Here is a 101707-nt window from a genome sequence, read left to right as displayed (position 1 = left end):
CTCCACCCCCGCCACGTCCCCCGGGGCGTTGTTCTCCGGGTCGGCGCGCCGCCCCCCCCCCCCCATCCCGCAGCCCCCACCACCGAACCGGCTGCCTGCCGCAGTGACCACGTCCCGCGCGGTGCCTAGCGCGATGTCGCATGGTGATCTTCATACCGGGATCCGCACCCGGCACACGTACCGCTCTCGGGGCCATGGCCGCGACCGTGGTCACGGCCCTCGTGCCGGTCACCGGCGCGGGGACGGCGGCGGCCGCGCAGCCGCCACGGCACCCGCCCGGCCCCTGCGGCCCACGCGACGAGTTGAGCCGGTCCGTGCACCGCCTGGTCGACCGCGACCGGATCGCCGGTGCCGCTGTCCTGGTCGACGGCACTGCCACGGACGCACCCTGCGCGCACCGGAGCGTGACGGACGGCGTGGCCGATCTGCGCACCGGGCGCGCGATGAACACGACCGCGGCCCGCGCGGCCACCGACCCCTCGCCCGCTACCACCACCAGCACCTTGACTGGAAGAGCTGCCTGCTCGGACCCGACGCCACCACCGGCAAGGAACTGGAACAGGCCGGCGCCCGCTGCGCCGACGTCACCGTCCCCCTGGACTGCGCACGTCCCGACGGCCGTACGATCACCGCCGCGATCTCCCGGATCCGGGGCACCGACACCACTCACCGCATCGGCGCGCTGATGCTCAACAGCGGTGCCGCGGCGGGCAGACCATCGGCGATCCGCCGTGGGTGCGCCAGGCGATGGAGGAGGTCGGCGCACGCTACGACGTGGTGGGCGTGGACCCCCGTTTCGTCGGCCGGAGCACCCCACTGGACTGCCACTGGCCCACCGGCAGCATGGTCCGCGGAGCCGGCGGCGACCGCGCCGGCTTCGACCGCATGGTCGCCTTCCCCGCAGACCTCGCCCGCCGCTGCCGCACACACGCGGGTGACCTGCTGCCGTACGCCACCACCCGTGACACCGCCCGCGACATGGACGTGATCCGCGCCGCCCTCGGCGAGCACCGGATCTCCTACCTCGGCTACTCGTACGGCAGTTACCCTGCGCTTTCCGGGACCCGCCGCGGGAACGTCCGACGACGATCCGCCGCGACCCCGCCGGCCCTGCTCGTCAACGCCACCGGCGACCCGCGCACCACCTACCAGAGCGCGCAAGCGGTACACCGGAGGTGGCCCAGCTCCCGCCTGGTGACCCTGCGCGGGGCGGACCAGCACCCGGTCTACGGCGTCTTCGGCAGCTCCTGCGTGGATGCCGCGGTCAATGCCTACCTCGCGGACGGACGCCCGCCGGCCAGCGACATCACCTGCCTCCGGCCCACCGCATGACGGCCTGGGCGCCACAGCGGCAAGAACTCGGTCCCGAACAACTGTTATCCGAGGCGCAGCGAGCGGTCTCCCACGTATCGGACACAATCGTTCGGCGTCGAGGACAGGAAGCATTTGATGAGCACACAGCACGCGGAGGAGACGGCGGCACTGGTGACCGCTGCCCGGGAGGGTGATACGCAGGCCCAGGACGCACTGGTCAGCGCGTACCTTCCGCTTGTCTACAACATCGTGGGGCGGGCTCTGAACGGCTCGGTGGATGTCGACGACGTGGTGCAGGAGACCATGTTGCGCGCCCTTGACGGACTGGGCGGGCTGCGTGCTCCCGAGCGGTTCCGCTCCTGGCTCGTGGCGATCGCGATGAACCAGGTCCGCGCGCACTGGCAGGACCGGCAGTCCGCCCCCGGCGCGGTGGAGGAGGCCGAGGAACTGGCCGATCCCGGCGCCGACTTCGTCGACCTGACGGTGGTGCAGCTCCAGCTTTCCGGGCAGCGTCAGGAGACCGCGCGCGCGACGCGCTGGCTGGAGCCGGACGACCGGGGACTGCTGTCACTGTGGTGGCTGGAGTGCGCCGGCGAGCTGACCCGGGCCGAGGTCGCCGCCGCCCTGGAGCTGTCGCCCCAGCACGCGGCGGTCCGGGTGCAGCGGATGAAGGCACAGTTGGAGGTGGCCCGCGTCGTGGTACGAGCGCTCGACGCGCGGCCGGTGTGCGAGGAACTCCGGGCCGTGCTGGCCTCCTGGGACGGCAGGCCCTCGGCGCTGTGGCGCAAGCGAATAGCCCGGCACGCCCGCGGCTGTGCTCGCTGCTCCGGCCTGTGGAGCGGATTGATGCCCGCGGAGGGGCTGCTGGCCGGTCTGGGGCTGGTCGCGGCTTCGTCCGCACTGCTCGCGAGCGTGCGCTCCGCCTCCGGAGGGATGGCCACCACCGGTTCCGCGAGCCGGCTCGGTGGGTCCGGGAGCCACACCGGGCCGGGCCCGGGAACAAGGCAGCGCGCCGCGCGGCGCCGGGCGGACTCCCGCAGCGAGTCCCGTCGGCGCCGGCGCATCCGGCGCCGGGCTGTCAGCGGTGCCGTCGTCGCGGCCTGCGTCGCCGGCGGTGGCCTCTGGTACTTCGGCACGGACTCCGGGCCGGGCCCCCACGGCGCGACCGCCGAGCGCACCGCAGGCGCCCCGGTCGTGGACCTCTCCGCACCCAGTGCCGTCGTGACCTCGCCGTCGGCCTCACCGTCCCCGTCGCCGTCCGCGACGAAATCGAAGAAGGCGGCCCCTGCGAAGACCCCGCGCCCAGCCGGGAAGCGCACGCCGGCTCCCCGCCAGTCGGCCCGGCCGGCTCCGGTCCCGTCCGGTACACCGCAGGAGCAGTCGGCCCCGGCGGACACCGTCGGGCAGGTGGTCGCGCTGGTGAACAAGGAACGGGCGGCCGTCGGCTGCGGTCCGCTCACCGAGGACCGGCAACTGGAGGAGGCGGCACAGAGCCACTCGGACGACATGGCCGCTCGCACCTTCTTCGACCACACCAACCCGGACGGCGCCGACCCCGCACGCCGCATCACCGAGGCGGGCTACCGCTGGTCCACGGAGGGGGAGAACATCGCTCAGGGCCAGCAGACCGCGGAGGCCGTGATGGAGTCCTGGATGAACAGCCCCGGCCACCGCGCGAACATACTCAACTGCTCGTTCAAGGACATCGGCGTGGGCGTCCACAAGGGCGCGGGCGGCCCCTGGTGGACGCAGGACTTCGGCGCCAGACAGTGACGCCGCCGCGGCGGTGGCCCCGGCATGGTCCGGCTGAGCCGCCGACGTCCTGAGCCGCCACACGGTCGTCCGGGTGAGCCGTTCGCGCGCGGGATCCCCAAGGCGGCCGGCAGGGGCGCGGACCGGGTCCTCGATGACGTTCCCGATGTCCGCGAGCGGGTGACTGAGGGCGGTCAGGCGGAGGCCGCGAACGGCCCCGGCCGCCTCCAGGGTGTTGCTCACCGCGTCAGAGGTTGCTCGCCGGCCGGGCGTTCGGCCAGGCGTTCTCGACGTAGGCGATGATCTGGACGCCGCCGGCATGCGCGACCGATGTCGAGCACAGGGCCGGCAAGCGGGTCGTCGCCAGGGTGGCGCCGGCCGCAACCTGAGGGCCGGCGCGCCGGTCTCACCAGACCGCTCGCGGGGCTGCGCCCCCCCGGGTGGAGGACGTACGCCGTCACCACCCCCTGAGGGACCAGACCGCCCGCTTGAAGGGCGTCACGACGGACGGCGACAGCGCCGGCGGCACCCGGACCGCCGGCGTCGGGTACGACCGGCCCACCCGGCGCCCGCCGCGCTGGGCGACGGCATGACAGCCGATGGCCGGAACGGCGGCCTGACCCCGGCGGGAGCGTCGGCCGCCTGGGTCTGCCGGTCACCGAGCGGGCCACATCGTCCGACGACGCCGGACGCGTTGATCAGCACACGGCCTGTGCCGCCGCGTCGCGCTGACATCGGCGCACGCCGGCGACGACGGCCCCGTCCTCGCCTTCCCGATCGCCGCCGGACCGACACCGAGCGCGGGCGGCGCCACCGGCCACCCGTGTCCCGCAGGGACCCTTGGTCGGTTGCTCGCGGGCGGTAATAGGCTGGGTGACCGTGTAACCGGCAGGTCGACGACCGCGCCGGGTTCGAGCGTGAGGGAGCGACCGATGACAGTGGGAACCGAGCGAGCCGTACTGGCGGGCGGTTGTTTCTGGGGCATGCAGGACCTGATCCGCAGGCAGCCGGGCGTCGTGTCCACGCGCGTCGGCTACAGCGGCGGTGACACCCCGAACGCCACGTACCGCAATCACGGCGACCACGCCGAGGCCATCGAGATCCTCTTCGATCCCACGGCCACGAGCTACCGCGACATACTGGAGTTCTTCTTCCAGATCCACGATCCGACCACGAGGGACCGCCAGGGCAACGACATCGGGCGCAGCTACCGGTCCGCCATCTACTACACCGACGAAGAGCAGCACCGCGTCGCCGTCGACACGATCGCGGACGTCGAGGCGAGCGGCCTGTGGCCGGGGAAGGTGGTCACGGAGGTCGAGCCCGTGGGCGACTTCTGGGAGGCGGAGCCCGAGCACCAGGACTACCTCGAGCGCTACCCCGACGGCTACACGTGCCACTTCCCGCGACCGAACTGGAAGCTGCCGCGCCGAGCCCCGTCCACGACGAACTGAGCGCGGGCCTGCACCGGCCTCGAGCGGGAGAGCCGCCGGGTTCGAGTGGATCCTCGCGCACCCGGGGCGGCAAGCCCGCCGCCGGCGCAGGCCCGGCACGGCTCCGGCCGGGGGCCGGCTCAGGCGCGGGGTGCCGCGCCTTCGTCGACGGGCAGCGGAACGGGCTGGTCCGGCGGCCGCACGCCGGTATCGCGGTAGCCGGGCCCGGTGCCACGTGCCTTGGCCGGGACCCTTTCCGGGCTCATGCGGTGCAGTGCCAGATGAAGCGCCGGTATGAGCACGCAGGTGACCGCGGCACTGTGCCACAGCAGTGCGTCGAGCCGGCCCGCCGCCAGATAGGCGCCCGCGGCGACCGCGGCCACCGCGCACACGGCGCGGTCCACGATGCTCTCCACCGACAGCAGCGTGGCCCGCGGCGCTTCCACCGGGATGGCGTCGTTGACCAGCTTGCGCTGCACCGGATAGACGAACCCGGTGATCGCGGCGAACGCACACAGCAGCCCCACCACGGCCCAGGGGCCCCCGACGGCGGTGCCCGCGAGGGTGGCGGCGAGCGCCACGCTCAGCGAGGACACCCACACCGCGGGCGACAGCCGACGCCCCAGCCACTGGGGGCGGGCCGAGGCCACCGCCTCGGCGACCGTCATCGCCGCGAGCACACTGCCGTGCGCGCTCTCCCCGATGCCGTGCTCGAGGAGCACCGGCTGGAACAGGTTGACCTGGCAGATCCGGGACAGCGTGAAGACCGCCACCCCCTGCACCATCAGCAGAGCCAGCCACGGTGACGACCGAAGGGTGCGCCAAGCGACGCCTGTGTCGCGCAGGAGGCTTCCGCTCCGCCGTCCACGGGCGCGCGGCCGGCTGTCCGGACCGGGCGCGACGAGCCGCGGCAGGGCCAGTGCGCAGCCCAGAGACCCGGCCGCGCTCGCCGCGCTGAGCACGTACGGCGTCTGCGGGGCCAGCGCCATCAGCGGTCCGACGAGCGGCCAGCAGACGACCTTGGCGGCGAGCCCGAGGGCGCGAGCCGTACCCTCGGCCCTCAGGTAATGGGCGTCCGCCCCCTCGGCGCGCAATCCGTCGTAGAGGTAGGCGCTCGCCGCACCCGACGTCAGGGACCGTCCGGCGGCGATGGCCAGGAAGTGCACGAGGAAACCCGAGTACGACGGGGCCAGCACCGGCGCCAGGTTCGCCGCCGTCATCACCACCGCGCCCGCGCGCAGGCAGTTGCGGGCACCGATGCGGTCGGCGACGACTCCCGTCGGTATCTCGAACAGGCAGAAGGCGATGTAGTAGATGCTCTGGATGCCGAAGATCTGGCCGTCGGACAGGCCCGCGTCACGCTGGTAGGCGTAGAAGACGGGCATCCACCACAGCAGGTTGAACAACAGCTGGAACCCGTTGTTGAGGCGGATGATGCGCCGCGCGGCCGGGGTCGGAACCGGCCCGGGGGAAGGGGACCGCAGGGAGGGCATGCGGCGCCTCACCGGGCGTAGGGGCGGACCTGGACGAGGTGGAAGGCCCCCTCGGTGGTCATGAGCCACTCGATGTCCAGGGCCTCGTCCGGGTCGTCCTCGCTGAAGTGCGACTGCAACAGACGCCCTACCAGCGCCAGTTGGGCAAGTGAGGTGCGCGTCGCGGCTGGCAGGTCCTCGCCCGACGAGCCGACGTCGACCGTGCGTCCACCGCCTTCGACGGTGTTGTAGAGGTACTGGTGCGGCAGGACCGTGCCGTCGACCACCCGCTCCGGTGAGCCGGGCGTGCAGTTGAGGTACACGTTGCGGAAGTCCTCGCGACGGGTCGGATTGCAGGTCACCAGCACACCACCGAGACCCGCCGGCACGTACTCCTGGACGATCACACCCATGTAGGTGTCGTCCAGGGAGATGCCGACCTGGTGCCGCAGGCGCACGCTGCGCGGCGACAGCAGCGACGCCCACACCTGCCGTACGGCGTCCAAGAGTTGCTCGTCCCCACGCACCGTGGTGACCGAGTCGTAGATCCCGGCGGCGGAGAAGCCGGGCAGGTCCTCGGCGTTGGAGGAGGAGCGCACCACCAGACGGCGCCCGTCGGCCAGCAGCCCCGCCACCGATCCGGTGATCGCCCGCGCCACCTCGCCGGGCATCGGCGTACTGCGCATCAGGTGCTGAAGGCTCAGGGACAGCGAGTCGATCACGTCGAACGCTTCCAGCTCCAGCGCCATCTTCAGCTTGCCTATGCCTTGCTGGAGTGCGGGTGACGAGGTCAGGAAGAGATGGTGCAGGCGGAACGGCAGCGCCACGCCTTCGGGCGCCCGTACCGTCGCCGCCACGCGTTCGGCCGCCGCGGCCCGTAGCCGCTCAGGCGACGCGCCGGTCTCACCGAGCCGTGCGGCGAGGTGGCCGAGCAGATCGGGCCGGGGCGGTCGCGGGCGTGCGTAGAAGGTCGTCAGATCCGCCGTGCGGCTGTCCAGGACGTGGTGCAGTTCCCCGAGGTGGGCCGCCTTGGTGCCGTAGCTGTCACGGTCGGCGCGCCGCAGCCGGTGCAGCGCGAGGACCGGAGCGTCCTCCAGCAGCGGCGTCTCGATGCGGATGCGCTGCTGATGCCAGGCGGGCCGCTGCAGAGCCGGTGCGCTGGGCAGCCGTCGCAGGGTGATGGAGTCCTCTCGCACGCGGTAGCGCACCCACGCGCCGTCGAGACCGTCCCGCTGCACCAGAGCGTCGAGGTCGCGGACGATCGCGTTGGGGATGGCCCAGCCCGAGGCGAGGACGTTGGTGTGCGACAGCGGAGTGATGGGGACCGTGTTGATGAAGCCGGCGACCCGGGGCACGTCGTCGGGGAGACAGGGCATGGCGACGATGTCCGACCAGCCGAGTTCCGCGGCGGCGCTCCGGTACTCCGCCGTGGTGCGGAAGTAGCGCAGCCGTCCCTCGGCCTCGCCCGGGTTGAGGCAGGTGCGAGTCCGGTTGCCGAACAGTTCGTGGCTGAGGATGCGCGGCACGCGCGCGTCGCTGACCGAGGCCAGTTCCTGCTCCTGCCCGTGGTTGGCGGGCTTCAGCAGCAGTGGCAGGCGCCCGTCCACCCGTCCACGCACGTAGAGGTAGAACTCCTCCAGCAGCGCGGCGTGCATGGTGTCCGCCTCGGTCGTCTCCAGCACGAGGAAGGGCCGCTCGGAGCCGTCGCCCTCCTCGTCGGTGTGCAGGGACAACACGCCGAGCAGGAAACGGCGTTCGGGATCCATGTACACTGAGGCGTTGAACGCGTCCAGGTCCGCGTCCAGTTCGTCAAGGGTCATGCCGAGGACGCGGGTCGCGATGTAGTTGACGTGGAAGGGGTGCACCCGGGTGTCGAGCAGATGCCAGGTGTGCTCGGCACGGTCCACGACGACCTTGAGGTACGGGTGTCCGGCGAGTACCCCGGACAGGGCGCGGAACAGCGGTAGCGACAGGTTGGCGCCGACGACGGTACGGTCGCCCGAGGCGTCGGGCACACCCGCCTCGTCCAGTACGAGAGTCATGCCGGGGCCCCCTCGGTGATGTCCGTGGGCAGGATGCGCGGCAGGGCGTCCACCAGGGCGGTGAAGTCGCGCACGACGGTCTGCGGCCGGTCGGCCGACAGCAGGCACAGCCCTGCCATGGTGTTGGCGCCGGCGGCCGGGTCGTAGACCGGCACGGGGGTGCCGTCCGGCAGCGAGCTCTCGCGGACGACGGACAGGGTGCTGCCCGCGCCGACCGGGGCGGACCGGACGACCGTCGCGGAGTCCCACAGATGGCGCCGGGGCCAGGGTGAGCCGTCACCGTTCACGGCCAGCACCACCAGGGACCCGGCCGCGCCTTCGGCATCCTCCGGCGTCAACGCCCGTGCCGGCCAAGCGGGTTCACCGCCGAGTAACTGGTCGGTGAACATGCCGACCAGGTCGAGACCGAAGACCTCCTCGATCTGCGGCACGGTCATCGCGCCACCGAACCGCGCGGCCGTCTCGATCACCCACATGCGGCCGTCCGCGCCCAGCTTGATCTCCGTGTGGGTGCCGCAGTTCTCCAGCCCCAGGGCGTCCACGGCACGCCGGGCCAGCTCCACGATCCTGATCTGGGCCCCACTGCCGACCGCGGCCGGGGTGATGCCGGCCCGCTCGGTGAACGGCGCCACCGTCGGCATCCGTCCGCTCAGGCAGACCGGACGGAAGACGCCGTCGACGACCACGCCCTCGACACTGACGTAGTCGCCCCAGCCGGAACCGTCGAACCACTCCTCGGCACAGCCGCTGACGATCTCCTCCACGATGAAGTCCTCGCAGGCACCGGCCACGTGCAGCTCCGCGAACCCGAGCAGTGCCGACTCCGCCATCACCGCGCGCGACCGCTGCCAGGCGTCCCGCACGTCCCCGGCCGTCTCGATGATCTGGTGTGCGGTCGAACCGGCACTCCAAGCGGCCTTCAGCAGCAGCGGGAACGACAACGTGGACGCGGCGCGCTCCAGTTCGGTGGCGGTCGTGACGCCGCGGAACCGGGGCTGCGGTATGCCACGACGCTCCCAGGCGGCGCGCATCAGCCGCTTGTCACGGGCGAGCGCGGCGGCGGGCCCGGCTCCCCGCAGCCCGAGCCGCCGGGACGCCTCGGCGACCGCGACCACCGCGTACTCCGAGAAGGTGATGACCGCGTCGGCGCCCACTTCGCGGGCTCGGGCGGTGATGAGCTCGACGAGGTCGCGTCCCTGCGCATCGAGAGCCGTGACGACCGAGGCGCATCGTCGTCCGGCGTCCGCCGCCACGGTGGCGGGCAGTTCGCTGAGTGCCAGCAGGTGCACCGCGGCCCTCGCGGCCACCCGCGTCAGGGCGTACCCCGCCGGGGGCCCGCCCTTGGCATGCACGTACAGCACCTTGCTCACGAATACCCAACTCCTCTGCTTCCGGTGAACGTTGAGCCGTCTCCTTCAAGCGAACCAGCCCAGGCTCCCGTCCGGCGGGTCCCCCTGCGCGGACCGCTCAGGCAAATGCCCAACTGGTGCGCGCCGTTGCCATGATGTGAAGGTCCGGTGATGCGCTAGTGCCCGTCAGGCGTGGAGGAGTGCGGCGCCGTACCGTCCCGCATGCCCACCGCGCTACGGGATACGCATGATGTGTTACGCAAAGTAATGTGGTGGAAAATTGAAGGAGTTGGGCCGTGAACGAGTCCGATTTCAAGACATTGCTCGCGTCCCTTCCGGTGTCCTGGTGGGAGGCCGACGGCGGGCTGAGAGTGGTTGACAGCGGGGGCGGTGCGTTCGACGACGAGAGCACCGCCCGCCGTTTCCTGGAGACCCTCTGCGCCGACCGCGGCGGCTCCGGTTCCCCCGGCACCGGCGCCTATCAGGCGTGCTTCGAGGGCCGCACCTTCGACGTCAACTGGTCGGCCCGCCACGACGGCCCGGACCGGCACGGCAGCAGGGGAGTGGCGGTCGAGGTGGCGGGCCGGCCGGACGGGAGCCCGTATGCCGCGTTCGCCGACCTCACCCCGGCCGCGGCATTCGTACGTGACGCCACCGGCCGCTATGTGTGGGCCAATCACGCCTACGCCCATCTGTACGGCACCACGCGCGAGGCCGTGATCGGCCGCCACCTCGCCGACCTCGACGGCCCCGACGACGTCACCCGGTTCCTCGCCCTGGACCAGGAGGTCCTGACGCTGGGCAGATCCGTACGGCACACCCTCACCTACCGGCGTTCCGACGGATCCTGCGGGCATGCCGCGGGCTACCGCTTCCCCGTCCGCTGGGGCACGGGACGCTGTGTGGCCGGCATCTACGTCGACATCACCGACTACACCCAGGTACTTGACCAGCGACGCCGGGTCGAAGACGACTTGCGGGCCCTGCGTGACCACAGCGGACTGCCCTGCGTCCGGCTCTCCCCGGACGGACGCGTCGGGGAGGCCAGCACCGCGGTCGTCGAACTTCTCGGCGTCCGCCTCTCCGAACTCATCGGTCTGCCGGTCGACACCCTGCTGGCGAAAACACCCGAACGGGGCGCCCTGCACCGGATCTGGGACGACCTCGTCGGTGGTCGGCGCAGGAGCGCCCGTACCTCCGCCGTGCTCGTCGACGGAGACAACTGGCAGCGCCGGGCCCGGGTGCATCTGAGCACCGTCTGCCGTACGTCCGGACGCGTGTCCAGTGTGTGGGCCGTCCTCACCCATCTCGGCCTGCGTCACGAAGCGCAGCCGCCCCTGACGGCCACCCAGGTGCGCATACTCGCCCTGCTGGCCGCCGGGCGCAGCAACGCGGACATCGCGGGAACGCTGCACCTGTCCCGGCAGACGGTGGACTACCACCTGAGCCGCCTGCGCGACCTCCTGGGTGCCGCCACCCGCCCGGCCCTGGTCGCCCGTGCCTACGTGCTCGGCATCCTCTCCCCGCAGGCCTGGCCGCCGCGGTCCGCCACGGCGGCACATCCGCTGAGTCCGGTCTGAGCGATCCGGACCCCGGCAACCCGGCACGCACGTGAACGGCCGGTGAAGAGATCGGCACGGATCATTCTTGACCGTTCCTTGGTGATTCAACCAGCGCGAAGCGCTGCACGTTTGCTTTCAGGTTGCCTCGGAGCTGCGTAAGTCCTGTGGAGATCGGTCCCGCGAGGGGCGTCACGGCTACGGCCAGGGGATTGATCTGCTCGCGACAAGTCGGCACGCTTCCAGATCGCGAGCAGGACTTCGCTGCTTGCGCGAATCCCCCCACATGACGAGGAGACCCCTCTTGACGGCGCATCACAAACGCATAGGCAGGGCCAAGACCGTCACCGCGATCGCGGCCGCTGCCACCGTCGTCGGCACCGCCCTGTACGTGTCGCCCGCCGCCCAGGCGGGACAGCCCGCGGAAGGCGTGGTCTACGGCCTGCACGCGGAAGGAGCCGTGGCCGGCAGCTACATCGTCCTGCTGGACCAGAAGGCCTCCCAGACCGAGAAGCAGGAGTTGGCCACGGAGTACGGCGGCAAGGTCAGCCGGACCTTCGGCTCGGCGGTCAACGGATTCTCCGCCGGCGGCCTCACCGAGACGGAGGCCAAGCGCCTGGCCGCCGATCCCGCGGTTGCCACCGTGGTGCAGAACAAGAAGTTCCACATCAACGCCACCCAGGACACCCCGCCGTCCTGGGGCCTGGACCGCATCGACCAGAAGGACACGGCCGGCGACGGCAAGTACGCCTATCCCGACAAGGCCGGGGAGGGAGTGACCGCGTACGTCATCGACACCGGCGTACGCATCAGCCACAAGGACTTCGGCGGCCGTGCCAGCTACGGGTTCGACGCCGTCGACAAGGACGACTCCGCCGATGACGGCAACGGCCACGGCACCCACGTGGCCGGGACCATCGCCGGAACCGCGCACGGTGTGGCGAAGAAAGCCAAGATCGTGGCGGTCAGAGTGCTCGACGACAACGGCTCCGGAACCACCGAGCAGGTCGTCGCCGGCATCGACTGGGTGACCAAGAACCACAAGGGCCCTTCGGTGGCCAACATGAGTCTTGGCGGAGGCGCCGACCCCGCTCTCGACGCGGCGGTGGGCAAGGCCATCGCCTCGGGTGTCACGTTCGCGATCGCCGCCGGCAACGAGTCGGCGGACGCGGGGCAGAGTTCACCGGCCCGGGTCCCCGAGGCCATCACGGTCGCTTCCAGCACCAAGGACGACGCACAGTCCGACTTCTCCAACTTCGGCTCCGTAGTGGACATCTACGCGCCGGGCTCGGACATCACCTCCGACTGGAACGACAGTGACCAGGGGACCAAGACGATCTCCGGCACCTCGATGGCCACCCCCCACGTCACGGGAGCCGCCGCGGTCTATCTGGCCGGGCACCCGGACGCCACTCCGGCTCAGGTCGCGTCCGCGCTGACCGGCGGGGCGACCAGTGACAAGATCACCAACCCGAGCAGCGGAACGGCCAACAGGCTGCTGAAGGTGACCGAGTAGTGATCCCCGTTCGTGCATGACACGAACACAGCGGCCCGGTGGTGCCCCAGCGCGTAGCGCGGTGGCGCCACCGGGCCGCGGGGATTGCCGGTGCTGTGACCGGTGCGGTCACCCGTCGCCGGCGTGCCGGCCGGCCCCTTTCCCCGCGACGAGCCCGCGGAGTCGTCCCGCCCCTCCTCGCGTCGGCCGGGCTCGAAGTGGGCCGGGGGTGGGGCGGAAGGAGAAGGTGTGGACCAGCCGGGCCGAGGGCCTGCTGTCGCGCCCTCCCACGACCGCCGGCCTCCGCAGCGCCGCGGCGCGTCAGCGGGCCAGCAGACAGACTGCCGTACTGATCGTCGCGGAACAGGCGAACAGGAGGCATGCGCAAACGGCGTGCCGTCGGAGCAGGGCGCGCCGCAGTGCGGCGTAGCGGGCCTCGTATTCGCCGCGCAGGCGCTTGGCCCGGTCGGCCGTGGCCTGGAGCGCCTGCCGTGTCAGACCGAGGCGCTGTTCGGTGTAGTGGCGGGTGAGGTCCTCGGCCTGCCCGGAGGTGAGCCACGGCAGGCGTGCGCAGAGAGCTTCTGCCTCGCTCTGCGCCTGCTCTCGCTCCGCTTGCAGGAGGAGATAGCCCTCGACCTCGTTGGCGAGTGCGCCACTCTGCCGGTCCAGCCGGGTCCCGTGGCGACGCGACGAGGTCACGGCCGGCCGCCTTCACGTCCCGGCGTCTCCACCGCGTCGCGCTTGCCGAGGTTCGCGTCGTGCTCGGCCATGGCGATCTCGGGGTGGTGCAGGTCGAACGCCGGGGACTCGCTGCGGATCCGGGGCAGAGCGACGAAGTTGTGCCGCGGCGGCGGGCAGGAGGTCGCCCACTCCAGGGAGCGGCCGTAGCCCCACGGGTCGTCCACGCCGACCGGCTTGCCGTACTTGGCCGTCTTCCACACGTTGTACAGGAACGGCAGCATCGACAGACCGAGCAGGAACGAGCTGATCGTCGAGATGGTGTTCAGGGCGGTGAAGCCGTCGGCCGCCAGGTAGTCGGCGTAACGACGCGGCATGCCCTCGGCACCCAGCCAGTGCTGGATGAGGAAGGTGCCGTGGAAGCCGATGAACAGCGTCCAGAAGGTGATCTTGCCGAGGCGTTCGTCGAGCATCTTCCCGGTGAACTTCGGCCACCAGAAGTGGAATCCTGCGAACATCGCGAAGACGACCGTGCCGAAGACCACGTAGTGGAAGTGGGCCACCACGAAGTAGCTGTCCGTGACATGGAAGTCCATCGGCGGCGAGGCGAGGATGACACCGGTCAGACCACCGAAGAGGAACGTGACGAGGAAGCCGGCCGCCCACAGCATCGGGGTCTCGAAACTCAGCGAGCCCTTCCACATGGTGCCGATCCAGTTGAAGAACTTCACTCCGGTCGGGACCGCGATCAGGAAGGTCATGAACGAGAAGAACGGCAGCAGCACGGCACCGGTGGGGAACATGTGGTGCGCCCACACCGTGATGGACAGACCGGCGATCGCGATCGTCGCGGCGACCAGCCCCAGGTAACCGAAGATCGGTTTACGGGCGAAGACCGGGATGACCTCGGTGACGATCCCGAAGAACGGCAGGGCGATGATGTACACCTCGGGATGGCCGAAGAACCAGAAGAGGTGCTGCCACAGCAGCGGGCCGCCGTTGGCCGCGTCGTACACATGGGCGCCGAACACGCGGTCCGCCTCCAGGGCGAACAGTGCGGCGGCCAGGACCGGGAAGGCGAACAGGACCAGGACACCGGTCAGCAGCACGTTCCAGGTGAAGATCGGCATACGGAACATCGTCATGCCCGGGGCGCGCATGCAGATGATCGTGGTGATGAAGTTGACGGCACCGAGGATGGTGCCGAAGCCGGAGAACGCCAGGCCCATGATCCACATGTTCGCGCCGAGCCCGGGGGTGCGGATCGCGTCGGACAGTGGGGTGTAGGCGAACCAGCCGAAGTCGGCCGCGCCCGCGGGGGTGAGGAAGCCGCCGACCGCGATGAGCGAGCCGAACAGGTACAGCCAGTAGGCGAACATGTTCAGCCGCGGGAACGCCACGTCGGGCGCGCCGATCTGCAGCGGCATGATCCAGTTCGTGAACCCGGCGAACAGCGGGGTGGCGAACATCAGCAGCATCACGGTGCCGTGCATCGTGAACAGCTGGTTGTACTGCTCGTTGGAGATCATCTGCAGGCCCGGCCGGGCCAGCTCGGCACGGAGGACCAGCGCCATCACGCCACCGAACAGGAAGAACAGGAACGACGTCGACAGATACAGCGTGCCGATCGTCTTGTGGTCGGTGGTGGTCAGCCACTTCACCACCACGTTGCCGGGCTGCTTGCGCCTGACCGGCAGCTCGCTCTCGTAGGAGTCCTCGGCTGCCGCGGCATCGTGGGGTTCGTTGAGGATGCTCACAAGTAGGGGTCTCCCGAGGCTCGCGCTTCACGTCGTCCGTAAGCCGCCATCCTGGCCGCGCGGCGGCGGGCGCGCGGCCTTGAACGGCCGGAATGCCACCCTTCGGAATGACAGACGAACCCGACTGGAGCAGTCGGGGTCTGTCGTCGTTGCCGTCGGGACGGGTGAGGGACACACTCGTGCGTCGCGTGCCGGGACCGCCGACCCCGCGGTGCCGCGGATTCCCGGTGGCGTCGTCCGCCGCCGACCATGGATGAGGCCCGAGCCGGTGCCGCAGGCCCCTGCGGCTTTCCGAGTGCTTCGCCTTCGGCCGTCGGCGGACCGCCGTCACCAGCCGGTCAGCAGCAGGTGGTTGAGGAGCAGCGCGAGCACTGCCTGCGCGGCGAGCCAGGCACGGCGGCGGGGGAGGAACGCGCAGGCCGGCAGCAGCCACAGGGCGAACGGGAGCCAGATGCGTTCCGTCTCCGCCTTGCTCATGCCGGACAGGTCGGCGGCAAGCAGCGCGAGCAGTGCTGCCACCACGAGGACCGCGAGGCGGAACCGCGCCGTCGCCGCGTCAGTCCGGGCAGTGGGGCGGAGGCCGGCGAGGCCGCGTCGGCGGAGCAGTTCCACCGCCGTCCGCCGCAGGCCCGCCGCCGTGGCCGGGCCGGTGATGAGCACGGTGCAGGCGAGGTTGGCCCACACCCAGTAGCCGTAGGGGCGGGTGCCGCCCACACCTTGGTGGTAGCGGGTGATCAGGAGGCGGTAGGCCTCCCACCAGTCGAACCCGACGAGGGTCGACATCACGGGGAACACGGCCAGTCCGGCGAGCAGCGGCAGCAGCAGGGCGGGGCGTTCCCGCAGTTCGTGCCGGCCGAGCACGAGGACCGCGGCACCGATCAGCGCGAAGAGCGTCAGGCCGTAGGAGAGGTAACAGGTCAGGCCGAACAGCAGCCCCGAGCCGGCCGCCCACGGCAGGGACCGGCGGGTGAGCGCGAGAGCGAGCAGGGCCACCGCCCACGCGGCGACGGCCGCGAAGTAGCCGTCCGCGGACGTACCCTGCCAGACGGCCGCCGGGGCCAGCACCGGGAAAGGCGCGGCCCGCCGCGCGAGTGCCTCCCCGGCCAGCGCGCGGACCGCGACCAGCACGGCCACGCACCCCGTCGCGCCCACGGCGATGCACCACATCCCCGCCCAGCCGCCGCCCCGCAGCCCCACCCGGTCGAGCAGGACGAAGGTCACGGTGGCGAGTGGGGGATGACCGGCGACGTGGGCGGGCCAGGGGTCGGGGGTGCCCCTGACGATGTGGTGGGTGAAGTCCCGCAGCGTGGCCGGGATGTCGTGGAAGCGGTCGATGACGCGCAGGTACTCGTTGTGGGTCGTCAGCTTGCCCGCGACGCCCTGGTGCCAGCCGTCGACCAGCGCGAGGGAGAGGACCCACGCCAGCGCGGTCACCCAGGCGGCCACGAGCAGCGTCCGCCAGGGAAGACGGACCGCCAGGGCGGGGCCGTACACCACCGCGGCCACCGCCACGGCCAAGGCGGCCGGAGTGCCGGGGCCCACGTGCGGATCCCACTCGGCAAGGACCGGTGGCCAGTGCACGAACAGGGTGTGCCGGGTGTGCTGGATGTGGCCGCCGATGAGTACCGCCACCGTCACGAGCAGGGCGGCGGCACCGGCGGCATACAGGTCGCGGCGGAGGAAACGGGTCACGCCCGAACGCTAGGCCGGGGCAGCGGCGCCGGCCCGCCGTCCGGGCCGGACGTCAGCGTTTCGTCATGGGTCGCGCACCCCTACACGGGCGCTGACCGGCCTACGGTCGGGACATGCGCGAACCTCCCCGCCTCCCCACCTCTCCCGGTTTCTGGCGCAGCCCCCTGCGCGGACTGTCGTTCACCTCGGTGCTCGGCCTCGTCCTGCTCGTCGGCATCACCGTGCTGTTCGTGACCGGTCTGGTGTCGTACGCCGCCTACAACCCGGGCCTGTCCCCGGTGAACGACCAGACCCCGGACAAGGGCGTCCTCGGCTTCTACCTCTTCGCCTGGCCGACCGACCCGGTGTGGCTGTACCGGCTCACCCAGGGCGTGCACGTCACGCTCGGCATCACCCTGGTCCCCGTCCTGCTGGCCAAGCTGTGGTCGGTGGTGCCGAAGCTGTTCGAGCTGCCGCCGGCCCGCTCCGTGGCACACGCGCTGGAGCGGATCTCGCTGTTGCTGCTGGTCGGGGGCGGTCTGTTCGAGTTCACGACCGGGGTGCTCAATGTCCAGCTGGACTACGTCTTCCCCGGCTCCTTCTACCCGCTGCACTTCTACGGGGCATGGGTGTTCTTCGCCGCGTTCGTGGCCCACGCGGTGCTGAAGGCACCGACCGCGCTGCGCACCGTACGACGGCGGCTGACGGCGGACGCCTCCACGGGCGGCGACCCGTCGACCGCCCCGCGGGACGCGTTGGTCTCCCCGCGCCCCGATCCGCCGACGGTCTCCCGGCGCGGCGCGCTGGGGCTGGTCGGCGGCGGTTCGCTGCTGCTGTTCCTGACGACGGTCGGGCAGAGTCTGGGCGGACCCTTCCGCCGCACGGCCCTGCTCGCGCCCCACGGCACGGCCGACCCGGGCGGCGGCCCGAACGGCTTCCAGATCAACAAGACGGCCGCCTACGCCCGGATCACCCCGGCCGACACCCACGAGGACTCCTGGCGGCTCGTCGTCACCGGCCGCGCCGGCACCGTCCGGCTCAGCCGTGCCGAGTTGCTCCGACTGCCGCTGCACAGTTCGTCGTTGCCCATCGCCTGCGTGGAGGGCTGGTCGACCGCCGACCAGTGGTGGCACGGAGTACGGCTGCGCGACCTCGCCGCGCTCGTCGGGCACGACGGCGATCCGCCGGACCTGTTCGTGGAGTCACTGCAACGGCACGGTGCCTTCCGGCACGCGGCCCTGCGCGCCAACCAGGTGGCCGACCCGCGCTCCCTGCTCGCCCTGCAGGTCAACGGCGAGGACCTGTCCCCCGACCACGGCCACCCGGCACGGATCATCGTGCCCGCCGCACCCGGTGTGCTCAACACCAAATGGGTGGCCCGGCTGACGTTCGGAGACCTGTGATGCCGCGCCGTCTTCCTCCCCTCGGCAGCCCGCTGCAGATGCTGTTGTCCGCCTGCTCCCTCGCGCTCGCCGGATACGCGGGGGTACGGCTGCTCGCCGGCGACTGGTTCGGCGTGGTGCTGTGGTTCGTGGGTGCCGCCCTGCTGCACGATCTCGTCCTGCTGCCGCTGTACGCCGTGGTGGACCGGGCGGTCGCGCGGGGTCTCGGGGCGGCCGGCCGGCGCGGCTGGACGGTCTACGTGCGGGTACCGGCCGCGCTGTCCGGGCTGCTCCTCGTCGTCTGGTTCCCGCTGATCAGCGGCATGGTAGGAGCACGTTACCGGTCGGCCACCGGCCTTTCGGCGAACGGCTTCCTCACGCGCTGGCTGCTGATCAGCGCCGTACTCTTCGGCGGCTCCGCGCTGCTGCTGGTGCTGCGGGCAGGCAAGACGGCGAAGCGCCGGCCGCCGGTCTCCCACTGAGTGACGGCCCGCAAGCCGGCCCTGCCCGCGTACCGGAGCAGGGCCGGGGTGCCGAGACGGGCCCAGGGAAAGGGAGTGCCGGTCCCGGAGGAGGAGTTGACGACATCGACCACCTGGACCCGGGCGCGTTCGTCGACGTCGACCGGCACGGTCTCCGCGATCAGCAGACCACCCGGGCGCAGGAGCCCGGCCACCCGCTCCAGCAGGGCGGCCGGGTCTCCGCCGATGCCGATGTTGCCGTCCATGAGCAGGACGGTGTCCCAGCGGCCCTCGCCGGGCAGCGGGTCGAAGACCGAGCGGCGCAGCGCCCGCCCTGCGCCATGCTCCCGGCGACCGGACGGGGGAGAGTCCAATCGCCGCGTGGTGTGCTCCACGGCGGCGTCGCTGACGTCGATGCCCAGCACGGTACGGCCCCGGGCGGTGAGCTCCGCCACCAGCCGGCCCGGCCCGCAGCCGACGTCGAGAACGGCGCCCTCACAGCGGTCCAGGACCTCCCGGTCGACCGGATCGGCCCGGGCGCACCAGCGCTCCACCTCCAGCGGCAGCAGCCAGCCGTCCGCACGGCGCAGGAACAGCGGGCCCCGGCCACTGCGCAGGGCGGTGGAGTACGGGTCGGCGGCCGCCCAGGCCAGGCGGGCGGCGGGCGGGCTGCTCATCGCCCGGTGGCCGGCGTGCAGCGCGCCAGGCACGCGGCGAACCGGCTGTGCGGGGCGAGAGCGGCCACGGCATGGGCATCGGCGGCGACATCGACGTCCCGCAGCCTGGGCAGATCCCGTACCCGCAGTCCGGCGGCGACCAGGCGCGCCCGCTGCACGGCCCCGGTCAGGGGAGTCGACATGGGAACGCCCCGCAGCAGTGCCGGCTCGGCTTCGGCCAGCCCCAGAGCCCAGAACCCGCCGTCCTCCGCCGGGCCGAAGCACGCGTCGTGGTCCGCGAAGTCGACGGTCAGCAACTCCGGGGTCACCTGCGGGGTGTCCATGCCGATGAGGAGGGCCGGGCCCGAGCAGTGCGCGAAGGCATCCGCCAGTCGCTCGTCCAGGCCGCCCGCGCACTGCGGCACCACCTCGAAGCCGGGCGGCAACCACGCTCCCGGAGCACCGTCGAGGACGAGGACGCGCCGGGACGCGGGCGCGGCCGCCACGGCGTGCAGGGTGTCGGCGAGAGCCGCCTGGGCAAGCTCCGCCGCCTCCTCCTGGCTGAACGGCGGGGTGAGCCGGGTCTTGACCCGTCCAGGACGCGGCTCCTTGGCGATGACGAGAAGTGTGGTCACCGTAGGGTCCCCCGGTCGGACGGGGCCTGGGCGGCCGGCGCCTCGGCCAGCACACGGCGCATGTCCCGTACCGTCTGCCAGGTGCCCCGCCATGTGCCCGTCACCTTCGAGGCCCCGGTGCGCGGCAGATAGGGCACGTCGTGTTCGGCGACGCGCCAGCCGGCGTCGGCGGCGCGAACGACCATCTGCAGCGGGTAGCCGCTGCGCCGGTCGGTGAGGCACAGCGAGAGCAGCGCCTCGCGGCGGGCGGCGCGCAGCGGTCCGAGATCGTGCAGGCTCAGACCGGTACGACGGCGCACCATCCGCGCGAGCACCAGATTGCCGGCCCGGGCGTGCGCGGGCCAGGCACCCCGGCCTCGCGGGCGCCGCCGGCCGAGGACCAGATCGGCCTCGCCCCGCTGGACCTCGCGGACGAAGGGAACGAGCAGCGAGGGGTCGAGGGAGGCGTCGCAGTCGCAGAAGCACACGATGTCGCCGGTGGCCGCGGTCAGCCCGGCGTGGCAGGCGGCGCCGAAGCCGCGCCGCGGCTCGCGCACCACCGTGGCACCGAGAGCGCGGGCGACCTCGGCGGAGCCGTCGGTGGAACCGTTGTCGACGACGAGGGCGCGCCAGCCGGCCGGGATCCGGGCGAGCACCCAGGGCAGGGCCTCGGCCTCGTTCAGGCAGGGGAGCACCACGTCGATCTCCGATGAAGTGGTCGTCACGGTTTCACCCTACGAACGGGAATCGGACATACCGGGCGAGCGCTCCTTACGAAACGCGGACGCCGTATCCGCCGGCTCCACGACGGCAGGCGCACGGTGCGACGCTGGGGGCATGCAACCGCCCCCCGAGTTCCCTGTGGCCGAGGCCGCCGACGGGCCGGCCCGGGTCCTGGTCGTCGACGACGACCCGACCGTCGCCGAGGTCGTCACCGGATATCTCCACCGCGCCGGCTATGTCGTCGACCGTGCCGACGACGGCCCGACGGCGCTCACGCGCGCAGCGGCGCACCGGCCCGACCTCGTGGTGCTGGACCTGATGCTGCCCGGCATGGACGGTCTGGAGGTGTGCCGCCGGATGCGCGACCGCGGCCCGGTGCCGGTCATCATGCTCACCGCCCGGGGTGACGAGGACGACCGCATCCTGGGCCTGGAGGTCGGTGCCGACGACTACGTCACCAAGCCCTTCAGCCCCCGGGAACTCGTCCTGCGCGTGGAGTCGGTGCTGCGCCGCAGCCGCCCCGTCGCCACGGGACCCCGGCTGGTCGGCGCGGGACTGTCGGTCGACCTCGAGGCCCGCAGAGCCACCAAGAACGGCACCGAACTCGCCCTCACGCTCCGGGAGTTCGACCTGCTCGCCTTCTTTCTGCGGCATCCGGGCCGGGCCTGTAGCCGGGAGGATCTGATGCGCGAGGTCTGGGGATGGGACTTCGGCGACCTGTCGACCGTCACCGTCCATGTCCGCCGACTGCGCGGCAAGGTCGAGGACGACCCGGCCCGACCCCGCCTGATCCAGACGGTGTGGGGCGTCGGCTACCGTTTCGAACCCCATGAAGCGGTGCGCTGAGCATGCGCGACACCCTCCTCATCGCCCTGTACGCCTTCGCCGGCGCCGCGGCCACCGGCCTCGCCGGAGCAGGGGTGCTGCGCCTGATCCGACGCCGCTCGCTCACCGCCTCCCTCACCGTGGTCGCGGCCGTGGGAGTCGTCGCGATGCTCGCCGGCACGCTCGCCGTCGCCTGGGCGATGTTCCTGTCTCCGCACGACCTGACGGTCGTCACCACCGTCGTCGCGATGGCGACCGTCGTCTCGCTGGCCACCGCGCTGGTGCTGGGCCGCTGGGTCGTCGCCCGCAGCCGCGACCTCGCCGACGCCACCCGCCACTTCGGCGACGACGGCGAGTTCGCCGTCCCCGCCGCCCCGGCCACCGCCGAACTGGACGCACTCAGCCGCCAGCTGGCCGCGACCAGCGCCAGACTCGCCGAGTCACGGCAGCGGGAGCGGGCGTTGGAGACCTCCAGGCGCGAGCTGGTCGCCTGGATCTCGCACGACCTGCGCACCCCGCTGGCCGGACTGCGGGCCATGTCGGAGGCGCTGGAGGACGGCGTGGCCGCCGACCCCGGCCGCTACCTGAAACAGATCCGCACCGAGGTCGAACGGCTCAGCGACATGGTCGGCGACCTCTTCGAACTCTCCCGCATCCACGCGGGCACCCTCCCGCTGAGCCCCTCCCGCATCTCGGTGTACGACCTGGTCGGCGACGCGCTGGCGGGAGCCGACCCGCTCGCCCGGGAACACGGTGTACGGCTGGTGGGCGACCGCGTCGAACCGCTGCCGGTGGAGGTGGACGGCAAGGAGATGAGCCGTGTGCTCGGCAACCTGCTGGTGAACGCCATCCGCCGCACCCCGGCCGACGGCACGGTGGCGGTCACGGCGGAGCGCACCGACCACGGCGTGGTGCTGTCCGTCACCGACGGCTGCGGCGGCATCCCCGAGGAGGACCTGCCGCGCGTCTTCGACACCGGCTGGCGCGGCACCGACGCCCGGACACCCCCGGCCGGCGCGGGCCTGGGCCTCGCCATCGTGCGGGGCATCGTGGAGGCCCACCAGGGCCGGGCGACCGTCCGCAACGTTCCCGGCGGATGCCGCTTCGAGGTGACCATCCCGGCCGCACCCTGACTCACTCCCCGCCCGGTCCGGTCCGCGCGAACTCCCGCATGCCCTCCGCGAAGCCGACCTGCGGCCTCCACCCCAGCGCGGCCCGCAGCCGGGACGAGTCGGCGGTGATGTGCCGGACGTCACCCAGCCGGTACTCCCCGGTGACCACCGGTTGCGGGCCACCGCACGCAGCGGACAGCGCCCGGGCCAGCTCACCGACGGTACGAGGCTCACCGCTGCCGGTGTTGTACGCCGTGAGCACACCCGGTGCGCCCTCCGCCTCCAACGCCACCACGTTCGCCGCGGCCACGTCCCGCACGTGCACGAAGTCCCGCCTCTGCCGCCCGTCCTCGAACACCCGGGGTCCCTCCCCGCGGGCGAGAGCCGAGCGGAAGAAGGAAGCGACCCCCGCGTAGGGGGTGTCGCGCGGCATCCGGGGCCCGTACACGTTGTGGTACCGCAGGGACACCGCCGACCCTCCCGTACAGCGGGCCCAGGCGGCGGCCAGGTGCTCCTGGGCGAGCTTGGTGGCCGCGTACACGTTCCGTGGATCGGCGGGGGCGTCCTCACCGACCAGGCCGGGGACGAGGTCCTTCCCGCACTCCGGACACCGCGGCTCGAAGGATCCCCCGTCCAGGTCGGCCACGGTCCGCGGCCCCGGTCGCACGACACCGTGTCGCGGGCAGTCGTACCTGCCCTCCCCGTAGACGACCATCGAACCGGCCAGCACCAGGCGCCGCACGCCCGCCTCCGCCATAGCGGCCACCAGCACGGCCGTACCCAGGTCGTTGCGCGAGACGTACTCCGCCGCCTCGGCGACACCGTTGCCGAGCCCCACCATGGCCGCCTGATGGCAGACGGCGTCCACACCGGACAGGGCCCTGGCGACCGCCTCCGCATCCCGGACGTCCGCGCCGGGATCCTCCCTGACGTCGTACACGAGCGGCTCGTGTCCGCTCTCCCGCAGTGCCTCGACGACATGGGACCCGATGAAGCCGGCACCGCCGGTGACCAGTACGCGCATACGGCCACGCTAGAGCGGACCGCGCCGCGACCCCACGCACGCGGCCCACGCGTCATGAGTCCGTAAGACGTGGCCGGTTCCGGCCCGGCCAGCGGGCCGGAACCGGCACGCGATGCGGCGGCGGTGGGCACCCCGGTCGCCGAGCAGTGAGCCCCAGTGCTAGAAAAGGGAACATGAGCGGGCGTTCCCGCCGGCCGTGGGCGAGAGCGGCGCCGCCGCCCGGCGCACGGCGGACATCAGGTCCGTCCCGTCGCCCAGGGTCCCGGCCGTCTCACGGGCGCCGCCTCTCGTCGTCCCTGAGCATCCGCACGCTCGCCGCGCAGGTGTTCCTGCTCCAGGCGCTCATCGTGCTGGTGCTGGTCGCGGTGGCGGCCGCCGCCCTGGTGCTGCAGGGCCGGTACGACGGCGAGCGCAGCGCCAGGGACCGGTCGCTGGCCGCCGCCGAGGCGTTCGCGCACGCGCCCGGCACGGCATTCGCCCTGCGGTCACCGGATCCGTCGGCACGGCTGCAGACGCCGGTGGAGCGGGCGGGAAAGGCTTCCGGCGTCGACTTCATCACCGTCCTGGACAAACACGGGGTGCGGATCGCCGACTCCGACCCCGATCTCATCGGCATGAAGGAGCAGGGCGTCGGCCGAGCCGCCGCGGGGGAAGCGTTCACGGAGACGTTCCACGGCCGGCCGACCGACGCCGTGCGCGCGGTCGTACCCGTGACGGACGCGAGCAGGCGTGTGGTCGGCATGGTCAGCGCCGGGATCCAGTACGCCAATCTGGCCCACGTGCTCAATCGACAGCTGCCGATGCTGCTCGGTGCGGCCGCGGGGGCACTCCTCCTCGCGACCGGTGGCACGGCTCTCGTGAGCCGCCGTCTGCTCCGGCAGACCCACGGGCTGGGCCCGGTCCAGATGACCCGGATGTACGAACACCACGACGCCGTGCTGCACGCGGTGCGCGAGGGGGTGCTGATCATCGGCGGTGACGGGCGGGTACTGCTCGCCAACGACGAGGCACGCCGACTGCTGAATCTTCCCGCGGACGCCGACCGGCGGCAGGTGACCGAGCTGGGGCTGGGGCCCGCTCTCACCCGGTTGCTGGTGTCGGGAGAGGCCGCGTCCGACGAGGTGATCCCGGCCGGGGACCGGCTGCTGGCGGTGAACACCCGGCTGACCGCACCGTACGGTGGCGGGCAGGGGCTGGTCGCCACCTTCCGTGACACCACGGAGCTGCGAGCCCTCTCCGGCCAGGCCGCGGTGGCGCGGGGCCGGCTGTCGTTCCTGTACGAGGCCGGTATGCGGATCGGCACCACGCTCGACATGCGGCGCACGGCCGAGGAACTGTCCGAGGTGGCGGTTCCGCGCATGGCCGACTTCGTCACCGTGGAACTCCTCGACTCCGTGCTGCGCGGCGAGGAGCCCACGGGCGCGGTGCGCCAGATGCGGCGCACCGCGCTGCGCGAATCACGGGCCGGGCACCCCTTGCAGCCGGTGGGGGACCTGATCCGGTTCGTCGTGGCCGACACACCGATGGTGGCGGCACTGCACCGCGGCAAGGCCGTCCTGGTCCCGGACCTGCACACCGCCCAGGACTGGCGGGCCCAGGACCCGCAGGGCGCTCGGCAGGCGCTGGACTACGGCATCCGTTCCCTGATCACGGTGCCGCTCCGCGCACGCGGGGTGGTCCTCGGCATGGTCAACTTCTGGCGCTCCGCGGATTCCCCCCGGTTCGAGGAGGAGGACGTCGCCGTGGCCGAGGAACTGGTGGCCCGGGCCGCCGTCGCGATCGACAACGCACGCCGGTACTCCCGCGAGCACGCGATGGCCGTGACCCTGCAGCGCAGCCTGCTGCCCGTGGGCCTCCCGGAACAGGACGCGCTCGAGGTCGCCTCACGCTATCTGCCGGCGCAGTCCGGCGTGGGCGGCGACTGGTTCGACGTCATCCCGCTGTCCGGCTTCCGGGTCGCACTCGTCGTCGGCGACGTCGTGGGGCACGGGCTGCAAGCCGCGGTGACCATGGGACGGCTGCGGACCGCCGTGCTGAACTTCTCCTCACTGGACCTGGCCCCGGACGAACTGCTCGGACATCTCGACGAGATGGTGACCCGGCTGGACTCGCAGACGGCACACGCCGACGACGACCACGCCCCGCTCACCGGGGCCACCTGCCTCTACGCCATCTACGACCCGGTCGGCGGGCACTGCACCTTCGCCCGCGCCGGGCACATCGCACCCGCCATGGCGGATGCCGAGGGCAGGGTGGCCCTTCCCGACCTCCCGCTGTCTCCGCCACTGGGAGTGGGAGGCCATCCCTTCGAGACCGGCGAGCTGGACCTCCCCGAGGGCAGCCGCCTCGTCCTGTTCACCGACGGCCTGATCGAAAACCGCGGACGGGACATCGACGAGGGCCTGGAACTGCTCCGCTCCACGATCGCCCGTGCGGGCGAGACACCGGAGGAGACCTGCCGCGCCCTCATGACGATGCTGCCCGAACACCCCAGTGACGACGTGGCACTGCTGGTCGCGCGGACCCGGCTGCTCGATCCGTCCCGGGTCGCGGCCTGGGACGTGCCGTTCGACGTGACGGCCGTGTCGCGGACCCGCTCCGAACTGGGCCGGCGACTCACCGACTGGGGGCTGGAGGAGCAGGCGTTCACCACGGAACTGATCCTCAGCGAACTCCTCACCAACGCGATCCGCTACGGCGCTGCGCCGGTTCGCGTCAGGATCCTGCTGGGCCGCACTCTCGTCTGCGAGGTGTCGGACGGCAGCAACACCTCACCCCGGCTGCGACGCGCGGCCACCACCGACGAAGGAGGCCGCGGCCTGTTCCTCGTCTCCCAGTTCGCCGACAGCTGGGGTGTCCGCTACGCGGCGAAGGGAAAGGTGATCTGGGCCGAACAGACACTGGGCCGCGTGCCGGAACCGGACATGTCCGTACTGTTCGATGAGATTGCGTTCTGACACCGGCCGGCGCTCCTCGACCGGGCTCGTGCGGTCATGAGGGCCGTGCGTCGCCGACCGGCGAATGCCCTGCTCCCGTCCTGGTGACAAGGCTCCGCAGAGACCACCAGTTCGCCTCGCCGGCCAGGGACATCACCGCGGGCACCAGCAGCGGGCGGACGATGAGCGCGTCCACCGCCACGGACAGGGCGACGGTGACACCGATGAGCTTGATCGTGGTGATCCCGGAGCCGGCCAGGCTGAGCAGTACCGCGGCGACCACCGTGGCCGACGCGGTGAACAGGGGTGCGGCCGAGACCAGTCCGGCGGCGACGGCCGCCGTGGTCCTGCCCGTGCGCCTGTGCTCTTCCGTCACTCTCGCGAGCAGCAGCACCTCGTAGTCCAGGGACAGCCCGAACGCGAGACAGAACACGGTGACCGGGCTCATGATGTCGGTCTGGCCGGTGACGGTGAAGGACCCCAGCAGCCATCGGAGATGGCCCTCCTGGAAGATCCACACCATCGCACCGAAGGTCGCCGTCATGCTCAGCGCGTTCATCACCAGCGCCTTGACCGCCAGGAAGAGTGCGCCACCGGTGAACGCCAGCAACAGGACCAGGGTGGCCGCCACGACGATGGTGACGGCCGTCGGCAGACGGGAGGCCACGGCGTCGCGTACGTCGAGCAGCCGGGCCGGCGGCCCGGCGACGAGCACGCCCGTGGGAGCGTCCGCGGCGCGTACCGCGCGGGCCAGCCGAACACTGGCCGGGCCGAAGGGTTCGGCCGGTCCGCGCACCGCGAGCCAGGTACCGGCCGGAGACGCATGGCGCCCGGCGAGCACCTGGCAGTCGGCCGCCGCCGGGCAGGGCTGGGGCAACCGTTCGCCGTGCGCGTAGACCCCGGTCGCGGTGCGCACGGACGAGGCGTCCGGCAGCGCCGACAGACGCCGGGCGTAGGCGTCCAGTGCCGCCGTACGGGAGGCGTTCCGGTCCGGCGTCCAACCGGGCAGGATGACGTCCAGCTCGGTACTGCCGAACTCCGGGAACGCCGAGCGTACGTCACGCATCGCCCGGACCACGGGGGCGTCACCGGGGAGCACACGCTCGTCGCTGAGGGCCAAGGTGACGTGCCGGAACGGCAGCGCACACACGGCCAGTACGAGGGCCGCCAGTACTGCGACCATGACCCGATGGCGTGTCACCGCCAGGGCCAGGCGCTGCCACCGGCCGCCGGATCCGCTTCCGGTGCGGGCCGTACCGCGCCACCGGGCGAACCGGTCCCGGGTCCCGAGGCGACCGCCGAAACAGGAGAGGCCCGCCGGGACCAGGACCAGGGCCACAGCGGTGGCCAGGGCCACCACGGGGATCCCCGCGTACGCCAGGGACCTCAGGAACGGCAGCGGGAAGACGAGCAGCCCGGTCAGTGACAGGGCGACGATGCTCGCGGACACCAGCACCGTACGGCCCGCGGTGACCATCGTCCGCTCCACGGCGGCCCCGTGGGCGGCACCGCCGATGCGTTCCTCCCGGTACCGGGCCACCAGGAAGAGGCTGTAGTCGACCGCCAGCGCCAGTCCCACCGCGGTCGTCATGTTCAGCGCGTACAGCGACACCTCGGTGAACCCGGACAACACCCGCAGCACCGCCAGCGTCCCGACGACCGCGACCAGTCCCACCGCCAGGGGAAGACACGCCGCCCCGAAACCGCCGAACACCCACAGCAACAGCAGCAGTGTGGCCGGCAGGGCGATCAACTCCGCCCGGCGCAGGTCGTGCCGGCTCTGTGCCTGGAGATCTCTGACCACCAGGGCGGCACCCGAGACCGTCACCCGGAGCGTCCCGTGCCCACCGGTGACCGCGGGCACCAGCCGGTTCACCGTGGTGTGGTGCGTGTCCGACACCAGCCGCACCAGGACCAGCGCCGCCCGTCCGTCCCTCGAGCGCAGCGCCGCGTCCGGCGGGCCGGTCACCTGGGCACTGGCGTCCCGGCCGGTCACGGGGCCGGTCCAATAGGACGCGGCGCCGGTCACCTTCGGGTCCGCGAGCACGCGTGCGACCAGACGCCGGCCGTCCTCCCGGGCGGCGCGGGCGTCGACCGACCCGGACGAGGTCCGAGCCAGCAGCGCCAGATCGGGTGCCCCGCCGTGGAAGCGTTCGGTCAGCAGGGCGTCGGCCCGCAGGGACGGCGCTCCCGCGGGTGCCCACCCGCCGGTGACCAGATGCCCGGCCACGCCGTGGCCCACCACCGCAGAGGCGGCGGCGAACAGCAGGGTCAGTACGATCACGATCCGCCGGTGCCGGACGGCGGCCCGGCCGAGCGCCACGGGCACGGCTGTGATCACCTGATCTCCTGTCGCCACACTTCATGCGGCCGTCCTCCGGGCCACCGGATTACCGGTCAACGGCGCGCGGCATCGGGGGCAACGCAGGACGGGACGAACCTCCACAATCGGGTGATCACCTATACGTCCGACTGCCGGTATCCGCTGGAGGCCGGTCAGGCCGTGGCCGCGGGGCGGAGGTTCTGGTCGAGGCGGATCAGCGTCGTCGGGTCGTGGGTGGCCGGTCCGTGCGCAGGCCACCGTCTGACCTCCGGGGTCCGTGGCCGATGTGCGACGCCGTGCTCTGACGACGGGGCAGCCGGAACGGCCGCGGGACGACCGGCGCCCAGATGCAGGATCATGGTCCCCGCAGAAGGATCGGCATGGGTGGTCCACGCTCTGCGGCGGGCCCGCCGCCGACCGGTGCCCCGGCCTCTGACCGAGCTGGGGAAAACGTCCGATCCTCGTCTGCATCGCCGTGGTCGCCTTGGCCATCGCCGCCATCGCCGCCATCGGCCGGGCCGCCTCGCCGCCGACGGGCGGCTGGGGCGAGGCCGCACTGGCCCTCGGCCTCGGCGGTGTCGGCGCCGCGATCACGCTGAGTCTGCGAACCCGAGACATCGGCTGTCGAGAGCGCGATGACTCCGGCATGCAGATCCTTGAGAGGTGATCGGTCACAGAGGTCCCGCGTCGCTTGTGCTGTCGGCTCTCCTGCTGGCTCTGATCTCCCTGTCGACCGGCACGCCGTCGGCGCCGAGTGCACCACCCGCGAAGAGCACACACCCCGATGGCTGACGGACCGCTCAGGTGTGCGGGCAGAGCACGAAGTCGGAGCAGGCGTGCCTGGTGAGGTCGTCGTCGAGTTCGGTGAGGGCGTCCCGGATCCGGCGCAGGTGGGCGGGGGTCAGCTGGAGCGGGGGCTCGTCAGGCTGGTAGGTGGTGCGGACCGGGTAGTCCACGCCCGGCTCGGTGGTCATCTCGATGTGGCAGCCCAGCACATGGGTGACCGGCCGGCGGTCGGCGAACTCGATCAGGCGCTCGATGCTGCGGGTGAAGGCGGCGAGGTCCTGGATGTAGAGCCGGCCGGGATAGACGCTGTCGCCGGTGAGCAGGAAGCCGGTGGCCGGGTCGTAGTAGGTCACGGCCGCCTCATGGTGGCCCGGCGTGGCCAGGCACTCCAGCACTCGTCCGCCGAGGTCGACGGTGGCGACGGCGTCCGGGTCCGTGTCGAACCCGAAGTACGGCCACGCGGTGGCGAGGTCGGCCCCCACCACCGTGGTGCCGGGGCGGCCCGCGAACTGGCCGTCGCCCGCGATGTGGTCGCCGTGTCCGTGGGTGTGCAGCACGAGCAGTTCGTAGCCCTCCCGGGGATGCCGGGCGAGCCAGTCCGCGAGGAGTCCGTCGACGACCCGGCGCAGGGGGAAGAACCCGGGCGACCCGGTGGCGCCGGTGTCGATCAGTACGGCCCGCTGGTTGCCGCACAGCAGGAACAGAAAGGGCGCCTCGTAGTGGACGGCCATGTTCTGCCGCAGGATGAAGGTGTGCTCGTCGTAGGCGTGGACCTGGATGTCCGGGTCGGTGTTGTGCTTCGCCGACGGCGAGCCGTGGATCCACCTGACGTCCAGAGGGCGCGCGAGGGGAGCGGTGCCGGTGAAGTCGATCGGCTGCGTGCCGGTACCCACGATGCCTCCACGTGCGTCGTCTTGGCGGGCCGGGTACGGCGCACATCTCGTCCGGGGCAGGCACGTCCGCGCCTCCGGCGGGACGCTACCACGCTGCCTGGAGTTCCCCGGAGGCTCCTCGGTCCCTCCGGATCCGCAGGCGGAGGCGGGTCATCCCTGGTGGCAAGGGCGACAGCGGCCCCCGGCGGACCGCGCCGGCGGTCAGGCCGCCCAGGTGTCGCCCGTCGCCTTAGGGAAACCCGGCCCGGCATGACAGCACATGAGCGGCAGGAAACCTCCCAGTCCGATCGGCAGGTCGTCGACCGGCTGGTGCCCGTCTGGCTGGATGAGACGGAACGCCATGATCCCAGCGCCGCCCGTCAGGCCCGGGCGGGCTGGCAGAGCGGTTCGCTGTCCGGGGACGCCGCGCAGGATCTGGCCACGTGGGTGACGGCACGGGTCACCGACACCGGCTTCAACGACGACGAGGGACCGCAGATCGGCGGCCCGACTCGCATCACGCCGGCGGACAAGGAACGCGTGCACAGGTGGCTGGCGGCTCAGGGGCACCGCGTCTGACGCCGAAGGACCCTGGGCGGCACCTGCGACACCGGTCTCAGGGGTACGACACCACCGTGGACGGAGCCGTGGACGTTCCCGAAGTCGGCGCACCCGTCTCGTTGATCACGTGTTCGTACTGGCCGTTGCCGCCGAGCGAGACGACCAGCAGGTCGTGGAACTTCACGCCCGGGCGGTTCGGCGCGGCGAAGCCGTGGTGCTGCACGATCGACGGGTCGACGTTGTAGTAGCAGTAGCTGCCCAGGCCCCAGCCCTCGTGCGTGGTGACGTTGTCGCCGACCTTGTAGGCCGCGTAGCCCTTGACCGAGCCGTTCTGGACGGCGGCCTGGTTCGGGGCGTCGTACGCCTTCTCGTTCTGGAAGAAGACCGTGCGGCCCCGCTGGCCGTACCACTGCACGTCGTACTTGTTGAAGTGCTCCACGAACAGGCCGGTGCAGAGCACGTCGTCGCCGTTGATTACGACTCCGTAGTCGGCGCGGTTGGTGTCCCAGCCGACACCCGTGCCGTGGTCGGCGCGCCACAACCAGGTGTGGTCGATGATGGTGTGCCGGCTGTTGATCACCATGCTCGTGGTCGCCTTGCCGGCACCCGCGCCACCGATGCGCACGAAGACGTCCTGCACCGTCGTCGGGTTGGCGGAGTGGTCCTTCGCCGCGCCGGCCGGGCCCACCTCCAGCAGCGTTGCGGAGTTGACCGGTCCGGCGTCTATGAGGAAGCCGGCGAGCCGTACGCCGTCGACGTCGGCGACCTTCAGCACCGTGCTCCCGTCGGCGGGCACGAGCGTCGCGTACCCCAGGCCCAGCACCACGGTGTTGGCGCGGTTGATCTGGATCGGCTGGTCGACGTGGTAGATGCCCGGCGTCAGCAGCAGGTGAAGTCCCTGCGCGAGCGCCTGGTTGAGGGTGGCCGCGCTGACGCCCGGCTTCGCGACGTAGAACTGCGACAGCGGCAGGGACGTGCCCCTCGGTGTGCCGCTGCCCCACGTCACCCCGCGGGCGTTCGTCCGCTTCTCCGGCAGGAAGACACGGAACTCGCTGCCGCTGACGTACAGGAACGGCTTCTCACGGGAGACGGGAGTGGTGTCGAGCGTGGTGTACGGCGGGTTGGGGAAGCTCTGCGCCGGGGCGCCCTGGACGCCGGAGAACACCATGTTCCACACGCCGTTGAGCCAGCTGCCGATGACGCTGTCGCGGGTGTACCACTGCTGCTGCGAGTAGGGCCCGACCTGACCGTCGATCCGGCTGTCCGCGATGTAGCCGCCGCTCGCCCAACCGTACCCCGACGGGGCGAGATCGAGCCCGCCCCGGACGTGCATACGACGGAAGGGTGCCGCCTGGGCCACCGCCCACCGGTTGGTGCCGTTCGCGGGGGCCAGGGCCAGGTTCTCCGCCGAACGCCAGAAGTTCTGCGTGGCGTTGCCGTTGAACCAGCCCGCGTCGACCGTGACGTCACCGTTGATCGTCGTGTCGTCTGGAGACAGCCCGAGGCCCGCGATGGAGGTGTAGAAGCCGATCTGGGCGTTCAGGCCGTTGTACGTGCCGGGCTTGAACAGCAGGGCGTAGCGACCGGTGCCGAACTGGGCCGACTCCTGCTGCTGGAAGACCCGGTCCAGTCGGGCCTGGATGCCGGGCGTGGAGGGGTCGAACACAAGCACGTTCGGGCCGAGGTCGCCCCCGCCGTGCAGGGCGCGGGGGGCCGTGCGTGATGAGCCGGCCGCCCTGGCGGGCGTGGCCACACCGGCCAGCACGGGCACCGCGGCCGCCGCGGCAGCGATGACGGCCCGGCGGCCGAGGGACGGTGAGGAAGGGGAGGTGGGGGAGGAGGGAGGCATACGCGGCTCTCCTTGTTCAGGAAATGAACGAAGTGGGGGTGGGGGAGCGCTCTCTCGCCGTTGGATGCTTCATTGGCGTGAACGATGCGTCAAGGGTTACGACCGAATTTCCATATGCTCCGCCTGAATAACCGTCACATCGTTGCTCGTGCCTTCGAGAAGTGAGCGAAGGACCTCCCTGATTCTTCGGTCGTCTCCCTTGACACCCTCCCGTCGCCGCCCCAACACTCCAGCGGTGGGAGAGCGCTCTCCCGGCTCCGTACGACCTCCCCTCCCCTCCCGTCGAAGAGCCCCCATGTCACGGAGATCGAAGATCCTCTCGGGCGTGCTGGTCACCTCCGCCCACGAGGCGTGCGTCGGCGTCCCAGGGCCATGCCGCGTCCAGACCGGATTCAAGGAGGGGGATGAGACGGAAGGCGGCGTCGCTGAGGCCGCCGAAGGTGTGGCGGTGGCGTCCGGTGGCGGTGTGGCCGTAGGAGTAGCCGGCGAGATTCCAGGTGTAGACGGGGACGCGCCGGGGAACGGCGATGAACGGGTCGACGGCGGACGACCGGTGAGCTTGTTCGTCGGTGACGATGACGACGCGGTCGTGCTGCCGGTAGTGCCGCCGGACGGCCGCCGCGGTGTAGGTGCCGCCGAGGTCGTGGAACCGGTCCACCGCACGCAGGACGGACTCGCCGGGCGTGAGATCGACGACCTGGCTCCCGGTGCCGTATTCAACGAGGTCGGCCCGCTCGGCGCGGAGGGCGAGGGCGGTGCCGAAAACGGCGGCGGAGTCGGCGCGGTTGAGCTGGGTACGGGCGCTGGGCATGTCGAACATGGACCCGGACCGGTCGACCAGCACGAGGGTGCGGCCGGGCAGTTCGGGCACGTGGGAGAGTGAGTGCCGGAGAGCCGTCTCCAGGGCGTCGTGCCAGCGCGGTGAGGGCGCGTTGCGGTGGGCGGCGAGGTAGCGGAAGGGGAACTGGCGGGAGCGGCGTACCTCGTCCGGGTCGGAGATCCGGCGGGCGACATCGGCTGCGACGCGGTCGCTGACGCCGGCGAAGTCGAAGTTGCGCAGGTTGCGGACGAGTGCCATGGGGCCCATGGAGGGGATCAGGGCCTCCCAGACGGTGGCGTCGAGGGGCCGCTGAAGCCATCCGGCCACGGATTCCCACGTCATCCCGGCCGCGGAGAGCCGCTCGGCCCCGCCGGCCGAGGTGACCAGGGCGTACCGCTCGTCCGCGGGGACGCCCATGAGGGCGTGATGGGCGCTGAGAAGAGGATCACCGGCGGGCGGCAGGGCAAGGTGGCTCCGATACCGCCGATCCAGGGCGTACCGGAACAGCTCACCCTGCCAGGGCCGGTCCGCAGCGGGAGCGGGATGTGTCAGCCGGAGCACGTCACCGAAGCGGAATCCCCGGGACCCTGTGTCGTACTTCAGGAGCGCGCGGCCGGTGTAGAGCCGTCGTACGGCATCGGCGACACCGCGCTTGAGGGGTTGCGGAAGCCGGCGGCCGTACCGCGGGGTCCAGTAGCCGAGCAACTCGCCGGGCTCGTCGGCCCGTTGCAGCACCGCGTCGACCGCCTGCCGCGAGAACCCCGGCGCCTGGGCCTCCACCCGGGCGCGCACGAACTCGGCCGCGCCGACCACGGAAACGGTCCGCATGTGCGCCTCCGTGCGCAACCAGCGGAGCAGCCCAAGGGTCCACGCCGGGTCACTGACGGCGAGCCGCCGCACGAGCCCCGAGTACCGCTCGTCTCGTGAGCGGGCGCTCTCGTAGTAGCTCTCCTGCCCGACCATGTTGCTGACGGCGAGCAGGAACAGCTCCTCCCTCGGCGGCCGCGCGTACCCGGCGCCACCCTCGTGGTTGACGAACACGGCGGAGGGCACGGCCGGTGTCCGCCCCGCGGGATGGACCCACCGCCCGTACGTGGAGAGCGGCGAGGTCGCCCCCCCCGTGGTCAACCCGGGTACCTCGGCCTGAATCTCGACCCTGGCTTCGGCCTTGGCTCGCTGGCGGTTGAACCGGGTCATGCAGAGAAATCCCCCTGAAGGGCGCGACGAACGGACGAAGAGGTGAGAAAGCGACGTGTGAGTGACGTCTTCCGAGATGAAGAGAGCCCCGGTGTGAGTTCGTCGACAGGAAGTAACCGGGGCACGGCGCATCGGAAGACGTCACGAGGGACGCTACCCGCCTGCCTCTCGCCCGAGCACCTGATTTGTTTCCCGGGGTGCCAGAGCGATCCGCAGTACGCCGCCGACCTGCCCCGGTCTGCTGTGATGTGCCCCACCTGCTCTTGTCGTGGCCGGGAAGGCGTACCTAAGTTCGCTCCCATGTCCCTGCATGACCGCACCCCGCCTGCCGAGCCGGTCGACTTCGCCGTCGATCTCACCAGCCATGAGATGGTCCGGCGATCCCACGTCATGGAGGCACTCGGCCCCGACTGGGATCCCGTCGAAACGCTGCGCCGCGAGGAGGCGGCGTACGACCTGCTGTACTCCGGTCTAGACAAGGAACAGCAGCGGCTGTACGACGCCCTCGTCTCGGCCGGTGTCCTTCCGCAACGCGGGAACGGCCGTGCTTCCGCTTGACCCCCAGGCGGACATCGGGCGCCGCGCCTGGGTGACCTGCCCGCGCTGTGAGGACCACCGGGGATGCCCCACCTGCGAACAGCGTCGCAGGTGCTCGGACCACTGGCGCTACCTGCTCGCCAACACCGGCAGCATCCTCCACCTGCAGTGCCCCTCGTGCACCCACATCTGGGACCACGAAACGGGCTTCGGTGCCACCCGCACCCCCTGGACACGTACGACCAGCGGCCTGCGGCCACAGTGAACAGACACCCCGCTCGTGTACGCGCCGGTCCGCCGTGCGCGTGTACTCGGGTCGACGTGCCGGTGTGGTGGTTGCGTCCCTGATGGGTGATGGTCACCGTGGACGGGTGATTCTCGTTCCGGGCCCCCTGTGGCAGCGGGGGCCGGTGAGCCGGGCTCTGGGCGCCGGCCTCGCCGCCGGCGTCTTCTTCGGGGCTTTCGTTCTCGTCGAGTCGGGGTCATGGCTCGGCGCCGTAGTGGTTCTCGTGGTGCTGAGCCTCCTCTACGGGACGCGGGTGGCGCGCCGCATGGGCAGGGCCTGGCCCGCGGCCAAGCACATGAACGCCGCCGACCGCGCGGCCGTCGTACACGCCACCCGGCGAGGCGAGGCCATCGCGGATCCGCGGCTGGCGCCCTCCGTCGCCGAGTACGCCGACGCCCTGCGCCGGTGTGCCGAGGAGGACCGGCTGCGCCGCTGGGTTGTCCTGCTCGTCACCGTGCTCGCGGTCGCTCTCGCCGTGTACGACACGCTTACGGGCTCCACCCGCGAGACCCTCGTTTCCTGGCTGGTGGTCGTGCTCTGCCTGGCCGACCTGATGTGGTGGCCCCGCAGACGAGGCCACCTGCTGGCCCAGGCCGGCCGGGCAGAGGCGTCGGCCCGCCGGGTGACGGACGCGGGCCACACGACAGGTGATTCCTGACGAGCCCGGGCGGACTCGGCAACCCGTGTTCGCGCCCCGTTCCCTCCACCGCCGCTCCGGTCCGCCTTCGTGGCCGGCGGCCGTCGCGTGCGGGATTCTCAGCGGGGAGCGCCGGGCAGCTGCTGCTCCGCCCAGATGGTCTTGCCCGAGGCGGTGTACCGGGTGCCCCAGCGCTGGGCGACCTGCGCGACCAGGAACAGGCCGCGTCCTCCCTCGTCGGTGCTGTGGGCACGGCGCATATGGGGAGAGGTGTTGCTGGTGTCCGACACCTCGCAGATGAGGGCCCGTTCATGGACCAGGCGAAGACTGATCGGTCCGCAGGCATGCGTGATCGCGTTGGTGACCAGTTCGCTCACGATCAACTCGGTGGTGAAGGCGACGTCCTCCAGTCCCCACGCGGCCACCTGGGACGCGGCCTTGTCGCGTGCCTCGTGCACCGCCCGGGGGTCGGCGGGTACCTCCCAGGAGGCCACGCGGTCGGGGGTCAGGGCGCGGGTCCGGGCGATGAGGAAGGCGACGTCGTCGCGCGGGTGGTCCGGCAGCAGGATGCGGACCATCGTGTCGCAGATCTCCTCCAGGGGCCGGTCGGGGTGGGCCAGGGCGAAGCACAGCCGTTCGAAGCCCACGTCGACATCGCGGTCCGAGGCCTCGATCAGGCCGTCGGTGTAGAGGGCGACCACGCTCCCTTCCTCCAGCTCGAACTCGGCCGACTCGAAAGGCAGACCGCCCAGTCCAAGAGGCGGACCCGCGGGAATGTCGGGCAGTTCGACGGGCTCGCTGAGGTGGGCGATGGCGGGAGTGGGGTGTCCGGCGCGTGCCACGTTGAGTTTCCGCGAGATCGGGTCGTAGACGGCGTAGACGCAGGTGGCACCGATCACCAGCGGGCTGTCCGCGGCCGCTTCCGCTTCCTCCGCCAGGCGCAGGACGAGGTCGTCGACGTGGGCGAGGAGCTCGTCGGGGGGCAGGTCCAGGTCGGCGAGGGTCTGTACGGCAGCGCGTAGCCGGCCCATGCTGGCCGCGGCGTGGATGCCGTGGCCGACGACGTCCCCCACGACCAGGGCGACGCGGGCGCCGGACAGCGGGATGACGTCGAACCAGTCGCCGCCCACGCCGGCCTCGGCGTCGGTCGGCAGATAGCGGTAGGCGACCTCGACGGCGCAGTGGTCCGGCAGGTCAGGGGGAAGGAGGCTGGTCTGGAGGGCGAGGGCGGCGTTGTGCTCGCGTACGAACCGCCGGGCGTTGTCCACGCACACCGCCGCGCGGGCCACCAGCTCCTCCACCAGCAGAAGGTCGTCCTCGTCGAACGGGTCGGGGTTCTCCCAGCGCAGCAGCGTCACCACTCCCATGGTCACGCCGCGCGCCCGCAGCGGTACCACCAGGTGGGTGTGCACGCCGAGCTGGATGATCCTGGACAGGCGCTGCGAATCGCCCGCGAGCCACCATGTCGTCGGGTCCAGCACCGGATCGCGGATCGGGCGGCCGGTGTTCAGGCAGCGTTGTTGCGGTGACTTGGGCGGATACCGGGTGGGCTCCCCGATGGGGACGATCGCCTCCGGCTGGTCCTCGCGGATCGACAGGTGCGCCGCCCGCTGCAGCGTGCCGTGGGCGACCGGTCCGGGAGGGAGGTCCTTGGCCGCGAGGACGCCGTGGAAGAGATCGATCGCCACGAAGTCGGCGAGCTGCGGCACGAGGACCTCGGCCAGTTCCTGAACGGTGCGGTCGAGGTCGAGGGTGGTGCCGATGCGTTGTGCCGCCTCGTTCACCAGGGCGAGCCGCTCACGTGCCCGGTCCTGGGCGGTGACCTCGACGGCGGTGTGGCACACCCCGAGCGTCTTGCCCTCGACGTCCCGCAGCGGGAACGACGAGCGGAGCCTGAGGTGACCCTGCGAGTTCCGGCGGGGCATTCCGGGCGGGGGCGTCACATGCTCCAGGGCCGGCGTGACCCGGCCCCACAGCAGCACCTGGCGGGCCTGCCAGTCCACGGCCGGCGGCAGCTGCCCCGGTCCCGGGGACGCGGCCGTGCCGTCGGCACCGTCGTGCTGCGGCAGTCCCTCCATCGCCGCCAGCACCCGGTTCACCCACTGGAACCGCAGCTCGGTGTCGAGCACCCCGATGCCGATCGGTGACTCCTCCAGCAGGGCGTGCACCACCGCCTGGTCCAGATCCCACTGGTGCGAGGCGGCGACGTCACAGGCCACGGCGAGCCAGCCGGAGCCCTCCTCCGCGCGCAGCGGACATGCCCGCACGGCCAGCTGCACCCGGTGGCCCGCACGATGACGCACGGTCACCAGACCCGCCCAGCCGTCCCCGGCCCGCCGCGCTCTGGACAGCGCGGACGCCGGTGAGTCCTCGCTCGCCAGGACGGACGTGACGGGCTGCCCCAGCACATCGGCCGCCGGATAGCCGAGCAGAGCCTGCGCCCTTCCGTTCCAGTAGCGGATCATGCCCTGCGTATCCACCAGGACGACGGCGGCCGACGTGATGCCGAACGGATCGCCCTGGTGCTCGTTCGCCGTATCCCTGAGACCCATGGTGTCGGCCCCATCCGCAGGCGGATTTCCTTGCACCACGGTCTCACATAGCCCCCGGTGTGTCTTCGTGCCCGCCACGCCTCCACATGCGCACATCGCACGTGACGCCCGGCCGCGGCGCGCCCGCTGCCCGCCGGTGAGGAAGGGCGCCCGCTGCTGCGGAGGGACGGCCCCCAGGCCGGCTGTGCTTGGGCGGCGCGGGCAGCGGCACGGGGCACGTCCTCGGCCGTGGCCGGGTCCAGGGGCGCCGAGCCGGTCCCAGGTCGCCGGCTCGGTCACCGGCTGTCGCGGGTGGCGTCCTGCCGGCCGTCACTGAGGAACCTCTCGGGGGTGAGGCGTTCCAGGAGAGCGTGGTGAGCGCCGTGTCGACCTGGACGAGGCGGGGACCGTCCGGGTGTTCGGACAGCACGGACCGCGGCTCGTTCTCCCTCGACGTGCCGGGCGCGCAGCCCGTAGCCCTCGGCGATGCGGTGAAGTCCAGGCCCGGGATCCAGGCCCGGCGCTTCCGCCACGCCGAGCAGGCCGCCGAACCAGCACAGTGCCCCGTACGTCCCGTTGCGCAGCAGCACCACGGTCAGGGGAACCCGTGCTGGGCGGCCGTCCACAGGGCCGCGATGCCGTGGTTGGCCGAGCCGTCCCCGATCACGCCCACCACGGGCCGGTCGGGCTGGGCCATGGCCACCTCGCCCGCGCCGGGCAGCCCGAAACCGAGGCCACCCGCCGCCGGGAAGCAGTAGGACCGGACCTGCGCAGGTCCATCCGGCGCCACCACGAGGAGCTCTTGGAGGTCGGCTCCACCACGTACACCGTGTCGTCAGGCGGTTCGTCCCGTAGGGCGGCCTAGACCTCCTCGGGGTGCAGGCGGGGCCCGTCCACGGTGAGATCGCCGTGGGGGACGGACCCGACAAGCCCGCTCCTGCGGCACACGCCGGCCGGTGGCAGCCGGTCCTGTCCGCCCCGGCCCGGTTCCCGTAACTGGACGATTGGTCCGCCTGCGCCAGGGGCACTCGGCGGTGGCTCCTCGCCGGCTCCAGCAACCGGAGGCAACCTGTGGCGGTACGTCATCGACTGATCAAGGCCAGCCCTGCCGCGGTGTGGGACGTCCTCGCCGACGGCAGCCGGTACGCGGAATGGGTGGTGGGAACAGCCTCCTCCCGGCCGAAGCTCGGCCAGTGGCCGTCGGAGGACGCGTCCATCGCATACGAGGTCCGGCTGGGACCGCTACGGCTCGAGAACGAGACGGTCGTACGGCGCTGCCGGGAGGGATCCGTCCTGGAACTGGAGGCCCACGCCGGCATCCTCGGCACCGCCCGCATCGCGATCGAGCTGCGGGAGTGGGGGAAGTACTGCCTGGTCATCGTCGACGAGCACCCGCTCCAGGGCGCGGGGAGCGTCCTGCACAACTGGGGATTCGAGGCGCTGATCCAGCTGCGCCACCGCGCCATGCTCGCCCGGCTCGCCGCCGCCTGCGAGGACGGTGAGCCCGGCCGGGGACCTGTCACACGACCGGCGCGAGGTGGAAAGGGAGCCGATCATGCATGACGCCGTGGTGATCGGCGCGGGGCCCAACGGGCTGGTGGCCGCCAACATACTGGCGGACGCGGGGTGGAGCGTCCAGGTGCTGGAGGAGCAACCGGAGCCGGGCGGCGCGGTCCGCCACGACCGAGGGGTCCACCCGGACTTCGTCAACGACCTCTTCAGCTCCTTCTATCCCCTGGCCGCCGCGTCCCCCGTGCTGTCCGCGCTCCACCTGGAGGATCACGGGCTGCGCTGGAGCCACGCGCCACGGGTGCTGGCGCATCCGCTGAGCGACGGCCGGTGCGTCGTACTGGACCGCAGCATCGACACCACCGCCGACTCGCTGGAGGCGTTCGCACCCGGCGACGGAGCGGCCTGGCGGCGCCTCTGCGCCCTGTGGCAGACCCTTGGCCCGGATCTGCTCAACGCCCTGTTCACTCCGTTCCCGCCGGTCCGGGCCGGGGCACGGCTGGCCCGTACGCTGCGGGCCGCGGGCGGTCTGCGCACGGCACGGTCTCTGATCCTTCCGGTGCGCCGGTTGGGGGAGGAGGAGTTCCGCGGCGAGGGCGGCCGGCTGCTGCTGGCCGGGAACGCCCTGCACGCGGATCTCGCTCCCGAGTCGGCGGGCAGCGGTGGCTTCGGCTGGCTGCTGTCGATGCTGGGACAGACGTACGGGTTTCCCGTGCCGGTCGGCGGCTCCGGCGCGCTGACCGAGGCGCTGATCCACCGACTGCGCGCGCGTGGGGGAGAGCTGCGCTGCGGCGAGCGGGTGGAGAGCATCGCCGTACGCGACGGGCGGGCCGTGGGGGTGCGGACCGCCGCCGGGGAGACGGTACCCGCGCTGCGGGCCGTGCTGGCCGACGTGGCCGTGCCCGTCCTCTACCAGGACCTCGTCGGCCCCGAGCACCTGCCCGCACAGCTGATGGAGGACCTGCGGCGCTTCCAGTGGGACTTCGCCACCTTCAAGGTCGACTGGGCGCTGGACGGTCCGGTGCCGTGGCAGGCCGAGCGGGCCTGCCAGGCCGGGACCGTCCACCTGGCCGACGGCATGGACGAGCTCACCCGTTTCGCCGCCCAGATCGCCATGCACCAGGTGCCCGACCGCCCCTTCGCCCTGTTCGGGCAGATGACCACCTCGGACCCCACCCGTTCCCCCCGGGGCACCGAGTCGGCCTGGGCCTACACGCACGTCCCGCACGACATCCGGGGGGACGCCGGCGACGAGGGCATCATGGGTGACTGGGGCCCGGCGGACCGGGAACGCATGGCGGACCGCGTGGAACGGCAGGTCGAGCGGTTCGCACCCGGCTTCCGGTCCCTCATCCGCGCCCGCCGCGTCCTCACGCCGCCCACCCTCGAGGCGCTGGACGCCAACCTCCTGGACGGCGCCATCAACGGGGGCACGACCAACCTCCACCAGCAGCTCGTCTTCCGGCCGGTGCCCGGCACCGGGCGTCCCGAGACCGCCGTCCCGGGTCTGTTCCTCGCCTCCGCCGGAGCCCACCCCGGCGGAGGCGTGCACGGGGGCCCCGGCGCCAATGCCGCCCGTGCCGCACTGCGCGCCCACCGGGCACCCGCGCTGGCCCGCGCCCAGCGCCTCCTCGCCGGCCGGGACCGCACCGGGCGCAAGCGCCCCCGTTCGGCCGCAGCCGCATCCGATCGCCCGGCCCGCGGAGAAGGAGTTGACGCAGAGAGCATCCGCCGGCCCGACGGGGCCGGCATCCGGCCACACAGCGGAGAGCGGCATGACTGAGTACCAGAACGGTCCCGACCGCCGGCACCAGCGCCCCCGCGGTGTCGACGACAAGACCGTCGAAGCCCTCGGGTCGCTGTCGAAGGCACTGGAGACCACCGAACGGGCCCGCGGCCATCTCTACAGCTTCCACCAGCTGACGGGCGGGGCCGACCTGGAACTGGACCGCGCGGTACGACTCCTGCGCGAGGCCGGGCACCCGGAGTGGGCCGACAAGGTGGAGGCCGAGATCCTGGGCCGCAACGTCATCCCCGGCCACTGGACCTTCCAGATCGTCGAGGCCTACAACGACACCTACTACCGGCCGTTCCTGGAGCTGGAACGCAGCGTGGTGAACGAACTCGCCCAGGGTCGGGACCATCTCTACGAGGCGGAGATGAAGGAAGCCCGCCGCACTTGCGGTCACCCCGATCACACGGCTCTGCCGCCGGCCGTGGAGAGCTGACCGCGTCGGGACACCGGTCGGAGCGGAAAGCACCCGGCACGAGAGAAAGGCGCACCCGTGCCCAGCAGCCCTTTGAGGAACCGGACGGTCGTGGTGACCGGTGCAGCCCGCGGACTGGGGGCCGCACTCGCGTACGAGGTCGCCCGGCGGGGCGCCAGACCGGCGCTCCTCGGCCACGAGAAGGACCTGCTGGAGGAGACGGCCGCCCGGATGCCCACCCCTGCCCTGGCGATCGAGGCCGACGTGACCGATCTGCCCGCCCTGCGGGCGGCCGCGGACGAGGTGCGCCACCGCCTCGGCCGCCCTTCCGTCGTGATCGCCAACGCCGGCGTCGCGCTCGGAGGTCCCTTCGACGCCACTGACCCGGCCGACTGGCGCCGCGTGATCGACGTGAACCTCACCGGCAGTGCCCAGACGGCACGGGCCTTCCTGCCGGACCTGTACGCGACGGCGGGCTACTTCCTGCAGATCGCCTCCCTGGCCTCGCTCGGCGCCGCCCCGCTGATGAGCGCCTACTGCGCCTCCAAGGCCGGTGCGGAGGCCTTCGCGCACTCCCTCCGGGCCGAAGTGGCCCACCGGGGCGTCGCCGTGGGCATCGGCTACCTCAACTGGACCGACACCGACATGGTGCGCGACGCCGACCAGCACGCGGTGCTGCGCGGACTACGCGCCGGCATGCCTCCGCCCGCCCGCAGGGTCGCACGTGCGGAAGCGGTCGCCGCCCGGCTCGTGACCGGCCTGGAGCGGCGGCGTACGGCCGCGTACGCGCCGCCCTGGCTGCGGCTGGTGCAACCGGTGCGCGCGGCCCTCCCCCCGGTTGTCCTGCGCGTGTCCCGCCGGGACCTCCCCCGGCTGGAGGCCGAGGAACCCTTCGTCTCCACTGGACTGCTCGGTGCCGGTGGCGATGCCGACCGCGCGGCCACGGGGCGCGCCTGCTGAGGCGCGGCGGCGGACTCCAGCCCCGACCACACCCCCGAAAGGACCGACAGCCATGGCCGACAAGAACCGCAAGGGCTCGGACGAACAGCTGAGAGAGGGCGACAAGGTGGCCTGGAACAGCCACGGATCGACCACCGAGGGAGAGGTCGAGCGCAGGATCACCCGGCGGACGAAGGCCGCCGGCCGCACGGTCGACGCCTCCCCGGAGGAGCCGCAGTACGAGGTCCGCAGTGCCAAGTCCGGCAGGTCGGCGGTCCACAAGCCGTCCGCCCTCCGCAAGAAGTGAGCCCGCACGCCCACCGCTCACCGAAGGACGGCGATCATGCAGACCTTCCTGCCCGATCCCGACTTCCGCCGCTCCGCGCTCCTCCTGGACCGCCGCCGTCTGGGCAAACAGCGCGTCGAGGCGCTGCAGGTCCTGCGCGGTCTGACCGTCCCGGGGTACGGCTGGCGCCGGCATCCCGCCGTACGCATGTGGCGCGGATACGAGGAGGCCCTCGTCCGGTACGGGCTGGAGATCTGCCGGGTGTGGCGGGAGCAGGGGCACCAGGACAGCTGTGCGGCCTCCCTGGTGGCCGGTTACGCCGGATGCCGTCCGGGTGCCCCGGTCCGCGATCAGCCGGCGCTCTCGGCTGCCGGGGAGCTGCCGCCCTGGCTCGGTGACGAGGCTTTCCACCGCAGCCACCAGTCGGCTCTCGTCCGCAAGGACCGGGAGGCGTACGCGAACGAGTTCCCCGGTGTGCCCGACGACCTGCCCTACGTGTGGCCGCGGTCCGACCGGGAAGGCGATGAGGTGCCCACCCGCTCGTGACGGCGGGGAACGGCGAGGAACGGAGGGGCCGTGCTTCCGGACGTACGCGCCCAGCTGGGCATGATGATCTTCCGTCGGGTCGCGGGCCCCGACGGACGAGCCGTCAGGGCACACATCCATGACATGCCGGGCCCGCGCTGGTTCGCGCCCGACCGTCCCGTCCGCACCGTGCACGGCGATGCCTCGATGTTCATCGGAGGCGTCAGCGCACTGCTCCTGCAGTCCCTGCACCCCCTCGCCATGGCGGCCGTCGCGGCCCACTCCGGTTTCCGCGGTGATCCCTGGGGGCGGCTGCAGCGCACCAGCGCCTTCCTGGCCGTGACGACGTACGGTACGGCTGCCGATGCCCAGGCGGCCGTCGACCGGGTGCGGGGCATCCACGAGCAGATACGCGGCAGCACCCCCGAAGGGCAGCGGTATCACGCAGCCGACCCCCATCTGCTCGGCTGGGTGCACGCGGCCGAGACGGAGAGCTTCATGCGGGCTCACGAGCGCTTCGGCCGGGACCCACTGGACCCGGCCGGTTACGACGCCTACGTCGCCGACACCGCGGTCGTCGCCGAGGCGCTGGGGGTGATCGATCCGCCGCGCGACCGCCGCACCCTGTCCCGGCGACTGGCCGCCTACCGGCCCGAACTCCGCGCCACCCCGGAGGCCTGGGGCGTGGCCCGCTTCCTGCTGCTGGATCCGCCCCTGCCGCTCGCCGTGCGTCCCGCGTACGGCGTTCTGGCCGCGAACGCCGTATCGCTGCTCCCGTCGTGGGCCCGGCGCCTGCTACGGCTGCCACGCATACCGCTCGTCGAGGACCTCACGGTCGTTCCGGCCGGGCGCCTGCTCACGCGGACCGTCCGGTGGGCGATGACCCCGGCCCGGGCCCCCGAGGGACGGCCTCCCACATCCTCGTAGCCGCACTTCGCCAGGCCGCGTGCCCCTGACGGCAACCGACCGCGCACGGGGCCCGACACGTCGATCGGGCCTCCGCGGCATCCGTGCCGTTCCGGCTCAGCGGGTCACGACGTGCCGCTCGTCCGGGACACAGTGCGTCATGGTGATGCCGTCGACGTCGCGCGGCGGATTCTTGCCGAGGTTCGCCAGCCGCTCCTTGTCCTCCTGCGTGAGGTCCTGGCTGGCCAGCGGTTCGAGGTCCGAGACGTCCTCCGGGCGGATCCCGAGGCCCTTACCGACCCTGAGGCCGAGGTCGTTCTCCACCAGCAGGAAGTGCCACACCATCCGCTCCTGGACGGGCCGGTCGCAGCGGGCGAGCTGGCCGACCAGGTTGGTCACCAGGTCGTCGCGCTCCCACTCCTCCATGAGGAGGTACCGCTGGCCTGCCTGCCGGTAGTCGTTGGTGCGGGGGATGCGCTGACGGGTGAGCCGGCCGTGGATCTCCGGGCCCTGCTCCTCGTGCGCCGGGTATTCGGCTTCGCGCAGCCCACCACGGGTCGACGGCTCGTAGTTGACGCTCGCGTTCTCCCCGCCGCCGTCGACGTGGTAGGTCATCGCCCCGTCGCGCTGGTTGGTGCGCACACAGGCGTTCCGTGCCTGGTTGACGGGCAGCTGGAGATAGTTGGGGCCGACGCGGTAGCGCTGGGTGTCGCTGTAGGAGAAGGTGCGGCCGACGAGCATCTTGTCGTCGGAGAAGTCCAGGCCGTCGACGAGCACACCGGTGCCGAAGGAGATCTGCTCGTTCTCGGCGAAGAAGTTCCCGGGCATCCGGTCCAGCACCATCCGGCCCACCGGCTTGGGCGGGAAGTCCTGTTCGGGCCAGGTCTTGGTGTCGTCCAGCGGATCGAAGTCCAGCTCCGGGTGCTCATGGTCCTCCATGATCTGCACGAGCAGCTCCCACTCGGGGTACTCGCCCCGCGCGACGGCCTCGTACAGGTCCTTGGTGGCGTGGCCCAGGGAATCCGCCTGGATGTTGGCGGCGTCCTGCTCGGTCATGGAGCGCACACCCTGCTTGGGCATCCAGTGGTACTTCACGAGCACGGTGTTGCCCTCGGCGTTCACCCACTTGTAGGTGTTGACGCCGAAGCCCTGCATGTGGCGGTAGTCGGCGGGGATGCCGCGCGGACTGAACAGGTTCACGAGCATGTGCATGGACTCGGGTGTCTGCGACATGAAGTCGAAGATCCGGTTGGGTTTCTGCTCGAAGTCCACCGGGTCGGGCTTGAGGGCGTGGATGACGTCGGGGAACTTGATGGCGTCCCGGATGAAGAAGACCCCCAGATTGTTGCCGACCAGGTCCCAGTTGCCGTCCTCGGTGTAGAACTTCACGGCGAAGCCGCGGGGATCGCGCGCCGCCTCGGAGGAGTCCCGGCCGCCGATGACGGTGGAGAAGCGGACGGCGAGGTCGGTGCGCTTCCCGCGGTCCTGGAACAGCTTGGCGCGCGTGTAGCGGCTGATCGGCTCGTCGCCCCAGGCGCCGTACGCCTCGAAGAACCCGTAGGCGGTCACGCCTCGGGCGTGCACCACGCGCTCGGGGATGCGTTCCCGGTCGAAGTGGCTGATCTTCTCCAGGAACTGGTAGTTCTCCAGCGTCGCGGGTCCGCGGGCGCCGACGGTGCGCTGGTTCTGGTTGTCGTATACCGGGTGGCCTTGGCGGTTCGTCAGGATCCCTCGGTCGTCACCGGAGGCGGGACCCTTGCTTGCTACGTCCGTCATGGTCGGGAGGCTCCTTCGACGGGGGCGGGACGCGACAGCGGTTGCCGTGGCCGACTGAGTACCCGCGGCCGCCCGGCCGTCACCACTCCCGCCATGCAGCTCCACCGGCCGGGTGGCCACGATCACCCGCGCGGCACAGCGGCAGCCTCCCTCCCCGCCTCCGCGGTCCCCGCACTGTGCGGACCGTCAACGCCGCGGAGTGAGGATGTCCTGCAGGAGGGCGCCGTAGCGGGCGACGAGGTCGTGGCGGTCGGTGCGCAGCAGACCTTTCGTCCCTTGCCACCCAGAGCGCGTACAGCAGACCGCCGGCCAGGGAGGCCGCCAGTCGCGCACGCAGGTCGCCATCGGGCCCGGACAGGCGGTTGCGCAGGGGCTCGATGAGCACCTTCTCGTGGGTCAGACGCAGACGGTCGAGGATCTGCGGCTCGTTGCTGCCGTGCACCAGAGCCAGAAAGACGCCCCTGACGGATCCGTCGAGGTCGAGCAGGAGCGCGCGGCCAGCCGCTCTCCCAGCCGCTCCACGGGACGTCGAGCAGCGGCTCGTCGTCGATCGTCAGGTGCATGGTCTCCAGGAACAACAGCTCCTTGCTCTTGAAATGGCGGATCACCAGCGCCGGGTCGGTCCCGGCGTCCGCCGCCATCCGGCGGACCGTGGTCCGGGCGAACCCGTGGTCCCGGAACAGCCGGGCGGCGGCGCGGATGGCCTCGCGCGTGGGGGAAGCGGATCCGGTCGACAGCATGAGCCCAGAACAGGCGGCCCGGGGTTCGGCCCCCGGGGCTCCGGGACGCAGGCGGTTCCCAACCGGCCCGTGCCGGGCAGGGGTTGCCCGCCGCGCGATACATGCGCGTTTCAAGAAGTTCGGTCAACAATGTTGACTCCACGTTCCCGCGCCCGCACATTACCTATCGGTATCCCCCAACGGTAATCCCGTGACCGGCACTTTCACGGCCGCCGTCGTGCGTGCGCCCCCTCGACCACGCACCGTCGGCCGGCGCCTCTCCCTTGCTCGAGCCGCCGCATTCTCGCGCACCAGCACACACCCGGGCACCCCCCTGTCCGTGTGTCCGTGACCCCGCCACGAGAAGAGAGAGCACATGCCCATGCCTGCCTTGCGCCGTGTCCTCGCCTCCACCTCCGCAGCCGCCGGCGCGCTGGCCCTCGGCCTCGCCGTCGCTCCCGCCCACGCCACGACGCCCCTGCACTACGCGGCGCTCGGCGACAGTTACAGCGCCGCCTCGGGCGTTCTGCCGGTCGACCCCGCCAACCTGCTCTGCCTGCGCTCCACAGCCAACTATCCGCACGTCATCGCCTCCCGCACGGGAGCCCGGCTGACCGACGTCACCTGCGGCGCGGCCCAGACCAAGGACTTCACCGAGGCCCAGTACCCCGGTGTCGCCCCCCAGGCCGACGCGGTCACCCCGGACACCGACGTGGTGACGCTCACCGTCGGCGGCAACGACAACGGCACCTTCATCAACGCCATGACGTCCTGCGGTACCGCCGGCCTTCTCAGCGGCGGCAAAGGCAGCCCGTGCAAGGACCGGTACGGCACCTCCTTCGATGACGCGATCGACGCGAACACCTACCCCGCGCTCAAGACCGCTCTGCGCAGCGTCCGGGACAAGGCCCCCAACGCCCGTGTGGCGGTCCTCGGTTACCCGTGGATCACGCCCGCCACGGCCGACCCGTCCTGCTTCGCCAAACTGCCGGTCGCCTCCGGAGACGTGCCGTACCTGCACGCCCTGCAGGCGCACCTCAACACCGTCGTCCGGCGCGCCGCCGCAGAGACGGGGGCCACGTACGTCGACTTCGCCCAGGCATCCGAGGGCCACGACGCCTGCAAGGCCGTCGGCACGCGGTGGATCGAGCCGCTCCTCTTCGGGCGGAGTGTGGTCCCGGTCCACCCCAACGCCCTTGGCGAACAGCGCATGGCCGAGCGCACCATGAGCGTCCTGGGCCTCGGCGGCTGAGAGGCGCCGACGCACCTGGTCGGCACCCGGACCCGCCTGCGCCGGCCTCGGCATCCCCTTCTGCATCCAGGTCGCCACACCGGTCCGCTGCGCCGGTCCGAGACCGGCCGTCCCGTCCCCTGCATCGACGAGGTCGCGCTCGACTTCCGGGAGCTGACGAACTACCCCGTGATCACCCCGGCGCACCCGCCGGAAACGCCCCGACCCCGACCTGGACGAGGAGGCCACCGAACTGTCCCTGTGCGGCAACGCACGGCGGATCGTCACCGGCGGTGCGCGATCGCCGGCAGGACGCTGCCCCGCGCGGTACGGGCGGTGGGTGATGCCTGTACGTGGTGGAGGCGACAAAGAGGTGGTGGAGGTAACAAAGACAGGGGGGCGTTGGCCGCTGATGCGCGGGTAGGCGCGGGGTGTCAGTGGGGTAGTGAAGGCGGCTGCGATGGACTTAGCACTCCCGGATGAGGACGGCGCAGCGTCCGGAGAGCACACTGTGCGGTCGACGGTCGCGTGGGACGGTGACGCCGGCTGCATCGCGCGGGCGCGCCATACGGCCGCCGGCTTTCTCGACCTGGTGCAGTCCGAGCACGGCCTGGAGGTGTCGCGAAGGGCCCGCGACCTCACCCAGCTGGTGGTGAGCGAGCTGGTCACGAACGCGTGCAAGTACGCTCCGGGGCCTGTGCTCATGGAGCTGCGGATCGTCGGCGACGTGGTCGAGGTGGTGGTGTGGGACTCCGATCCGGTGCTGCCGGTGGCCCGGGCCGCCGATGCCGGAAGGGTCGGCCAGCACGGGCTGGAGATCGTGATGGCCGTCGCCCGGGGCTTCGCCGCGCGACGCGAGCCGGTCGGCAAGCGCATCACCGCCCGCATCGCTCTCGCGGACGACCCGACGGGCGCCCGTGACTGACGCCGACACCCCGGCGGGCGTGGGGCCGGTGGTCGCGACAGCACCCCAGGGCCGACCCATGCTCATATGAGCGTAATACACCACAAAGTGTGAATTATCAGGCTTGCGAGCGGCTGATCAGGGAACCCGGATCCACGCCAATCTCCGGTCACCCGGTCAGCAGGCCGATGTACCGGCGGCTGTGAACTACTCGCAGGGGAGAAACCGTGACAGCGCGCCTCGGGGCAGAAGAAGAATTCCATGTGCTCGACGTGGAGAGCGGACATCTCGTGCCACGCGCTGCAGAGCTGCTCGGCCGCATCGACAGACCGGGCTTCACCGGCGAACTGCAGCAGTCGATGGTGGAGACCAACAGCGGCGTGCACGACACGCTCGACGGCTTGTGGAGGGACCTCGCCTCGTCCCGGCGCCGCCTCGACGCGGCGGCGGCCACGCTCGGCCTCGCGGTCGTGGCCGCCGGAACGGTTCCGTTCGCCAGTGTCGGCTCCCGGGGCGTCGCCGCCGACCCCCGCTACCGGCGCATGGCCGACGACTACCGTCTCGTCGCCGACGAACAGCTCATCTGCAGTGCGCAGATCCACGTCGACGTGCCCGACCGGGACACCGCCGTCCGTGCGATGTGCCTGGTCTCGCCCTGGCTGCCGCCGCTGCTGGCCCTCTCGGCCAGCTCGCCGTTCTGGATGGGGTCCGACACCGGTTACGCCAGCTGGCGGACCATGGTGTGGCAGCGGTGGCCGACCGCAGGACCGGTCGGCTGTCACCCGGACGCCGCCGATTACGACAGGACCCTCGCGGAACTGATTCGTTCCGGCGTCATCAGTGACCCCGGCATGAACTACCACGACGTCCGGCCCTCGGCCCATCAGCAGACGCTGGAACTGCGGATCTGTGACGCCTGCCCGCGGGTGGAGACCGTGGTGCTGGTCGCGGGTCTCTTCCGGGCCCTGGTGCGGGAGGCCTGCGAGCGTCTGGAGCGTGCGCAGGGTCCCCTGTGCGACGGCCGTCACGACTGGTTGCGGGCCGCCACCTGGCGTGCGGCGCGCTCCGGCCTGGAAGGACACCTGGTCGACCCCGTGACGCGCTGCGCGGCACCGGCCCCGGCCGTGCTGACGGGCATGCTGGCCAGGCTGCGCCCCACGCTGGAGGCGTCCGGTGACTGGGAGACCGTGCACGGACTGCTCGAGGAGGCACTGGCCGCCGGCACCGCGGCGCACCGGCTGCGCCAGGCCGCCCAGGCCGAGGACCTCCTCGCCAGCGTCGACCTGATGGTGGCCGAGACCCGCGGCGAACGGCGGACGCCGCGGCCGACGGCCCATCCTCAGCGCTCCGCCCCACAGCTGAACGCCCTCGGGGCATATCCGTACGCCGGCAGGTCCGCCGCTCCGACACCGAGCGCGTGATCCGCCCACACCGCCGGCGATCCCCGGACAGGCCCGGCCTCACCACCGACCGACGTCCGGCGACCGTTTTCTGATCAAGGAGAGCCACGTTCCCATGCGCACGAAGCAGGACCACCCGACCCCTGGCCATCCGTTCCCGGGACACCCCGAGCGGACAGGACCGCCCGGACGACGGCACCGCCGCACGGGCCGTACGGCCCGCACCGTGCGGCCCGCAGCCCGAGTGAAGGGGGCCCACTGATGTGCGGACTCGGCGGAGAGATACGGTTCGACGGCGAGCGGCCGGACATCGCGGCGGTGGAACGGATGACCGACCGGCTCGCGCCGCGTGGCCCCGACGGGCGCGGCCTGTGGTCCCAGGGACCAGTGGCTCTCGGGCATCGGCGCCTGAAGATCATCGACTTGTCGGAGAGCGGCGCCCAGCCCATGGCGGACCCCCGGGCGAGGATCGCCGGGGTCTTCAACGGCTGCGTCTACAACTACCGCGAGCTTCGTGAGGAACTCCGCGGTCTCGGCCACGAGTTCTTCTCCGACTCCGACACCGAGGTGGTGCTCAAGGCCTACCGGCAGTGGGGCACCGACTGCGTCCAGCGCTTCTACGGCATGTTCGCCTTCGCGATCGTCGAGCTGGACAGCGGACGGGTGGTGCTGGCACGCGACCGACTCGGCATCAAACCGCTGTACCTGGCGCAGACGCCCGACCGGCTGCGGTTCGCCTCCTCGCTGCCGGCCCTCCTGGCGGGCGGCGACGTCGACACCTCGCTCGACCCGGTGGCCCTGCACCAGTACTTCAGCTGGCACGCGACCGTGGCCGCGCCCCACACCGTGCTGAACGGCGTGCGCAAGCTCCCGCCGGCCACCGTGCGCGTTATCGAACCGGACGGGACCCACCGCGACCACTGCTACTGGCAGCCCGCCTACACGCGCCGCCCGGAACACGCCGGCCTGAGCGCCGAGGACTGGACGGACGCGGTGCTGGACGCGCTGCGCACCGCTGTGCGCCGCCGCATGGTGGCCGATGTGCCCGTGGGTGTGCTGCTGTCCGGCGGTCTGGACTCCAGCCTCATCGTCGCCCTGCTGGCCGACGAGGGACAGCAGGACCTCGCGACCTTCAGCGTCGGGTTCGAGGCCGAAGGAGGCGAGGAGGGGGACGAGTTCCACTACTCCGACCTCGTGGCGCGCCACTTCGACACCCGACACCACCAGCTCATGGTGCCTTCCGACCGGGTGTCGGGGGCACTGGAGTCGGCCGTCCTCGCCATGAGCGAACCCATGATGAGCCACGACGTGGTCGCCTTCCACCTGCTGTCCGAGCAGGTCGCCAAGGAGGTGAAGGTAGTCCAGAGCGGCCAGGGCGCCGACGAGGTGTTCGCGGGCTACCACTGGTACCCGGCGATGGCGGGGGTGCCCCGGCAGCGGGCCTCGGAGGCGTACATCGACACCTATTTCGACCGCTCCCACACCGAGCTGTCCCGCATCCTGGAGCCCGGTCTCCTGCCCGTGCGGGACGCCTCCGCCGAGTTCGTCCGCGCCCACATGTCCACCGAGGGCGCCGAGACGGCGCTGGACGCCGATCTCCGGCTGGACACGCACGTGATGATGGTCGACGATCCCGTCAAACGCGTGGACAACATGACGATGGACTGGGGCCTGGAGGCCCGGGTGCCCTTCCTGGACCACGAGCTGGTCGAGCTGGCCGCCGCCTGCCCGCCCGAGCTGAAGCTCGCCGACGGCGGAAAGGGCGTGCTGAAGGCCGCCGGACGCAAGGTCCTTCCTCGGGAGGTCGTCGACCGGCCCAAGGGCTACTTCCCGGTCCCGGCGATCAAGCACATGGCAGGCCCGGTGCTGCAGCGGGTCCGCGAGGCGCTCACCGCCCCGGAAGCCAGGAAGCGCGGCGTCTTCCGTCAGGAGTACGTCGCCGAACTGCTCGCGGCGCCCAACGCGCACCACACCAGGCGAGGAGCGAACGCACTGTGGCAGGTAGCGCTGCTGGAGACATGGCTGCAGACGCACGGCATCCGCTGACCCCGACGGGCCCCGCCACCGAAGGACCCACGGCTCCACACGCCGACTCCGCCCCGGACGTGCGACCCGCCGGCCGTGACCGGCGGGAGAGCACCGCTCACATGCGCGGCCGTGCCGAGCCGGAACCCGCCGGGGGGCTGGTGGGGACGGCGGCCCGTCCGGCGCCGGAGCCGGCCGGGGGGCTGGTGGGGACGGCGGTCCGTCCGGCGCCGGAGCCGGCCGGGGGACTGGTGGTGGCGCCGGAACCCGTTCCCCTGCCCGACGCCTCCGCCCCGCACGATGTGCCGCAGCCACTCATCGCACACGGCTGCTGGTATCCGTCCGTGGACCCCGACGGCCGGCAGGTCGCCTTCATCTGTGACCGCACCGGCGTGCCGCAACTGTGGGCAGGTCCCGTGGACGGCGACCAGGTGCGTCTGCTGGACGCCGACCCCGACCCGGTGACCGAGGTGTCATGGTCTCCCGACGGCCGGTGGATCGCGTACACCACCGCGCCCGGTGGCGGGGAACTCACCCGTGTCCTGTGTGTGCGCCCCGACGGCACCATGAGGCGTCTTCTGGCCGGAGGCGAGCCCGGCGCCTCCGCCCACCTCGGCTGCTGGTCACCGGACGGCTCGGCCGTCGCGGTGACCGTGACCGAACCCGCACCCGCCGGCCTCGCGCACACCGAATCCGACGGGCCGACCGCGACGACGGACCCACCGGTACCCACCCACACCGGCGGCTGGACCGGTCGCGACGGCCGCGCGATCCTCCTGGGCGGAACGCCGCTCATGTCCGCCGCCCACGAGGAGCCGGGACGGACCGTGGTCCACGGGAACCACAGCGCGCCCTCGGGGGATCCGGGGCACAGGACCCTCGCGGCCTACCTCGTCGATCCCGAGGGCGGCACCGCACCGGTGCTGCTCGCGAGCGAGGCCGGGGCACCGACCCTGCGCGTGTGCGCCCTGAGCCGGGACCTCGGGCTCGCGCTGCTGCGCAGGGGACCCCGAGGGCGCCGCGAGGCACTCGTCGTACGCCTGCCGGACCGCGCGGTCACCGGCTCCGTCCGCGTCGCCGACGGTGACCCGTGGATCGGCGGCTTCTCACCGGACGGCCGTACCCTGTGGCTGCGCAGCGACGCCGGACGCGAGTTCGCCGCACTGGTCGCGGTCCGGCTCGGCCCGCGGGGACAGTGGCTGGGCCGGCGGGTCGTCGCGGCCCGTCCGGGCTGCGACCTGGAACTGCTGACCCTTGGCCGGGCCGGGCGCAGCGCCGTCCTGTCGTGGAACGTGCGGGGTGTCAGCGAACTGGAGGTCACCCCCCTGGACCCGGCCGCACTGGAAGGGGACGGGGCGGGCCACCCCGAGTCGCCCGCCGCGGCAGGCCCGTCCCATACCCTCACGCTGCCCCACGAGGTGGTCACCCGGGTGGCGCCCACCCCGGTTGCCGACGGCCCCGTGGTGGCGCTCTCGGGTTCCCGGCGCCGACCGGGGATGTGGTGGCTGCACCAGGGCGTGGCCCTGCGCACTCCCTGGTCCTCGCGCGACGAGGACGCCGTCCCGGCCGGCCGCCCGCCCGTCCGGCCGATTCCCCTGCGCCCCATCGCACGGGACGGACTGCCCCTCGGTGGCTGGTACTACCGCGCGCCGGGCCGTTCCCCGGAAGAGGCGGCCCCCTGCGTCCTGCATCTGCACGGTGGTCCCGAGGAGCAGGAGCGCCCGGTGCTGGACCCGCTGTACCACGAACTGCTCGGCCGGGGACTGGACGTCTTCGCACCCGATGTCCGCGGCTCGTCCGGGTATGGTCGCTCCTTCGTCGACGCGGACCTCGGCGCAGGCCGCTTCGACGCGCTCGAGGATGTCGCCGACTGCGCGGCCCACGTGATCGTGGAGGGACTGGCCGACCCGCGACGCCTCGCTGTGATGGGCCGTTCGTACGGTGGCTACCTGACCATGGCCTCCCTCGTCTGGCATCCGGACCTGTTCCGGACCGGTGTGGCGGTGTGCGGGATGTCGGACCTGGCCACCTTCTTCACCGGCACCGAGCCCTGGCTCGCCGAGTCGGCCGCCCACAAGTACGGGCACCCGGAACGTGACCGCGAGCTGCTGCGGGCGCTGTCTCCGATGAGCCGTGTCGACGCGCTGCGCGTCCCTGTGCTGGCCGTGCACGGCGAACACGACACCAACGTGCCCGTGGGGGAGTCGGAGCAGTTCGTCAGGGCGGCGAGGGAGCGTGGGCTGGACGCCCAACTCCTGCTGCTGCACCAGGAGGGCCACGAGTTCCGTCGCGCGGACAACCGCCGCCTCTTCCGCCGTACGGCAGCCGACTGGATCCAACGGCACCTGGCGACCTGACGCCTCGGCCGCCGCCGGGGCGGTCCCCGGATGCCGGCCCGCCCCCTCGACCGACCACGCGGAAGCGTCCCACGCCGGGACGGCGAGCGGGGGCCCCGCGCCACGTTGCCCGGCTCCGGGCCGAAGCGGGCGCGAGAGCGTCGGCCACGACTCCGTGACGACGCGTGAACGGCCTTGTGATCAGGACCGGTGGCCGGGCTTGCCGGACCGGATGGCACCATGGATCTCATGGACATCCGGCGCAGGAACAATGTCACGCTCACCGGTCCGGTCGACGCCCCTGCGGTAGTGCTCGCGCACGGGTTCGGATGCGACCAGAACATGTGGCGGCTGATCGTGCCGGCGTTGGCCGAGCGCTACCGGGTGGTGCTGTTCGACTACGTCGGCTCCGGCGGTTCGGATCTGTCCGCCTGGAGCGAGGAGCGGTACTCCTCGCTGCACGGCTACGCCCGGGATGTGGCCGACGTCTGCGAGGCGCTGGACCTGGAACAGGCGGTGTTCGTGGGGCATTCGGTCAGCGCCATGGTCGGAGTGCTGGCGGCGCGGGCCGTGCCGGAGCGGATCGGTGCGCTGGTCATGGTGACCCCCTCGCCGTGTTACATCGACGACGACGGCTACCGCGGCGGCTTCACCGCGGAGGACATCGGCGAACTGCTGGCCTCTTTGGAGTCGAACTACCTGGGCTGGTCCTCCGTCATGGCCCCGGTGATCATGGGTAACCCCGACCGGCCCGAGCTGGGGGAGGAGCTCACCAACAGCTTCTGCGCCACCGACCCCGACATCGCCCGCGTCTTCGCCCGGACCACCTTCCTGACCGACAGCCGGGATGACCTGAAGGCCGTGACCGTGCCGACCCTGGTCCTGGAGTGCGCCCAGGACGTCATCGCCCCTCGGGAGGTCGGCGCCTACGTGCACGCCACGATCCCCTCCTCCCGCCTGGTCACCCTCGACGCCACCGGGCACTGCCCCCAGCTGAGCGCCCCCGAGGCCACCGTCCGGGAAATCCTAGACTTCCTCGAGAGCCGGCCGTGATGTGCTGCACGGGCGGTGCGTCCGAGCCGGCCGGTACCGGAGGCAACGCCGGCATGGCAGCCGCCTTCACCGCGCTGCTGGAGGACAGCGCCGAAGAGCTGTACGAGTCGGCGCCCTGCGGGTACCTGTCCACACTGATGGACGGCACCATCGCCAAGATCAACACCACGCTGCTGGACTGGCTGGGCCTGAAGCGTGAGGACGTCATCGGAAGGATGAGCTTCGTCGACCTGCTGACCGTCGGCGGCAAGCTCTACCACGAGACGCACTTCGCTCCGCTGCTGCGGATGCAGGGTGAGCTACGGGGCATCGCCCTGGAGGTGAAGACCGCCAGGGGCGGCCGGCTGCCGGTGCTGGTCTCCTCCGTGGTCAAGCACGGCAGCGAGGGTCAGCCCCTGCTGATCCGGACCACCGTTTTCGATGCCTCCGACCGGCGCGCCTACGAGGAGGAGCTGCTCCGCCGCCGTCAGGACGCCGAACGCGCCCGCGCCGAGGCCGAGCGGGCGCGTTCGGAGGCCGAGCGGGCGCGTGCGGAGGCCGAGGAGGCTCGCCGGCAGGCGGACGCCGACCGGGAGAGGCTCGCCGACGCGCTCGCCGTCCTGCAGCAGTCGCTGCTCCCCGACACCCTGCCGGCCCTGCCCGGGGTGGAGACGGCCGTCTACTACCACACGGCTTCTCCCGACCGGCTCGGCGGCGACTTCTACGACCTGTTCCCCATCGACGACACCAGGTGGGCGTTCTTCCTCGGCGACGTGTGCGGCAAGGGCCCCCAGGCAGCGGCGCTCACCTCGCTGACCCGCTACACCCTGCATGCCGCGGCCCACCACAATCCCGAGCCCGCCGCCGCGCTGACCACGCTGAACACCGTCTTGCACGGGCGGTACACCGCCTCCGGCGATCCGCGGTACTGCACATGCATCTTCGGCATCCTCGCACCCGGCGCCGACGGACGCACAGCGGTGCACCTCGCGTCCGGCGGCCACCCGCCGGCGCTGATCCTTCGAGCCGACGGCCAGGCCGAATACCTGCCCACCCCCGGCGGGCTGCTCGTCGGTATCCTGCCCACCGCGCCCTTCACCTCCGCCAAGGCCACCCTGGCGCCCGGCGATACGATTCTGCTCTACACCGACGGGCTCACCGAGGCCCGCACGGGTACCAGCCGTGACACCCTGTACGGCGAAGATGCCCTGCTCGCCTTCGCCGCCGACCAGGCACCCGCCGCACCCCGCGAAGTGATCAACGCGCTCGCCGGGCTGCTGGAAGGCTTCGGCGATGGCCTGGACGACGACACCGCCCTGCTCGCCCTAGGCGTTCCCCCCGCCACGGATCTCCCACCCGCCCGGTAACGAAGCACTCACGATGACCCTGTTGAACATCACTCACCGCGACGCCGCCACCGGACCCGTTCTGTACATGGCCGGCGAACTCGACTACGACCAGGCCGCCGCCCTGAGCCGGCAGGTCGAGCACCTTGCCCTGGCCCCGGGGCAGTGCCTGACTCTGGATCTGTCCGGCCTCGAGTTCTGCGACTCCACCGGGATCACGGCGCTCCTGGCCGCCCGGCAACACGCACAGAGCGCCGGCGCCGACGTCGTTCTGGCCGCCGTCCCCCCTCACCTGCTGCGCATCCTCACCATCGTCGGCCTCGACCAGATCTTCAACCTCCACGCCGGCAGCGACACTTCCGATGCCTGACGCGGGCCGGTCACCGGGCGAAGCCGCCGGGACATCCGTAGCGGCAGTCCGGTTCGGGCCTGTGGGAGAAGCACAGGCGTAGGGCTCTCTTCCAGGGGCAAGCGGGAAGTGCCGAACTTCGGTGCACTGTGGAAGGAGAAGTCGTGTCATTCTTGTGGGCCATCATCGCGGGACTCATCATCGGGTTGGTCGCCAAGCTGGTCGTCCCGGGGCGCCAGCCCATTCCGCTCTGGCTGACGGTCATCCTCGGCATCGTCGGCGCGGTCGTCGGCAATGCGCTTGCCACCGCCTTCGGCGTACGTGACACCGGTGGCATCGACTGGATCCGCCACATCTTCCAGATAGGTGTCGCGGCCGTCCTCATCGCTTTTGTCACCCCTCTCTGGGCCCGACGACGCCAACACGCCTGAACCCTCACAGGGAATGTCCCCGCCAGCCGACCGGCTGCGGGGACATATTCCTAGACGGCCATGGCCTCCTGAAGCCATCGGGAGACGCGATAGGGCAACCACCAGACGAGGTCGTCCGCCCGCAGGACGAGGTGCTCGGCCGCGAACTCCTCCAGGATGTCGGTCGCGACGTCCGTGTGGTGGGCGCCCCGGTCGAGCCGGGCGACGGCTTCCGGATAGCGGGGGTCGTCGGCGGTGAAGCGGCGTAGGTCACCCCAGCGCCGGTCGCGGATCTGGAGGAATCCCGGGCCTTGACGCCATATCAGTTTGCAGAGGTAGTGACGGGTTCGCCAGGCGTGCAGCGCGGTTTCCGGGTCGGTGAGGCCCGTGACCGTACGTGGTGGCTGCAGATGTGACAGGACCTTCCAGGTCTCGTCGTCCCGGCCCGCGGGCAGGTGGAGGTCCCAGTCGACCCGGACGGCCCGCGCCGTCAGGTCGCGGACCAGGCAGAGCCTGTCGATCGCGGCCCGGGCGGCGGCCCGTCCGGATGTGGCGAGGTCGACGGGGCTGTCGAGTTCGGCTCTGCGCGCGCCCATGCCCCACAGCCGTTCGGCGGCGCCGGGATCCGCGGCGAGCGGAATGCGGCCCAGGGACATGCCCGGTAGCGTCCGGGCCTCGGTGTCGTGGTCGCGCCAGGCCTGGACGGCCGGGGGCGGTGTACTGGGAGGCATGTGCGGCTCCTCGACGCTGGCGGGCGTATGCGGTGTCGGACGGGGGAACGGGGCCGGCCTTCGGCAGGGTTCAGGGCAGCGCGGGAGCCGGAGCGGGACGGGCCGTCGCAACGGAACCGTCGGTCGGTTCGGACGCGGGGCGGGCGTGCAGGTGACTCATGTGGTCGAGGCGCAGCAAATCCTGGTTGACGGACGCGGGCGCGATGTGGACGTAGTGGCCGGCGTCGGTGAAGGTCACCCCCAGCGCCGTCCATTCGTCCAGGAGTGCCTGCACATCCTGCGGGGCGCGGTCGGCGAACGCGGGGTCGGCCGTGGCCTTGCGGTGCAGGGCGGCGGGGGAGTGCGGTTGGTCGAGGAGACGGAAGACCGCGACGCTGAACGGGTCGGTCAGGCGCCTCGTCCGCCAGTCGAACGAGTATCGCCGGCTGACCAGGACGATCTCGTCACCGAGGTCGGTATGGGTGAGCCGTGAGTCGGTGTGGTGCTTCTTCCACGCGGCGATGGCCTCGTTCAGCCGGGTCACCGTGTCATCGCCGATGCCGCGTTCCGGCGCCTGGAAGACATAGGCCAGGTCGTGCAGTTCCTCTTCCGGCAGGTCGTAGGTGAAGAGATAGTGCTCCTCCGGACGCAGTCCGGTGAAGCCCAGTTCTGGCCGGTCGAAATAGGGGCTGAAGCGTTCGACGGCGATCCGGGCGGACAGGTCGACCGGCGGGTTCAGATGCTCCAGCGCGGGCAGTTGGCGGATCACGGGGTCGTAGTCGTCGGCTGTCTCACCGGGAAAGCCGTGCAGGTAGTTCCAGGACACCGACAGGCCCGTCTCGGCCGCGTCCCGGAGCATCCGCACGTTCTGGCAGCCGCTGACTCCCTTGTCCATGAGGTCGAGCACCCTGCTGTTGAGGCTCTCGATGCCGGGCTGGACGTAGATGAGCCCGGCGTCGGCGAGGACCTGCAGCTGCGGGCGGCGCATGTTCGCCTTGATCTCGATGTGCATCCGCAGGTCGTAGCCGCTGTCGATGATCCGGGGCAGCACCGTGGACAGGTAGCGCATGTCGAGGATGTTGTCGACGACGTACATGTCGAGGACACGATGGCGCTCGGCCAGGTCCATGATCTCCTGGTAGAAGGTGTCGGGGCTCTTGCTGCGGAACTGCATGAACGAGCCGTTCAGGCCGCAGAACGTGCAGTGGTGCTTCTCGCCCCACCAGCAGCCGCGGGCGCCCTCGACCACCAGCTTCGGCTCCACCCAGTTGCGTGCCACGGAGGCGGCGAGGCGCTCGAAGTAGCCGCTGTAGTCCGGGGGAAGGATCGCGGCCGGGGGCAAGGGCCCGGTGGGCATCGGGTTGGCGACCGAGGAGCCGTCCCTGCGGTGGCACAGTCCGGGGATCCCGGCCGCCGCGTCGGCCCCCGATCCGTCTCGCAGCGTCTCCAGCAGCCGCGGGAACGCGTCCTCGCCCTCACCGCGTACCACGAAGTCGACGAAGGGAAAGTTCCGGTGCACGGCGGCGCCCTGTTCGGCGTCGCAGTTGGCGCCGCCCATGACCGTCACGATCCGCGGGGCGAGCCGCTTGATGTGCCGGGCCGCCGCCAACGCGGCGGCGTTCTGCTGGAAGGTGGACGTCAGACCCACGACGTCGGGGGCGAGGTCGGCCACCCGTCGGGCGATCTGCTCCACGAACTCCGGTACCACCGCGTGCAGCCGACGTGTCATCCGCATCCGCGAGGAGCGCAGCTTGCCGGTCATCACCTCGGTGAACTCGGCGTCCTTCCAAGCGGGATCGTCGTACAGGGCGCTGGAGAACACCCAGTCGCCGCAGCCGAGGAAGTAGGAGGACAGGGCGTAGTACTCGTAGTCCTCGGCGGAGAACTCGGTGCGCCGGGTGATCCAGTCGGTGAACTCGAGGTTGGCGTGCAGCACCTCGCACGTCGCGCCCGCGACGCGTTCGTCGACGCTGCGTTTGAGGATGCCCAGGGCCAGGGAGGGCAGGTCGATGGGCGACCATGGCATGTTGAGGAGGAGAACGCGCACGGACGGCTCCTTGGATGAGGGCGCGGGCAGACGGCCAGGTGGGACGGCGAGCCCGGCCGGCCCGCGAGCTCGCGGGCCGGCCGGACCGTGCGTCACTCCTCGTTGTCGTCGCCCTCGTCGGCGTTGCGGAACGGGACGGTGATGGTGATGCCGATGCCCGGCTTGCGGTTCTCCTCGTCGCCCGCGAGCGGGTCGTTGTGGATGATGTCCTTCTGCACGGTGCTTCTCCTTCTGTGAGTGGTGTGGTGCTGTGCACACCCGGTCCCGCTGTGGCCTCAGTGGGACCGGGGCCCTCCCGCCGGTGCGTGAGGACGTCCAGGGGCGCGGGGCGCCGGTTCGGGCAGCCGCGCGCGCAGAAAAGACAGGGAACGGCGCAGGACGGCGACGTGCGCCGCGCCGTCGTATCCGTCGTGGCCGGTGTCGAGCCACATCGCCTCGTGCGGTACGCCCGCGGCGGTCAGCGCGTCGAGATAGGTACGGATCTGCCCGGGCGGGCATTTGGTGTCGCGGGTCGCGCCGACGACGAGCAGCGGCGCCGTGACCGAGGACGCGTAGGTGAGGGGGGAACTGCCGGCGTAACGCTCAGGGACCTCGTCCGGGGTGCCGCCGAACATCCGGATGTCCAGGGCACGCAGCGCCGGTGTGGTCGCCCGGTGAGCGGCTGCCCAGTCGGCCACCGGTTTGACGGCGATGCCGGCCTGCCACAGCCCGGGACGGCGGCCCAGGGCGAGCAGAACCAGATAGCCGCCCCAGGACACCCCCCACAACGCGGTGGCGTCACCGGCGATCAGCCCCCGGGACACGAGGTCGGCTCGGACCGCGTCCAGATCCTCCACCTGGGTGTGCCCCACCCCCGCGGGAAAGGCACGCCGCCAGCGCGGCCCGTACCCGGTGGAGCCGCGGTAGTTGACACGGACGACCGCGTAGCCCGAGGCCACCAGTGAGTGCACCGTGCCGTCATAGGCATCCCGGTCGTGGTCGGCCGGGCCGCCGTGGAGCAGGAAGACCGCGGGGGGCGGCGCGGTGCCGGTCGGCTCGGGCAGGCTCAGCAGGGTGTGCACGCGTCCCGACGGCATGGGCGTCCAGCAGTCGGTGTGCCGGCCGGGAACGACGACCGGGGGGCCGGCCGGCGGCAGGGCGATGCCGTCCGTGGCGCACAGGACCGGCGGGTGGGCGGTGCCGGTCCACAGATAGTCGACCGCGTCCGAGGCTCTCGGCGCCGCGTCCAGCAGGCTGCCGGCGGGTGTGGGCACAAGGGTCCGCCGCCGGGATCCGAGGTCCACGCGGTGCAGCAGGGAGCGACCGTGGCGGTCCTGACGCACCAGTACCTTTCGGCTGTCCGGATACCAGCGGGCGCTGATCTCGGTGTCGAATGCGCACCAGTGATGGGTGCGCAGCCCCTGTTCCCGCGTCCACGTGGCCAGGGCGTAACGGTCTCCGAGATCCCGCACCAGGAGCAGCTCGCGGTGCCCGGCCACGGTGGAGAAGCCCTGGCACCACAGTCCGCCGCCGGCCCGTCCGGCCCCGGGCAGGCCGGCGACGGTCCGGCCGTCGCGCGCGACGACCGAGACGGCCACCGCGTCGCCGGCCGACGCGGCCAGGGCGATCAGGGCGCCGTCCGCGCTGATGCCGCCCAGCCGGCACGACCGGGACGTGCGCAGCACCTCGCCGGGAGCCCGGCCTCGCCGGCCCACGAGCACCACGGTCTGCTGTTCCCGGGCGACGGCCGTGGCGACCGTTCCGTCCGCGGTCACGGCCAACCCCCGAGGCAGGCCGGCCGGCGCGCCGGGCAGTCCCGGCAGCCGCGGGCCGCCGGCGAAGTGCTGGAACCACCAGCGGCCCTCTCCCGCCGCGTCCTCGTCGAACCACCACACGTATCCGTCGGCGTCTATCGCCCGGTGCACGGTGCCCCCGCCGCTGTCGGTCACCTGCCGGACCCGACGGGTCCCGGCATCCCACGTGAAGACCTCGCAGCGGCCTGCGGCGTCCGCGGTGAAGACCATGCGGCGCCGGTCCGCCGGGCACACGTCGGGCAGGGCGGCGACGAACACCCGGTAGGCATGGGTCATGGCCGGCCTCCCGGGGTGGAACCCGCCGAGGGGCCGGTACGGTCGCACCCGTCCCCCGGCACGGGCGGCCGCAGCACTGTGCCCGCGGAGCGCTGGGTGTGAACCGCCAGTAAGGCCAGTGCGGCTCCACAGCCCAGGGCAGCAGTCCGGCCCCCGCCCCAGCCCACCAGGGCGGCCGCGCACGCCGGCGCCATCGCAGCGGTCACCGCGGCACCGGCGGCCAGTACGGCCCCGGCCCGTGATTGCAGCTCCGGCGGTGCGGCGAGCACGGCCGCCGCACCCAGCACGACGGTGACCACGGGCAGCACCGCACACAGCGCGGAGAAGCACAGTGCCCACAGCCACGGCCCCTCGGCCACCGACAGCGCGGCGCACGGTACCAGGAGCAGCCAGGTGGCCGCAGCCAGCGACCGGTGCGCGCCGAGCCGGCGCACCACCCGCGCCGCCACCAGCGAACCGGCCAGTCCCGCTGCCCCGGAGGCCGCGAGCACCCCTCCGGTCACGGCGCTGCCCGAGTCACCGCCCATCACGAAAACGGCGGTGTAGAACAGCAGCGCCAGCACCCCGCTCGCCACCGACGTCCACAGGAACACCAGACGCAGCACGGGGGAGCGGACCACCACGACCAGACCGGCCCGCAGAGCGCCCGTGAACACCCGCCGCGGCGCGCCCTCGATTCCGGGAGGCGACTCGGCCGAACCGCTGGGCGGCTGAGCGGAAACCGCCGGCGTGTCAAGGTGGCCGCGGATCACCCGCGTCCCGAGGGCCGCCACGGCGTACGTGACCGCATCGACGGCGAACGGCAGGAAGCGGCTCACGCCGAACAGGACACCACCCAGCGCCGGTCCCACCACCAGCGCCGCCTGATCACCCGCCTGAACGCCGGCCACGGCCCGCGGCATGTCGTCCTCGGCCACCAGCCGGACCAGCGCGCCGCGCGCCGCGGCCTCGTACGCCGTCGCGCACAGACGCTCGGTGAATGCCAGACCCAGCAGGGCCCACAACGGCGGATGCCGGAGGCACGAGATGGCCAGTCCCGCCACCGCCAGCGCTGCCAGCACCGCCGACGCGGTCATGAGGGCGCGCCGGTGTCCCCGGTCGGCCGGCACGGCGACCAGCGGCCCCAGCAGTACACCGGCGATCGCGGCGGCACTGGCGAACGCGCCCGCGGTTCCCGGGCCGTGGCCCAGGTCGAGGAGCAAGAGCGGGAAGACCAGCCCGGAGGCCTGACTGCCGAGTCCGTCGACGGCGTTGACGAACCACAGAACGGCTGTGTCGCGGCGGCTGGCGGCGCCGAGCCCGGCTCCCTGCCGGAGGGGCACGGTCCCGGGTGAGGGCGACTCGCCGTCGGCGCGCCACGGTACGCCAGACACGTCGATGCCCCCCACCCCCTGAATGCACGGCGGCCGCCACCGAAGACGACCGGCAGCAGCATGCGAAAGCAACTGGCGCACCGACGAACCGACCGCCATGTGTGGAAAATGTGTGCGAAGTGCGAAAGTGAGCCGGAGCCTAATCACCCCGGTGTCACGGGAACAAGGGCCCTGAAGTCTCCTCAAGTTCCTCCGCCAGGCCGAAGATGGCCGACAGCCGACTGGCCGCACGGCACGACCGGCTATCGCGCGACGGCGCCGCGAGGGCCGTGCCCCCGGGCTGCCGCGAATGGAGTCGGCACTTCGCGATAGCGCACCACGAGGGCACCCAAGGCCCGTCGGGCGGTCCCTCCACCACGCTCCCACCGGCAAGACCGCACGCCTGCCCGGGGCCGGGCGGACCATCTCGGACATCCGGTGAAGGCCGCGCCCGGGCGTTGCGGTACGCAACGAAGGCGCTTGCCTCACCGGGCCTGCTCCATCCCGCAGACCCGGTCGCCACGTCGGCGATCCCTACTGAGGCATGCCCGGTGACGGCAGGGGAGCCTGTGTCATTTTGGCCGACAACACCCCCCCATCACAGCCCAGAGAAACCCAGCATTCCGCCGACGGTGGCGACCGTGTGCGGTGCTGTCTCACGCCGCATCGACCCGGTGGACGCCGCCCGAGGACGGCCGGTCCGTCGTTCAGCGACTGCGGAGGGCGGTGGTGGCGAGGAACCCGGTTGCTGCGGCAGTGAGGAGGGCGCACAGGGCGAGAACGGTGCTACGGCGCATGGGCAGGCCTTTCTGAGGGCAATGGATCGGTGATTCGGACAACGGCGACAGGGCCGGCCTCGGCTCGGTCATCTCGAAGATGCAACCCGCATGGACGCTCCATGCGAGTCGCGACCGAGGAACCCAGGCTTTCGTGAACCGGCCGGGCACCCCGCAGCCGTGCGCCCCGCCGCCGGGAGGCGGTCGTCGCCGTACACCCGCCCCGTCGGCGGTGACCGGGTGCGGAAGGGCCTGGTCAGGTCTGCCGGGCGTGCACCGGGTTGTTGGCGATCTCGTCCGGGCACTTCGGGCGCGGTCGGCGCTTTCGTCCCTCACGCCGCCAGTCGAACGTCGCCAGGGCCAGGGACGCCACCATGCCGACGAGGGCGGAGCCCAGCGCGGTGACGAGCGCGCCGCGGTAGTCGTCGCTCCGGCCGAGCACCAGGTAGAAGAGGCCGGGCAGGGCGGCGGTCCCCACCGCGGCGCCGAGCCGTTGTCCGGTCTGCAGGGCGCCGCCCGCCGCGCCCGCCATGCGCACGGGCACGTCCCGCAGGGTCATGGTGATGTTGGGTGAGACCACGAAGCCGCCGCCGAGGCCGCCGAGGAACAGCACCGGGGTGGCGAGCCAGGGAGCGATGTCGAGGGGCGCGAAGCGGAGCAGCAGCGCGGTGGCACCCAGGCCGACGATCACACCTGTGAGGCCGCACACGGTGAGCAGGCGGCCAAACCGGTCCACCAGGCGGCCGGCGACCACGGCTGCGCTCGCCGAGCCAAGGGCGAAGGGGGTGACGGCGAGGCCGGAGCGGAGCGGGGAGAAGTCGAGACCGCGCTGGTAGAAGAGGGCGAAAACCAGCCAGACCCCGCTGAAGCCGATGAAGTACAGAGTGCCGACACCCGCGCCGACGGCATAGCCGCGCACGGTGGTGAACAAACGCGGGTCGAGCAGGGGCTGGGCACCGCGGGCGACGAGGCGGCGCTGCCACTGGACGAAGACGGCGAGGACCGCGACGCCGACGAGGAACAGCCACCACAGGTGGCTGATGCCGCCCGAGTCCGCCTGGACCAGCGGGTACATGAGCGCCAGGACACCGAGGCCGAGGAGCAGGACACCGGGCAGGTCCACGCGTCCCCGGCCGGACCGCCGGGTGCGGGGCAGCAGGCGGCGGCCGAGGAGGACGGCGAGGATGCCGATGGGGAGGTTGACGTAGAAGATCCACCGCCAGCCCTGTGGACCGGAGGCCAGGGCGAGGATGGCGCCGCCGGCGATGGGGCCGGCGGCGGAGGAGACGCCGACGGTGGCTCCGAAGAAGCCGAAGGCGCGGCCGCGTTCGGCGCCGCGGAACATCTGCTGGATGAGCGCGGAGTTCTGGGGGGCCATGAATCCGGCCGCCAGGCCCTGGGCGAGCCGGGCCACCACCAGCAGCGTGATGTCCGGGGCCGCTCCGCAGGCCGCGCTGAAGATCACGAAGCCGCTGAGGGCCAGCAGGAAGATGCGGCGCCGGTCCAGGGCGTCGCCGAGGCGCCCGGCGGTGACGAGGGCGAGGGCGAAGGTGAGGGCGTATCCGGACACCACCCACTGCACCTGTGCGGGGGAGGCGTGAAGGTCGCGCTGGATGGTGGGCAGGGCCACCGCCACGATCGTGACGTCCAGCAGACTCATGAAGCCGGCCACCAGGGTGACCCACAGGGCCCGCCACCGGTGGGGGTCCGGCTCGTACCCGTCCTCCTGAGCGTCTGGGTTCCGACCGCCTGACGCCGACGCTGTCACTTGGGCTCCTCTCACCGGGGCGGCACCCAGGTCTCACCAGGGCGGCACCCGGGCGAACCAAGTTCCCCGCCAGGGCTGTGCGCACACACCACGGCCTGCGGCGGGTGCGGTCGGAGGACGGCCGGGCCCGGACACCTCGCCAAGATCCTCCACGACCTCGATTTCACCGAGACGGCTGGGCCGTCACCGTCCGTGCCCGCTCGGGCGCCCCGCGGACGGTCTGTTTGAGGAAGCGAGAACCGTGCAGGTGTTCTTCCTGGTAATGCGACCGGCGAAAGGAAACACCGTCATGGCGGCGACCGACCACGACGAGTCGGTGGACCCCGCCGCGGTCAGCCGCCACAGGGTGCTGTTCCGCGCGATCGAGAGGCGACGCAACCCGAAGCTGCGTCGCAGCGACATCACCGTGACCGACGAGGCGGCGGTCAAACGGGCCACCAAGGCCGCCGCTCTCGGCAACGCGATGGAGTGGTACGACTTCGGTATCTACAGTTATCTCGCCTCGACCATCGGGAAGGTCTTCTTCCCCTCGGGAAATGACACCGCCCAGCTGCTCGGCTCCTTCGCGACCTTCGCGGTGGCCTTCCTGGTACGCCCGGTCGGCGGAATGGTCTTCGGGCCGCTCGGCGACAGGATGGGCCGCAAGCGCATCCTCTCCATCACCATGATCATGATGGCGGTGGGGACCTTCGCCATCGGCCTCATTCCCTCGCACGCCACCATCGGCCTCTGGGCCCCGGCCCTGCTGATCTTCTTCCGACTGGTGCAGGGCTTCTCGACCGGTGGGGAGTACGGGGGTGCCTCGACCTTCATCGCGGAGTACGCGCCCGACAAGCGGCGCGGCTTCTTCGGCAGTTTCCTCGAGTTCGGCACCCTCGCCGGGTACGTCGGGGCCTCCGGTCTCGTCGTCATCCTCACCGGCCTCCTCAGCGCGGACCAGATGCTGCACTGGGGTTGGCGCATCCCCTTCCTGGTCGCGGCCCCGCTCGGCTTCATCGGCCTCTACCTGCGGCTCAAGCTGGACGAGACGCCCGCCTTCCAGAAGCTGGAGGGCGGCCAGGCCACGGCGGGCGAGGCCGCCGGCGCCGTGGAGACCTCGGCCACCGCCGACCTCGCCAAGATCTTCACCCGCCACTGGCGGCCGCTGCTGCTCTGCCTCGCGCTCGTCGCGGCGTACAACATCACGGACTACATGCTGCTCTCGTACATGCCGACGTACCTGTCCGACGAGCTGGACTACGGGACCAACCGCGGGTTGCTGATCCTGCTCCTCGTGATGGTCCTCCAGATGTGCGTCATCAACCAGGTCGGACGGCTCTCGGACCGCTTCGGGCGCAAACCACTGCTGATGGCGGGGATGCTCGGCTTCCTCTTCCTCTCCGTGCCGTCCTTCCTCCTCATCCGGCAGGGCGACGTCGTCCTCATCACCCTGGGGCTGCTCCTGATGGGGCTCTCGCTGGTGGCGATGCTCGGCACGATGTCGGCGGCGCTCCCGGCGATCTTCCCCACCCAGGTCCGCTACGGTTCCCTGTCGGTCGCCTACAACGTCTCCACCTCACTCTTCGGCGGCACGACCCCCTTGGTGATCACCGCCCTGATCAGCACCTTCGGCACCAACCTCATGCCGGCCTACTACGCCACGGCCGCTGCGGTCATCGGCGTCATCGCCGTCCTGTGCATGAGGGAAACCGCCAACGAACCCCTGGCCGGCTCCCCACCCTCCGTGGAAACAGAGGAAGAAGCCGCCGAACTCGTCCAAGCCCGGTCCCGCATGCCCAGGTTCTGACCCGACACGCACTACAGCGGAACGCCTCATACCTTCTCCGACGGGGTACGGGGCGTTGGCCCAGGTAGACGAGGGTGCGATCTCACGGGAGCCTGTACACGCTGCGCGAGGACGGCGAGGACGGCGAGGGCGCCGCGAGGACCGGTGCGGTCGAGGCCGCCCAGGTGGCTCCGACGTCGTCCTCCGCGTGGTCACCGGTAAGGCCGGCCAAGAGCAGGCCAAGAGGGACCAGGACCCCGACGACAAGCGCGAGCGGAAGGACCGGGCGGGTAAAGCCACCGTGACCGTTCAACAGACCGCGCAGACCGCCACGGACAGGACCGAAAGCACCGTGGGTGCCGCCGAACTCCACGGACGACCCTCGCCATCGACGCGACCGACCGCAAGGTGCTCGGGGAGCATGGCGACCGGGACCGACAGGCGACCGAGCTCGCATGGCAACCCCGGGGCAGGCTCCGCGGTCGAGGTCGGTCGAGGTCGGTCGAGGCAGTGGGGGCAGTCGGACGGGCCGTGCCGTGGCCCGCACACCGGAGAGAGCCGAGCGCGGGTGCCCGTCGGACCGCCCCTCGACCAGGTGCCCTCGGTCTTCGCCCGGGCAGCGTCCCGAAGCCCCGGTACCGCGGCCTCAGTCTGCGAGTCGTACCTCAAGCAAGGCACAGGACAGGGGACTTCCACCGGCCGGCACCCCCGCCACTGCTCCCGGCGGCGTCCCGGAACGCATTCCGGCGGGGGCGGAGGGCCGACACGTTTGCCCCGACGTGGCCGGGCAACGCGTAGCCCATGACTGAATCGAACAGTGACACCAGCCGAAAGTCCGCACCGGCGCGGGAGACCGCGTCGAAGGCCCAGCGGACGGCGGACAAGGCGACGGCACCGGCCGGCCGCGCGGCGAAGAAGGCCGTGACGACCACCGATGACGCGGTGTCAGCCGCGAAGTCCGGCACCGAACGAGCAACCGCGGCGACGAGCGCGGCCGCCCGCACGGCGGCCCGGGGCGTCGAGTCGGGCCGCCAGGCGCTGATCACGGCTTCCGGCCAGGTCGCGACCACGGCCAAGACGGCCTGGGCGGTGGTCGCCCACCGCAAGCTGGTCTCCGCCGGCGTGGGCGCGGGTCTCACCGCGCTGACCGCCGCGTCGTACGCGATGGGCCGGCGAGCCGAACGCCACACGCGCGGTCCCCTCACCCGCCTCACCAACGGCCGTATTTGACACCTGGTGGCGGTGGGAGGCCGGTCCCAAGCCGTCGCACACGGCAGAGGTGCGGACCGCGGGGCGGTGCCGCGGTCCGCACCGGAAGGGCGGGCTTTGCTGTAGGGGAGAGGCCGGCCCGCCTTGTGTTCCGGGTCAGCCCGTCTTGCTCACCTGGGCGAGGGCCTTGGTGAGGCCGTTGACCCAGAGCTGGCTGGCCCGCAGTTCCTCACCGAACGCGGCGACGGGCGTTCGGACCTCTACGCGTTCGGCGGGGTGATGCTCCCGGTGATGGGGTTTCTCATCGTCTGCGTTGCGATCCTCGGATCTTCGGGATCCTGGCACAGCAGATTGCAGCACGCGGCACTCCGTGAGAAGAGGGCCGCGTGGGAGCTGCACGTCGGCCCCCAGGGCATCGTGACCCAAGGGAACGCGGGAAGACACGAGTTCACCTGGGACCGTATCGAGCGCGTCGCCATCGAAGCCCGCATCGAGGACCGAGCGGCTGTGGTGAGGGGGCCCCGGCCGGATGGTGGAGGCGATCAGCCCGGGAAGCGGCCCGTGGAACGCAGGTGCCAGCGTCGTTCGGCGTAGGCCAGGTCGTCGCGCCACAGGCGTCCTGCGGCGGCCCGGACGAGTGGGCGCAGGACCGGGGCCGCGCGGCGCGCGAGGGTGAACCCGGGGCGGCCGGAGACTGCGACGACGGCTTCGGCGATCGCCGTGCGCGGCCGTCCCCGGTCGTCCGTACCGAGCGGGGTGGCGTGCGTTTCGACGACGGAGCCCTGGCCCTCGCCGTCGGTGATGTGCATGACGACCGTGCGCGGTTCGGGCGCGGTGAAGACGGCCCGCACCGGAACGACCAGCCGCCCAGCCACCTTGAAGGAGACGTCCACAAGGAAGCCGTCGTCCCGCCCGTCACCGGAGGCGTTCGGCGCGTCGACCACCGTCAGGTCGACGAACGAGTAGGGGTGGAACCAGGCCCCGTGCCAGGGGTCCAGACGATTGGCCACGACATCCTCGGGCTCGCAGACGCCCATCCCGACGTAGACCGTCGACAGAGCCCGGGCGAGGTCGGGACGCCGCGGCACCACCGGCTCGTCCAGCGGTGGCTCGCCGCCGACGTCGTCGAGCCGCACCCACAGCAGAACGCCGTCGTCGTGTACCGGCAGCGGGTTCCAGTCGGCGAACGAGGTGCCGTTCAGGGCCAGCCCGTGCCAATGGCACACGAGGGTGCCACAGTGGACGGGACTGTCCCGCAGCGGAGCGCCCAGATGCGGACAGACGCCGGGCCCGGCCACCAGCCGACCGTCGGCGGCCCGCCAGACGACCAGCTCCCGTCCTGCCACGGTCCGCGCCAGGGGACGGTCGTCGCGCAGACCCCGCGAGGCGCCGACGACGTACCAGTTGCCGGACGGACGGGCCTGCGCCCGTTTCAGCGCCCCGGCGATCAACGCCGGCCTGGCGTCGCGCCATGTGGGCCGCTGCCCGTGCCAGGGGACGGAGCGTCGGCGCAGCGAGAGCGGGAGACGTTTCCGCCTGCCCGGCTGGACGGGGTTCACGCGGCCTCCTGGTGGACGCCGGGACGCGGTGTCGCCGGGCCGGGGGACGGCGGGCTCGCCGCGGCTTCGCTGTGACGAGGGGCGTCGCGGAAGCGCAGCCGTGCCGCGATCGCTCGGGCGAGCCCGTCCGCGGCGACCGCGGCGCGTCGGCGCTGGGGAACCACGGCCCGGCGGTGCAGCACCGCGTAGCCGTCGCGGGCGACGGCGTCCAGAATGCCGCCGTACAGGACGAACGCGGTGCGGATGCAGGGCCGGGACACCGGATCCAGCATGCCGAGACCCGGTGCCGCATCCCGGTAGACGCCCCGGGTCAGAGCCTCGAACTCCTGCAACGCGGCGGTGATGCGGGCGTCGGACCGGCCCGAGTGGCGGCTCCAGCGCAGCAGGGCGCGGTCGACGCCGTACGCGTCGAGCAGATCGGCGGGCAGGTACACCCGGCCGCGGTCGAGGTCCTCGCCCACGTCCCGCAGGAAGTTGCTCAACTGGAAGGCCATGCCGAGCGCGGCCGCGTGCGGCGCCGCCTCGTCACGGGGAACCACCGTCCCCAGAACCGGAAGCATCTGCAGCCCGATGACCGCCGCGGAGCCGTGCATGTAGCCGCACAGGTCGGCGTAGGTGGGGTAGTCCGTGACCACCAGGTCGGCCGTCATGGCGGTCATGAAGTCGCGGAAGTGCTCGTGCGGAATGTCGTAGCGGCGAGCGGTGTCGGCGAGCGCGAGCACCACCGGTTCGGAGCTGTGCCCGCTGCGCAGACCCTCCTCGAGGCTCTCCCGGAGCCCGGCCAGCGCTGCGACTCGCTGGTCGGCACGGATACCGGGATCGAGCGAGTCGACGATGTCGTCAGCCCAGCGTGCGAAGCCGTACAGGGCGTGCACGGCGGACCTGCGCGCGACGGGCAGGAGCCGGGTGGCGAGGAAGTACGTCCTGCCATGGCGGGCGTTGAGGGCGCGGCAGTTGCGATAGGCCTCGCGCAGCGCCGCGTCGGTGATGCCTGCCGCGTCGAGTTCACGGTCGGTCATACGGCGCTCTCCTTAGTGGGGGGCGGCGACGTGCGCGCGCGTGCGGAAGGGGGTCGGGGAACGCCTGTGATCCGTGCCGCGGCCAGCTTTCCGGACAGCAGCACGGTCGGTACGCCGACGCCCGGTGTGGTGCCGCAACCGGCGAGGACGGCGTTCTCGGTGCCCCGCACCAGGTTGCGGGGACGGAACGGGCCGGTCTGGGCGAAGGTGTGCGCGGCCGAGAACGGGGTGCCGGCCGCGTGCCCCTGCAACTGCCAGGTGGCCGGAGTGACGAGACACTCCTTCTCGATGGCGGCCTCGATGCCGTCGAGGCCGCGCCGTTCCAGTTCCCGCAACAGCTGGGAGCGGTAGCGCGGCGCGAGGTCGGCCCAGGCCCGGACCCCGGGCCCCACATCGGTGTTGGGGCAGGGCGCGAGGATGTAGTGCAGATGGCGGTCCGGGGGCGCGAGCCCGGGATCGGTGGCGGTGGGGCGCGTGACCAGCAGCGAGGGATCGCTCATCAGGCGCCCCGTGCGGGTCAGTTCATCGAAGGTGCGGCGCCAGGCGGCCCCGAAGAACAGGGTGTGGTGGGCCAGTTGGGGCCAGGTGCGGTCGGTGCCCGCGTGCAGGACCACCGCGGAGGGGGAGTGGCGCAGCCGCAGCGGGCGCCGGGGCCGGCGGCCGAGCAGACCGTAGGCGACGGGCAGGTCCGGCGTGAGGACCACGGCGTCGCAGGGGATCCGGTTCTGGTCGGTGACGACCGCCGTGATCCGTTCGCCGGAGCGTTCCAGGCGTGTCACCCGCTGTCCGAACCGCAGTTCGGCGCCCGCGTCGGCGGCGGCGTCCGCCATGGCCCGGGGCAGCGCGTGCATACCGCCCCGGGGGAAATAGACGCCGGCGACGGTGTCCATGTAGGCGATCACGGCGTACGCCGCCAGTGCCCGGGCAGGAGGCACCCCCGCGTACAGGGCCTGGAAGGAGAACACGCGACGCAGCCGCTCGTCCCGCAGGAAGCTGCCGATCCGTGAGTCCAGACCGCCGAAGCCGCCGAGGGCGACCAGGCGCGCGAGGTCGCCGTTGAGCAGGCCCAGCGGGGAATCGAAGTTGGCGTCGATGAACCGGCGCATCTGTACCCGGTGGAGCTGCTCCAGCCACGCCCGCAGCCGCCGGTAGCCCGCCGCCTCGGCGGCTCCGGCGAAACGCCTCACCTCCACGGCCATCGCATCGGCCTCGGTGTGCACGTCGAGTGAGCTCCCGTCGGCGAAGCGGGCGTGGTAGGCGGGATGCAACGGGATCAGCTCGACGCGGTCGTACAGGCTGTCGCCGACCGCGGCGAACGCCTCGTCGGCGAGGTCGGGCATGGTCAGCACGGTGGGACCGGTGTCCACGCGGTAGCCCGCGAGATCCAGACGTCCGGCGCGGCCACCGGGCAGCGGGTCGCGCTCCACGACGGTGACGCTGCGGCCGGCACCCAGCAGGTGCAGGGCGGCCGACAACCCGGAGAGTCCCGCGCCCACGACGACGACATGGTCACTGGGACCGGGCAGGGTGCGGCTCATACGCGGGTCTCCTCACCGGCGGAGGCGATCAGGGGTACGGCCACGCCGTGGTCCGATGCGGATTCCCCCGGACGGACGCCCGGAGCGGCCGGCGTGCCACCCGCCGCGACCACGAGCAGCTCACGCAGGCGGCTTCCGCCTTCCCGGTCGAGCACCGCGCCGTCGAGATGGCGCAGTCCCTGTGCCACCAGCCGGCCGATCCTCGTCTCGACCGTGGCTCGGGCGCCGGTGCGTTCCAGGGTCCTCCGCACCTCGTCGAGACCTTCCGGCGTCAGGTCGCCCTTGCCGAGCGACCGGCCGAGCACGGCGAGGGCCGCGCGGTCCCCGGCCGCCTCGGCCCTGGCGAGGGCCAGGGCGATCAGGTAGGTCCGCTTGCCCTCGCGGATGTCTCCGCCCGCGGACCTCCCGGTCCGCTCGGTGTCGGCGAAGACGTCGCTCAAGTCGTCACGGAGTTGGAAGGCCATGCCGATGCAGCGGCCGGCCGAGCACAGCGCGCCCGTCGTGGCGTCGTCCGCCCCCGCCAGTGCCGCGCCCAGAGCCAGGGGCCGCTCGACGGAGTACAGGGCGCTCTTGAGACAGGCGGAGCGCAGCGCCCGAGGCAGCGAGTGGGGCGCCGTGGTCTGCCCCTGGACATCGAGGTACTGCCCCGCCACCATCTCCGTGCGCAGGTCGCTCCACAGCCGGCGCACCACGCGCTCGGTGCCGGCAGGCAGAGCGGTCTCCGCCACCAGGTCGTCCGCCCACGCGAGGGCGAGATCCCCGGCGAGGACGGCCGCCGCCTCCCCGAACCGCGCGACCCGGCCGGGTTGTGCGGCCCGGGCGTACTGGGCGCTGACGTCCGCGTGCACGGCGGGCCTGCCCCGGCGCCGAGGCGAACCGTCCATCACGTCGTCCTGGACGAGCGCGCAGGTCTGCAGAAGCTCCAGGGCGGCTCCCAGCCGCAGGGCCGCCGTGGTGGACGCGTCGCCGCCGCCGCAGGCGCGCAGTGCCCACCAGAGCAGTCGCGAGCGGACGCGTTTGCCGCCCCGCTGGGTGAAGTGCGCGACCCGCAGGGCGAGATCGTCGGCGAAGAGCGGGTCCACGGCCCGGGCCCGGCCGACCCGGTCGGCCAGCACCTCGTCCAGCACACGGCCCACGGCCGCGTGCACGTCCCGGTCGACGGCGCGCGCCGCACCGGCCCCGGCCTGCCTCCTGGCGTTGCCCCCGTCCACCTGGTCGGCGGCCCGCCCGGTGCGAGGGCCGTCCGGGCGCATCCGAACAGGTGAATGTGGCAGGGCGACCAGTCGGGAGGCGGGCGGTGGCCCCGCCACATGGTCATCCGTCGCCTGGGTGGGGCGCATCGCGCTTCCTCTCCTCGTGATCGCTTGCCGCTCCGTTGACAGGACCTTCACTCCGGGAGCCGCGCGCGGATGCGACAACGGACATGAAGCCCGGCGGACGGACGGTGCAAGACATGCATTCCACACTCGTCCCTCCCGGCCCGAGCCGCCTGTCGCGTTCGAGTGACCTGCATCCGATCGGGCACATGGGCGGGAACATCGGCCAAGTGCGCAACAGGAGGCGCAGGAGGAAGGCAGTCGTCGTGCGGGAGACGGATGTGGCGGTCGTCGGCGCCGGGGCGGCCGGACTGTCCCTGGCACACCGGTTGTCGGGGCACCTGCCCGGAACGCGTACGCCATCAGTGGTCCTCGTGGACGCTCCGCCCGGACCGCTGCGGCCGCCGAGCCGGACGTGGTGCTTCTGGGAGGGCGGCCGCAACCGTTTCGAAGCCGCCGTCACCGCGACCTGGCGGACCCTGCGCGTGCGTCCCCCGACGGGCGCCGCCGTGACGGGGGACATCTCGCCGCTGCGCTACAAGATGATCCGGTCCGACGACTTCGAGGACCTCGTCGCACAGGACCTGGCGCGCAGCCCGAACGTGCGGCGCCTGGTCGCGACCGTCGAGACGGTCGAGGACATCCGCGGGGGAGCCCGGATCGTCCTCCGGACGGCCGACGGCCGGTCGCGTCTCCTGTATGCCCGCTGGGTGTTCGACTCCCGTCCGCCGGGGAGCCTCCCGGCGGCCCGTACCACTCTGCTGCAGCATTTCCACGGCTGGTTCGTCCGCACGGCCCGGCCCGCCTTCGATCCCGGAACCGCTGAACTGATGGACTTCCGCACCCCGCAGCCCCACGACGGCCTGTCGTTCGGCTATGTGCTGCCCACCGGCCGCCACGAGGCCCTGGTGGAGTACACGGAGTTCTCCCCGCGCGTCCTGACGGCGCACGGCTACGAAGCGGCCGTACGGCACTACGCCGAGGACGTCCTGCGGCTCGGCGACAGCGAGGTGATCGCGACCGAGACCGGGGTCATCCCGATGACGGACGGCCCGATGCCGAGACAGGTCGGGCAGTCCGTCTTCCGCATCGGAGCCGCCGGTGGCGCCACCCGCCCGTCGACCGGATACACCTTCGCCGGGCTTCAGCGCCAGACACGCGCCGTCGCAGCCGCCCTGCGCCGGGGTCAGCACCCCGCCCCGCCACCGGCCCACTCGGCCCGCTCCCGGGCCATGGACGCCGTACTGCTGCGCGCCCTGGCCAGCGGCCGGGTCGACGGCCCGGCACTCTTCTCACGGATGTTCGAGCGCGTGCCCATGAACCGAGTCCTGCGCTTCCTCGACGGGGGCACCCACCTGGTGGAAGACCTCTCCATCGGCTTTCACACACCGATCGGGCCCATGCTCCGTTCGGCGTTGGAACTGCCCGGCCTGCCCCGCCGCCCCTTCGACCACCCCTGATCCGCGCCCGCCACCCCGCACTTCGACCCGCCCCCCGCCTTTCTGACCCGCTCCCCGCCGAACCGGCCACCCGTGCCCCTGGAGACCACATGGACCTGTTGCGCGACGAGGACCTCGCCGCCGCGTTCGATCACGCCGCCCGCAGGTACGACACGCTGGTGGCCGCCAACCCCGGCTATCACGCACACCTGCGCCGCTCGGTACGCCGCCTCGGACTGCCCGGCTACGGAGAAGGGATGCGCGTGCTGGACCTGGGCTGCGGCACCGGCGCCTCGACCGCCGCGCTGCGTTCCGCGCTGCCGGGCGCGGACATCACGGCGGTGGACGCGTCCGCCGGCATGCTCGAACGAGCCGCGGCCAAGCCGTGGCCGGCCGGTGTGACCTTCGTGCACGCCCCGGCGGAGGGCCTGCCCGAAGCCGGGGTGAAGGGCCCCTTCGACGCCGTGTTCGCCGCCTACCTCTTCCGTAACCTGTCCGATCCCGACGCCGTGTTCGGCGCGGTGCGCACGCTGCTGACTCCGGGAGGACGACTCGGAGTGCACGAGTACACCCTCAGCGGCCGCCGAGCGGACCGCGTGGTGTGGACGCTGGTGTGCCGTGGCATCGTCCAACCGGTCGCCGGTGTGCTCGGGGACGGCAGGCTCTACCGTCATCTGTGGCGCAGCGTCGTCGAGTTCGACACCGTGGAACGATTCGCCGAACGGATCCGCGCCGCGGGATTCGCCGACGTGAGGGCCCTGCCGCTGCCGGGCTGGCAGACGGGCATCGCACACACCTTCGTCGCCCGCCGGGCCGACTCCGCGACGGGGAGCGGGCGATGACCGGAGCCCACCGACCCGGCGCCGCCCACCAGCCTGGCGGCGCCCACCGTCCCGACGGCGCCCGTCGCGGCCGCGATCGCCGCGCCTACCTCCTGCCACCGCGCCCGGGAGCCCCGCGGATCGACGGCCCCCGCCCCACGACCGCCGTCGTCGGCGGCGGGATCGCCGGACTGGCCGCCGCCACGGCACTGGCCGAACGCGGAGTGGGCGTGACGCTGTACGAGCGCGAAACGTACCTGGGCGGGCGCGCCGGCGGATGGCCGGTCGACCTGGCGGACGGCTCCACCGCGACGATGAGCCGCGGCTTCCACGCCTTCTTCCGCCAGTACTACAACCTCCGGGGCCTGCTGCGCCGTACCGATCCCCGGCTGGAACGCCTGACCGCCCTGCCCGACTACCCCTTGCAGCACAGCAGTGGCCTGCGGGACAGCTTCCGCCACGTCCCGCGCACCCCGCCGTGGAGCGCGCTCGGTTTCGTCGCGCTGAGTCCGTCCTTCGGCCTGCGGGACCTGCGCGCGATGAACCCCCTCGCCGCCCTGCCCCTGCTCGACGTACGCGTCCCCGAGGTGTACGAGCGCCTCGACGACACCAGCGCCTACGACTTCCTCGAAGCCGTGCGTTTCCCGAGCCGGGCCCGGCACCTGGCGTTCGAGGTCTTCTCCCGCAGCTTCTTCGCCGACCCGCGGAAGCTGTCGGCGGCGGAGATGGTGCTGATGTTCCATATCTACTTCCTCGGCTCCGCCGAAGGCCTGCTGTTCGACGTACCCCGCGCACCCTTCCCGGCAGCCCTGTGGGATCCGCTCGCGGACTACCTGCGCCGGCACGGTGCCGACGTACGGACCGGCACGGTCGTCGAGCACATCGCGCGCACGCCGGACGGCGGGTACGTGGTCACCGTCGACGGCGGGGAACGGCGTCACGACACGGTCGTGCTCGCGCTGGACGCGGCCGGCCTGCGGTCCCTCGTCGGCCGCTCCGACCGGCTGGGCAGCGCGCCGTGGCGCGAACGAATCCAACGGCTGCGTACCGCACCGCCCTTCCTGGTGACCCGCATGTGGCTGGACCGCCCCGTGGATCCCGCGCGCCCCGGGTTCCTGGGCACGAGCGGATACGGCGGCCTCGACAACATCAGCGTGCTGGAGCGCTGGGAGGACGAGGCGACCCGATGGGCGGCGCGCACCGGCGGATCCGTCGTGGAACTGCACGCCTACGCGGTGCGGCCGGATGCCTCCCGAGACGTCGAGCAGAAGCGCCTGACGGAGGAACTGCACCGCGTGTACCCGGAAACCCGGCGGGCCACCGTCCTCGACGTCCGACACGAATGGCGTCAGGACTGCCCCTCTTTCCCCGTGGGCGGCTATCCCGACCGACCGACCGTGCGTACCCCCGAACCCGGTCTCGTACTGGCCGGCGACCTGGTGCGCACGGACCTGCCGGTGGCGCTGATGGAGCGCGCCGCGACGAGCGGATTCCTCGCCGCCAACGCGCTGTTGGAGCGCTGGGGGGTGCGAGGTCAGACACTGTGGACAGTGCCCAACCAGGGACGCGGCGCCGCGCTGCGTGCGCTTGCCCGGTGGGGAAGCGGCTGAAGAGCGCCCCTCGGCCGCGCGCCCGGACCTGTCGGCGCGTGTCATGCCTGGCCGGGCGTCGTCCGTCGGGTGCCGGTACGGCTGGACGGCAGGACGAGCGCCCCCGGATCGGTACACGCGCTCCGGCGACGCAGGCTCACCCGCTCACGACTGACGCAGGGGACGCGGCCGTTCCCCGCTCTCCGTACCCCCACCGCCTTGATGCTTGGCACGCTGCTGGAGACCTACGATCGCAGCCGGGGCCGTCCCACGCCCTGGAAGACAGACAAAGACGGATAGGTACCGGCCATGACTGCCGAGTGGTACGTCCTCATCGAAGAGGACACGCGAGTGACGGAGCGCGTCGAGGGCGTGGAACTGAGGCTGCACCGGTGGATGGTGGTAGCCGCTCACCACATCGGCGGGGATGAGGCAGAGGCCGCTGCCGCGGCCGAGGACGCGGCTCTGCACTACACACCGGGAGTTCTGGCTCGGCATGCCAGGCCGGGAGACCAGCCGTCGCGCAACGCTTTCCTCACCCATGACGGTGCCTGGGTGGTGCTTCTCAGACAGCGGCACCGCGATTGTCAGATACGAGTGACCACTGCCCGGCTCGTGCACGCGAAGGAGGAGAAGGAGGCCCCGCCCAAAAGCCTGAAAGAGAAGTTCCGCGGCGCCCTGGAAGGCCCGCAGCCTCCCGAGAAGCCGTGGGCGCCGCCCGGCAAGGCCTGAAGGCCGTCCAGCCCGAAGACCATCAGCGCGCTCCGGTTGGGTGCCGTGGGCAAGTCGGCACCGGCCGGGCCGTGGTGAGTCGTGCTCCGGACGCGTCACCAGCCGAGCGCCGGCAAGGGAGTCGCGTCCGGGGACCACACCACACGGCCGGCCTGGACCGGTGAGAGCCAGAAAGGCGGAGGCGCCCCGCTGCCCACGATCGGCAACCTGTCGTTGCAGGTTCACTGGTGTCGCTGGCGTGACGTTCGGGCAGCAGTGCTCCACCGAGTTCCCGCCCGACCGTGACGACAGCTCTTCCGGATCGACGAAGGGACCAGCCGATGCTTCACGTTCACCGGGTGGTTGTGGCAGCCATAGTCGTCTCCTCGAGCACGCGGTCTCGAGGACAGGCGGTATGGCATGGGCCGGGGGCGGGTCAGATCCACTGGTAGTTCGTGTCGTCCAGGGTCGGCAGGAGAGCCCGGTCGGCGGCTGACGGTGCGGTGGGGGTGGCGAGTTCGGCGAGCGGGACCGGTGGGTAAAGCGGTTTGTCGGCCGTGTCCCTGTAGTGGCACCAGGTGAGGTGGCCGGCGCCGGCAGTGTCATCGTGCTCGACGGTGCGCAGGTGGGCGCGGGTGGAGTTGGTGATGTGGACGCGGAAGACCAGGTGAAGTTTGCGGGGTGGGGCGCTGCCGGGGCGGGTGACCATGGCGTCCTGGATCCAGGTCAGCTGCGGAACGCTGCTCGATTCTGCCAGCTTCAGGCCGAGTTCCTCGTCGAGTTCGCGCGCGAGCGCTTGCTGGATGGGCTCGCCGGGTTCGACGTTGCCGCCTGGCAGGGTGTACTGGTCCCGACCGTTCTTGGTGCGGTGGATGAGGGCGATCTCATCGCCGTTGAACAGGGCCGCTGCGACACGGATCTTGATGTGGGCGAACGGTTCGGCGTAGGTCACTGAGGGGTCTCTCCTTCGGTGGACGAGGTGCGGTGGTGTCCCTTGGACAGGTGGCGCAGGCAGATGATGCGGCACACGAGTTGCACCAACGCCGCGCACCTGCCCCCCCCACGCGGGGCGGCGGGGACCCAGACGTGTTCGTTCGAGGTGCTGGCGTGTTTCCTCAGCGACCAGCGTGACGTCCGGCGCCTCCCACGTGCCGCACCCGGAGGGGAACGACCAGCCTGCCGGCCCGCCCGGCCGATCCGGTATAGTCGCTGCCGTGAACACCGGACCGGCGCTACGCCACACACGGATCGGCTATCCGGTGGAGGACTGACCGCGCGGCGGGTGCACCGTAGGTGCCCATGCCGTCCACCACGCGGACCTCCCCACGCTCGCGCACTGTGAGTCCTTTCTCCCGTGTCGAGCACCAGCGAGGTCACCGCATGACAGTCACGTTCAACCACACCATCATCGCCGCCAAGGACCGCAACGTCTCAGCGCGGTTCTTCCGTGAATTGCTGGAACTTCCCGAAGCGCCGTCCTGGGGTCCCTTCACGAACATCCAGCTCCACGACGGCGTACTGCTGCAGTTCGCCGAACCCCCGGTGGACATCCAGATGCAACACTACGCGTTCCTCATCGACGAGGAACTGTTCGACCGGGCCTACCAGCGCCTGTGCGAGCGTGGCATCGAGCACTGGGCCGATCCGCAGATGCAGCGCCCCGGCGAGACCAACACCGAGCACGGTGGCCGTGGCGTGTACTTCAAGGACCCTGCAGGCCACGCGATCGAACTGATCACCCGCCCCTACCTGTAGCCGGTCTCCCTCCTGGTCGGGCAGGCAGCACGGTGCCCGACCAGGCAAGGGAACGCGGCCCCATCTCCTGTTCATCCGCACCGGACTGTGGATTTCGAGAAGCCGCGGCACCTGCTGTTCGCGCTCGCCTACCGCACCCCGGGCAGTGAGAGCGATGCCGACGACGCGGGCCAGGCGCCGCCGCATGTCCGGGGTGCCCAGTTGTCCGGGGCGGAAGCGATACGACCGGCTGCGCTGGGAGGCCCCGCCGGCACAGCCCCGTCGGTCAGTCCTTTCTCTCGGCCAAGGTCACCCGGTTTTGCGACCAAGGCCCTGCGTGCGGCCCGCGCTCGGCGGCAGGAGCGCGCCGGGCCGTGGCCTCTGAAGCCGTTGCCGGTCGGTGTCTGCCCGGCCTCGCACCGCGTCGGTCGGCGCGGCCTCGACGGCGACCCGGTTTCACCGGCCCGGCTCTCCCCGCCGCAGCGCGCGGTGTCCGGGTGCGGCCTGCCGCAACGCGCGTCGGCCGTGGGGCGCTCGGCGGCGGCGTGCCGACAGCTCACGCCGCCGCCTCTTCGCTCACTGACGGCCAGGGCCCTTTGCATGGCCCCGGCAGTCACCGGGGCCGAGAACGTGGCCCCGGGTGCTCGCCGCGGCCAACCCGCCGCTGGTGCGGATCGGCATCACACGGGAACGCACCTGGTCGACGGCCGGGCCGGATGAGCTCCTCCGCGAGTCCGACGGCCATTCCCCTCAAGCCATGGCACTCGGCACCCGCGCGGGCGGATCCAGACCATCCGCTTGGTGAGCGACCATGGCCGGCCTCCACCTGGCCGAGCGTATTTCCCCAGCAGGTTGTCCACTGCATTCCTGGCAATAAGTCAGCCGGTACCCGTATACACCGATGGTGTCCCGATCGAATTCCCCTCGAGTGTTCATCGACCGTTCGTGGATCTTCGTTGCGGACGCCTGCCTCCTGGTGCAGGATCGCTGACGGGATCACGCGTGCCGAGAGCAACCTGTCAAGTCGGTTTTCATGGCCATTCAGTTGCTCGAAAGAATGGGAAGACCCAGCAGAACCGCGAGTTCATGAACCCCTTCCAGTAACTGCGGGCGCTCGGTATCGGAGATGGTCATGGAAGACGTCATACGGGAGATACGTATCCGTGGGGCATTACAACAGCCCGAATGGAGCGACCTGCGGCAGGTGAGCCGCGTGGCCGAGGCACTCGCCCAGCGGCCCACCCTCGTCCGGGCCGATGACGTGGCCACGCTGCGGACCCTGCTGGGCAAGGTGGCGCTCGGCGAGGCCATGGTGCTGCAGGGCGGGGACTGCGCCGAGGACCCGGGGGAGTGCACCCGCGACGACGTCGCACGCAAGGCCGCACTGCTCGACCTGCTCGCCGGGACGCTCGGCCTGATCACCGGCAAGCCCGTCCTGCGCGCAGGACGCATCGCGGGCCAGTTCGCCAAGCCCCGTTCGCAGCCCACCGAATCCGTCGACGGCGCGGAACTCCCCGTCTTCCGCGGCCACATGGTCAACGGCCCCGAGCCCGACCACGACAGCCGCCGCCCCGACCCCTTGCGGATCCTCACCAGCTACATGGCCGCCTGCGACATCGTCGAGCACCTGGGATGGCGCGAACACGCCGCACGATGTGACACGGTGGAACCGGTGGTGTGGACCAGCCACGAGGCGCTGCTCCTCGACTACGAGATGCCCATGCTCCGCACGGACGAGGCGGGGCGGCTGTTCCTCGGCTCGACCCACTGGCCGTGGATCGGCGAACGCACGCGCCAGGTCGAGGGCGCCCACGTCGCCCTGCTCGCCCAGGTGAGCAACCCGGTGGCGTGCAAGGTCGGTCCCTCCGTGGAGCCCGGCGAACTGCTCGCCCTGTGCGAGCGGCTCGACCCCTGGCGCGACCCCGGCCGGCTCACCCTCATCGCACGCATGGGAGCCGACCGCGTCACCGACCGGCTGCCCCGCCTCGTCGAAGCCGTACGCGACGCGGGCCACCCCGTCGTCTGGCTCACCGACCCCATGCACGGCAACACGGTGACGGCGCCCGACGGCCACAAGTCACGGCTCGTTCCGACCGTCTCGCTCGAGGTCTCCCGCTTCGTCGAGGCCGTGCGCGGCGCGGGCGGAGTCGCCGGCGGACTGCACCTGGAGATCACGCCGGACGACGTCACCGAATGTGCCGCCACCGAGGCCGGCCTCGACTGCGTGGCCGAGCGCTACACCTCGCACTGCGACCCCCGCCTCAACCCGCGGCAGGCCGTCTCCGTGGTCTCGTCCTGGACCCCTTGAGCCGGCTTCCGCGTACACGAGGTCGCGCTGCGCACCCCTTACCGACCAGGCAAGCCAGGAAGTGGAGCCATGACCGGCATACCCCCCATCAGCCCGTACCCGCTGCCCGCCGAGGGCGACCTGCCCACCCCCGTCGTGCACTGGAACGCCGAACCCGACCGGTCGGTCCTTCTCGTCCACGACATGCAGCGCTATTTCCTGAGCCCCTTCCCCGACAGCATGCGCGAGGAACTGATCCGCAACGCGGCGCAGTTGCGCGATCGCTGCGCCACGCTCGGTATCCCCGTCGCCTACACCGCCCAGCCCGGCGGCATGGACGACGAACAACGCGGTCTGCTCAAGGACTTCTGGGGCCCGGGCATGCGACCGGAACCCGCGGACCGCCAGGTGGTCGACGCCCTCGCCCCGGCCGAGGACGACTGGCTGCTCACCAAGTGGCGATACAGCGCCTTCTTCCGTACCGACCTGTTGAAGCGGATGCGTGACCAGGGCCGCGACCAGCTCATCCTGTGCGGCGTCTACGCCCACGTCGGTGTGCTGGCCACCGCCGTCGACGCCTTCACCCACGACATCCAGCCGTTCTTCGTCGCGGACGCCACGGCCGACTTCACCCCCCGCCACCACCGCTCGGCCCTCACCTACGCCGCCGAGTGCTGCGCCAAGGTCACCACGGCCAAGGGGCTGCTCACATGACCTACCCACCGCCCCGAAATCCCGGCCACGACAGCGCCGGCGATCTGCTGGAGCAGGTGCTGAACGGCCGACGGCAGGGATACGCCCTGCTGCACCGGCCCGCCACGACGGGGCCCGGTGTCGTGGAGGTCGTGGCCGGCTCGGTGTCCTGGCCGGCCACGCTCGCCGACATCCCGCTGCCCCCCACTCCGGACGCGGGCACCGGCGCGCACCACGAGGTCCTCGTCGTCGTTCCCTACCGGCAGCTCACCGAGCGCGGCTTCGCCTGCGCCGACGACGCCACGCCGCTGGTGGCCATGACCGTCACCGGCCAGCAGCAGCTGCCGCTCGGCCAGGCGCTGGCCCGCCTCCCCGATGTGCCGACCCCGCTGGCGGGCGCGGACTTCGACGTCGACGACGCCACCTACGAGGAAACGGTGCGCCGTATCGTCAAGGAGATGATCGGCACCGGGGAGGGCGCGAACTTCGTCATCAAACGCACCTTCGTAGCCGACATCACCGACTACGGCCCGCACAGTGCCCCCGCCTTCTTCCGCCGGCTCCTGGAGCGCGAGGCCGGAGCCCACTGGACGTTCCTGATCGACACCGGCACCCGGATCCTGGTCGGTGCCACGCCCGAACGGCACGTCAGCCTCGAGGGCGGCACGGCCGTCATGAACCCCATCAGCGGCACCTACCGCTATCCGCCCTCCGGGCCCACGCTGCCGGGTGTGCTGGACTTCCTCGACGACCGCAAGGAGACCGACGAGCTGTACATGGTCCTCGACGAGGAACTCAAGATGATGGCCCGGATCTGCCCGGCGGGCGGCCGTGTCGTGGGCCCCTACCTGAAGGAGATGGCCCAGGTCGCGCACACCGAGTACTTCATCGAAGGGCGCACCGGCCGCGACGTGCGCGACATCCTGCGCGAGACCATGTTCGCCCCCACCGTCACCGGCAGCCCGCTGCAGAGCGCCTGCCGCATCATCCACCAGTACGAGCCGGGGGGCCGCGGCTACTACAGCGGCGTCGCCGCGCTCATCGGACGCGACGCCACCGGTGGGCGGGTCATGGACTCCGCGATCCTCATCCGCACCGCGGACATCACCCGCCAGGGCCGTCTCAACATCGCCGTGGGTGCCACCATCGTGCGGCACTCCGACCCCGCCTCCGAGGCCGCCGAGACCCGCGCCAAGGCGGCCGGACTCGTCGCCGCCCTGAACGGCGGCCGCACCCGGCGCTTCGCGGACCATCCCAGCGTGCGCCGGGCCCTTGAGCTGCGCAACGAATCCCTGGCCGCCTTCTGGCTGTCCGACACGGCCGAACGTGCCTCCGCGCTGCCGCACCTGGCCGGACGCGGCGTCCTGATCGTGGACGCCGAGGACACCTTCACCTCGATGATCGACCGGCAACTGCGGTGCCTGGGACTGCATGTGACGGTGCGCCGCTACGACGAGGAATACACCCTCGCGGGCCACGACCTGGTCGTGATGGGGCCGGGTCCGGGCGATCCGCAGGAGACCGCGCACCCAAGGATGCGGCACCTGCACACCACCGTCGAGACGCTGCTGCGCACCGGCCGGCCGTTCCTGGCCGTGTGCCTCAGCCATCAGATCCTCGGACTCAGGCTGGGCCTGCCGTTGCGCCGCAGGACGGTGCCCAACCAGGGGGTGCAAAAGGAGATCGACCTGTTCGGCGCCCCCGAACAGGTCGGCTTCTACAACACCTTCGCCCTGATCAGCGAGGACGATACGGTCACCGCACCCGGCGTGGGACCCATTCGGGTCAGCCGGGACGCGGCCACCGGGGAGGTCCACGCGCTGCGCGGCCCCCACTTCGCCTCCCTGCAGTTCCACGCCGAGTCCGTGCTCACCCGGGAAGGACCCCGCATCGTCGGAACACTCCTGTCCGGCCTGCTCGCCCCGGCCCGCACCCCCGACCCGGCCTGAACCGCCCCGACCGGCACGATCCGCCGCCCTTGCGGCCGCCGGGCCACACCGACTCGAAGCGATGCCCGGCGAGGCCCCGACCCGTACCACGAGTGGGAGAACCGATGCACACCTATGTCGTCGTCGACGCGTTCGCGCGAACGCCGCTCACCGGCAACCCCGTGGCGGTGTTCTTCGGCAGTGACGACCTGACCGCCGAGCAGATGCAGCGCGTCGCACGGGAGATGAACCTCTCGGAGAGCACCTTCGTGCTCACACCCCAGCAGGACGGCACCGACGCCCACGTGCGGATCTTCACCCCGGTCAACGAACTCCCCTTCGCGGGACACCCGTTGCTCGGAACCGCCATCGCCCTGGGCAGGCGCACCGACGCCGACCGGCTGCGGATCGAGACCGCCATGGGCGTGATCCCCTTCGAACTCCGACGCGAGCACGGCACGGTTGTCGCGGCGAGCATGCGCCAGCCGGTGCCCGCGTGGGAACCCTTCGACCGCACCGCCGAACTCCTTGACGCACTCGGCGTCAGCGACTCCACACTCCCGGTGGAGATCTACCGCAACGGCCCGCGGCACGTCCTCGTCGGCTTCGAGAGCATCGAAGCCCTGTCGAAGGTGAATCCCGACCACCGCGCCCTGGCCCGCTTCCCGGACATGGCGGCCAACTGCTATGCGGGGTCCGGCCGTTCCTGGCGCAACCGCATGTTCTCACCCGCCTACGGCGTCGTGGAGGACGCCGCCACCGGCTCCGCTGCCGGGCCCATCGCCATCCATCTCGCCCGGCACGGCCTCGCCACCTACGGGCAGCGCATCGAGATCACTCAGGGCGTCGAGATCGGCCGTCCCTCTCCCATGGGCGCACTCGTGCACGGGGAGGCCGACCGGGTCGACTCCGTCGAGGTCTTCGGCCACGGCGTCGTCACGATCGAAGGGGTGCTCCATGTCTGACCTGACCCACTCGCACAAGGGCCCCGGCACCACGCCGGGCGCCCGGGCGGGCTCCACCCGCTCCGAATCGCTCACCGGCACCATCACGGTGGAGTTCCCCGAGTTCCTCACACCGCCAGCCGAGCCGATGCGCCTGCTGGCATCGTGGCTGGAGACCGCCACCGTCCACGGGGTGCGCGAGCCCCGCGCACTGGCCCTGGCCACCGCCGACAGCCGCGGCCGCACCTCCTCCCGCATCGTGACGCTCACCTCCTCGACCGACGCGGGCCTCGTCTTCACCACCCACGCCGACAGCCGGAAGGGCCGGGAACTGGCCGACAACCCCTGGGCGTCCGGCGTTCTGTACTGGAGGGAGACCAGCCAGCAGATCACCGTCGCGGGCCCCGTGCAGCGGCTGTCCGACGCCGAGGCGGAGGCCCTGTGGTTCGCACGGCCCGTCTTCACCCACGCCATGACCACCGTCTCCCGGCAGAGCCGGCCGGTCAACGACCTCCACCACCTGGCCGAACTGCGGGCCACGGCCCGCGAGCTGGGCGAGCCGCAGCGGCCGCTGCCGCGCCCACCGACGTACGCGGCCTACCGCCTTGCCCCGGCGTGCGTGGAGTTCTGGGCCAACGGCACCGACCGGCTGCACGAACGGCTGCGCTACGACCGCACCGCCCAAGGCTGGCAGACCAGCCGACTCCAGCCCTAGCAACCCTTCGTGGTCGGCCGTAGGCGGCCGCGGGGCACGCCCGCGGCCGCACATCCGACCCCGCCACGAGCGTCACCACTCAGCCGTGGTGCGCGTCCTCCCGGCCGTCACCTCAGCCGCCTAACCCACCAATCCCTTCGACGCACCTGCGGAGCCACTTACGCCCGCGGCACGCTGATCTGGCAGAACCGCTCGGTCGGTGTGTCCGGGAACCAACGGGCCGTCAGCACCAGCCGGGGCCGCCTACGCATCCGTCTGCCTCACCGACGGATCAGGTGCTCCGTTCAAGTGCGAGCGCCATGCCCGATCCGAAGCAACCGGTGCTCCAGGCCGGTAACCGCAGCGTGAGCGCACCGGACCGATCGGCCACGGGGGCTGCCGCCTTCGTGGCCGATCGGTCCGGTTGCGTTCAGCGGGCCGCGACCGCCTCCATCACCGAGGCGTGCGGCGATGGCTCCAGCACGCGGGTGACCGTGAATCCGGCCGCCGTGAGCAGCGCCTCGTACTCCGCGCGGGTGCGGCCCTTTCCGTTCAGGACCGTCATCATCAGCATGTCGATGGTCTTGCCCGGGTGCGGCTCGTTGCCCGCCGGGATCATGGCGTTGACGGCCAGCAGCCGTCCGTGCGCGGGCATGGCGTGCCGGCACGCGCGCAGGATGCGTACGCACTCCTCGTCCGGCCAGCTGGCCAGCACGTGCTTGAGGAGGTAGACATCTGCGCCGGCCGGCACGGAGGTGAAGAAGTCCCCGCCTTCCGCCTTCCAGCGTCCCGCCAGCTCCGGGATGTCGAGGACGTGCCCGGCCACCACGGAGGGAAGGTCGAACAGGGTGCCCGTCATGTGCGGGTTGCGCCGCAGGATCGCACGCAGCAGACCGCCGTGCCCGCCGCCCACATCGACCACGCTCTTGTCCCCGGCGAAGTCCCAGGCCTCGGCGACGTCGTTGCTCAGGGTCTCGGAGAACGCCGCCATGCTGGAGTTGAAGGCCCTGCCCAGATCCGGATCGGCTGCGACATGGTCGTAGAAGGGGACGCCGTACAGGCCCTCGAAGGCGGTAGTGCCGGTGCGTACCGCCTCGTGCAGATGGCCCGCCGACTCCCAGAAGACCGCCTCGCCGCGCACCATGATGTAGTCCCGCAGCGAACGCTCCCCGTTCGTGCACAACGGCTCTGCGAGCGGGGTGAGATGGAACCGGGACTGCTCGTCCTCGCGGAAGACGCCCTTGGTGGCCAGGAACCGCAACAGGCGGTACAGATAAGGGCCGTTGACCTGTGCGGCCACGGCGAGTTCGTGGGCCGTGCGGGGGCCGTCCACCAGATGATCGGCGATGGCGAACCGCGCGGCGGTGTGCAGGGCCGCCGAGTAGACGTACCCCAGGGCCAGTTCGAGCAGCTCGCCCGTCACCGCTTGTGCGGCGGCCGAACCGGGAGGCCGGCCGTCCGCGCCGTACGGGGTGTCGGACGTCTGGGAGACCTCTGTGGCCTCGGTGCGAGCGCCTGCCATCGGTCAGGTCCCCTTTCTCGTGCCCTGGGAAGTCCAGGGGCGCAACGGTCGTGCACGCGGCCCGGCATGCGCCTCCCAGCCTGCACCCGGCACATCGCGTTCCGCTCGAGACTGACGGGAGCCCCCAGCCCCGTCGTTCCCGCGACCGCAATCGCCCCACCCCCGGGCACCGGCCCCCTCGTACTGCCTGCGCCCGCTGCCGGTGTGTCCGCGCGGGCACACCATCGCCGCAGGTCCTCCAACACTTCTCAACCCGGTCCCAAGTCCCGGCGACGACACTCTTGCTGCTTCGGCCCGATGACACACTTCTGGGGGAGACCATGGCTGACGACGCACCGCACGGCTTCACCGACGCCGCCGAACTGCGGCGCAAGAACCGCGCCACCGTCGAGAAGTACCTGGCGGACACCAAGGGCCAGGCCCGTCTGAAGCGGCACGAGCTGTTCGTCGAACACGGCAGCGGCGGCCTGTGGACCAACGACACCGGGGAGCCCATCGTCATCAAGGGCCGCGACCGCCTGGCCGAGCACGGAGTCTGGTCGCTGGAGTGCTTCCCGGACTGGGAGTGGTACAACATCCAGGTTTTCGAGACGCAGGACCCCAACTTCTTCTGGGTCGAGTGCGACGGCCACGGAAAGATCCGCTTCCCGGGCTATCCCGAGGGCTACTACGAGAACCACTTCCTGCACTCCTTCCAGCTCGACGACGGAAAGATCGTGCAGAACCGTGAGTTCATGAACCCCTTCGAACAGTTGCGTGCGCTCGGCATCACCGTCCCCACGATCAAGCGCGAGGGCATTCCCACCTGAACCTCCCCCGGCACGGTGCGGCCGACGACGCCGCGGACCACGAGCCGGACCCCTCACCCACACACACGACGGCATCCGGGCCCTCGAGTCGGCCCGGATGCCCAGGCACGCCCGCACCGCACCGGATCCCAGCACGGCACCCGTCTCGGCTGACCGGCTCCTGACAGATCCACCGGTTCCACCAGGCACCACCCAAGGAGGAAGACACATCATGGTCACCAGACGCCGTGTACTCGCCGCAGGAATCGCGGCCGGATCCGCGGGGCTCACCGGGGCCTCGCTGGTGCCCCTGCTCTCCGCCCGCGCAGCCGAAGCCACCGAGGCACCGGCGACCGGCACGCCCCTGGCGATCGAGCTCTTCAAGGTGCCCATGCCCCTGATCCCGGTGGCGCGGCCCGTCTCCACCGCCGGCGGCGTGGACACCTATGAGGTCACCACACGCAAGGTCACCAAGGAGATCGTCCCCGGCATCCAGACCGAACTGCTCACTTACGACGGCCAGTTCCCCGGCGCGACCATCAAGGCACGCAAGAACCGCCCCGTCCGTATCGTCCAGCGCAACGGGCTGGACATTCCCATCTCACGCCACCTGCACGGCGCTTCGGTGCCGCAGGACAGCGACGGCGACCCGATGGACACCATCGAACCGGGCGGCAAGCGTGTGTACACCTACCCCAACAAGCAGCCGCACGCCTCGCTCTGGTACCACGACCACGCCCACCATGTGGAGTCGGAGAACGTCTACCGGGGCCTGCAGGGCAGCTATCTGATCAGCGACTGCACCGAGGACGCGCTGCCCCTGCCCAAGGGCAGGTACGACGTGCTCATCCAGCTGCGCGACGCCGACTTCGACCCCACGGGTCAGCTGCTGTACGCCATGAGCGACCGCAGTCGCAACACCCTCCTGGTCAACGGCGCGCCCTACCCGTACTTCCAGGTCGCCGCCCGCAAGTACCGGCTGCGCTTCGCCAACACGTCCAACATGCGCTTCTTCGAGCTGCGTCTCGCCGACGGCAGCGACATGATCCAGATCGGCTCCGACGGCGGACTGCTGCCGCGCCCGAACACCACCAAGTCCGTCTACCTGTCCTCGGGCGAACGCGCCGACGTCGTCATCGACTTCTCGCGCTACCCGGTCGGCACCCAGGTCGTCCTGCAGAACACGGGGGGCCGCGGGCCTGTCGAGCAGGTAGGGCAGGTGATGCGCTTCGACGTGACGCACACCGCCGACGACCCCAGCTCCGTACCGTCCGTGCTGCGCACCCTGCCGCCGCTGCCCACTCCCACGGGCAGCCGCACCATCGTGATGCGCATGGACGAGGACGGCCGCCCTGACCCGCAGGCGTACATGGACGAAAAGCTGTACGACCCCGAGCGGATCGACGCCAGCGTCCGCTACGGCGCCAGCGAGATCTGGACGGTCACCAACACCAACGTCAAGGCCCCGCACAACTTCCACATGCACCTGGTGCAGTTCCGGGTGATCGAACGCAACGGGAACGCACCGGGGCCGGCCGAGTCGGGCCTGAAGGACACGGTGGTGCTCCAGCCCGGTGAGACGGTCAAACTCCAGGCGACGTTCGACACCTATACCGGGGACTACGTGTACCACTGCCACATGCTCGACCACTCGGCGATGGGCATGATGGCGACCATGAGGATCCGCTGAACCGCCTGGAGACAGTAGCCGACGAGGACGAGGAAGCGACCTGGGCTACGCCCGGCCCGGGGTGGCGCGCTGCTCGGGGGCGGGCGCGCCGCCCGCCCTCCGGCAGCCGGCCTGGGCCGGACCGCACGCCGGGGCTGGCCTCTGTGCTGCGGGGACGATCAACGCCCTCGGACGGATGATGCCCATCCTGCCGACCTGCCTGGCCTCCAGCGGCTCACACGACAAGAGCGCCGACTGCCCACCCGGGTCGGCAGCCAGGGACCTGCCCCCCGGCCGCAGGCTCGTACGGTCTGCCTGAGAAATGTGCGAGGCAGCACGGCATGGGCCCGTGCGTCGCTCAACCGGCCAGGTGAGGCGTCCCCGTACCCGCCCAGAGCCGTTCTCAGTCGTAATCACGTGGCCGTCGGACGGCTGGATGCGTACGGTCCTCCCTATGCCTGAGATGCAACTGCTCCGTCCGGACCATGCCCCCGCGCTCCTCACCTTCGAGCGGGAGAACCGGGCCTACTTCGCAGCGTCCGTCCCTGATCGAGGCGAGGACTATTTCGCCCGGTTCGACGAGAGGCACCGTGACCTGCTGGCAGAACAGGAGGCCGGGGTCTGCTTTTTCCACGTGCTGGTCGGCGCTGCGGGCGAGGTGCTGGGGCGGGTCAACCTGGTGGACGTGGCGGACGGCAGTGCCGAGCTCGGGTATCGGATCGCGGAACGGGCCGCGGGTCGGGGTCTGGCCACCTCGGCCGTGCGGGAGGTGTGCGGCCTCGCCGCCGGCAGCTACGGGTTGACCACCCTGCGGGCCGCCACCACCCTCGACAACGCGGCGTCCCAAGCGGTGCTGGCCCGTGCGGGGTTCACCGTCACCGGCGAGACGCGGCTCTCCGGTCGCCCCGGCCTGACGTATCTTCGCAACCTTTGAGGATTCCTCCGCTCCCGGAGCCGATGCCGTCGCCCCGTCCGGCGCCGGGGCGACGGGCGCCCGCCGAGGGCACCACAGCGCCCACCACGCCTGGACGAAGATCACTGCGCGCGGCCCCGGCCGGAGAAGTCCGAGGACTTGGCAGCCTGACTCAAACCGGTTCGGGTAGCGGTTCCGGTTGCTGCGCTGGTGCGGCCTCCGGATCCCACAGCTTGGTGGCCCGCACATAGCCGTGTACGACGGAGGTCATCGCCAGAATGAGAAGCGGTCCAAAGACCCACGGCTGTTCGGCCATTTCCATCGGCAGATAGCGATAGGACACCAAGAGCGCAGCAAACACCGTTGCACCGTAGGCGACCAGCTGGATTGCCGGCCGGTCCCAGCCACGGTCGAGCGAGCGCAGAGCTGTCTCGATCGTGAGCGCAAACACCACGCCGGCAATGAGATCCACGCCGTAGTGGTAGCCGAATCCCAGCGTTGCGCCGAGCGTGGCAATCAGCCAGAAGGTGCCTGCGAATCGCAGGATCCGTGGACCCTTGCGGGAGTGGATGAAGATCGCGGTAGCCCACGCGGTGTGGAGGCTGGGCATGCAGTTGCGGGGGGTGATCTCGTCGTACGGCATGGGGTGCGGGGTATGGATCGGCGGCGGCGTGTCCGGCCACAGGTTGGCCACCGCCCAGTGCTCGCCGCCGGTGCCGAAGGCGCCGGTGCCGTAGGCGAAGACCGGTCCCACCACCGGGAAGATCATGTAGATGCCCGGTCCGAGGAGGCCGATGGCCAGAAAGGTGCGCACCAGATGATGGCCCGGGAAGCGGCGCTCGACCGCCACGTTACGGAGCTGGTACAGCGCGACGACGACCGCGGCCACCGCAAGCTGAATGTAGACGTAATCGAGAACATGGGCGCCGATCGGTCCGGTGGCCGTGACGATCCGGCCTACCAGCCACGAGGGGTTGCCCAGCGCGTGATCGGCGGTTGCCAGGTACTGGTCGAGCACCGCCGGGCGGGTCTTCGACGTGATGAGCAGCCAGGTGTCGCCGGTCTTGCGGCCGGCCACCAGCAGCAGGCCCAGACCGACGCCCTTCAGCAGCAGGACACGTTCCCGGCCGGTGCGGCGCGTGACAGCGATGACCGCATAGCCCAGAATCACCCACAACGCACCGTTGCCGAAGGGGTGGCCGCCGGTCGCCTTGGCGTCGACCGCCCACCGCACCAGCAGGAAGACGACGTCGATGCCGATCGCGGCACCAGCGGCGATGAATCGTTGCCGCCAGGTGAGCACCACCATCATCAACGCCATACCGGCGTACAGCAGCGGCCCCGATTTGGGGGCGAACATCACCTCTTGCGCCTGGTTGGTGATCGGCCCCGGCAGGCCGTAGCGACGCGCGGCGATCTCCAGAGTGATGAGGAAGCCGAGGGCCACCACACCCGCCGTGGCCCACAGCATCACCCGCGGTTGGCGCCACGCGGCGAGCGTGATTCTTCCGTTTATTCGCGAAAACACCCGCGCTGCTATAGGTATCAATTGTTCAACCGATTTGTTAGATATTCGTTGAATAGTTCACCCTTCATGCCGGATAGCATGGTTTTCCGGTGAAGGACGGGCGATCAGGGCACTCGTCGTGAGCTCGATCATGCTAGCGGAGCGGTGCGGGTGGGTTTGTCTGGTCGCGGGTGGTGCGCAGGGCGTCCATCCCGCGCTCGGTGGTCGAGCGTCTCGGGAATGTCGCACAGCTTCTCAACGTCGGCGGCCGGCCTCCCCACTCAGACGTCGGTGAGCGCGCTCAGCCTTCCCCCGCGGCACGTCGACAAGTCGCGCCCGAACGGAATCATCGACCTTGCCCGTCCGGCGCACTCGAATGGGCGGCGGGGGGGGAGTGGAGGTCGCACGCTCCTGCGGCCGTGCGCTGGTACCGACAGCACGCGCGCACCGACGCGGCCCTCCTCGAAGCCGGCCGGGACGACGACTGGCAGGTGCCGGCGGCACTGCGGGAGCAGGGGATCAGGTGGCAGCCACCACAACGCTGGGCCGCCTCATCGGCATCCACAAGCTGCCCACCGATGCGGCGGGCTTCCCCGCATGCGACGGGGCACCGGGCACCTGCGCGGAGGGCGCAAGGACTGGGAGAAGCGCCCGGACCTCAGTGGTTTGAGCACGGACCGCGACCTACTGCTGGTGGTCGATTACGCCGAAACCCGACCACATCTCATCCGCCACCTCATCGAGTACCTGCATTCCGCACGGCACCGCCCCGCGCCGCGGGGTGGCTCCATCCGGGCCGTGGGTCGGGAAGCTGCGTGGTGACCTCCCGGCAGGCGCTTGAAGTTTCCCTGGGTGATCGGCGGCGCAGCCCGCCACGGCCCTGTCCCTCAAGCCGCTTGTCCGCCCGTCCCCCGAGTAAGCGAGGTAGGCAGCTGTGGGTCACTCCTCCTCCTGGTGTCATCGAAGGGCGCACTGTCGAGAAGTGACACGTGCTACGCGCGTGGTTCCCGCGGCCCGCGTCAGGTGATAGACACAGCGGAGTCCCAATTCCTGTCCGCCAGCAGGAGGTTGCTTCCGCATGTCTGCAACACGCCGTCAGGTCCTGGCCAGAGCGAGCGCTCTGGGAGCGGGCGTCGCTTTCACCGGGGCCCTGTCCGAGCTCTTCGCGGGTACCGCCGCCGCGCAGAGTCTGGGCCACACCGGCTACGGTCCGCTCGTTTCCGATCCGAACGGCCTGCTCGACCTGCCGAACGGTTTCCGTTACACCGTGCTCTCCCGCGAGGGCGACCAGCTCCGTTCGGGAGAGGGCCGCGTCCCCTCCAATCATGACGGCATGGCCGCCTTCGCCGGCAGAGGGGGCCGTACGCACCTCGTCCGCAACCACGAGAACCGTGTCACCGCGAAGATCCCCGTCCCGACCGTCAGCGGCCTCACCTACGACCCTGCTGGCAAGGGCGGCTGTACCGCCCTCACGCTCGACGTGGACCACCGGGTGGTGTCCGAGCGGGTCGCGATCGCCGGTACGGCCGTCAACTGCGCGGGTGGCCGTACCCCATGGGGTACCTGGCTGACCTGCGAGGAGACCGAGGACAGGGCGGGCACCAACGGCTACACCAAGGACCACGGCTTCATTTTCGAGGTCCACCCCACCGACCCGCACCGCACCGGCGCGGTCCCCCTGACCGCGATGGGTCGCTTCCAGCACGAGGCGATCGCGATCGACCCTCGCAACGGCGTCGTCTACGAGACGGAGGACGCCTTCGACAAGCCGTTCGGTCTCTTCTACCGCTTCCAGCCCGATAAGCCGCTCGGCGGCGTCGGTTCGCTGCGCGCGGGCGGCCGGCTCCAGGCGATGCGCGTGCCCGGAGTACCGGACTTGTCGACGATCCAGGAGACCGGCGCGCGCTTCGACGGCATCGAGTGGGTGGACGTACCCGACCCCCTGGCCGCCTCCACCCCCACTCGGTTGCAGGACTACGGCCCCGGAGGCATCACCCACGCGCAGAAGCTGGAAGGCTGCTACTGGGGCGGTACCTGTGTGTACTTCGTGTCGTCCTTCGCCCGCAGCGCGGCCGGCTCTGCGGCCGACCACTTCGGCCAGATCTGGCGCTACGACCCGGCGCGCCGGCGACTGACCCTGGTCATCGTCTTCGGCCCGGACACCGATGTGCAGCTGCCCGGCGAGTCCCCGGACAACATCTGCCTCGCCCCCAGCGGCGGCCTGATGGTGTGCGAGGACGGCAACGGCGCGCAGCATGTCTTCGGCGTGACCCGCAAGGGCGAGGTGTACGCGATGGCCCGGGGCCGCCAGAACATCGGCACGGTGGAGGAGCCCGAGTGGGGTGAGTTCGCCGGGGTCACCTTCTCCCCGGACGGCGAGACGATGTTCGTCAACTGCTACACGCCCGGCACCACTTTCGCGGTGACCGGCCCGTGGCGCAGGCGAGGAGACCTCGGGTGAGCGCGTCCCAAGCCATCCCCGGAAGAACCGGCCTGGTCAAGACACCAGGGCCTGCTCCTCCAGCTCCGTCAGTTTCACGGTGCACAGGCCGCTGCGCTCGACCTTGACATCCGTCACCTTCAGCTGGGTGCCCGGCAGCAGGATGAACTCCTCCTCGCCGGTGAACGCGGAGTAGTCGCGGATGCCCACGGCTCGGGCGGGAACCACCTCGAACAGCGTCCGCTTGCCGCGGCTGCCGAGAAACGCTTTGGCCACGCCAAGCTCGGACGTGCACGAGGACACGCCCCACCAGGTGACGGTCCGTCCGAGCGGGTACTGCCCCCGTAGGTCCAACGACACCCCGCGCCACAACGGCTCCGCCCGGACGGGAAGTCGCGACACCGCCGAGAACAGCAGTCGCAGATACGGCAGGTAGGGGACGAGCCTGGTCCGGTCCGGGGAGCGCAGGATGGCGTTGATCTCCCGGTAGAAGGCGGACTCGCAGGTGTACAGGTAGAGGGCGGCGATCGCGTCGGCGGACGGACCGTCGGACGCTTCGTCCGCCCGCCGCTTGCCGAACTCGTGGGACCGGTCGACGTGCCGGCCCAGCCCGGACAGCAATGCGGCGACCGGCGCCACGGCCTCGCGGAAGTCCATGAGCGGGGTGTCGAACACGCCCGTGATCGCAGGAAGGAGGAGCCCCTCGTCCTTGACGCTGGAGAGCCGGTCGAGATACAGCTGGTGCAGCTCCATGGTGGACGCGATGAACGCGCCCATGCGGTCGGCGACATCGCCGTCGGCCCCCTCGGGCTCCGCCGTGGATGTGTTCCAGCCGGTGCTCGGCAGCCAGTCGATCTCGTCGGCGCCCAGCGATGCGAGGGCCGCGTTCACCATCCCGAAGTGGTCGCCGTCACAGAAGATGTCGCCCTGCGCCGCCGGGTTGGCGTGGTCGATGTGCCGAACCTCGACCTCGGGGTACTTCTTCTGGAGCTCGAGAACGACCTTCTTCAGACTGCGCGCGTGAGCCCCCCACCACGCGAAGACAACCCCGCGGTCCTCCTCGTCGGCGTTCTGCTTGGCCCTGAGGATCTCCTCGACGATCTGCTCGGCCACCGGCCGCCAGAATCTGGTGTGCCGGTCGGTGCCGACCGCCCCGTCGCTGCTGGCCGTCAGCGCCGCGTTCAACAGCAGCACGCCCTGGGTGAGCATCGCCTGGAACCACTCCGGCGGCTGGACGGTGTCCTGCTTCTTCAGCAGCGCGCGTAGGTCGGCTATCGGGGTCTTCTTGGCAATGCCGTACTTCCACATCGCCGCTGCCTTGATGATGCAGCGGACGCTGACGACTCTGCCGAACTGGCTGTCCTGCCAGTCGTGGAAGGTGTTGTCGAACATGGCGATGCCGGTGGCGCTCTCGGGCCGTGGATACGGGTTCTGGCCGAAGATGACGACCTTCCACTTGTGCGGCGCGTTGGGCTTGAGCGCCTGGAAGGTCAGCTCGCGGACGGGGACGACCTCCGGGCTGCGGCCCGGGCCGATGAACGCGGCCGCGTCGGGCTGCCCCTCGATGACCGGCTTCAGCAGGGGCAGCCACGGTTCACCGCCGCCCTTGAACAGTTCCGCGAGGGCCAGCGGGTCGTTCGGGTCGGACGTGGCGGGGGTGTGGGCATCGCTCATGGTTGTGGGACTCCGAATGGTCGAACTGTGCTGGTGAAAGGCCTGATTGGCGAAGTCCCCGTGAGAATAGGGCAGCCCACTGACAGCGCCCTTCCGGTTCGTGGGGGCGCCGGGCAGGACGGCTGCTCTGTCAGTGGGGCGCGGTAGCGTTCCGATCAGTTGAGTGACCGTTCCCGATCGGAGTGAACCATGACCGTAGACCGTGTGCAGCCGCCGCTCAGGGTGGTGCTGACCGACATCAACATCCCTGTCGTGGAAGCTTGGCGAGCGGCGTTCGCCGACACCCCGGAGACCGAGATCCGCAACGGGTCGATCCTCGACGAGGACGTCGATGCGTGGGTCAGCCCCACCAACTCCCGGGGGCGGATGGACGGTGGGGTCGATGCGGTCATCAAGCGGTATCTCGGCGTGGGCATTCAGCTGCGGGTGCAACGGGCGATTCGCAGCCAGTTCGGGGGAGTGCTCCCGGTGGGCAGCGCGGTATGTGTGCCGTCCGGGGCCGTCAAGCCGAGGTTCCTGATCTCGACGCCGACGATGGAGACGTCATCGCAGAACGTCAGCGAGACCCTGAACGTGGCCCTGGCCTGCGCCGCGGCGTTCCAGGCGATCCACCAGCAGAACAAGAAGGCTCCGGGCAGCATCCGTTCGGTGGCGCTGGTCGGCATGGGCGCCCAGACCGGCCGGGTGCCGGCACGGGTGTGTGCCAACCTGATGTGGACCGGCTACACCCTCTTCAACGACCACTCCTTCGAGGACTACGACGACCTGCGCAGCACGATCGTCGCGCAACTCGACGACCTCGAGAGCGCGCCCGTGGAGAAGCGGGTCCGCATAGCGCCGCCCAAGCGCACCGTCTCCCGCCGCTGACCAGGCTCTCGACCGTCCCTCCGCCCACACCCCTGACAGGGGTGTGCCGGCCTCGCTTCGCCCACCGCTACGGCTTTCGACATCGACCACGCCGCTCGCCGCGGGGAGCCGCAGGCGCTGGAACCGGCACCAGCACCCATCACGCTGCGCACCGGCCGATCTCACCCGTGAGCAGCAGTTACCGGACAGCGCTCAGGATCCCGCGCAGCGCCTTGCGGTCATCCAGCGCCTTCCGGCCCTGGTACCGGTGCCGGCGCTGCCGGACCGGCATCAGCGGCACGATGCGCGCCCACGGCCTCCGCTCCTACCAGCCACGGTCGGGATCGCGGCTCCTCACGCTCAAGCAGCCGTACGTCCCGCGCCACTCAAGGCTCGCGGTGGTCAGCCCGTCGTCCAGGAGCAGAGCTTGTCGGGGTTGAGTACTGCCCAGATGTGATGGATCCGGTTGCCCGTGACGTCGAACGCCATCACCGATACGGTGGCGCCGTCCAGCTGAGCCACCAGACCCGGCTGACCGTTGACCGTGCACTCCAGGAGCGTCATGTCGGGCGCCCCACCGGGCCGGTCGGCGAAGAAGCGTGCGACCTGCTCGGCGCCTTCGACCGGGTGGAGCGCGGCTGTGACGAGTCCGCCACCGTCGCCGGTCGCCGTGGCGTCGGGGGCCAGCAGGCCGATGAGGGCGTCGATGTCCTTGGCCTCCCATGCCTGCTTGAAGGCTCTGACGATGTCGGCACGCTGGGCCGCGGAGGCCGCGTCAGGCTGCGGAGCGCGAATGCGCCGACGGGCCGAAGAGGCCAGCTGGCGGCATGCCGCCGGTGTCCGGCCGACGATCTCGGCTACTTCGGCGAAGGGGTAGCGGAAGACGTCGTGCAGGATGAACGCGACACGCTCGGCCGGGGTCATCGCCTCGAGTATGACGAGGAAGGCCATGCTGACCGACTCGTCGAGGGTGACCCGGTCGGCCGGGTCGACGATGTCGGCGCCCGGCCGCCCGCTGATCCACTCCGTACGGTCGGGTAGCGGCTCCGGGATCCACTCGCCGACATAACGCTCGCGCCTGGCTCGCGCCGAGCCGAGCAGGTCGAGGCAGATACGGCTGGCGACGGTCGTCAACCAGGCGCCGGGGGAGCTGATGGCTTCCTGCTGCTGCGCGGACATGGCGTACCAGCGGGTGTAGGTCTCCTGTACGACGTCCTCGGCGTCGGCCAGGGAGCCCAGCAGCCGGTAGGCGAGATTGGTCAGCTGACGCCGTTCACTCATGATCGCGCTCAGGCCTGGATCGGGCTGCCCGTGGCCCGGCTCGGAGGGGTTGGTCATGGTGTGTCACCGGCTCCCTTGGACGTTCCGTCTCACCTTTTTACGACGAGGCGTCGCATCGAAGTGTGAGGTCGGTCGCGTCACCTCACATCTCGCAGGGCTTTCTCGTCGTACTGATCGGACCTGCACAGGAAGGAAAAGATCATGGAACCCGTAAACGTCGCGATCATCTACTACAGCTCCACCGGCACCATTCACGCCTTGGCGCAAGCCGCCGCCGAGGGGGCGGAGAAGGCCGGTGCCAGCGTGCGGCTGCGCAAGGTCGCCGAGACGGCCCCGCCGGAGGCGATCAACGCCAACCCGGCCTGGGCCGAGCACGTGCAGGGGGAGAGTGCCGGCGTGGCCGAGGTCGCCCATGACGACCTGGCCTGGGCCGACGCGGTGCTGTTCGGTACCCCGACCCGCTTCGGCAACCCGGCCAGCCAGCTCAGGGCGTTCATCGACACCACCGGCCCCCTGTGGTTCCAGGGCAAGCTCGCGGACAAGGT

General features: G+C 71.4%; 81 protein-coding genes and 1 riboswitch. Of the genes, 48 read left to right on the top strand and 33 right to left on the bottom strand.

Annotated features, from left to right (window positions below):
• Window positions 1-747 precede the first annotated feature (747 nt).
• The 3 genes from ABZ079_RS31965 to msrA all read left to right on the top strand — a co-directional run bounded on the left by ABZ079_RS31965 (window position 748) and on the right by msrA (window position 4520).
• On the top strand, window positions 748-1332 hold the full coding sequence (locus tag ABZ079_RS31965; protein WP_356942933.1) for an alpha/beta fold hydrolase: 585 nt from the start codon (window positions 748-750) through the stop codon (window positions 1330-1332).
• Window positions 1333-1449: 117 nt separating this feature from the next.
• The gene (locus ABZ079_RS31960; RefSeq protein ID WP_356942932.1) at window positions 1450-3087 is read left to right on the top strand and encodes a sigma-70 family RNA polymerase sigma factor; all 1638 of its coding nucleotides are present in this window, start codon (window positions 1450-1452) and stop codon (window positions 3085-3087) included.
• A gap of 911 nt (window positions 3088-3998) precedes the next feature.
• A complete protein-coding gene (msrA, locus tag ABZ079_RS31955) occupies window positions 3999-4520 on the top strand; it encodes a peptide-methionine (S)-S-oxide reductase MsrA (RefSeq protein WP_356942931.1) in 522 nt (173 codons plus the stop codon).
• Window positions 4521-4639: 119 nt separating this feature from the next.
• Here the strand turns inward: msrA and ABZ079_RS31950 are convergent, their stop codons facing one another.
• The 3 genes from ABZ079_RS31950 to ABZ079_RS31940 are packed head-to-tail and all read right to left on the bottom strand — an operon-like array spanning window position 4640 to window position 9383.
• A complete protein-coding gene (locus ABZ079_RS31950) occupies window positions 4640-5992 on the bottom strand; it encodes an MFS transporter (RefSeq protein WP_356942930.1) in 1353 nt (450 codons plus the stop codon).
• Window positions 5993-6000: 8 nt separating this feature from the next.
• A complete protein-coding gene (locus tag ABZ079_RS31945; protein ID WP_356942929.1) occupies window positions 6001-8013 on the bottom strand; it encodes a PEP/pyruvate-binding domain-containing protein in 2013 nt (670 codons plus the stop codon).
• Window positions 8010-9383: an ATP-grasp domain-containing protein gene (locus ABZ079_RS31940; protein ID WP_356942928.1), complete on the bottom strand. Its 1374-nt coding sequence runs from the start codon at window positions 9381-9383 to the stop codon at window positions 8010-8012. The genes ABZ079_RS31945 and ABZ079_RS31940 overlap by 4 nt, the downstream gene beginning before the upstream one ends.
• Window positions 9384-9658: 275 nt before the next feature.
• Here ABZ079_RS31940 and ABZ079_RS31935 point away from each other — a divergent pair, with 275 nt between their 5' ends.
• Entirely contained in the window at window positions 9659-10942 is a 1284-nt protein-coding gene (locus ABZ079_RS31935; protein ID WP_356942927.1) for a PAS domain-containing protein, read from the top strand.
• A gap of 364 nt (window positions 10943-11306) precedes the next feature.
• Window positions 11307-12437 carry a S8 family serine peptidase gene (locus tag ABZ079_RS31930; RefSeq protein ID WP_356942937.1) on the top strand — a complete coding sequence of 377 codons (1131 nt, stop codon included), beginning with the start codon at window positions 11307-11309 and terminating at the stop codon, window positions 12435-12437.
• Between the two features lie 300 nt (window positions 12438-12737).
• On the opposite strand, the gene ABZ079_RS31925 is transcribed toward ABZ079_RS31930, so the two are convergent.
• The 3 genes from ABZ079_RS31925 to ABZ079_RS31915 all read right to left on the bottom strand — a co-directional run bounded on the left by ABZ079_RS31925 (window position 12738) and on the right by ABZ079_RS31915 (window position 16543).
• A complete protein-coding gene (locus ABZ079_RS31925; protein ID WP_356942926.1) occupies window positions 12738-13115 on the bottom strand; it encodes a hypothetical protein in 378 nt (125 codons plus the stop codon).
• The gene (ctaD, locus tag ABZ079_RS31920) at window positions 13112-14851 is read right to left on the bottom strand and encodes a cytochrome c oxidase subunit I (protein WP_356942925.1); all 1740 of its coding nucleotides are present in this window, start codon (window positions 14849-14851) and stop codon (window positions 13112-13114) included. Before ctaD ends, ABZ079_RS31925 begins: the two co-directional genes overlap by 4 nt.
• A gap of 327 nt (window positions 14852-15178) precedes the next feature.
• Window positions 15179-16543 carry a hypothetical protein gene (locus ABZ079_RS31915; RefSeq protein ID WP_356942924.1) on the bottom strand — a complete coding sequence of 455 codons (1365 nt, stop codon included), beginning with the start codon at window positions 16541-16543 and terminating at the stop codon, window positions 15179-15181.
• A 113-nt stretch (window positions 16544-16656) separates the two neighbouring features.
• Between ABZ079_RS31915 and ABZ079_RS31910 the strand changes: the two genes are divergently transcribed.
• Window positions 16657-17925, top strand: coding sequence for a molybdopterin-dependent oxidoreductase (locus ABZ079_RS31910; RefSeq protein WP_356942923.1), 1269 nt, complete (start codon window positions 16657-16659; stop codon window positions 17923-17925).
• Between the two features lie 316 nt (window positions 17926-18241).
• Here the strand turns inward: ABZ079_RS31910 and ABZ079_RS31905 are convergent, their stop codons facing one another.
• From ABZ079_RS31905 to ABZ079_RS31895, 3 genes are read right to left on the bottom strand one after another with little or no spacing between them, the layout of a single operon-like run.
• A complete protein-coding gene (locus ABZ079_RS31905) occupies window positions 18242-19042 on the bottom strand; it encodes a class I SAM-dependent methyltransferase (RefSeq protein WP_356942922.1) in 801 nt (266 codons plus the stop codon).
• Window positions 19039-19656 carry a DUF2064 domain-containing protein gene (locus ABZ079_RS31900; protein ID WP_356942921.1) on the bottom strand — a complete coding sequence of 206 codons (618 nt, stop codon included), beginning with the start codon at window positions 19654-19656 and terminating at the stop codon, window positions 19039-19041. Before ABZ079_RS31900 ends, ABZ079_RS31905 begins: the two co-directional genes overlap by 4 nt.
• Entirely contained in the window at window positions 19653-20360 is a 708-nt protein-coding gene (locus ABZ079_RS31895; RefSeq protein WP_356942920.1) for a glycosyltransferase family 2 protein, read from the bottom strand. The genes ABZ079_RS31900 and ABZ079_RS31895 overlap by 4 nt, the downstream gene beginning before the upstream one ends.
• Window positions 20361-20472: 112 nt before the next feature.
• Here ABZ079_RS31895 and ABZ079_RS31890 point away from each other — a divergent pair, with 112 nt between their 5' ends.
• Both ABZ079_RS31890 and ABZ079_RS31885 read left to right on the top strand, forming a co-directional pair.
• Entirely contained in the window at window positions 20473-21204 is a 732-nt protein-coding gene (locus ABZ079_RS31890) for a response regulator transcription factor (RefSeq protein ID WP_356942919.1), read from the top strand.
• 2 nt (window positions 21205-21206) lie between these two features.
• Window positions 21207-22316 carry a HAMP domain-containing sensor histidine kinase gene (locus ABZ079_RS31885; protein ID WP_356942918.1) on the top strand — a complete coding sequence of 370 codons (1110 nt, stop codon included), beginning with the start codon at window positions 21207-21209 and terminating at the stop codon, window positions 22314-22316.
• Between the two features lies 1 nt (window position 22317).
• Here the strand turns inward: ABZ079_RS31885 and ABZ079_RS31880 are convergent, their stop codons facing one another.
• Entirely contained in the window at window positions 22318-23319 is a 1002-nt protein-coding gene (locus ABZ079_RS31880; RefSeq protein WP_356942917.1) for an NAD-dependent epimerase/dehydratase family protein, read from the bottom strand.
• A 329-nt stretch (window positions 23320-23648) separates the two neighbouring features.
• On the opposite strand from ABZ079_RS31880, the gene ABZ079_RS31875 reads away from it, so the two are divergent.
• Window positions 23649-26276 (top strand): SpoIIE family protein phosphatase, encoded by a 2628-nt coding sequence (locus ABZ079_RS31875; RefSeq protein WP_356942936.1) that lies wholly within the window; start codon window positions 23649-23651, stop codon window positions 26274-26276.
• Between the two features lie 34 nt (window positions 26277-26310).
• On the opposite strand, the gene ABZ079_RS31870 is transcribed toward ABZ079_RS31875, so the two are convergent.
• Complete coding sequence (locus ABZ079_RS31870) at window positions 26311-28596, bottom strand: MMPL family transporter (RefSeq protein WP_356942916.1); 2286 nt, start codon at window positions 28594-28596, stop codon at window positions 26311-26313.
• 457 nt (window positions 28597-29053) lie between these two features.
• Here ABZ079_RS31870 and ABZ079_RS31865 point away from each other — a divergent pair, with 457 nt between their 5' ends.
• Entirely contained in the window at window positions 29054-29245 is a 192-nt protein-coding gene (locus ABZ079_RS31865) for a hypothetical protein (RefSeq protein WP_356942915.1), read from the top strand.
• Between the two features lie 133 nt (window positions 29246-29378).
• Here the strand turns inward: ABZ079_RS31865 and ABZ079_RS31860 are convergent, their stop codons facing one another.
• Window positions 29379-30257, bottom strand: coding sequence for an MBL fold metallo-hydrolase (locus ABZ079_RS31860; protein ID WP_356942914.1), 879 nt, complete (start codon window positions 30255-30257; stop codon window positions 29379-29381).
• Between the two features lie 10 nt (window positions 30258-30267).
• Window positions 30268-30335, bottom strand: a riboswitch (guanidine-III (ykkC-III) riboswitch).
• A gap of 171 nt (window positions 30336-30506) precedes the next feature.
• On the opposite strand from ABZ079_RS31860, the gene ABZ079_RS31855 reads away from it, so the two are divergent.
• Window positions 30507-30815 carry a hypothetical protein gene (locus ABZ079_RS31855; RefSeq protein ID WP_356942913.1) on the top strand — a complete coding sequence of 103 codons (309 nt, stop codon included), beginning with the start codon at window positions 30507-30509 and terminating at the stop codon, window positions 30813-30815.
• 37 nt (window positions 30816-30852) lie between these two features.
• On the opposite strand, the gene ABZ079_RS31850 is transcribed toward ABZ079_RS31855, so the two are convergent.
• On the bottom strand, window positions 30853-32646 hold the full coding sequence (locus ABZ079_RS31850; RefSeq protein WP_356942912.1) for a coagulation factor 5/8 type domain-containing protein: 1794 nt from the start codon (window positions 32644-32646) through the stop codon (window positions 30853-30855).
• 298 nt (window positions 32647-32944) lie between these two features.
• The gene (locus ABZ079_RS31845) at window positions 32945-34663 is read right to left on the bottom strand and encodes a TROVE domain-containing protein (RefSeq protein ID WP_356942911.1); all 1719 of its coding nucleotides are present in this window, start codon (window positions 34661-34663) and stop codon (window positions 32945-32947) included.
• A 300-nt stretch (window positions 34664-34963) separates the two neighbouring features.
• Here ABZ079_RS31845 and ABZ079_RS31840 point away from each other — a divergent pair, with 300 nt between their 5' ends.
• From ABZ079_RS31840 to ABZ079_RS31830, 3 genes are all read left to right on the top strand, one after another.
• Window positions 34964-35221 carry a DUF6400 family protein gene (locus ABZ079_RS31840; protein ID WP_356942910.1) on the top strand — a complete coding sequence of 86 codons (258 nt, stop codon included), beginning with the start codon at window positions 34964-34966 and terminating at the stop codon, window positions 35219-35221.
• Complete coding sequence (locus ABZ079_RS31835; RefSeq protein ID WP_356942909.1) at window positions 35208-35465, top strand: hypothetical protein; 258 nt, start codon at window positions 35208-35210, stop codon at window positions 35463-35465. Before ABZ079_RS31840 ends, ABZ079_RS31835 begins: the two co-directional genes overlap by 14 nt.
• A gap of 106 nt (window positions 35466-35571) precedes the next feature.
• The gene (locus tag ABZ079_RS31830; protein WP_356942908.1) at window positions 35572-36144 is read left to right on the top strand and encodes a hypothetical protein; all 573 of its coding nucleotides are present in this window, start codon (window positions 35572-35574) and stop codon (window positions 36142-36144) included.
• 98 nt (window positions 36145-36242) lie between these two features.
• Here ABZ079_RS31830 and ABZ079_RS31825 read toward each other — a convergent pair whose 3' ends face one another.
• Together ABZ079_RS31825 and ABZ079_RS31820 are read right to left on the bottom strand one after the other, a co-directional pair.
• Window positions 36243-38675, bottom strand: a complete 2433-nt coding sequence (locus tag ABZ079_RS31825) for a SpoIIE family protein phosphatase (protein ID WP_356942907.1) — start codon at window positions 38673-38675, stop codon at window positions 36243-36245.
• Window positions 38676-39249: 574 nt separating this feature from the next.
• Window positions 39250-39447, bottom strand: a complete 198-nt coding sequence (locus tag ABZ079_RS31820; RefSeq protein ID WP_356942906.1) for a thiamine pyrophosphate-dependent enzyme — start codon at window positions 39445-39447, stop codon at window positions 39250-39252.
• Between the two features lie 278 nt (window positions 39448-39725).
• Here ABZ079_RS31820 and ABZ079_RS31815 point away from each other — a divergent pair, with 278 nt between their 5' ends.
• From ABZ079_RS31815 to ABZ079_RS31785, 7 genes are read left to right on the top strand one after another with little or no spacing between them, the layout of a single operon-like run.
• Window positions 39726-40217: an SRPBCC family protein gene (locus ABZ079_RS31815; protein WP_356942905.1), complete on the top strand. Its 492-nt coding sequence runs from the start codon at window positions 39726-39728 to the stop codon at window positions 40215-40217.
• On the top strand, window positions 40210-41946 hold the full coding sequence (locus tag ABZ079_RS31810) for an NAD(P)/FAD-dependent oxidoreductase (RefSeq protein WP_356942904.1): 1737 nt from the start codon (window positions 40210-40212) through the stop codon (window positions 41944-41946). The genes ABZ079_RS31815 and ABZ079_RS31810 overlap by 8 nt, the downstream gene beginning before the upstream one ends.
• The gene (locus ABZ079_RS31805) at window positions 41939-42391 is read left to right on the top strand and encodes a hypothetical protein (protein WP_356942903.1); all 453 of its coding nucleotides are present in this window, start codon (window positions 41939-41941) and stop codon (window positions 42389-42391) included. Before ABZ079_RS31810 ends, ABZ079_RS31805 begins: the two co-directional genes overlap by 8 nt.
• A 57-nt stretch (window positions 42392-42448) precedes the next feature.
• Window positions 42449-43330 (top strand): SDR family oxidoreductase, encoded by an 882-nt coding sequence (locus ABZ079_RS31800; protein WP_356942902.1) that lies wholly within the window; start codon window positions 42449-42451, stop codon window positions 43328-43330.
• A gap of 52 nt (window positions 43331-43382) precedes the next feature.
• Window positions 43383-43616 carry a DUF2945 domain-containing protein gene (locus ABZ079_RS31795; RefSeq protein WP_356942901.1) on the top strand — a complete coding sequence of 78 codons (234 nt, stop codon included), beginning with the start codon at window positions 43383-43385 and terminating at the stop codon, window positions 43614-43616.
• Between the two features lie 36 nt (window positions 43617-43652).
• Window positions 43653-44141, top strand: coding sequence for an MSMEG_6728 family protein (locus tag ABZ079_RS31790; protein WP_356942900.1), 489 nt, complete (start codon window positions 43653-43655; stop codon window positions 44139-44141).
• A gap of 60 nt (window positions 44142-44201) precedes the next feature.
• Entirely contained in the window at window positions 44202-45047 is an 846-nt protein-coding gene (locus ABZ079_RS31785; protein WP_356942935.1) for an oxygenase MpaB family protein, read from the top strand.
• Window positions 45048-45143: 96 nt separating this feature from the next.
• On the opposite strand, the gene ABZ079_RS31780 is transcribed toward ABZ079_RS31785, so the two are convergent.
• Both ABZ079_RS31780 and ABZ079_RS31775 read right to left on the bottom strand, forming a co-directional pair.
• Window positions 45144-46802, bottom strand: coding sequence for a catalase (locus ABZ079_RS31780; RefSeq protein WP_356942899.1), 1659 nt, complete (start codon window positions 46800-46802; stop codon window positions 45144-45146).
• Between the two features lie 79 nt (window positions 46803-46881).
• Window positions 46882-47253: a hypothetical protein gene (locus ABZ079_RS31775; protein ID WP_356942934.1), complete on the bottom strand. Its 372-nt coding sequence runs from the start codon at window positions 47251-47253 to the stop codon at window positions 46882-46884.
• A 644-nt stretch (window positions 47254-47897) separates the two neighbouring features.
• Between ABZ079_RS31775 and ABZ079_RS31770 the strand changes: the two genes are divergently transcribed.
• From ABZ079_RS31770 to ABZ079_RS31730, 9 genes are all read left to right on the top strand, one after another.
• A complete protein-coding gene (locus tag ABZ079_RS31770) occupies window positions 47898-48773 on the top strand; it encodes an SGNH/GDSL hydrolase family protein (protein ID WP_356942898.1) in 876 nt (291 codons plus the stop codon).
• 439 nt (window positions 48774-49212) lie between these two features.
• Window positions 49213-49677, top strand: a complete 465-nt coding sequence (locus ABZ079_RS31765) for an ATP-binding protein (protein ID WP_356942897.1) — start codon at window positions 49213-49215, stop codon at window positions 49675-49677.
• Between the two features lie 206 nt (window positions 49678-49883).
• Window positions 49884-51077: a YbdK family carboxylate-amine ligase gene (locus tag ABZ079_RS31760; protein ID WP_356942896.1), complete on the top strand. Its 1194-nt coding sequence runs from the start codon at window positions 49884-49886 to the stop codon at window positions 51075-51077.
• Between the two features lie 240 nt (window positions 51078-51317).
• Window positions 51318-53102: an N-acetylglutaminylglutamine amidotransferase gene (locus ABZ079_RS31755; RefSeq protein ID WP_356942895.1), complete on the top strand. Its 1785-nt coding sequence runs from the start codon at window positions 51318-51320 to the stop codon at window positions 53100-53102.
• A complete protein-coding gene (locus ABZ079_RS31750; RefSeq protein WP_356942894.1) occupies window positions 53075-55438 on the top strand; it encodes a prolyl oligopeptidase family serine peptidase in 2364 nt (787 codons plus the stop codon). Before ABZ079_RS31755 ends, ABZ079_RS31750 begins: the two co-directional genes overlap by 28 nt.
• Before the next feature lie 228 nt (window positions 55439-55666).
• On the top strand, window positions 55667-56470 hold the full coding sequence (locus ABZ079_RS31745) for an alpha/beta hydrolase (protein ID WP_356942893.1): 804 nt from the start codon (window positions 55667-55669) through the stop codon (window positions 56468-56470).
• A 53-nt stretch (window positions 56471-56523) separates the two neighbouring features.
• Window positions 56524-57816 carry a SpoIIE family protein phosphatase gene (locus ABZ079_RS31740; protein ID WP_356942892.1) on the top strand — a complete coding sequence of 431 codons (1293 nt, stop codon included), beginning with the start codon at window positions 56524-56526 and terminating at the stop codon, window positions 57814-57816.
• A 13-nt stretch (window positions 57817-57829) separates the two neighbouring features.
• Complete coding sequence (locus ABZ079_RS31735) at window positions 57830-58165, top strand: STAS domain-containing protein (protein ID WP_356942891.1); 336 nt, start codon at window positions 57830-57832, stop codon at window positions 58163-58165.
• Window positions 58166-58308: 143 nt separating this feature from the next.
• Entirely contained in the window at window positions 58309-58575 is a 267-nt protein-coding gene (locus ABZ079_RS31730) for a GlsB/YeaQ/YmgE family stress response membrane protein (protein WP_356942890.1), read from the top strand.
• A 50-nt stretch (window positions 58576-58625) separates the two neighbouring features.
• Here the strand turns inward: ABZ079_RS31730 and ABZ079_RS31725 are convergent, their stop codons facing one another.
• The 6 genes from ABZ079_RS31725 to ABZ079_RS31700 form a co-directional block, all read right to left on the bottom strand.
• Complete coding sequence (locus ABZ079_RS31725; protein ID WP_356942889.1) at window positions 58626-59285, bottom strand: DUF5825 family protein; 660 nt, start codon at window positions 59283-59285, stop codon at window positions 58626-58628.
• Between the two features lie 70 nt (window positions 59286-59355).
• A complete protein-coding gene (locus ABZ079_RS31720) occupies window positions 59356-61311 on the bottom strand; it encodes a RiPP maturation radical SAM C-methyltransferase (RefSeq protein ID WP_356942888.1) in 1956 nt (651 codons plus the stop codon).
• 92 nt (window positions 61312-61403) lie between these two features.
• The gene (locus tag ABZ079_RS31715; protein WP_356942887.1) at window positions 61404-61529 is read right to left on the bottom strand and encodes a hypothetical protein; all 126 of its coding nucleotides are present in this window, start codon (window positions 61527-61529) and stop codon (window positions 61404-61406) included.
• 57 nt (window positions 61530-61586) lie between these two features.
• Window positions 61587-63380, bottom strand: coding sequence for an alpha/beta fold hydrolase (locus tag ABZ079_RS31710; RefSeq protein WP_356942886.1), 1794 nt, complete (start codon window positions 63378-63380; stop codon window positions 61587-61589).
• Entirely contained in the window at window positions 63377-64753 is a 1377-nt protein-coding gene (locus ABZ079_RS31705) for an MFS transporter (protein WP_356942885.1), read from the bottom strand. The genes ABZ079_RS31710 and ABZ079_RS31705 overlap by 4 nt, the downstream gene beginning before the upstream one ends.
• A 1011-nt stretch (window positions 64754-65764) precedes the next feature.
• Window positions 65765-67276, bottom strand: coding sequence for an MFS transporter (locus ABZ079_RS31700; RefSeq protein ID WP_356942884.1), 1512 nt, complete (start codon window positions 67274-67276; stop codon window positions 65765-65767).
• Window positions 67277-67565: 289 nt separating this feature from the next.
• On the opposite strand from ABZ079_RS31700, the gene proP reads away from it, so the two are divergent.
• Together proP and ABZ079_RS31690 are read left to right on the top strand one after the other, a co-directional pair.
• Entirely contained in the window at window positions 67566-69062 is a 1497-nt protein-coding gene (gene proP / locus ABZ079_RS31695; protein ID WP_356942883.1) for a glycine betaine/L-proline transporter ProP, read from the top strand.
• A gap of 780 nt (window positions 69063-69842) precedes the next feature.
• Complete coding sequence (locus ABZ079_RS31690; protein ID WP_356942882.1) at window positions 69843-70271, top strand: hypothetical protein; 429 nt, start codon at window positions 69843-69845, stop codon at window positions 70269-70271.
• A 521-nt stretch (window positions 70272-70792) separates the two neighbouring features.
• On the opposite strand, the gene ABZ079_RS31685 is transcribed toward ABZ079_RS31690, so the two are convergent.
• Genes ABZ079_RS31685 through ABZ079_RS31670 form a run of 4 tightly spaced genes read right to left on the bottom strand, consistent with a single transcriptional unit; the run spans window position 70793 to window position 75619 of the window.
• Window positions 70793-71809: a DUF5914 domain-containing protein gene (locus tag ABZ079_RS31685; RefSeq protein ID WP_356942881.1), complete on the bottom strand. Its 1017-nt coding sequence runs from the start codon at window positions 71807-71809 to the stop codon at window positions 70793-70795.
• Window positions 71806-72828, bottom strand: coding sequence for a phytoene/squalene synthase family protein (locus ABZ079_RS31680; protein ID WP_356942880.1), 1023 nt, complete (start codon window positions 72826-72828; stop codon window positions 71806-71808). The genes ABZ079_RS31685 and ABZ079_RS31680 overlap by 4 nt, the downstream gene beginning before the upstream one ends.
• Window positions 72825-74366: a phytoene desaturase family protein gene (gene crtI / locus ABZ079_RS31675; RefSeq protein ID WP_356942879.1), complete on the bottom strand. Its 1542-nt coding sequence runs from the start codon at window positions 74364-74366 to the stop codon at window positions 72825-72827. Before crtI ends, ABZ079_RS31680 begins: the two co-directional genes overlap by 4 nt.
• On the bottom strand, window positions 74363-75619 hold the full coding sequence (locus ABZ079_RS31670; RefSeq protein ID WP_356942878.1) for a polyprenyl synthetase family protein: 1257 nt from the start codon (window positions 75617-75619) through the stop codon (window positions 74363-74365). The genes crtI and ABZ079_RS31670 overlap by 4 nt, the downstream gene beginning before the upstream one ends.
• A gap of 329 nt (window positions 75620-75948) precedes the next feature.
• Here ABZ079_RS31670 and ABZ079_RS31665 point away from each other — a divergent pair, with 329 nt between their 5' ends.
• From ABZ079_RS31665 to ABZ079_RS31650, 4 genes are all read left to right on the top strand, one after another.
• Complete coding sequence (locus tag ABZ079_RS31665; RefSeq protein ID WP_356942877.1) at window positions 75949-77142, top strand: lycopene cyclase family protein; 1194 nt, start codon at window positions 75949-75951, stop codon at window positions 77140-77142.
• Window positions 77143-77231: 89 nt separating this feature from the next.
• On the top strand, window positions 77232-77963 hold the full coding sequence (locus ABZ079_RS31660; protein ID WP_356942876.1) for a methyltransferase domain-containing protein: 732 nt from the start codon (window positions 77232-77234) through the stop codon (window positions 77961-77963).
• Window positions 77960-79552 carry an FAD-dependent oxidoreductase gene (locus ABZ079_RS31655; RefSeq protein WP_356942875.1) on the top strand — a complete coding sequence of 531 codons (1593 nt, stop codon included), beginning with the start codon at window positions 77960-77962 and terminating at the stop codon, window positions 79550-79552. The genes ABZ079_RS31660 and ABZ079_RS31655 overlap by 4 nt, the downstream gene beginning before the upstream one ends.
• A 330-nt stretch (window positions 79553-79882) precedes the next feature.
• Entirely contained in the window at window positions 79883-80263 is a 381-nt protein-coding gene (locus ABZ079_RS31650) for a hypothetical protein (protein ID WP_356942874.1), read from the top strand.
• Window positions 80264-80678: 415 nt separating this feature from the next.
• On the opposite strand, the gene ABZ079_RS31645 is transcribed toward ABZ079_RS31650, so the two are convergent.
• Window positions 80679-81194 (bottom strand): NUDIX hydrolase, encoded by a 516-nt coding sequence (locus ABZ079_RS31645; protein ID WP_356942873.1) that lies wholly within the window; start codon window positions 81192-81194, stop codon window positions 80679-80681.
• A 428-nt stretch (window positions 81195-81622) separates the two neighbouring features.
• On the opposite strand from ABZ079_RS31645, the gene ABZ079_RS31640 reads away from it, so the two are divergent.
• From ABZ079_RS31640 to phzG, 6 genes are all read left to right on the top strand, one after another.
• Complete coding sequence (locus ABZ079_RS31640; RefSeq protein ID WP_356942872.1) at window positions 81623-81997, top strand: VOC family protein; 375 nt, start codon at window positions 81623-81625, stop codon at window positions 81995-81997.
• A gap of 1111 nt (window positions 81998-83108) precedes the next feature.
• Window positions 83109-84284, top strand: a complete 1176-nt coding sequence (locus ABZ079_RS31635) for a 3-deoxy-7-phosphoheptulonate synthase (RefSeq protein WP_356942871.1) — start codon at window positions 83109-83111, stop codon at window positions 84282-84284.
• Window positions 84285-84353: 69 nt separating this feature from the next.
• A complete protein-coding gene (locus ABZ079_RS31630) occupies window positions 84354-84977 on the top strand; it encodes an isochorismatase family protein (protein WP_356942870.1) in 624 nt (207 codons plus the stop codon).
• The gene (locus ABZ079_RS31625; protein ID WP_356942869.1) at window positions 84974-86905 is read left to right on the top strand and encodes an anthranilate synthase family protein; all 1932 of its coding nucleotides are present in this window, start codon (window positions 84974-84976) and stop codon (window positions 86903-86905) included. The genes ABZ079_RS31630 and ABZ079_RS31625 overlap by 4 nt, the downstream gene beginning before the upstream one ends.
• Window positions 86906-87009: 104 nt before the next feature.
• Window positions 87010-87849 (top strand): PhzF family phenazine biosynthesis isomerase, encoded by an 840-nt coding sequence (locus ABZ079_RS31620; RefSeq protein WP_356942868.1) that lies wholly within the window; start codon window positions 87010-87012, stop codon window positions 87847-87849.
• Window positions 87842-88543, top strand: a complete 702-nt coding sequence (gene phzG, locus ABZ079_RS31615; RefSeq protein WP_356942867.1) for a phenazine biosynthesis FMN-dependent oxidase PhzG — start codon at window positions 87842-87844, stop codon at window positions 88541-88543. Before ABZ079_RS31620 ends, phzG begins: the two co-directional genes overlap by 8 nt.
• A gap of 409 nt (window positions 88544-88952) precedes the next feature.
• On the opposite strand, the gene ABZ079_RS31610 is transcribed toward phzG, so the two are convergent.
• Window positions 88953-90044 carry a methyltransferase gene (locus tag ABZ079_RS31610; protein WP_356942866.1) on the bottom strand — a complete coding sequence of 364 codons (1092 nt, stop codon included), beginning with the start codon at window positions 90042-90044 and terminating at the stop codon, window positions 88953-88955.
• 320 nt (window positions 90045-90364) lie between these two features.
• Here ABZ079_RS31610 and ABZ079_RS31605 point away from each other — a divergent pair, with 320 nt between their 5' ends.
• The 3 genes from ABZ079_RS31605 to ABZ079_RS31595 all read left to right on the top strand — a co-directional run bounded on the left by ABZ079_RS31605 (window position 90365) and on the right by ABZ079_RS31595 (window position 93435).
• Window positions 90365-90853: a PhzA/PhzB family protein gene (locus ABZ079_RS31605; RefSeq protein WP_356942865.1), complete on the top strand. Its 489-nt coding sequence runs from the start codon at window positions 90365-90367 to the stop codon at window positions 90851-90853.
• 211 nt (window positions 90854-91064) lie between these two features.
• Window positions 91065-92522, top strand: a complete 1458-nt coding sequence (locus ABZ079_RS31600; protein ID WP_356942864.1) for a multicopper oxidase family protein — start codon at window positions 91065-91067, stop codon at window positions 92520-92522.
• 433 nt (window positions 92523-92955) lie between these two features.
• Window positions 92956-93435 (top strand): GNAT family N-acetyltransferase, encoded by a 480-nt coding sequence (locus tag ABZ079_RS31595; RefSeq protein WP_356942863.1) that lies wholly within the window; start codon window positions 92956-92958, stop codon window positions 93433-93435.
• A gap of 151 nt (window positions 93436-93586) precedes the next feature.
• On the opposite strand, the gene ABZ079_RS31590 is transcribed toward ABZ079_RS31595, so the two are convergent.
• Window positions 93587-94885: a phosphatase PAP2 family protein gene (locus tag ABZ079_RS31590; protein WP_356942862.1), complete on the bottom strand. Its 1299-nt coding sequence runs from the start codon at window positions 94883-94885 to the stop codon at window positions 93587-93589.
• 1114 nt (window positions 94886-95999) lie between these two features.
• Here ABZ079_RS31590 and ABZ079_RS31585 point away from each other — a divergent pair.
• Entirely contained in the window at window positions 96000-97382 is a 1383-nt protein-coding gene (locus ABZ079_RS31585; RefSeq protein ID WP_356942861.1) for an alkaline phosphatase PhoX, read from the top strand.
• Between the two features lie 36 nt (window positions 97383-97418).
• Here the strand turns inward: ABZ079_RS31585 and ABZ079_RS31580 are convergent, their stop codons facing one another.
• Window positions 97419-99035, bottom strand: coding sequence for an ADP-ribosyltransferase domain-containing protein (locus tag ABZ079_RS31580; protein WP_356942860.1), 1617 nt, complete (start codon window positions 99033-99035; stop codon window positions 97419-97421).
• A gap of 189 nt (window positions 99036-99224) precedes the next feature.
• Here ABZ079_RS31580 and ABZ079_RS31575 point away from each other — a divergent pair, with 189 nt between their 5' ends.
• Entirely contained in the window at window positions 99225-99902 is a 678-nt protein-coding gene (locus tag ABZ079_RS31575) for a macro domain-containing protein (RefSeq protein WP_356942859.1), read from the top strand.
• Window positions 99903-100283: 381 nt separating this feature from the next.
• On the opposite strand, the gene sigJ is transcribed toward ABZ079_RS31575, so the two are convergent.
• The gene (gene sigJ / locus ABZ079_RS31570; protein ID WP_356942858.1) at window positions 100284-101219 is read right to left on the bottom strand and encodes an RNA polymerase sigma factor SigJ; all 936 of its coding nucleotides are present in this window, start codon (window positions 101217-101219) and stop codon (window positions 100284-100286) included.
• A gap of 144 nt (window positions 101220-101363) precedes the next feature.
• On the opposite strand from sigJ, the gene ABZ079_RS31565 reads away from it, so the two are divergent.
• The coding region (locus tag ABZ079_RS31565) for an NAD(P)H-dependent oxidoreductase (protein ID WP_356942857.1) at window positions 101364-101707 on the top strand (344 nt) is incomplete at its 3' end.

Source organism: Streptomyces sp. NPDC006314 (assembly GCF_040613075.1).
In the GTDB taxonomy this organism is placed as follows: Bacteria; Actinomycetota; Actinomycetes; order Streptomycetales; family Streptomycetaceae; genus Streptomyces.
This window is presented reverse-complemented; position numbering and strand designations above follow the sequence as displayed.

Excerpts from the sequence above, each read along its gene's own strand:
- ABZ079_RS31965 (WP_356942933.1), top strand. The coding sequence starts at position 748 with ATGGAGGAGGTCGGCGCACGCTACGACGTGGTGGGCGTGGACCCCCGT.
- ABZ079_RS31960 (WP_356942932.1), top strand. The coding sequence starts at position 1,450 with ATGAGCACACAGCACGCGGAGGAGACGGCGGCACTGGTGACCGCTGCC.
- msrA (WP_356942931.1), top strand. The coding sequence starts at position 3,999 with ATGACAGTGGGAACCGAGCGAGCCGTACTGGCGGGCGGTTGTTTCTGG.
- ABZ079_RS31950 (WP_356942930.1), bottom strand. The coding sequence starts at position 5,992 with ATGCCCTCCCTGCGGTCCCCTTCCCCCGGGCCGGTTCCGACCCCGGCC.
- ABZ079_RS31945 (WP_356942929.1), bottom strand. The coding sequence starts at position 8,013 with ATGACTCTCGTACTGGACGAGGCGGGTGTGCCCGACGCCTCGGGCGAC.
- ABZ079_RS31910 (WP_356942923.1), top strand. The coding sequence starts at position 16,657 with ATGCGCGAACCTCCCCGCCTCCCCACCTCTCCCGGTTTCTGGCGCAGC.
- ABZ079_RS31905 (WP_356942922.1), bottom strand. The coding sequence starts at position 19,042 with ATGAGCAGCCCGCCCGCCGCCCGCCTGGCCTGGGCGGCCGCCGACCCG.
- ABZ079_RS31890 (WP_356942919.1), top strand. The coding sequence starts at position 20,473 with ATGCAACCGCCCCCCGAGTTCCCTGTGGCCGAGGCCGCCGACGGGCCG.
- ABZ079_RS31885 (WP_356942918.1), top strand. The coding sequence starts at position 21,207 with ATGCGCGACACCCTCCTCATCGCCCTGTACGCCTTCGCCGGCGCCGCG.
- ABZ079_RS31880 (WP_356942917.1), bottom strand. The coding sequence starts at position 23,319 with ATGCGCGTACTGGTCACCGGCGGTGCCGGCTTCATCGGGTCCCATGTC.
- ABZ079_RS31855 (WP_356942913.1), top strand. The coding sequence starts at position 30,507 with ATGACAGCACATGAGCGGCAGGAAACCTCCCAGTCCGATCGGCAGGTC.
- ABZ079_RS31850 (WP_356942912.1), bottom strand. The coding sequence starts at position 32,646 with ATGCCTCCCTCCTCCCCCACCTCCCCTTCCTCACCGTCCCTCGGCCGC.
- ABZ079_RS31845 (WP_356942911.1), bottom strand. The coding sequence starts at position 34,663 with ATGACCCGGTTCAACCGCCAGCGAGCCAAGGCCGAAGCCAGGGTCGAG.
- ABZ079_RS31840 (WP_356942910.1), top strand. The coding sequence starts at position 34,964 with ATGTCCCTGCATGACCGCACCCCGCCTGCCGAGCCGGTCGACTTCGCC.
- ABZ079_RS31825 (WP_356942907.1), bottom strand. The coding sequence starts at position 38,675 with ATGGGTCTCAGGGATACGGCGAACGAGCACCAGGGCGATCCGTTCGGC.
- ABZ079_RS31810 (WP_356942904.1), top strand. The coding sequence starts at position 40,210 with ATGCATGACGCCGTGGTGATCGGCGCGGGGCCCAACGGGCTGGTGGCC.
- ABZ079_RS31805 (WP_356942903.1), top strand. The coding sequence starts at position 41,939 with ATGACTGAGTACCAGAACGGTCCCGACCGCCGGCACCAGCGCCCCCGC.
- ABZ079_RS31795 (WP_356942901.1), top strand. The coding sequence starts at position 43,383 with ATGGCCGACAAGAACCGCAAGGGCTCGGACGAACAGCTGAGAGAGGGC.
- ABZ079_RS31790 (WP_356942900.1), top strand. The coding sequence starts at position 43,653 with ATGCAGACCTTCCTGCCCGATCCCGACTTCCGCCGCTCCGCGCTCCTC.
- ABZ079_RS31785 (WP_356942935.1), top strand. The coding sequence starts at position 44,202 with ATGATGATCTTCCGTCGGGTCGCGGGCCCCGACGGACGAGCCGTCAGG.
- ABZ079_RS31780 (WP_356942899.1), bottom strand. The coding sequence starts at position 46,802 with ATGACGGACGTAGCAAGCAAGGGTCCCGCCTCCGGTGACGACCGAGGG.
- ABZ079_RS31770 (WP_356942898.1), top strand. The coding sequence starts at position 47,898 with ATGCCCATGCCTGCCTTGCGCCGTGTCCTCGCCTCCACCTCCGCAGCC.
- ABZ079_RS31765 (WP_356942897.1), top strand. The coding sequence starts at position 49,213 with ATGGACTTAGCACTCCCGGATGAGGACGGCGCAGCGTCCGGAGAGCAC.
- ABZ079_RS31755 (WP_356942895.1), top strand. The coding sequence starts at position 51,318 with ATGTGCGGACTCGGCGGAGAGATACGGTTCGACGGCGAGCGGCCGGAC.
- ABZ079_RS31750 (WP_356942894.1), top strand. The coding sequence starts at position 53,075 with ATGGCTGCAGACGCACGGCATCCGCTGACCCCGACGGGCCCCGCCACC.
- ABZ079_RS31745 (WP_356942893.1), top strand. The coding sequence starts at position 55,667 with ATGGACATCCGGCGCAGGAACAATGTCACGCTCACCGGTCCGGTCGAC.
- ABZ079_RS31740 (WP_356942892.1), top strand. The coding sequence starts at position 56,524 with ATGGCAGCCGCCTTCACCGCGCTGCTGGAGGACAGCGCCGAAGAGCTG.
- ABZ079_RS31735 (WP_356942891.1), top strand. The coding sequence starts at position 57,830 with ATGACCCTGTTGAACATCACTCACCGCGACGCCGCCACCGGACCCGTT.
- ABZ079_RS31725 (WP_356942889.1), bottom strand. The coding sequence starts at position 59,285 with ATGCCTCCCAGTACACCGCCCCCGGCCGTCCAGGCCTGGCGCGACCAC.
- ABZ079_RS31710 (WP_356942886.1), bottom strand. The coding sequence starts at position 63,380 with ATGACCCATGCCTACCGGGTGTTCGTCGCCGCCCTGCCCGACGTGTGC.
- proP (WP_356942883.1), top strand. The coding sequence starts at position 67,566 with ATGGCGGCGACCGACCACGACGAGTCGGTGGACCCCGCCGCGGTCAGC.
- ABZ079_RS31690 (WP_356942882.1), top strand. The coding sequence starts at position 69,843 with ATGACTGAATCGAACAGTGACACCAGCCGAAAGTCCGCACCGGCGCGG.
- ABZ079_RS31680 (WP_356942880.1), bottom strand. The coding sequence starts at position 72,828 with ATGACCGACCGTGAACTCGACGCGGCAGGCATCACCGACGCGGCGCTG.
- crtI (WP_356942879.1), bottom strand. The coding sequence starts at position 74,366 with ATGAGCCGCACCCTGCCCGGTCCCAGTGACCATGTCGTCGTCGTGGGC.
- ABZ079_RS31670 (WP_356942878.1), bottom strand. The coding sequence starts at position 75,619 with ATGCGCCCGGACGGCCCTCGCACCGGGCGGGCCGCCGACCAGGTGGAC.
- ABZ079_RS31660 (WP_356942876.1), top strand. The coding sequence starts at position 77,232 with ATGGACCTGTTGCGCGACGAGGACCTCGCCGCCGCGTTCGATCACGCC.
- ABZ079_RS31655 (WP_356942875.1), top strand. The coding sequence starts at position 77,960 with ATGACCGGAGCCCACCGACCCGGCGCCGCCCACCAGCCTGGCGGCGCC.
- ABZ079_RS31640 (WP_356942872.1), top strand. The coding sequence starts at position 81,623 with ATGACAGTCACGTTCAACCACACCATCATCGCCGCCAAGGACCGCAAC.
- ABZ079_RS31635 (WP_356942871.1), top strand. The coding sequence starts at position 83,109 with ATGGAAGACGTCATACGGGAGATACGTATCCGTGGGGCATTACAACAG.
- ABZ079_RS31630 (WP_356942870.1), top strand. The coding sequence starts at position 84,354 with ATGACCGGCATACCCCCCATCAGCCCGTACCCGCTGCCCGCCGAGGGC.
- ABZ079_RS31625 (WP_356942869.1), top strand. The coding sequence starts at position 84,974 with ATGACCTACCCACCGCCCCGAAATCCCGGCCACGACAGCGCCGGCGAT.
- ABZ079_RS31620 (WP_356942868.1), top strand. The coding sequence starts at position 87,010 with ATGCACACCTATGTCGTCGTCGACGCGTTCGCGCGAACGCCGCTCACC.
- phzG (WP_356942867.1), top strand. The coding sequence starts at position 87,842 with ATGTCTGACCTGACCCACTCGCACAAGGGCCCCGGCACCACGCCGGGC.
- ABZ079_RS31610 (WP_356942866.1), bottom strand. The coding sequence starts at position 90,044 with ATGGCAGGCGCTCGCACCGAGGCCACAGAGGTCTCCCAGACGTCCGAC.
- ABZ079_RS31605 (WP_356942865.1), top strand. The coding sequence starts at position 90,365 with ATGGCTGACGACGCACCGCACGGCTTCACCGACGCCGCCGAACTGCGG.
- ABZ079_RS31600 (WP_356942864.1), top strand. The coding sequence starts at position 91,065 with ATGGTCACCAGACGCCGTGTACTCGCCGCAGGAATCGCGGCCGGATCC.
- ABZ079_RS31595 (WP_356942863.1), top strand. The coding sequence starts at position 92,956 with ATGCCTGAGATGCAACTGCTCCGTCCGGACCATGCCCCCGCGCTCCTC.
- ABZ079_RS31590 (WP_356942862.1), bottom strand. The coding sequence starts at position 94,885 with ATGCTGTGGGCCACGGCGGGTGTGGTGGCCCTCGGCTTCCTCATCACT.
- ABZ079_RS31585 (WP_356942861.1), top strand. The coding sequence starts at position 96,000 with ATGTCTGCAACACGCCGTCAGGTCCTGGCCAGAGCGAGCGCTCTGGGA.
- ABZ079_RS31580 (WP_356942860.1), bottom strand. The coding sequence starts at position 99,035 with ATGAGCGATGCCCACACCCCCGCCACGTCCGACCCGAACGACCCGCTG.
- ABZ079_RS31575 (WP_356942859.1), top strand. The coding sequence starts at position 99,225 with ATGACCGTAGACCGTGTGCAGCCGCCGCTCAGGGTGGTGCTGACCGAC.
- sigJ (WP_356942858.1), bottom strand. The coding sequence starts at position 101,219 with ATGACCAACCCCTCCGAGCCGGGCCACGGGCAGCCCGATCCAGGCCTG.